Annotated in this window: 107 protein-coding genes, 4 tRNA genes and 4 pseudogenes (2 of these 115 only partly in view); 79 read left to right on the top strand and 36 right to left on the bottom strand. The window is 64.6% G+C overall.

Features of this window, described 5'->3' with window-relative positions:
- Positions 1–3120 carry the 3' portion of an AAA family ATPase gene (locus UAA55_RS11405; protein ID WP_322952850.1) on the top strand. 621 nt of this gene lie to the left of the window's left edge, so 3120 of the gene's 3741 nt are visible here — the last part of the coding sequence; the start codon falls outside the window, past its left edge; the stop codon is at positions 3118–3120.
- A 233-nt stretch (positions 3121–3353) separates the two neighbouring features.
- Here the strand turns inward: UAA55_RS11405 and UAA55_RS11400 are convergent, their stop codons facing one another.
- Positions 3354–5996, bottom strand: a complete 2643-nt coding sequence (locus tag UAA55_RS11400) for an AAA family ATPase (protein ID WP_322952848.1) — start codon at positions 5994–5996, stop codon at positions 3354–3356.
- Positions 5997–6459: 463 nt separating this feature from the next.
- Between UAA55_RS11400 and UAA55_RS11395 the strand changes: the two genes are divergently transcribed.
- The gene (locus tag UAA55_RS11395) at positions 6460–6642 is read left to right on the top strand and encodes a hypothetical protein (RefSeq protein ID WP_322952846.1); all 183 of its coding nucleotides are present in this window, start codon (positions 6460–6462) and stop codon (positions 6640–6642) included.
- Positions 6643–6711: 69 nt separating this feature from the next.
- A complete protein-coding gene (locus UAA55_RS11390) occupies positions 6712–7236 on the top strand; it encodes a toll/interleukin-1 receptor domain-containing protein (RefSeq protein ID WP_322952845.1) in 525 nt (174 codons plus the stop codon).
- Positions 7237–7308: 72 nt separating this feature from the next.
- On the opposite strand, the gene UAA55_RS11385 is transcribed toward UAA55_RS11390, so the two are convergent.
- From UAA55_RS11385 to UAA55_RS31315, 3 genes are all read right to left on the bottom strand, one after another.
- Positions 7309–8907: a hypothetical protein gene (locus UAA55_RS11385; protein ID WP_322952844.1), complete on the bottom strand. Its 1599-nt coding sequence runs from the start codon at positions 8905–8907 to the stop codon at positions 7309–7311.
- Positions 8908–9193: 286 nt separating this feature from the next.
- On the bottom strand, positions 9194–11527 hold the full coding sequence (locus UAA55_RS11380) for a hypothetical protein (protein WP_322952842.1): 2334 nt from the start codon (positions 11525–11527) through the stop codon (positions 9194–9196).
- A gap of 56 nt (positions 11528–11583) precedes the next feature.
- On the bottom strand, positions 11584–11862 hold the full coding sequence (locus tag UAA55_RS31315) for a helix-turn-helix domain-containing protein (protein WP_416235183.1): 279 nt from the start codon (positions 11860–11862) through the stop codon (positions 11584–11586).
- A 109-nt stretch (positions 11863–11971) separates the two neighbouring features.
- Here UAA55_RS31315 and UAA55_RS11375 point away from each other — a divergent pair, with 109 nt between their 5' ends.
- On the top strand, positions 11972–12184 hold the full coding sequence (locus tag UAA55_RS11375; RefSeq protein ID WP_322952841.1) for a hypothetical protein: 213 nt from the start codon (positions 11972–11974) through the stop codon (positions 12182–12184).
- 67 nt (positions 12185–12251) lie between these two features.
- Here the strand turns inward: UAA55_RS11375 and UAA55_RS11370 are convergent, their stop codons facing one another.
- From UAA55_RS11370 to UAA55_RS31305, 5 genes are all read right to left on the bottom strand, one after another.
- Entirely contained in the window at positions 12252–12959 is a 708-nt protein-coding gene (locus tag UAA55_RS11370) for a metallophosphoesterase family protein (RefSeq protein WP_322952840.1), read from the bottom strand.
- A 17-nt stretch (positions 12960–12976) separates the two neighbouring features.
- A complete protein-coding gene (locus UAA55_RS11365; RefSeq protein ID WP_322952838.1) occupies positions 12977–13882 on the bottom strand; it encodes a metallophosphoesterase in 906 nt (301 codons plus the stop codon).
- Positions 13883–13985: 103 nt separating this feature from the next.
- Positions 13986–14315, bottom strand: coding sequence for a DUF6634 family protein (locus UAA55_RS11360; RefSeq protein ID WP_322952836.1), 330 nt, complete (start codon positions 14313–14315; stop codon positions 13986–13988).
- A 172-nt stretch (positions 14316–14487) separates the two neighbouring features.
- Entirely contained in the window at positions 14488–14682 is a 195-nt protein-coding gene (locus UAA55_RS31310) for a helix-turn-helix domain-containing protein (protein ID WP_416235207.1), read from the bottom strand.
- 96 nt (positions 14683–14778) lie between these two features.
- Positions 14779–15000, bottom strand: coding sequence for a response regulator transcription factor (locus UAA55_RS31305; RefSeq protein WP_416235182.1), 222 nt, complete (start codon positions 14998–15000; stop codon positions 14779–14781).
- Positions 15001–15127: 127 nt separating this feature from the next.
- Between UAA55_RS31305 and UAA55_RS11355 the strand changes: the two genes are divergently transcribed.
- The 3 genes from UAA55_RS11355 to UAA55_RS11345 all read left to right on the top strand — a co-directional run bounded on the left by UAA55_RS11355 (position 15128) and on the right by UAA55_RS11345 (position 17507).
- The gene (locus tag UAA55_RS11355; protein ID WP_322952834.1) at positions 15128–15448 is read left to right on the top strand and encodes a helix-turn-helix domain-containing protein; all 321 of its coding nucleotides are present in this window, start codon (positions 15128–15130) and stop codon (positions 15446–15448) included.
- Between the two features lie 308 nt (positions 15449–15756).
- A complete protein-coding gene (locus UAA55_RS11350) occupies positions 15757–16905 on the top strand; it encodes a hypothetical protein (protein WP_322952832.1) in 1149 nt (382 codons plus the stop codon).
- 77 nt (positions 16906–16982) lie between these two features.
- Positions 16983–17507 (top strand): MbcA/ParS/Xre antitoxin family protein, encoded by a 525-nt coding sequence (locus UAA55_RS11345; protein WP_322952830.1) that lies wholly within the window; start codon positions 16983–16985, stop codon positions 17505–17507.
- Positions 17508–17536: 29 nt separating this feature from the next.
- On the opposite strand, the gene UAA55_RS11340 is transcribed toward UAA55_RS11345, so the two are convergent.
- Positions 17537–18376, bottom strand: a complete 840-nt coding sequence (locus UAA55_RS11340) for a S1/P1 nuclease (RefSeq protein ID WP_322952829.1) — start codon at positions 18374–18376, stop codon at positions 17537–17539.
- Between the two features lie 942 nt (positions 18377–19318).
- Between UAA55_RS11340 and UAA55_RS11335 the strand changes: the two genes are divergently transcribed.
- The 3 genes from UAA55_RS11335 to UAA55_RS11325 all read left to right on the top strand — a co-directional run bounded on the left by UAA55_RS11335 (position 19319) and on the right by UAA55_RS11325 (position 20750).
- Positions 19319–19744, top strand: coding sequence for a Ros/MucR family transcriptional regulator (locus tag UAA55_RS11335; protein WP_322952828.1), 426 nt, complete (start codon positions 19319–19321; stop codon positions 19742–19744).
- Between the two features lie 212 nt (positions 19745–19956).
- Complete coding sequence (locus UAA55_RS11330; protein WP_322952827.1) at positions 19957–20373, top strand: DUF6088 family protein; 417 nt, start codon at positions 19957–19959, stop codon at positions 20371–20373.
- Positions 20374–20495: 122 nt separating this feature from the next.
- Positions 20496–20750 (top strand): hypothetical protein, encoded by a 255-nt coding sequence (locus tag UAA55_RS11325; RefSeq protein ID WP_145727690.1) that lies wholly within the window; start codon positions 20496–20498, stop codon positions 20748–20750.
- A gap of 56 nt (positions 20751–20806) precedes the next feature.
- Here the strand turns inward: UAA55_RS11325 and UAA55_RS11320 are convergent, their stop codons facing one another.
- Positions 20807–20926, bottom strand: a complete 120-nt coding sequence (locus UAA55_RS11320) for an SEC-C metal-binding domain-containing protein (RefSeq protein WP_322954442.1) — start codon at positions 20924–20926, stop codon at positions 20807–20809.
- Positions 20927–21138: 212 nt separating this feature from the next.
- Here UAA55_RS11320 and UAA55_RS11315 point away from each other — a divergent pair, with 212 nt between their 5' ends.
- The 4 genes from UAA55_RS11315 (at position 21139) to UAA55_RS11305 (ending at position 24500) form a co-directional block, all read left to right on the top strand.
- On the top strand, positions 21139–21966 hold the full coding sequence (locus tag UAA55_RS11315; RefSeq protein WP_322952826.1) for a DNA/RNA non-specific endonuclease: 828 nt from the start codon (positions 21139–21141) through the stop codon (positions 21964–21966).
- Between the two features lie 206 nt (positions 21967–22172).
- Positions 22173–23108, top strand: a complete 936-nt coding sequence (locus tag UAA55_RS11310; protein ID WP_322952824.1) for a hypothetical protein — start codon at positions 22173–22175, stop codon at positions 23106–23108.
- Between the two features lie 334 nt (positions 23109–23442).
- Positions 23443–23640, top strand: a complete 198-nt coding sequence (locus tag UAA55_RS31300; protein WP_088873732.1) for a MucR family transcriptional regulator — start codon at positions 23443–23445, stop codon at positions 23638–23640.
- Between the two features lie 272 nt (positions 23641–23912).
- A complete protein-coding gene (locus UAA55_RS11305; protein WP_145727688.1) occupies positions 23913–24500 on the top strand; it encodes a hypothetical protein in 588 nt (195 codons plus the stop codon).
- Positions 24501–24611: 111 nt separating this feature from the next.
- On the opposite strand, the gene UAA55_RS11300 is transcribed toward UAA55_RS11305, so the two are convergent.
- The 3 genes from UAA55_RS11300 to UAA55_RS31295 all read right to left on the bottom strand — a co-directional run bounded on the left by UAA55_RS11300 (position 24612) and on the right by UAA55_RS31295 (position 25527).
- Positions 24612–25016 (bottom strand): OB-fold nucleic acid binding domain-containing protein, encoded by a 405-nt coding sequence (locus UAA55_RS11300; RefSeq protein ID WP_145727687.1) that lies wholly within the window; start codon positions 25014–25016, stop codon positions 24612–24614.
- Between the two features lie 75 nt (positions 25017–25091).
- A complete protein-coding gene (locus UAA55_RS11295; RefSeq protein ID WP_276328588.1) occupies positions 25092–25214 on the bottom strand; it encodes a hypothetical protein in 123 nt (40 codons plus the stop codon).
- Positions 25192–25527 carry an SOS response-associated peptidase family protein gene (locus UAA55_RS31295; RefSeq protein ID WP_416235181.1) on the bottom strand — a complete coding sequence of 112 codons (336 nt, stop codon included), beginning with the start codon at positions 25525–25527 and terminating at the stop codon, positions 25192–25194. Before UAA55_RS31295 ends, UAA55_RS11295 begins: the two co-directional genes overlap by 23 nt.
- Positions 25528–25859: 332 nt before the next feature.
- Here UAA55_RS31295 and UAA55_RS11290 point away from each other — a divergent pair, with 332 nt between their 5' ends.
- Together UAA55_RS11290 and UAA55_RS11285 are read left to right on the top strand one after the other, a co-directional pair.
- Positions 25860–26138 (top strand): hypothetical protein, encoded by a 279-nt coding sequence (locus UAA55_RS11290; RefSeq protein WP_322952823.1) that lies wholly within the window; start codon positions 25860–25862, stop codon positions 26136–26138.
- Positions 26139–26141: 3 nt separating this feature from the next.
- On the top strand, positions 26142–26603 hold the full coding sequence (locus UAA55_RS11285; protein ID WP_088873729.1) for a PIN domain-containing protein: 462 nt from the start codon (positions 26142–26144) through the stop codon (positions 26601–26603).
- On the opposite strand, the gene UAA55_RS11280 is transcribed toward UAA55_RS11285, so the two are convergent.
- Entirely contained in the window at positions 26578–26811 is a 234-nt protein-coding gene (locus UAA55_RS11280) for a hypothetical protein (RefSeq protein WP_145727686.1), read from the bottom strand. The two genes, UAA55_RS11285 and UAA55_RS11280, sit on opposite strands and share 26 nt — an antisense overlap.
- Before the next feature lie 1193 nt (positions 26812–28004).
- On the opposite strand from UAA55_RS11280, the gene UAA55_RS11275 reads away from it, so the two are divergent.
- The 4 genes and pseudogenes from UAA55_RS11275 to UAA55_RS31290 form a co-directional block, all read left to right on the top strand.
- Positions 28005–28526: a hypothetical protein gene (locus UAA55_RS11275; RefSeq protein ID WP_145616780.1), complete on the top strand. Its 522-nt coding sequence runs from the start codon at positions 28005–28007 to the stop codon at positions 28524–28526.
- Positions 28523–30673 (top strand): Mu transposase C-terminal domain-containing protein, encoded by a 2151-nt coding sequence (locus UAA55_RS11270; protein ID WP_322952822.1) that lies wholly within the window; start codon positions 28523–28525, stop codon positions 30671–30673. The genes UAA55_RS11275 and UAA55_RS11270 overlap by 4 nt, the downstream gene beginning before the upstream one ends.
- Position 30674: 1 nt before the next feature.
- Positions 30675–31658, top strand: a complete 984-nt coding sequence (locus UAA55_RS11265; protein ID WP_322952820.1) for a TniB family NTP-binding protein — start codon at positions 30675–30677, stop codon at positions 31656–31658.
- 2 nt (positions 31659–31660) lie between these two features.
- Positions 31661–32044 (top strand): annotated as a pseudogene (locus UAA55_RS31290) (TniQ family protein); the annotation flags it as partial.
- A gap of 153 nt (positions 32045–32197) precedes the next feature.
- Here UAA55_RS31290 and UAA55_RS11260 read toward each other — a convergent pair.
- A complete protein-coding gene (locus UAA55_RS11260) occupies positions 32198–32338 on the bottom strand; it encodes a hypothetical protein (RefSeq protein ID WP_322952818.1) in 141 nt (46 codons plus the stop codon).
- A gap of 347 nt (positions 32339–32685) precedes the next feature.
- Here UAA55_RS11260 and UAA55_RS11255 point away from each other — a divergent pair, with 347 nt between their 5' ends.
- Positions 32686–33519: a P-loop NTPase family protein gene (locus tag UAA55_RS11255; protein WP_322952817.1), complete on the top strand. Its 834-nt coding sequence runs from the start codon at positions 32686–32688 to the stop codon at positions 33517–33519.
- Positions 33520–33850: 331 nt separating this feature from the next.
- Here the strand turns inward: UAA55_RS11255 and UAA55_RS11250 are convergent, their stop codons facing one another.
- The 4 genes from UAA55_RS11250 to UAA55_RS11235 all read right to left on the bottom strand — a co-directional run bounded on the left by UAA55_RS11250 (position 33851) and on the right by UAA55_RS11235 (position 36828).
- On the bottom strand, positions 33851–35044 hold the full coding sequence (locus tag UAA55_RS11250; RefSeq protein WP_322952815.1) for a beta/alpha barrel domain-containing protein: 1194 nt from the start codon (positions 35042–35044) through the stop codon (positions 33851–33853).
- Between the two features lie 107 nt (positions 35045–35151).
- Entirely contained in the window at positions 35152–35610 is a 459-nt protein-coding gene (locus UAA55_RS11245) for a periplasmic heavy metal sensor (RefSeq protein ID WP_322952813.1), read from the bottom strand.
- A gap of 160 nt (positions 35611–35770) precedes the next feature.
- Entirely contained in the window at positions 35771–36166 is a 396-nt protein-coding gene (locus tag UAA55_RS11240; protein WP_322952811.1) for a hypothetical protein, read from the bottom strand.
- Positions 36167–36177: 11 nt separating this feature from the next.
- Positions 36178–36828 (bottom strand): RNA polymerase sigma factor, encoded by a 651-nt coding sequence (locus UAA55_RS11235; protein WP_322952810.1) that lies wholly within the window; start codon positions 36826–36828, stop codon positions 36178–36180.
- Between the two features lie 483 nt (positions 36829–37311).
- Between UAA55_RS11235 and UAA55_RS11230 the strand changes: the two genes are divergently transcribed.
- Entirely contained in the window at positions 37312–38160 is an 849-nt protein-coding gene (locus tag UAA55_RS11230; RefSeq protein ID WP_322952808.1) for a hypothetical protein, read from the top strand.
- A gap of 68 nt (positions 38161–38228) precedes the next feature.
- Positions 38229–39035, top strand: coding sequence for an enoyl-CoA hydratase-related protein (locus tag UAA55_RS11225; RefSeq protein ID WP_322952806.1), 807 nt, complete (start codon positions 38229–38231; stop codon positions 39033–39035).
- A 209-nt stretch (positions 39036–39244) separates the two neighbouring features.
- Here the strand turns inward: UAA55_RS11225 and UAA55_RS11220 are convergent, their stop codons facing one another.
- Complete coding sequence (locus tag UAA55_RS11220; RefSeq protein WP_322952804.1) at positions 39245–39529, bottom strand: hypothetical protein; 285 nt, start codon at positions 39527–39529, stop codon at positions 39245–39247.
- A gap of 341 nt (positions 39530–39870) precedes the next feature.
- Between UAA55_RS11220 and UAA55_RS11215 the strand changes: the two genes are divergently transcribed.
- Positions 39871–40785: a hypothetical protein gene (locus tag UAA55_RS11215; RefSeq protein ID WP_322952803.1), complete on the top strand. Its 915-nt coding sequence runs from the start codon at positions 39871–39873 to the stop codon at positions 40783–40785.
- A 137-nt stretch (positions 40786–40922) separates the two neighbouring features.
- On the opposite strand, the gene UAA55_RS11210 is transcribed toward UAA55_RS11215, so the two are convergent.
- Entirely contained in the window at positions 40923–41558 is a 636-nt protein-coding gene (locus tag UAA55_RS11210; protein ID WP_322952802.1) for an FMN-binding negative transcriptional regulator, read from the bottom strand.
- Between the two features lie 111 nt (positions 41559–41669).
- Here UAA55_RS11210 and pdxR point away from each other — a divergent pair, with 111 nt between their 5' ends.
- Entirely contained in the window at positions 41670–43115 is a 1446-nt protein-coding gene (gene pdxR, locus UAA55_RS11205) for a MocR-like pyridoxine biosynthesis transcription factor PdxR (RefSeq protein ID WP_322952800.1), read from the top strand.
- Here the strand turns inward: pdxR and UAA55_RS11200 are convergent.
- On the bottom strand, positions 43112–43654 hold the full coding sequence (locus UAA55_RS11200; RefSeq protein WP_322952799.1) for a GNAT family N-acetyltransferase: 543 nt from the start codon (positions 43652–43654) through the stop codon (positions 43112–43114). The genes pdxR and UAA55_RS11200 overlap by 4 nt on opposite strands.
- Positions 43655–43746: 92 nt before the next feature.
- Between UAA55_RS11200 and UAA55_RS11195 the strand changes: the two genes are divergently transcribed.
- The gene (locus UAA55_RS11195) at positions 43747–44103 is read left to right on the top strand and encodes an MmcQ/YjbR family DNA-binding protein (RefSeq protein WP_322952797.1); all 357 of its coding nucleotides are present in this window, start codon (positions 43747–43749) and stop codon (positions 44101–44103) included.
- On the opposite strand, the gene UAA55_RS11190 is transcribed toward UAA55_RS11195, so the two are convergent.
- The 4 genes from UAA55_RS11190 to UAA55_RS11175 form a co-directional block, all read right to left on the bottom strand.
- Positions 44100–46343 carry an EAL domain-containing response regulator gene (locus UAA55_RS11190; protein WP_322952795.1) on the bottom strand — a complete coding sequence of 748 codons (2244 nt, stop codon included), beginning with the start codon at positions 46341–46343 and terminating at the stop codon, positions 44100–44102. The two genes, UAA55_RS11195 and UAA55_RS11190, sit on opposite strands and share 4 nt — an antisense overlap.
- Positions 46327–48156 (bottom strand): sensor histidine kinase, encoded by a 1830-nt coding sequence (locus UAA55_RS11185; protein WP_322952794.1) that lies wholly within the window; start codon positions 48154–48156, stop codon positions 46327–46329. Before UAA55_RS11185 ends, UAA55_RS11190 begins: the two co-directional genes overlap by 17 nt.
- 353 nt (positions 48157–48509) lie before the next feature.
- Positions 48510–49919 carry a type I glutamate--ammonia ligase gene (gene glnA, locus UAA55_RS11180; protein ID WP_322952793.1) on the bottom strand — a complete coding sequence of 470 codons (1410 nt, stop codon included), beginning with the start codon at positions 49917–49919 and terminating at the stop codon, positions 48510–48512.
- A gap of 253 nt (positions 49920–50172) precedes the next feature.
- Positions 50173–50511 carry a P-II family nitrogen regulator gene (locus tag UAA55_RS11175; RefSeq protein ID WP_004274165.1) on the bottom strand — a complete coding sequence of 113 codons (339 nt, stop codon included), beginning with the start codon at positions 50509–50511 and terminating at the stop codon, positions 50173–50175.
- Positions 50512–50995: 484 nt separating this feature from the next.
- Between UAA55_RS11175 and UAA55_RS11170 the strand changes: the two genes are divergently transcribed.
- The 3 genes from UAA55_RS11170 (at position 50996) to UAA55_RS11160 (ending at position 51549) form a co-directional block, all read left to right on the top strand.
- Positions 50996–51071: transfer RNA gene (locus UAA55_RS11170), tRNA-His, on the top strand.
- Positions 51072–51184: 113 nt separating this feature from the next.
- Positions 51185–51361 (top strand): hypothetical protein, encoded by a 177-nt coding sequence (locus tag UAA55_RS11165; RefSeq protein ID WP_322952792.1) that lies wholly within the window; start codon positions 51185–51187, stop codon positions 51359–51361.
- Positions 51361–51549 carry a hypothetical protein gene (locus UAA55_RS11160; RefSeq protein WP_322952791.1) on the top strand — a complete coding sequence of 63 codons (189 nt, stop codon included), beginning with the start codon at positions 51361–51363 and terminating at the stop codon, positions 51547–51549. The genes UAA55_RS11165 and UAA55_RS11160 overlap by 1 nt, the downstream gene beginning before the upstream one ends.
- A gap of 12 nt (positions 51550–51561) precedes the next feature.
- Here UAA55_RS11160 and UAA55_RS11155 read toward each other — a convergent pair whose 3' ends face one another.
- Both UAA55_RS11155 and UAA55_RS11150 read right to left on the bottom strand, forming a co-directional pair.
- A complete protein-coding gene (locus tag UAA55_RS11155) occupies positions 51562–51963 on the bottom strand; it encodes a glycine-rich domain-containing protein (protein WP_322952789.1) in 402 nt (133 codons plus the stop codon).
- Positions 51964–51966: 3 nt separating this feature from the next.
- Positions 51967–52110 carry a hypothetical protein gene (locus UAA55_RS11150; RefSeq protein ID WP_322952788.1) on the bottom strand — a complete coding sequence of 48 codons (144 nt, stop codon included), beginning with the start codon at positions 52108–52110 and terminating at the stop codon, positions 51967–51969.
- A 230-nt stretch (positions 52111–52340) separates the two neighbouring features.
- On the opposite strand from UAA55_RS11150, the pseudogene UAA55_RS11145 reads away from it, so the two are divergent.
- The 6 genes and pseudogenes from UAA55_RS11145 to UAA55_RS11120 form a co-directional block, all read left to right on the top strand.
- A pseudogene (locus UAA55_RS11145) lies at positions 52341–53603 on the top strand (NAD(P)H-hydrate epimerase); the annotation flags it as partial.
- 104 nt (positions 53604–53707) lie between these two features.
- Entirely contained in the window at positions 53708–53884 is a 177-nt protein-coding gene (locus UAA55_RS11140) for a hypothetical protein (protein WP_322952786.1), read from the top strand.
- 486 nt (positions 53885–54370) lie between these two features.
- Positions 54371–54622 carry a hypothetical protein gene (locus UAA55_RS11135; RefSeq protein WP_322952785.1) on the top strand — a complete coding sequence of 84 codons (252 nt, stop codon included), beginning with the start codon at positions 54371–54373 and terminating at the stop codon, positions 54620–54622.
- Between the two features lie 485 nt (positions 54623–55107).
- Complete coding sequence (locus tag UAA55_RS11130) at positions 55108–57450, top strand: TonB-dependent receptor (RefSeq protein WP_322952784.1); 2343 nt, start codon at positions 55108–55110, stop codon at positions 57448–57450.
- Positions 57451–57681: 231 nt separating this feature from the next.
- Positions 57682–59574: a hybrid sensor histidine kinase/response regulator gene (locus UAA55_RS11125; RefSeq protein ID WP_322952783.1), complete on the top strand. Its 1893-nt coding sequence runs from the start codon at positions 57682–57684 to the stop codon at positions 59572–59574.
- 171 nt (positions 59575–59745) lie between these two features.
- Positions 59746–62121, top strand: coding sequence for a transketolase (locus UAA55_RS11120; protein ID WP_322952782.1), 2376 nt, complete (start codon positions 59746–59748; stop codon positions 62119–62121).
- A gap of 53 nt (positions 62122–62174) precedes the next feature.
- On the opposite strand, the gene UAA55_RS11115 is transcribed toward UAA55_RS11120, so the two are convergent.
- Positions 62175–62771, bottom strand: coding sequence for a GNAT family N-acetyltransferase (locus UAA55_RS11115; RefSeq protein ID WP_322952781.1), 597 nt, complete (start codon positions 62769–62771; stop codon positions 62175–62177).
- Between the two features lie 442 nt (positions 62772–63213).
- On the opposite strand from UAA55_RS11115, the gene UAA55_RS11110 reads away from it, so the two are divergent.
- From UAA55_RS11110 to UAA55_RS10955, 32 genes and pseudogenes are all read left to right on the top strand, one after another.
- Positions 63214–63298, top strand: a tRNA-Leu gene (locus tag UAA55_RS11110).
- A 108-nt stretch (positions 63299–63406) separates the two neighbouring features.
- Positions 63407–64744 carry a trigger factor gene (gene tig / locus UAA55_RS11105; RefSeq protein ID WP_322952780.1) on the top strand — a complete coding sequence of 446 codons (1338 nt, stop codon included), beginning with the start codon at positions 63407–63409 and terminating at the stop codon, positions 64742–64744.
- Between the two features lie 131 nt (positions 64745–64875).
- The gene (gene clpP, locus UAA55_RS11100) at positions 64876–65511 is read left to right on the top strand and encodes an ATP-dependent Clp endopeptidase proteolytic subunit ClpP (protein ID WP_322952779.1); all 636 of its coding nucleotides are present in this window, start codon (positions 64876–64878) and stop codon (positions 65509–65511) included.
- Positions 65512–65777: 266 nt separating this feature from the next.
- On the top strand, positions 65778–67043 hold the full coding sequence (clpX, locus tag UAA55_RS11095; RefSeq protein ID WP_322952778.1) for an ATP-dependent Clp protease ATP-binding subunit ClpX: 1266 nt from the start codon (positions 65778–65780) through the stop codon (positions 67041–67043).
- 358 nt (positions 67044–67401) lie between these two features.
- Entirely contained in the window at positions 67402–69810 is a 2409-nt protein-coding gene (gene lon, locus UAA55_RS11090; RefSeq protein WP_322952777.1) for an endopeptidase La, read from the top strand.
- A gap of 159 nt (positions 69811–69969) precedes the next feature.
- Positions 69970–70242 (top strand): HU family DNA-binding protein, encoded by a 273-nt coding sequence (locus UAA55_RS11085; RefSeq protein WP_004274300.1) that lies wholly within the window; start codon positions 69970–69972, stop codon positions 70240–70242.
- Positions 70243–70565: 323 nt separating this feature from the next.
- Positions 70566–70640: transfer RNA gene (locus UAA55_RS11080), tRNA-Val, on the top strand.
- Positions 70641–70949: 309 nt separating this feature from the next.
- Complete coding sequence (locus UAA55_RS11075; RefSeq protein WP_322952776.1) at positions 70950–71813, top strand: hypothetical protein; 864 nt, start codon at positions 70950–70952, stop codon at positions 71811–71813.
- Entirely contained in the window at positions 71813–72025 is a 213-nt protein-coding gene (locus UAA55_RS11070) for a hypothetical protein (RefSeq protein WP_322952775.1), read from the top strand. Before UAA55_RS11075 ends, UAA55_RS11070 begins: the two co-directional genes overlap by 1 nt.
- A 47-nt stretch (positions 72026–72072) precedes the next feature.
- Positions 72073–73758, top strand: a complete 1686-nt coding sequence (locus tag UAA55_RS11065; RefSeq protein ID WP_322952774.1) for a Na+/H+ antiporter — start codon at positions 72073–72075, stop codon at positions 73756–73758.
- Positions 73759–73972: 214 nt separating this feature from the next.
- The gene (locus UAA55_RS11060; protein WP_322952773.1) at positions 73973–74197 is read left to right on the top strand and encodes a hypothetical protein; all 225 of its coding nucleotides are present in this window, start codon (positions 73973–73975) and stop codon (positions 74195–74197) included.
- Positions 74198–74373: 176 nt separating this feature from the next.
- Positions 74374–74450, top strand: a tRNA-Asp gene (locus UAA55_RS11055).
- Between the two features lie 447 nt (positions 74451–74897).
- Positions 74898–75266 (top strand): NADH-quinone oxidoreductase subunit A, encoded by a 369-nt coding sequence (locus UAA55_RS11050; RefSeq protein WP_040849814.1) that lies wholly within the window; start codon positions 74898–74900, stop codon positions 75264–75266.
- A gap of 81 nt (positions 75267–75347) precedes the next feature.
- Positions 75348–75919: pseudogene (locus UAA55_RS11045) on the top strand (NuoB/complex I 20 kDa subunit family protein).
- A 21-nt stretch (positions 75920–75940) separates the two neighbouring features.
- A complete protein-coding gene (locus tag UAA55_RS11040) occupies positions 75941–76588 on the top strand; it encodes an NADH-quinone oxidoreductase subunit C (RefSeq protein WP_322952772.1) in 648 nt (215 codons plus the stop codon).
- Positions 76589–76596: 8 nt separating this feature from the next.
- Positions 76597–77790 (top strand): NADH-quinone oxidoreductase subunit D, encoded by a 1194-nt coding sequence (locus UAA55_RS11035; protein ID WP_322952771.1) that lies wholly within the window; start codon positions 76597–76599, stop codon positions 77788–77790.
- Positions 77787–78419: an NADH-quinone oxidoreductase subunit NuoE gene (nuoE, locus tag UAA55_RS11030; RefSeq protein ID WP_040849819.1), complete on the top strand. Its 633-nt coding sequence runs from the start codon at positions 77787–77789 to the stop codon at positions 78417–78419. The genes UAA55_RS11035 and nuoE overlap by 4 nt, the downstream gene beginning before the upstream one ends.
- A 5-nt stretch (positions 78420–78424) precedes the next feature.
- On the top strand, positions 78425–79705 hold the full coding sequence (gene nuoF, locus UAA55_RS11025; protein WP_322917608.1) for an NADH-quinone oxidoreductase subunit NuoF: 1281 nt from the start codon (positions 78425–78427) through the stop codon (positions 79703–79705).
- A 20-nt stretch (positions 79706–79725) separates the two neighbouring features.
- Complete coding sequence (gene nuoG, locus UAA55_RS11020; RefSeq protein ID WP_322952770.1) at positions 79726–81792, top strand: NADH-quinone oxidoreductase subunit NuoG; 2067 nt, start codon at positions 79726–79728, stop codon at positions 81790–81792.
- The gene (gene nuoH, locus UAA55_RS11015) at positions 81785–82804 is read left to right on the top strand and encodes an NADH-quinone oxidoreductase subunit NuoH (protein ID WP_322952769.1); all 1020 of its coding nucleotides are present in this window, start codon (positions 81785–81787) and stop codon (positions 82802–82804) included. The genes nuoG and nuoH overlap by 8 nt, the downstream gene beginning before the upstream one ends.
- 90 nt (positions 82805–82894) lie before the next feature.
- Positions 82895–83383, top strand: coding sequence for an NADH-quinone oxidoreductase subunit NuoI (gene nuoI, locus UAA55_RS11010; RefSeq protein WP_088873695.1), 489 nt, complete (start codon positions 82895–82897; stop codon positions 83381–83383).
- Between the two features lie 164 nt (positions 83384–83547).
- The gene (locus UAA55_RS11005) at positions 83548–84156 is read left to right on the top strand and encodes an NADH-quinone oxidoreductase subunit J (protein WP_322952768.1); all 609 of its coding nucleotides are present in this window, start codon (positions 83548–83550) and stop codon (positions 84154–84156) included.
- A gap of 15 nt (positions 84157–84171) precedes the next feature.
- Positions 84172–84480: an NADH-quinone oxidoreductase subunit NuoK gene (gene nuoK, locus UAA55_RS11000; protein WP_040846291.1), complete on the top strand. Its 309-nt coding sequence runs from the start codon at positions 84172–84174 to the stop codon at positions 84478–84480.
- A 5-nt stretch (positions 84481–84485) separates the two neighbouring features.
- Entirely contained in the window at positions 84486–86432 is a 1947-nt protein-coding gene (gene nuoL, locus UAA55_RS10995) for an NADH-quinone oxidoreductase subunit L (RefSeq protein WP_322952767.1), read from the top strand.
- A 19-nt stretch (positions 86433–86451) separates the two neighbouring features.
- On the top strand, positions 86452–88140 hold the full coding sequence (locus UAA55_RS10990; protein ID WP_322952766.1) for an NADH-quinone oxidoreductase subunit M: 1689 nt from the start codon (positions 86452–86454) through the stop codon (positions 88138–88140).
- An 18-nt stretch (positions 88141–88158) separates the two neighbouring features.
- Entirely contained in the window at positions 88159–89598 is a 1440-nt protein-coding gene (gene nuoN, locus UAA55_RS10985) for an NADH-quinone oxidoreductase subunit NuoN (RefSeq protein WP_322952764.1), read from the top strand.
- Between the two features lie 62 nt (positions 89599–89660).
- Positions 89661–90344, top strand: a pseudogene (locus tag UAA55_RS10980) (biotin--[acetyl-CoA-carboxylase] ligase); the annotation flags it as partial.
- 54 nt (positions 90345–90398) lie between these two features.
- The gene (locus UAA55_RS10975) at positions 90399–91190 is read left to right on the top strand and encodes a type III pantothenate kinase (RefSeq protein ID WP_322954441.1); all 792 of its coding nucleotides are present in this window, start codon (positions 90399–90401) and stop codon (positions 91188–91190) included.
- A gap of 44 nt (positions 91191–91234) precedes the next feature.
- Positions 91235–92899 carry a ribonuclease J gene (locus tag UAA55_RS10970; RefSeq protein ID WP_322952763.1) on the top strand — a complete coding sequence of 555 codons (1665 nt, stop codon included), beginning with the start codon at positions 91235–91237 and terminating at the stop codon, positions 92897–92899.
- Between the two features lie 94 nt (positions 92900–92993).
- Positions 92994–93257, top strand: coding sequence for a DUF1467 family protein (locus tag UAA55_RS10965; RefSeq protein ID WP_145750247.1), 264 nt, complete (start codon positions 92994–92996; stop codon positions 93255–93257).
- A gap of 62 nt (positions 93258–93319) precedes the next feature.
- On the top strand, positions 93320–93826 hold the full coding sequence (locus UAA55_RS10960) for a hypothetical protein (RefSeq protein WP_322952760.1): 507 nt from the start codon (positions 93320–93322) through the stop codon (positions 93824–93826).
- A complete protein-coding gene (locus UAA55_RS10955) occupies positions 93826–94359 on the top strand; it encodes a hypothetical protein (protein WP_322952758.1) in 534 nt (177 codons plus the stop codon). The genes UAA55_RS10960 and UAA55_RS10955 overlap by 1 nt, the downstream gene beginning before the upstream one ends.
- 79 nt (positions 94360–94438) lie before the next feature.
- Here the strand turns inward: UAA55_RS10955 and UAA55_RS10950 are convergent, their stop codons facing one another.
- The 3 genes from UAA55_RS10950 to UAA55_RS10940 form a co-directional block, all read right to left on the bottom strand.
- Positions 94439–94783, bottom strand: a complete 345-nt coding sequence (locus tag UAA55_RS10950) for a hypothetical protein (RefSeq protein ID WP_322952757.1) — start codon at positions 94781–94783, stop codon at positions 94439–94441.
- A gap of 266 nt (positions 94784–95049) precedes the next feature.
- A complete protein-coding gene (locus UAA55_RS10945; RefSeq protein WP_322952755.1) occupies positions 95050–95388 on the bottom strand; it encodes a hypothetical protein in 339 nt (112 codons plus the stop codon).
- A gap of 27 nt (positions 95389–95415) precedes the next feature.
- Positions 95416–96597, bottom strand: coding sequence for an iron-containing alcohol dehydrogenase (locus UAA55_RS10940; protein WP_322952754.1), 1182 nt, complete (start codon positions 96595–96597; stop codon positions 95416–95418).
- 88 nt (positions 96598–96685) lie between these two features.
- On the opposite strand from UAA55_RS10940, the gene UAA55_RS10935 reads away from it, so the two are divergent.
- Entirely contained in the window at positions 96686–97243 is a 558-nt protein-coding gene (locus UAA55_RS10935; RefSeq protein ID WP_322952753.1) for a DNA-3-methyladenine glycosylase I, read from the top strand.
- Here UAA55_RS10935 and UAA55_RS10930 read toward each other — a convergent pair.
- Both UAA55_RS10930 and UAA55_RS10925 read right to left on the bottom strand, forming a co-directional pair.
- Positions 97240–98139: a LysR family transcriptional regulator gene (locus UAA55_RS10930; RefSeq protein WP_322952752.1), complete on the bottom strand. Its 900-nt coding sequence runs from the start codon at positions 98137–98139 to the stop codon at positions 97240–97242. The two genes, UAA55_RS10935 and UAA55_RS10930, sit on opposite strands and share 4 nt — an antisense overlap.
- Before the next feature lie 779 nt (positions 98140–98918).
- A complete protein-coding gene (locus UAA55_RS10925) occupies positions 98919–100211 on the bottom strand; it encodes an NCS2 family permease (protein ID WP_322952751.1) in 1293 nt (430 codons plus the stop codon).
- A gap of 82 nt (positions 100212–100293) precedes the next feature.
- Between UAA55_RS10925 and UAA55_RS10920 the strand changes: the two genes are divergently transcribed.
- From UAA55_RS10920 to UAA55_RS10910, 3 genes are all read left to right on the top strand, one after another.
- Positions 100294–100740 carry a hypothetical protein gene (locus UAA55_RS10920; RefSeq protein ID WP_322952750.1) on the top strand — a complete coding sequence of 149 codons (447 nt, stop codon included), beginning with the start codon at positions 100294–100296 and terminating at the stop codon, positions 100738–100740.
- A gap of 102 nt (positions 100741–100842) precedes the next feature.
- Positions 100843–101391, top strand: coding sequence for a hemerythrin domain-containing protein (locus UAA55_RS10915; RefSeq protein ID WP_322952749.1), 549 nt, complete (start codon positions 100843–100845; stop codon positions 101389–101391).
- Positions 101392–101523: 132 nt separating this feature from the next.
- On the top strand, positions 101524–103365 hold the full coding sequence (locus tag UAA55_RS10910) for a DUF885 domain-containing protein (protein WP_322952748.1): 1842 nt from the start codon (positions 101524–101526) through the stop codon (positions 103363–103365).
- Between the two features lie 61 nt (positions 103366–103426).
- Here the strand turns inward: UAA55_RS10910 and UAA55_RS10905 are convergent, their stop codons facing one another.
- Positions 103427–105118 carry a methyl-accepting chemotaxis protein gene (locus UAA55_RS10905; protein WP_322952747.1) on the bottom strand — a complete coding sequence of 564 codons (1692 nt, stop codon included), beginning with the start codon at positions 105116–105118 and terminating at the stop codon, positions 103427–103429.
- A gap of 452 nt (positions 105119–105570) precedes the next feature.
- On the opposite strand from UAA55_RS10905, the gene proS reads away from it, so the two are divergent.
- The 8 genes from proS to tcuC form a co-directional block, all read left to right on the top strand.
- Positions 105571–106887: a proline--tRNA ligase gene (proS, locus tag UAA55_RS10900; RefSeq protein ID WP_322952746.1), complete on the top strand. Its 1317-nt coding sequence runs from the start codon at positions 105571–105573 to the stop codon at positions 106885–106887.
- A 116-nt stretch (positions 106888–107003) separates the two neighbouring features.
- The gene (locus UAA55_RS10895; RefSeq protein ID WP_322952744.1) at positions 107004–108284 is read left to right on the top strand and encodes a lipoprotein-releasing ABC transporter permease subunit; all 1281 of its coding nucleotides are present in this window, start codon (positions 107004–107006) and stop codon (positions 108282–108284) included.
- The gene (locus UAA55_RS10890; protein WP_322952743.1) at positions 108277–109029 is read left to right on the top strand and encodes an ABC transporter ATP-binding protein; all 753 of its coding nucleotides are present in this window, start codon (positions 108277–108279) and stop codon (positions 109027–109029) included. The genes UAA55_RS10895 and UAA55_RS10890 overlap by 8 nt, the downstream gene beginning before the upstream one ends.
- Positions 109026–109940, top strand: a complete 915-nt coding sequence (locus tag UAA55_RS10885) for a DNA-3-methyladenine glycosylase family protein (RefSeq protein ID WP_322952741.1) — start codon at positions 109026–109028, stop codon at positions 109938–109940. Before UAA55_RS10890 ends, UAA55_RS10885 begins: the two co-directional genes overlap by 4 nt.
- A 128-nt stretch (positions 109941–110068) precedes the next feature.
- Positions 110069–111040 carry a retroviral-like aspartic protease family protein gene (locus tag UAA55_RS10880; protein ID WP_322952739.1) on the top strand — a complete coding sequence of 324 codons (972 nt, stop codon included), beginning with the start codon at positions 110069–110071 and terminating at the stop codon, positions 111038–111040.
- The gene (locus UAA55_RS10875; RefSeq protein WP_322952738.1) at positions 111037–111849 is read left to right on the top strand and encodes a pepsin/retropepsin-like aspartic protease family protein; all 813 of its coding nucleotides are present in this window, start codon (positions 111037–111039) and stop codon (positions 111847–111849) included. Before UAA55_RS10880 ends, UAA55_RS10875 begins: the two co-directional genes overlap by 4 nt.
- A gap of 43 nt (positions 111850–111892) precedes the next feature.
- Positions 111893–112081 (top strand): hypothetical protein, encoded by a 189-nt coding sequence (locus UAA55_RS10870; protein ID WP_322952736.1) that lies wholly within the window; start codon positions 111893–111895, stop codon positions 112079–112081.
- Positions 112082–112168: 87 nt separating this feature from the next.
- On the top strand, positions 112169–112901 hold the 5' portion of the coding sequence (gene tcuC / locus UAA55_RS10865) for an MFS transporter (protein WP_322952734.1). 569 nt of this gene lie beyond the right edge of the window; the window shows 733 of its 1302 coding nt (coding positions 1–733); its start codon is at positions 112169–112171; its stop codon lies beyond the right edge, outside the window.

The raw sequence follows: 112901 nt of genomic DNA, 5'->3' as shown, positions 1-112901 counted from the left end.
CGATACAGCAAGGCGAAGGCTGATCACGACCTGCTGGTGGCCCGCCGAGCTGAGCACCAGCTTCTCTCTGAGGAGGAACGCGCTGCCCTCGACGACGAAGGGAAGACCCTCCTGGCGGCCATCGAGGCGGCGCGAAGCGGGCGTCAGATCCTTGAAGCAGACGTTGCTCGTCATCGTGCCCTGGCTGAGGCTCAGCGCCGCCACGGGGAGGCTGTTCGGGTCGCGGCCGATGCGGACGCCGCGCTTGTGGAGGCGGCGGAAGATCGTGCCGACCTGGAACGGATTGACCAGGTTGAACCACTTCGTCTCCCGTGGGCCCGCGCCAGGACGGCATCAGCCAGTGTGACCAAGGCAGAGGGAGAGGTTTCGCGAGCGCAGGTCACCCTGGAACATGTGACCCAGGAGGCTGTTGCCCGCCGACAAGAACAGGACCTAGCGCAGGCTGCCGTGAACGAGGCCGAGCGGGTCTTCAAGGAATTCGGTCCCACCTGGTCCAGGGCTGCGGACCTCGACAGCCGTATCGTTCGCGCTGACCAAGAGGCCTCGCAGGCCGCCATGGCAGCGGCGGTAGCGGTGGGCGAGCATTCACAGGCTCTGGTGCAGTTACGCGAGCTGGATGCCGAAAGGGCCCAAGCCCAGGCCCGGCGACAAGATGCCCAGGCTGTCCTGGAGGCGCGGCCCCAGGCGGCTGTGCTGGTTCGGAATTGGAACCAGATCACCCAGGCCTTCGATGACCGGCACACGGCCCGCCGGAGCGCCCTTAAAGCTCGCCAGCAGGCTGGTGTGGTTGATGCCGAGGTGCAGGAGCTGCGGGCGGCGCTTGGCGAGTTGGAGAAGCAGGATGTTGCTGACCAGGCGGCGCGGTCCGAGTTGAATCGCGGCATCCTGGACCATCAGGATCGGCTCGTCCGGCTGGCGCCCGAGGTCACTGCGCGCCGGGTGGAAGCCTTGGGCGACCAACTGACTGTTTTGGGCGACCTGAAGCGCACGTCAGAAGACTACGACAGGGCTCAAACGCAGGCCCAAACGGCTCAGACATCCCTCGCGGCAGCCGAGGCGGACAGAGATGCCGCAGCGAAGCAGGTCCAGGACGCAGAGCGGGGCATTGGAGAGGCCGAAGCTGAGGTCAAAGCGCTGATGGCGCCGACTGATCGTGCATTGGCTGCTGTCTCGGATAGCGCGCAGCATCTTAGGAAGGGATTGGTGCCAGGACAGCCTTGTCCGGTTTGTGGCGCCAAGGAGCATCCCATTCATGCCGACGCGGTATTGGCCGAGTTGGCTCGTGGCCTTCAGGCTGACCTGGATGCGGCTCGGGAACGTGCTGAGAAAGGTCGGCATCTCCTTACGAGGGCCCAGGGGAACGTCGCGCAGGCGGAAGCCGCGGCCAAGCAGTTGCGGACCAACATTCAGGAGGCCGGTGAGAGGGCTGAAGCGGCCGAACGCCTTTACGTCGAGACCCTTCCCAAGGCGGAGCGGTCTGACCTTCCCGCCGGACCAAGCGGTGCTGTGACCGCCATACTTGAGGTGGGCCGCCAGCTTGCCCAGGAGCGGCGAACCCTACAGGCCCAGCTTGGGCAGGCGGAAGAATTGCGTCAGGCGATCACTCGCCTGACCACCGAGCGAGACCGGCTGACCGACGCGCTGGAACAGCGGCAGGGAACGCGGCAACGCCTTTCCGATGAGGCGAACGCCAAAGGGCAGGCCCATGCGCTTCATATGCAGGCTGCCGCCACGGCCGAGGAGCGTATCAAAGCCATCGATGCGGGCCTCGCCTCGGCGCTGGAGGCTGGGGATTTGACCCAGGCCGACCTGGAGATTGACGCGGACGAGGTACGTCGGGTTCTCGCCGACCTGGTGACCGAACGAGAAAATGCTGAGGCCGAGGTTCTTGCGGTGGACGCTGCCTTGGCTGAGCTCGCTCCCCGTATCAGCGGGATACAGGCGCGTGCTGACGAGCTGCTCATCGGCACCGAGAAGTTGAAGGCTGCGGCCGACGCGCGGGCGGAGGAGCTGAAGCAGTTGCGGGGTGAGCGGGCGGGGCTTCTCGGCGGCGAGGCCACTGATGTTCACCGGACTCGGATCAATGACGCCCGGACGGCGGCCATTGCCGCCAGGGATGAGGGGCAGCAGAAGGTCCAGGCTGCGGAGTTGGCGGTCGCCACGGCCAAGCAGGTGCTGTCGGGGGCGGCAACGGCTTTGGCCGAGTCTCAGGCTGAGCAGGCGGAGGCCGACGGCATTCTGGACGAGGCTCTGGTGAGCGTCGGGCTGGCCGCTGCCGAGCTTTCCGAGATCCTATCTCGGCCGCGAGCTGAGGTGGATGCGCTGCGGAGCCGTTTGACGGCGCTGGCGAACCGGCGGACAAGTGCACACGCGGCGCTGCGCGAGCGTCAGGGTGACCTGGCTGCTGCGGAGGCCGCTGGTGTCCCGGAGGTGCCGCTGGAGGATCTTCAGCAGCAAATTTCCAGCGTCGACAGCGAACAGTCTTCTCGGCTGGAGCGAGTTGGGGCCATTCGCGGGCAGATGCAGACGGATGCCCAGGCCAGGAAGAACCTGGCTGGGCTTGAGGCCGAGATCGCCGAGGCGCGGGCTACGTTCGATGTCTGGCAAGCGGTTAACAGTGCTGTGGGTTCCAAGAACGGTGACCGGTTCGTCCAGCATGCGCAGTCGATCACGTTGGACCTCCTGGTCGACCGGGCGAACCACCATCTTGCGGACTTGAAGCCCCGGTACCGACTGGTCCGTGCTGCGGGCCAAGACCTGGCCATGCATGTCGTGGATCGGGACATGGGGGACGAGGTTCGGTCGGTTCGCAGCTTGTCCGGCGGCGAACGCTTCCTGGTTTCCCTGGCCTTGGCTTTGGCGCTGTCCCGGATGGGTGGACAAGGTGGGCTGGCGGCCACGCTGTTCATCGACGAGGGTTTCGGGTCGCTGGACGCCGAGAGTTTGGACTTGGCTATCGATGCGCTGGAGGCGTTGCAGAGCCAGGGGCGCACCGTGGGCGTCATCAGCCACGTCGAGATGATGAAGGACCGGATCCCCGTGCAGGTGAACGTCACGCGGTCAGGTGGCGGCAAGAGCCGCGTGTCCATCAAAGGGACGAACTGGGCTGAAAGCGCATGACCGAAGCCGCCATGGTTGAACCGATACGGCTTGGATTTGATCTTGTCCGAAGCCCTGAAGCGCTTGCAGGCCATCCCAGGAACATTAAGGCGGGATGAGGCCCACGCCGCCGTGGGTCGAATTTGAGCGGCGGACATAGGGCGGAAGAGGACGGGTGGGTTTCGGGGGACGAAAGGGACTTTTGAAATAGGAGCAACCACCGCCGGAACTCCCAAGCAGCCGATGAGTGCCTCCTATAGAACTTCAGCCTTGGGGGGCTCACGTCTTTGTTTACGCCGAGCAGAAGCCGCTTTTCGACTTGCTTTAATCTTAGTCTCGCATTCGCGGATGTTCGCGATATGTGTTTTCAGTTCATCTGGAGTAGGCATGACGAGGCCCTTGGCGTTGGCTGGATCATGGGCTGTCCAATTAGATATTTTGGTCATCCCCCAATAGACATGGTCAGCGACTTCGTCACTCACCTCAACTTCATCCAAGCGCAGGGTCTTCACCGCGGGATTGAAGCGAACCACCGTCTCGTTGAAAACGCCTTCCTCGACCAGCCGCTCCCAACTCTCTCGCAGACGATCACAAAAAGAACGGACGTAAGCCTCGTATTCCGCTCCTCCTTGATCATGAAGCTCCTCTAGTTTTTTAATTTCCACCCTTTCAAGAGTATCGAGGCGTTGGCCCAAGGATTTTGCCTTCCACGGTTCCAAGAGATCCACGGTTCCAAAGCCCTCGGCACCACGATAGAGGCTGCGCCCTTCGAATGGCGTCTGGAAGCGGGCGGCAGCCTCCCGCAGCATAAAAAAGAAAACAAGATCATGGGTAAATACGATGACCTGCCGGTTTTTCGCTTCCCTCACCAGTCGTTCAGCTACCAATTCCCGGCGGTCATGATCCAGGGATGACACAGGATCATCGACGATGATGCCAGCTGTATCCGATTGCTGCCGAACTTGGGCAAGAAAACAGGCCAGAGCCAGGGCACGGTACTCGCCTTCGCTGACCACTTCTTTGACCCTCGCCGCCGCTACCAATCCGTCCAGTTGCACCTGATGGCGGGATTTAGCTTTGGCGACTTTGAACCCAAGGTTGATTGGGATGGATGACAAACGTAGGGCCCGCAATTCCTCAGTCAGCTTGGCCTGCAACGCCCCCTGGACGTGAGCCTCGTCCATTTCCCGCCGCTTTGATGTGATGGCATTGGGGGCGACCGCACGCAGACATTTATCGTAGGTGCTCTCCTCGATCAGCAAGTCACGCAGGGCGATTAGAGCCGTCCTTTTTTCCGAGAACGTACTACGTACTTTCAGGTTTGCCTGCTCTTTGGCCAGTTCCGACCTCTTGGCCGGAGCCAGAGCGCCGTCATGAACCAGCGCCTGCGCCTCCAATTTAGCAGGCCACTCAGCTGCAACATCGGGGTTAAAGGCGGTGGTCGCAGGCAGATTTGACCAGTCGCCATCTTCCACCGCAACCTTCAAGGCCTTGGCCCGGGCTATTAGACACTGAGTAACCTTCAGCAGTTCTGTCCACCAAGCATTATCAGCCGGATCGGCGCTGGCTACTTCCTCGGCCAACGGAACAAGGCTTGCCAACGCAACATCAACCGATGTCAATGCCTGAGTGAGAGCGGCCTTTGCGGCCTTTGCCCGCGCTTCCACATCAGCTTTAACGAATGCCTCGAAGCGATCGAGGCGCTCGCGTGCCTCGTCATCGAGCGGTTGGTGACACAACACGCAATGGTCGCCCGGTTGCGTGGCCGGGAATTCCCGATCTGGATATGCCTGTTCCAGCGAGAATGCCCTTGCGGCTTCATACATCACGGCCCAAGGCTCAGAACCTACTCCCCGAAGCGGTTCTTTCGCGAAAGAGGCGGTTGATGACAGCCGGACGGCCTCCTTGGTAGCGGCAAGGTCAGCGGCCTTGGTCTTCAACTGCACTTCCGCTACCTCGCCTAGGGCCAGTGTCGCGGCCTTCACCTTGCTGAGTGCTGCGTCACACCGGGCCTTTCGTGCCCGCAACAGCTTGGCCTGATTAATTGGGTCATTCAGTAGTAAATCGACTTCTATCAGTCGCCTAGCATCGGCGTCGCACCAGCTGAATGCCTCTGTCAGAGAATTGTCAGTGGTCTTAGCTTTTATCTTGTCGAGTGCTTCCGTGATGTTTGGGTCATTCCCAAATCCAAGACGATTGCCTTCAATGCGCGTTGTGATAACGTTGCGCTCACGCGTCAATGTCTCCTTGATCCGCCCACACAGCTCACCCAATTTATCCAAGACATCCAGGCCGAACGGTACGAAAGCCAGCTCGTTTTCTTTATCCAAGGAGATGGACGCGATGCGGCTATCGAAGACGGATAATTGCGACAGCGTCGCCGCAAATTCTTGGCCACTGGTCCATGTCTCTGCCGTAACTTCTGCTTCGGTCGGTGACAAACGATAGCGGATTTCCGCAGTCGGGATGGCAGCGCCATCTGGCTTGAAAACATCTGGCAACACGGAATCGGCTTCACGGGTTCGGCAAACGTGTTTGAGGATGCGGACATAGCCTGATTTGCCGCTGCCATTATCTCCATAGACCGTCGTCAACCCATTGAGGGCAAAGCGTAGAACCTGCCCTTTGGCTAAACGATTGGCGTTTACGACATTTCCTACTGAGGCCAACTGGACCGGCCCTTCGCTGCCTCTACCTTCTGGCAGATGCTTCGTCTCCAGTGGTTGCGCATCCGCCGCTTTTGGCTGGCTCACGCCATGCTCTGCCTTAAGGATTGAAATGACCTCACTCTCGTCCTCGGCTGAAAATCCCTGACGGATTGCGAAACGCCGTAAGGCGTCCTGCTGCCACATCGGGCGCTCCTGCGACCATTCAAGGAGTTCCTTCGAGATGGACATTGCTTTTCCATAGGCTGCTAAATTTGGCGCCATATTGGTGGACGCATAAGATCAATGCAACCCAAAGTAATGGCTAGATGTCGCTTAACTTGGGGAACATCTGCTATTCGTGCGGAACCGAAAGGCGGCCGTACTCTCTGGGTGGAGGAACCGACGCGCCGGTTTTTGCCGCCATATGAGCTGATGAATGGCTGGCGGCGGGCGACCTGGACCACTACCGTCCAAGCGCATCCTGTATGCCTTCGATCGGCTGATGTTCGCCAAGGCACCGGAAAGCGGCCAAGTCATGTGAAGGGAATACCTCAGGGACAGGGTTTTAGGCGCCAAACAAAGTGGCGTCCATCCATTCCCTAGCCTTGTCAGGTATGCGTATCAGCGATCCGTTGACATAAGAACAAAAAGAGAACATTGTCTCTCATGGCGTTCCTGACATACGGACCGGAGGAAGAGAATGACGTCGTCGATGTCCCTGCTGATCACCGCGTCTGAGCCGGATGAGGTGTCCCTGCTGGTAGCGGACCTAATCTACCTGTACGGCATCCGGCTTCAGGTCACAGATCGCTTCACCGACCCAGCGGATGGCGGCATGGCCACCCATTGCGCTTCCCTGGAAATTCGCCCCGCTGAAGTGCCGCCTGCTCCCTGAGGAATTCCGGCCGCCCGCGTTCGGAGGGGGCGCGGGCGGCTAAGTCAACTATTGCAGGGCGCCGTGCTGATGAGCGGCGCCGGAAATCACCGCCGCCACGGAACGCGGCTGGTGTCCCCTCTATGCGCCTTGGAGGTCGCCTTGGTTCGGGTTTTCATGTCGTACTGCCATGCCGACGAAGCGTTGCGGGATCGCCTGGAGGTGCATCTGACGCCCCTGAAGCGGCGTGGGTTGGCGGTGTGGCACGACCGGCGGATGCTGCCGGGCGATGAAATCGATGAGGGGATCCAGGAAGCGTTGGCCGCCGCCGACGTTGCCTTGATGTTGGTGAGCCCGGACTTCCTGGCGTCGGCCTATTGCCATGACGTGGAGATGCAGCTGGCGGTGGACCGGCACCGGGCGGGCCTGTGCCGCGTCATCCCGGTGATCCTGCGGCCATGTGATTGGTCATCGACGCCGCTCAGGCAACTGTTAGCTCTTCCTCGCGACGGAAAGCCGGTGACCCGGTGGGCCGACCAGGACCAGGCGCTGTATGAGGTGGCGGTGGCGATCCGTAAGTCCGTGACCGAATGGAGCAGGCCTTCTGAAATATAGACGCACATCACGACCATGAGAGCCCCTGTTCGAAAAAGGGAGGGCGCCAGTAGATGAACCGGCGCCCGGATTTCACGGCTCTGGAATGAATACGGGCTCTAACGAAGGAACGTCCTTGCGCTCCAAAACGACGGCCTCGTTACGGGCTTCCGCCGGGCCAGTCCATACGATGACCTTTGTTGCCCCGAGCCAAGCAAGGTTCACACGTTCAGTCTTTACTAAGCCATTCAAGTTGCACTCTACCTTTGCATTAAATAAAGAAGGGTGCGCGCAAGCCGCTTCTGGAGTTACGTATAAATAAATCGGACGACCGCCGCCATAACCTAATGGTCTTGCTAGGTTGTCAAGTATGGATGGGGTGCCTGGAAAAACAGAGAATATGAAAATAGCGGTCATCACCACTGCAACGAAGGCTGCCTGTGGCGATCTTCTCTTTGCCCACTCCATTGACATATTGAGTACAATAATAGGTATCATCGGAGCGAGAAAGAGGAATGCATATGACCTTATGTCGTCCACTGCACCTCTGGAATTCTTTGCCATTCTCTCGGTGGCGCACAGGGCGGCGTAGTAGTATAAAGATAGGCATTGTATATCCATGATGACAATCATGGTTCCGGATATTATCGTCCCAAATCGAGATTGTGGCACAGGTTTTTCGGGCGACCTAGAGCGGATAAGTTTGGGCTTTTGAAATAGTCTGTTCTTCCTTTTTCGCTTTAAAATCTTATCGATCTTGCGCCATGTATCTGGCATCTTCTTTAAATTTAGCGCGAAATCTTTAATGTTGTGCGAAATCCTTCCCGGGTATTTACCAATTTTCATTGCAAAACTACGTAGCGCACCTCGCAAGCTTAACGCAGCAGACTTTGTCATATCTTTGATTTTGCTTGGTCTCTTAGCCCGTTTTGCCGTAAAGATTACAATCTTGCAGAGGATATAGATGGGAATCCACAACGGTATAGTGACCCATATAAACAACTTGACATATATACCTGTCCAGACCATGAACTTTAATCTTGCCGGTGACTTTTGGTACTTAATTGCCCCAAGCATCCTATGCCTTTTATATTTCCATAGGCGGAATTTTCTTGAATTAAAAAATATTCCTGATAAATACAATGCCGCCCAAAAGAATGTAGATGAAAATATTATAATGAACGGCCAGTTTAGCCTAGAATTGTGAGAACTGTCGCCAACAAGTGCTCCGTTTTCATATAGAAAATCTCCGGACGCCAGAATTATAATCATTAAAAATATAACAATAGAATAATAACTTAGGCGACGCCATCGCGCAGTGGCAGCGGCCATTGTGAAACGCGTCTTCTTAATTTTTCCAAAGTTGTGGATCTCGTATTCATCCCAGATCCTCATTATACCTGGAGACTGTATAAAAAAAGAAGCAACAAATGTAGATCCCAATATTATGCAGAGGAATGCGATGGAGCTTTGCCCAAGATCGTTAATAACATCCCAATATGGAATCTGGCGTGCTGCGCACCATATCGCAATTAACAAAGGTGTTACAGGTACAGATATTATAGGTGGGACGCTAAGAGAGGGTATAAGCCGGATAAATTCGAGCCAACCACCTCCCAGGCTGCCAGGGGATTCGAGTTCCTTTGGTATAAAATCGATCGAAGATCTTTCTTTTGGCAATTCTTGAGGCATTTATTAACCTATGTGAGTGATAAAATAGGCAAAATTGCTAAAAAGATATTTGCCGACGATTCCGGACTTTCCGACTTGAGCTGGATAAGAGGTCTACATCAAGGCAGCCTCCCTTAAGCTCTTGCCTGTCTGCCTGATTCGGGCTGATCCACCATAACGCATTCGGTCGGAGGCTCGTCGGCGGTGTTTTGTGTCATCAACGAGTAGGATAGTTCGTCGCATGAGTGCCAGCATAGCACGAGCCCACGTCGGTGAAGCAATCTCGACTATGCTGGCAGAAAATGGATTAGGCCGCCTCCCACACCTGGTTCAGCACTTGCGCGGCCAATGCCGCCTTATCCTGGGGGAGGAACCGGGCGTAGTGGTTGGCGACTGTATCGGGCGTGTCCTGGATCGCGTAGCTGGCCTGCTCGAAGGAGCCAGTCTTCTTCAGGATGTGCGTCGCCAGCACATCGCGGACGCTGTGGGGGCCATGGGGCAGCAGTCCCTTGATGGCCCCGCGCTCGGTGTAGGGGTTGTAGATGCCGTATCGCTGGATGGTCAGCCGCCAGGCCTCATAGAAAGTCGTCTGGTTATAGGCCGCGTCCATGGAGGTGGTCTTCACCGTCTTCACGAAAAAGGTTCCCGGGTCGGCGGCGCCCCGCAGCAGTGCCTGCCGGTGGCGTTCCAAGTAGGCATCGATGAAGCCGTACAGCCCGCCCAGGTCCGGCAGGATCAGCCTGAACGGTTTGCCGCCGAAATAGGTCGAGGTGGCATTCTTGAACGCCGCCGCCGGGATCAGCACTTCCCACCTCTGATCGCGCGTGCTCCACCTCAGCTCTCCACACTGCCGGTCGGCCAACTGCCGTTCCGTCGATGGAGCTTGGCCACGGGCCTTTACCAGGAGCTGACGCAAGTTCTTCTGCCGGACACCCAGGTGCAAGCCGAGCCGGATCAACAGCAGGGATCGGACAGCTTCAGCCGCCGTGACGGGGTAGCGGTTCTCATCGGGCATGCGGGCCAAGATCTCGTCGGCAATCTTCCGGTACTCGCCCACGGGGCTGTCCGACTCCAGAATTGGCAAGATGGGTTCGAATGGATCCCGGTGGACCTTGACCACCCGCTGGAGCTCACGGGCCCGCGCCGTGGCATGCCGATGAAGCACTTCACAGGTGTCCGCCCAGTCGGCCTTGGCTGCGTTGATATCGGCTGCCGACACCAAGCCTGGAATCGGCGTCAGGCTTTCGACCAGCTGGGGGGACTGCCGCAACCAACCGGTTTCGGCCCGCACCAGGGAGGCGGCCAGGGCGAGCATATCGACCTCCCAGGCTGTGTAGAAGCCCCGGCGACGTTCCCGCCATTGGATGTACCAGTCCCACGTTGCGGGGAAGGCAAGCAGGGCCAAGCTGAGGTGCCGGAGAGGCACCCCCAGCCCCTGAACAGCACCGCTGGGGGATGCGGCCATGGCACCGAACAGAAGCCCGAGGTGCTCAAGCTTCTGGGCCGCCGTTTCGCCACCCCACACTCCATTCCGCTTGAAGCCGATGCTGGTCAGGGTGGCTGTCTTGAAGCGGATTAAGCTGGACATCTCACCGGCTAGGCGGGCGGGCGCCAGCTTCGTCCCCAGCCCCAGATCTGGATCAGCACGCTCGTGGTGATCATCATCTTCCGGCGCCAGGCGCATCTGGTGGCCAACGGGCACGTCCGGGAAGCGCAAGGCGTAACGCTGCTTCATTGCCGCCGCGTGGAACAGCCGATAATCCGTTGCGCCAGTAATGATATTGGTACGGACCCATTCCAGGATCTGTTCTCGCTCGACCGGCGAACGGCTGGCAAAATCATCGGGCAGATGCCAAGCAAGCCGCCGCAGTTCAGCGGCACCGACACCGGCGACATCATGACCTCTCGGCGCCGAATTACAATTCGGCAGCTTGGCCGCCAAATGGCCTTCGGGCAGGCGATACCGGCGTTCAATCAGCTTCAGGACGCGGCGCGTTTTCAGAGTCCGCGGCACCGTCCGGCCTCGCAGCCAGTAGTAGATGGTGGAGTAGTTCAGCGATGGTTCGCTCAGGATGACGGCACGAAACAACGACCAGCCGGTGTCCCCATGCCGCTCCATGTGATACCGGAGGGCCTCCTTGAATCCCTCTGGCTCGTTGGTGGGCATTTCCTGACGAGCAGCTGGAAACTCGACGACAGGGCGCGGCGGTACGCCTGTCTTTTTCTTCGGTTTGGCTGGAGCGATCTCAGCTGGTTCCTTGCGCCTGATCACGGACGCCACCTGCTGCCTGGGCGACGCAGCCGCGACAGGGGATATCAAGCCTTTACGGGAAGCGTTAGTTGAAGGCGCCGACGGCTTGGGTTCCTTCAGCGGAGGTAGCTTACGCAAGCCCCTGACTATGGCATCCAGCGCCGGACGAATCGTGGTGGCAGCGGCTTCCAACATGTCGGCAGGCAAATCCGCTGCGACTGCCAGCTGGGTTATGTTGAAGGCGGCCCCCGAACGCGGCGGTGGGGTTCTGGTCCGGATTAAATCGACCAGGTGCATGCGAAGTTGCTCAGCTTCGCGGGGCGGCAATACGCGGGTCACGCGGGCTCGGCAGAAATCCGAAATCATTCGGGCCAGGACGACGGTGCTCATTAGATGTCCGCTGAAAGTCAAATGGCCGGGTGCTGTGCCCGATGTGCCGGGCGTTGTTAAGCAACATCGTCGGACCCTGTGAAGTCCGCCTCCGCGTCGAGAATGAACGCCAGCGATCTGCCCAATCCCACTGCGTGGACCGCCTTGACATAGTCCTCCAGGGAGACTGTGCCGTCGCCTTGTTCAATCCGTGTCAACGTGTCTTGGCAAATCCCTGCCTGATCGGAGACGGCAGTTTTCGAACGCCGCCGTCGCAGTCGTGCTGCCCTTAGTAATCTGCCGATATTCAGGGTTACCGCCCGCGCACCGACGGTCGGAGCATGCTGTGTCGGCATCAGTTGACGGGCCCGGATTGGACGAAACGATAATGCACGATGCCCTTGAAGACGGCGTCCAAACGTGAAGGCATAGTCCGGTTCCGGCTGCTTGAGAGGAGCGGGTGATTTGGTCGATCACGTCAGCGAACGAGATGTCTGGCTGGCAGCCAACACCCTGGTGAAACACCACGGGTCTGAAGCCGCGGCATTCGCGGCCATGCGCGCCGACGAATGGCTGAGCAAGGGGGACATGGACCAGTACAGCCTGTCACGGCGTATCCTGGCGGCGGTGGACCAGCTCTTGGCGACCGCCCCGTCACCAGGAAGCAGGCTGTCGTGAGGCCAATCCGATGTCGACCAGCACTCACCTTGAATGCCAGTAAGCCGTCACCAAAGCACTGCGCACATCAGAGCTGCACGACCCAAGGTTCACCTCTTGCCAAGCCGCGGACCTTGCAGCCGTTGGGTAGGACGCCCTCATAGCTTTGGTGATGATGTCCATGGATGACCAGCTTGGCACGGCAGGCTTCCGCGGCCTGCTGGATCCCCTGAAAGCCATACCGATGCGTTGGCGGCGCCTCGTGGGTAAGCAAGATATCGGCCCCTTCCGCCTGCCCGATTTCCGCCAGTAGGTCGTGATCTTCCGGAAAAATCAGGCCGTGATATTTGATGGGTAACCCACGGCCATCCCGAGCGCCAACGTCGCGCTGCCGCTGTAGATGCGGATGCTTCCGCAGCCATTCCTCGCGTGACCAGAAGAACGGACCCAGGTGCTCATCGGTGGATTTCGGGAACCAGACCATCGGGCTGTAGATTCCCGACAACCCGGCAACCGACACGCCTTCAATCTCCTCGGCGCGGCCATGAAGGTTCCCGGTCGGATGGTCCTCGACCAGGTTGGCAAACCAGGCTGGGCTGTCGACGTCATGATTCCCAATGACATAACGAACCCGGATGCCAGCCTCCCACAAAGGCGCCAGCGTTTCCCGAAGTGGGCGGCTCAGGTCACAGTCCCCGACTATCAGAACGGCGGCGGGGCGCACACGCTGGCACACTTCGAGCAGCGGCTGCCAATCCCCGTGGGGGTCACCCACCGCCACGATGGGGCGTCGCATCAGTTTCTCCTCAGTCGCTAGACCTCAATGACTTTGGGCCGGAATTCCTCAGATCCAGGCTCGTAGCCCAGGTAGCCGCGCTGAGCCGCCACGACGCGAGTGCCGCCGATCTGGGTGTCCAAGTTGAAATGCGTGTGCCCGAAGATCCAGGCCACCGGCCGCCAGGAAATGATCTCCTCCGTCAGGTCGCTGGCGAATGCCGGTGACAACGGATCACCCACGTACTGCGGTCCGCTTGCGCCCCTGACTGGGGCGTGATGCGTGACGATCAGGATTTTGGCGTCTTCGCCGTCTTCGGCCCGGATGCGTTTCACTTCCTCCGCCAACCAGGCCCGGCTTGCCAAGTGCCTCTGCCTGGCCAGGTACGGCGTGAACGGCTGCCCATTCACCGAAATCTGCACATGGTCGTTTAAGCTGTCCCCGGCACGTTCCATCGAGTGCGCGATCTCGTCCGAATCGGAGCCGTTCATCGCGTAGTCAGTCCACAGCGTGCAGCCAAGGACATGGAGGCGTTGACCGTCGAAATCGAACACCGCGACCTCGTTCTCCAAAAATGTCACCGACCCTGTCGTCGCATCCGCGGCGTTCCGGAATTCCTCGGCCAGCAGGTCCAGGTCGCGGCCGTTGTAAGCTTCATGATTGCCCATCACGTAGACGGTCTTCGCACCGATAAGCTGTGCCACCTCTCGGGCATATTCGATGCCCCGCACCCCGACATTGATGTCCCCGGCGAGAATGACGAGGTCGATCTGGTCGCCGATTAGGCCATCCAGTAGCGGCCCTATCGTTGGATGACCCGGGATGCGCCTGCGGCCCTCATCCAGTGCCAACCAGGCCGCGGTCGGTCTTCTGGAGCCTTGCGCCGCCTCGAATTCATTGTGGAGGTCCGACATCACTGCCAGACGGATCTTCCGGTCGGTCATGATTGGGTTTCCAGGTAGATGGCTGGCCGAGCCGGATTTCCGCGCGCGTACATAGCTGCCGCGAAAATCCGGGCTGGCTTACCTTGCGTCCGATGGCGTCAGTTTAAGGGCGGCTGGTCGCCTGATTGGGCTCGGCAGGCTCCCCAAGGCGATAGTACCGCGACAAAGTCCTTGCCCAGCCATCCTCGCGGTTAAAGATAATTAGCTGGCTGGTAAATATAGGGCCGTCCTCAATTAAGGGGTGGCCATAGGATTTTCCGGCCAATATGTCGTATTCACGCCTGGTGATTCGGTAGGAATTGAGTAGAGGTGCTTTAGAAATTTCCGCTGATGACGGCGAAATTCCTTGCGAGAACAACTCAAGATCCCGGGCAATCCGACTGTATTTTCCGGCCATCTCGATTGCACTGCGCTTAATGTTGGGGGGAACCATGGTCTTCCTTCCAGAGTGAATGATGTCCGTTTAAGGCGGGTCTTAGTACGAGTTGGCTGTCGCCTGGGCCATTCGGCGTACCGGCGCGTGCCGATAGCAGATGGTGGACCGCGAATTCTTTGGCTTGGGCGCTTAAGAGAATGCGCCCAGCAGCGGCCGGGCAAAGTCCAGGTCACCGCAAAAGACCCTGCCGAAAGGCGAGAAATACGGCATGCGGCAGCGACTTAGCATTAAGCTTCGCGCGGGCTCTGGACAGGTACAGATTGACGGAAACGACCTTCAGATCCAGGTCGTATGCGATCTCCTTTGGCGAACTGCCATGAGCCAGGAGGTGCAGGCATTTCAACTCTCGTGGAGAGGGCGGCATAGGCATGGCAATCTCCGGCGCACGGCGGCCTGAGGTCGTCGTCTCGACTTCGCTATTTTGGAATGGGGATCATAGGCCTGGCGGCGTTACCGCCTTTCAGGGATCGATCAACAGGCCCGCTTTCGAGGCGATGACGGCGGCATGCGTGGAATTGCGGGCGCCAAGCTTTTTGCGAGCCCTACCCAGGTAGGCATCTACAGACCTGGAACTCAACCCCAGCGTATGGGCGATCTGCTTGGAACTTTCGCCTCGGGCGAGCAAGCGCAGGCATTCAGCTTCCCGGGGTGTCAGCGGATGTGTCAGCGCAGGGGCGGTCATGGGCTCAAACGCGCAAGGAGACGATGGGGAAAATACCGATCTGGCATCTTCAGGAACACCAATTCGGTAATAGCGCGCCGACGGCCCGGGCGCCACTAATCTCAGCATGAAGGGATTTGGGGAAAGATTGCGCGCGCGGTCGAAAGCGCTGGGTCTAACCGACGCCGAGGTCGCCGAACGCCTGGGCTTGAGCCAGCCCCGATACGCCCGGTACGTGTCCGATTCCCGGGAACCCGACTTCGTCACGCTGCTTCGGATCTGTGGCGCGCTCGACATCAGCCCTAACGAGTTGCTCATGGGTGGCGAGCCGACGCGGGTTACGGACCCGGATATTGATCGTGCTGTGGTGGCCCTTATGGGCATGGACAGTCAACTCCGCCAAGTAGTTGTTAGCATGGTCCTCACTGCTCAGAAGCAGGCAACCAAGCAAAAGAAGGCTTTGAGCTAAAGGTTTTGAACAGCGGCGGCAATATGGTGAATTTCCCATATGGACCGAGCCCTGGGATTTGTTGTATGGCGCGCCCGCGCTCTGCGCTATGAGCCGTCTGTCCTGGCTGTAAGATTGTAGATTTAGATCCAATTGACGGTCATTGGGCGGGTGCTGCAAGGATTTATTTAGTGTTGACATGAATTATGCCAAGGATTCACGGCGATAGGCACATTTTAAGCGCGAGCGCAATATAGAAGATTCCGTACCTTTCCCACTGGGCCGCGGCGATGCACGTTGGGCGCGCATAGCCCACCGTGGGGGAAGTCATGATTTCGAAGATTGCCGTCGCCGCTGTCGTGGCGACTGGGATATTATTCGCGGCGGTCGGCGCCAAAGCGGCTGAGGAGCTGACCGGCGAGCTGGCCGCCCTCTACTATCACAAGAAAAGCGGCGACCCGCTCGACGTCGCGGGCGCGGCGGCTGGCGCAAAGCCAGTAACAACCGCCAGCCATTTTGACCGCCCAGAAGCCCAAAAAGCTGAAGAAGCCAGGCTCCGGGCCGCCCAAGCCAAGGTTGACAACTCGACGCCACTGGTGGTCCTGACGAACGTGACACTGGGCGAGTACGACCGGAGCGCGGGCCAGTACACCATCAACGACCTGCTCCCTGGCCACTATCTGAGCCAAATCGTTTTCGGCCGTACCTATAAAATCGGCTTCTCGAATGGCGCGCCGGTTCCGCTCCCACTGCCAATGGAGGAGGCGCGTAAGGTCGATCGTCTGCGCGTCATCGCCCAGGTCGAAGGTCACTTCGCCGGTGTGGGCGATCCAAACGGCAAGCTGGATAGCCGCTATACGGTGCTGGTTGCGATCAGCAAGGTTACGCTGAAGCTTGCGGACAATGGCAAGGTGTTGGCGGAATTTACACCGTCGGCAGCGGCGCCGGTCCCGTCTGCCAAGGCCGCCGCCGATTTCGACGTCAGCGGCTTGAAAGTTGGAATGACAGAAGGCCAGCTGACGGCCGCTGCAAAGGCTTCCTTCACTGACAAGAACTTGGTCATGGGATCCGACCAGGCGTGCGGGGGTGGCTCCACGATGACCGTATTGACGAAGCCAGCGGTGGGCACGGTGTGCGTCACCTTCAAGGTTGCCAACGGCAAGGCTACCAGCATCACCGTGCGGCAGGTGCTGACGTACACCAAGACCGTTGTCGACGATGTTCGGAAGGGCCTGATCGCGAAATATGGTCCGCCCGGCGCCGCGGCCAGCCAGCGGTTCTTTGGCTGGGGTCAGAGCGTCGGTAAGCGGCCGCAGGATTTCCAGCTGTATGCGGCGCTCGACGCCGTTCAGACCAGCATGGAATACGACGCGGGTGAATCGGGCACCCCGGTTCTTTCGGTAACACTGACGGATGCAGCGACGCTCCAGACTAAGGCTGCGCCGACGCAGCCGCAGAACGGCGCACCGCATCTGTGACGGTGATGGCGCCCCAATCTTGTTGGGGCGCCATTCACTGGGTGCCCCGTCCTGGATGGCCCACCGGAAGGTCTGTGATGATCGACGACACCAGAAAGGAAGGCTCGCCCGGCGGTCCTGGGATGGTCGTCATCATGGACCTCGCCATCGCCGACGTCCGCCGGGTCAGCGGTCCCGGCATGAGGGCATTCCTGGCAATCGCTGACCGCTGGGGGCTTACCGCCCGAGAGCAGCTTAACGTCCTTGGTAAGCCTGGGCACTCCGCCTATCGCAGATGGGCGACCAGGGCCCTGTCCGGTGCCGAGCTGGCGCTGCCCATTGATACGTTACTCAGGATCTCCGCGGTGCTCGGAATCCACCAGGCGCTGCGAACGATTTTTGCGCGGGACGATGACGGCATCCGGTGGCTCAAGAGTCCCAACAGCGGTCCGCTTTTCGGCGGACAGGCGCCCCTGGCCTTGGTCACCAATGCCACCCAGGACGGCATTCTCGTTGTTCGGCGGCACCTCGATGCTTGGCGCGGCGGCCTATTCGCCACCCCTGACCCAGCGTTCGACGACCTGGTCAGCCCCATCACCAGCGACGACTTGCTGTTCCTGTGATGCTGCTCTCCCGGCTCATTGGGAAATGTCTATTTGAAATCGCCATTTAGAAGGGAAGCCAGCCGAACGCCCGCCTTGACGATCTGCTCATCGACAACCGGCGTCTCTTTGGCGGCGTAATCGGCGGGCAACACGACCGGCGGGGTAACGGGACCAGGTGCCGGAACGTTGCCCAAGCTCGGGTAGACGACCTGCCGGGCGATGGTATGGCTCTCAGTCGCCCAGTCGGCGGGCGTGCCATTTTCCCATTTGGCGTGTTCGGCTTCCGCCCGTTGCGTCAGCAGCGCCTGGTGGGCGGCGATGTTTCCCCAACTCCCCCGGATGATGCCCGAGTCCCACACGCTATGGAGGTTGGTATTTCGGCCATTCAGCGTGACCTGCACCTCGTTGGCGCCGCGATCTCCGTTCTCACACGCGTGGAGGGGCTGGTGGATGTCGCCGACGAAGTGGATGACGAACTTCAGCGCATCGCGCCGGACGCCCTCAAGAAGCTGGCTATCGGACAGCTGCGCATTGAAGGCGGTTATCTTCTCGACCACGCAGTTGTCCGCCTTGCAATCCCGGCCTTTGACGTACACCGCGTCATTAAACGGGATCGAGACGTAGTGCCAAGGGCCGCTGCCAGGATACGGCTGGTCCGGCTGGGGCTTGCGAATGTCGTCCGCCCAGGTGGCGGCATTAATGAAGGCTTGGCCACTGTCGTCGCCCAGTAGACCGTTCACCTGGGCCTTTGCAGTCGGTGTTAGCAGCTGGTAGGCGATGGCGGCCACAGTCCGATGCCCGTCGCCACCCCAGGCGAAGGCCTGAGTTGGAGTCATCGTGGGCAGAACCGAAAGCGCAATGAGGGCGGCGGAAAGGTGGTGGCGCATCGCAGAAGCCTCATGCTGATGGGATTGTTTGCCTATAGCATTTGCTGGAAATGCACGCAATGGGTGTAATATTTCCATAATGAGCACTCCAAAGTAGAAAATTAGCCCGTGTTGGGTCAAACGACACGGTCGCAGCTTATTTTGGAAACGGACCGCTGTTCGGCATCTCTACGGCCAAGCCAACTTCGTCAGCGGCATTGGGATCGGGCCCGAAGGGCGCGTGTAGCGGCCGCGGCGGCCCCCAATCCATTTTCCACCTTACGTGCTGGAGCCTCGGCGCCGAGGCTGTCGAGCAGATATCCGATGCGCTGTGTCGGGATCGACGATAGCCAGTCTCAGCCATCAATCCGTCTCGGGCCTTACATTTTTCCTGCGGCAAACTTTCCATAAACCGCGTTCAGGACGCTTTACTGACAGTTTGCCGCTAGGCTTCTCGCTCGCGCGTTCGACTGCCAAGACAGAGGACGGGTATTTTGGCCGTCGAGGTCTGGAGTACGGGATGAACTCAACCGACGGAGCTTGGCGATCCCCGGACTGACCTTCCTGACGCAGAGGTTCACGAACGGCATCGTCGGATGACGGCTTTCTTCCGTGGCGCTGACGCTGTGGACGGGCGCCTAGCAGGCCGGACATCTTCGAGAGCTAGCGGGTTCGGTCTGCGGCCGCCATGGCAGCGTTGGCGCTGACGAAGTACCGTGTCTTAGGGTTGCTACCGCTGGTCACCGGCGAGGTCGATAACCAAGAGCCGTCAGGCCGCTGCACTGCCCAGGAAAACCTGGTGGCCGGGGCTACGCACTGGGCCTGCATTCCGTCCATACGAACCCAGGTCCCGTTGATTTCTTCGACCCAATCCTGAGTTGGCAATAACTTTCCCAATATTCCTCCTGGACGATACTTATAGGAACTGTATCATGTCGCCAGCTGTGAATAATGGATTTCCTCATGGACGACTTACTGAAGCTGGCGACGGATATCGTATCCGCATATGTGACAAGAAACCAGATACCTCCTGCCGAGTTGCCTGGGTTAATTCAGTCGGTTTACGGCGGGCTAGTTCGCGTTGATAGCCCAGCAGCGGAACCTGTTCCTGAAGCTAAGCTGGTTCCTGCTGTACCTGTTCGGAAATCAGTTACCCCGGACTACATCATCTGTCTGGAAGACGGAAAAAAGCTGAAGATGCTGAAGCGCCACCTGCGCACGGCCTACAATCTGACGCCAGATGAGTACCGTGCTAAGTGGGGCTTGCCGTCGGACTACCCCATGGTCGCGCCGAGCTACGCCGAACAACGTTCGGGTTTGGCCAAGGAGATCGGGCTCGGCAGCCGCACCCGTGTTGCGAAGCCCAAAAAAGGCAAGAATGCCGCCTGACGCGGATAATTCCGCCGCGCGCCTTCGGCTGCAATATCGTGGGAGCACCAGTTCGCACAAAACGCGGCTCCCCAACCGCTGCCGCCGCTGGCAGGCATTCGGGTGTGCGTAGGCGGTTAGCTGTTGGAAGGAAGACAGTCAGCAGATCAATTTGCCCGGCCCGGCTATGGCGGCAACGATAGATAACATTCCCCGGAGAGCATTCTCGTCGGATGAGCGGTCTTGAATCGCAAGCTTTTGAATTGGTTCGGGCGAGCCCGGAAATCGTTCTGCTGCGGGCCGACTTTGTCGATGGGCTTAACGCAAGCCAATCTCAGATCAGCCGTGTCCTTCGGAAGCTGACTGGGCGAGCAGTGCTGATACGTATTGGCGTCGGCATCTACGCAAAGACGTGCCGGTCGAGTCTCTCTGGTAGGGTGATTCCGGCGGCGAGTTTGCCGGATCTCGCCCGGGCGGCACTCCATCGCCTCAATGTGCAAACAGCCCCATCAAAAGCTGAGCGTGCGTACAACGAAGGGCGCTCGCAGCAGGTGCCTACAGGGCGTACCGTTGGCGTCACCAAAACTGTCCGTCGCCGCATTGGATACGGTGGCGCCTATGTCCGCTTTGAGCGGGTCCGCCAGCGCTGAAAGCCGAGTTTGGCGGCGGCCCGCACCTGCCAGCTAACGACCCTGTAAAACGGCACTGACATTGCAGCCATGGCGCGCGTAGTGTACTGGTCATGCACGTTCAATATGCAAAGGTGAAACCGATGCGCCGCTTAGCAACCGCTCTCGTTGCCGCCGTCCTCTTGGCTTCTCCCGCCGCCCTGGCTGGCGAGGGGAAGCACTATTCCGACCCGGCCGCAGCCGCAAAGGTCTGCAAAAGCCCGGTGGTCTGGGTGAACCCCAATTCCCAGATTTATCACCTGCCCAGCAGCCGCTACTACGGCACGACCAAGGACGGTTACTACATGTGCCAGAAGGCCGCTGAAGCCGCCGGTAACCGTCAAGCTGAAGGCCACTGAGGCATCCAGTTAGGCGTAAGCGGTGCGCGGTCCCACCGGGGTTGGCGGTTGACGCCTCAGTTGGCACCGCAGCAGCGTTTGTATTTCTTGCCTGACCCGCAGGGGCACGGGTTGTTGCGTCCGACCTTGGTCTGACGGACGGGGGCTGGCTTTGCGGGTGGATGCGCCGCCCCGATCTAGGCGACCTTGTGCAAGACCAGGATGGCGCGGGAGATTTGTCTGGCGGCTTCATCGAGGCGGTTATATCCAAAAAGGGATTTTGGATATAACTTCACATTTCCAATAGCTTAAATGATGGGCTGCTACGGCGGGCACTGGTTTCGACGGAGTGGTCGCAATTCGTATTGGCTGCTTCGGCCTGATAGCGTCGCCACTGTTGGGGAATGTAATGCGGGTGCATTTGGGGGCTTTTGTCGTCCTGGCATGCTTGGGCGTCGGCAGCGCGCAATCGGCAGAGATTCCGGTGGCTTGCCAGGCGCAGGCCCCTTGGGGTGCTCCGCAGTGGTCGGGGACTGAGCCCCATCTAACGCCGCTGTGTCGCCGGGCCTACGTCGTTCTGCACGACGACGTGAAACTGGTCCCCGACTTCGTGTCCTGGAGCCTGACTGCTGAGCATGCGCTGGGGTGTCTGCCCCGCAAGGATTCATTCGCGCCCGATCCTGATCTGCCACCTGATCATCGTGCTGAACTCGCGGACTATAAGGGGCACGCCGGTGTGTATGACCGCGGCCACTTTGCACCCAACTCCGATTTTGAATGGGACGCACAGGTTCAGGGGGAGAGCTTCTATCTATCAAACATGAGTCCGCAGGCGTCCCACCTGAACCAGTGGGAGTGGGAAGCACTGGAGGAAGCGACGCGTGCCTGGGCTCTTGAGCGGGGGCCGCTGATCGTGATGGACGGCCCAATCTGGAAGGAACCGGTGGAAACCATCGGCGTTGATGGGGTCGGCATCCCGGCCGCGTACTGGAAGGTGATCGTGGACGGGTCCGGCCAAGTCGCGGCGTTCATCATGCAGAACCAGCCGACCCCCAAGGGTGATCTGACACCCTATGCCGTGTCTGTCGCCAAGGTGGAACAGGCTGCCGGGTTCGCGCTGCCGCTGCCGTTTAACGTGGACAAGACTTCCATCGGCGCCATATGGCCATCTGATACCGAGGTTTTCCAAAGACGCAAGCATGCAATCTGCCATGTATCGGGGCAAGATGGGGGCTAAACTCAAAGGGCACCCAGCGACGGAATCAGGTTTTTCAACATCCTGTTAGGTTGGAAAGTGAATTATATCGTCTCTTGAGGGTGGACAAGATCATGACCTCACACCATTAGGAACCTCAGAAATGATAGGCTGGAGACACTCTTACTGTAAACGCGACCTACTTTCGTTTACCGTACATCGTCTTGTCAAAATAAACCGGTGTTCCGATGTCATCAAATGACCAGGCTATTGAAAAAATTTGGTGGCAGCTCTGCCTTAACTCAACAAGCCTATACAGGAGTGCGCTGGGCCCTATAACGAAAAGCGAAATGATTTCTCTTGGGAGAAGAAGCATTGCTAGCAGTGAAGTTACTAGTTCAGTTATATCTTCTCAGAAGTCCGCGGAAGATATACTTGATGATACGCATACTTTAATTGACGCTATCAACAAAAATGGGAATTTTTTTAAGATTATAGAAATATCAAAAAATGACAAACTGGGAGGTCTAATTTTTGTTCACCCGCATCATCAACAACTGGCTGAATCCGGTCATATAGCTGAGGTCGAAAATACGCCACTTAGCAATTACCGCATCAAATATCCAGCAAGGTCGACAATAATTCTAACATTGGATATGTTAAAAACCATAGAAGACCCAGAAAATCTGGGAACTCCCGCTTTTCCAGCCCTCGAGACCTATTTTTCTGAATACGATGAAGAATTATTGTCTGACGTTTATTATGATTTTCCGGATTTGTTGCCAAGAGGTGAATCGAAAATCGCAGAAATATATAGGCGGTCAGCGAAACACATGTTCACGCATGGCCGCAGAGCCGAGATACTTTGGGGTTTTTTGGCGGATCGCATCGGTCCTTCTGATAAGTATTTTCGCTCTATATCGCCGTCTATCACTATGGCAAATGGTACGGATGGTGGAATCGACGATCTAAGAACAACGGCGACTGGCGCCTTACTCGCGACACAAGTTAAAGGCGGAAAGACATGGGGGAAACCTCTGATCCGAGGAAGGATGCTCGGAAATTTTTTGTGCTTGACGGCGAAAGCCAGCACCAGTGGAAGCATCGTCGAACGCGGATTAAATTGTATCCGATGCTGGATGAACCAGTCGGCAATGAAGGTGCGATACGTGATGATCATCTGATCGTCCATTTCCTTGCGTTTGGGAAACGTAGCCCGGGATCGGTTAAAGTACTTCGTGGCAAGACGTGGCCATCACACCGCAATCGAAGCGGGCAACCCCCTAGAGGAAAAGGCGAAGTGGCGCCGCTTCCTATTGATCGGCGTATGTACATATCAGGAATGGATGTCATAGTCCTCTCTGATGCGGAATTCTTTGGAAAGACGAGAGTGGATATGTCGCATTCATCGACGTCTCTATTGTCGAAAATAACAAATAAGCCTCTCACACACCCACTTGCTCTTGATTATGATGTTCCATTTAAACCAGTATCGCCCATCTGATCATAGAGCTATTGATGCTGAAGCGGTATCTGCGCACGGCCTTGACCCTGGTGCATAGAGAATATTGCACCGGGGGACTGCCCGTGGAATACGCGATGGTCCCGCCGAACTACGCCGATCAGCGCACCGGCTTGGCCAAGCAGATTGGCTTGGCCAACCGGCCCCCGCCAAGGCAACTCGAAGAAAAGCATAACTGTCGCAGCTTGAGATAAACGAGGAAGCGGTGACTGAGATCGTAGAGCGTTGCATTTTTTGCGGTAATCCGGCCTCGCGGCTCACCTGGGAGCATCTTTGGCCCAGATGGTCCCACCGGGAAATTACCCGCTCAATGCGAAAGTGGGATGGGTTCAAAGCGGTGGAACGGATCGAACGAGGTTCCGTAGAGACTAAGGGCATCCGCAAGATAAAGCGCGGTGGGGACATTCACGACCTCCAAGTTCACTGCGTGTGTGGTGGTGATCGGAAGAGCTGCAACAATGGCTGGATGAAGAACATCGAAGATCGCGCAAAGCCGATTATGATCCCCTTAATGCAGGGTCAATCGCTACGAATTGCGCCGGACGCACAGAGTGTTATCGCTGGATGGGCTGCGGTAAAGGCGACAGTAGCGGAGCACATTTCGATTGGCGATGTTACAACCTCTCAAGCAGAACGAGATTTGCTCCGGCAAACGGGATTACCACCTCACCACGGCTGGGCCGTTTGGATTGGCCATTATGAGCGGAGTGCCTGGCAAGCGTATCTTGGATCAAATGCATTTCTTTACCTTCCTGGCCCGGAAAATGCCCATCTTCTTGGTACATCTCCGACTGAATACAATGGCCAGGCCTCGTTCCAAATTTTAAAAAACCTTTTTATTTATGTTATGCGATGCCGCGACCTTGAGTTTGTTGAAAGGTGGCGTTTCGATGTTACAGCATCGAGATTTCTCCGCAAAATCTGGCCGCCAAGCAACCTCAGTATTAAGTGGCCGCCGCCTATTATGTCAGACGTAGACGCCGATTATGTTGCATCCGCTCTGAAAAAGAGGGGTGCATTAGCGGTTCAGCGGCGCCTTATGCGAAACTCTTGAGTATATAAAGTATGCCATCCATTGCAGGCCAACGCCTCAGAGCCGGACTTGGGGTGGCTGCTACACACGGAAAATGTTCCAACCGGACTTAAGGCGCCACCAGGTGTAGGTTTACTTGAAATTCCGTCCCTCCCCATACACCAGCCGCAACGAGCCTGGCTCTGGCCGCCGAACCTCATCAGCCCGCGGCAGCGGCGTTTCGAACGGTCCATCCAGTTCGGTCAGCCCCCTGAGGATGTGACCAAGATCCACCAGCCGGTCAGCGATGACGTGGATGACGTCGCCTTCACGCTGAAGGCGCCCATGGACACCCAGCATGGTGGCCGTCAACACTTCCCGGCGCTGCTTCGCGAACAACGACGGCCAAATGATGGCGTTCACGATGCCAGTTTCGTCCTCCAAGGTCTCAAAGATCACCCCTGACGCCGTGCCCGGCTGCTGACGGATCAGGACCAAGCTCGCGACCGCCACCCGGGCGCCGTCCTTGAGACTGGGCAACATGACGGCGGGCGTCATCCCCAATGCCGCAAGCTGGGGGCGCAGCAGGGCGCAAGGATGGCCTTTCAAGGACAGGTACAGGGTTCGGTAGTCCTAGCGGACGGCCTCGCCCAGCGGCATCGCAGGCAGCGTCAGGAAGGGCTCCTCGCCGAACTCGACCGGTGGCCGGTTGTCGCCCAGCAAGCCCCAGCCATCAGCGGCTTCGAACAGCGGCAACGGCGCGTCCCCGAGTCGTTTGACCTCCCATAGCGCCCGGCGCCGGTCCACGCCCAGGCTGCCAAACGCATCCGCTCCAGCCAGCCGCTCTCCACTGCACTGACAGAAACCTTCGCTGTAAATCGGTACGGAATAATGCCGCCGATGACAGACCAAGGTGCCGCTCGCCGGTTTCCGAATGCAGCCGGGTGACTGGCGCCGAGGCGGTCGGAGGAAGATTGTATCGGGGTGCGAAATTCGGGAGCGGACCCAGCGTGGCGAAGAGCTGACGAAGAGCTTCTGGAGGAGTCGTGATGGAATAGCGACCACACATTCCTATCCCGATCCCAAAGCTGCCTGAGATCTATTCTCTTCGTTTCTTGGAAAACATTACAAATCCGGCGTGAGCTGGGAAATGATTTTTCCTTAAAAAGACGGGCTCAAAAAGGACAAGTGATTCGAAATTTTTCGACCTCTTGAATTCGAAATCACAAAGCTCCGTTTATCCGAAGAGACCTTGCCCGGCTGAAATGTGCGGCATAGGCTTTCTCAGGAATTCCTGAGGGCGCGATTTCTGGGGCGCATGGGGTCCGGTAGCTACCGGCGGACCCTGCATGTCCCGATACGCTTGTGTACGCCCTGGTGAAGTGCCGAGGCTAAGTCAGTATGGCGAACAAGGACTCCTGGGAACTGGGGCCTCTCGGCGATGGTGTTGCCGAGGTCGTCACGGCATGCCAATACGACGGCCCCCAAGCCCTCGCCAGCAGCGGCGCCAACATTGCCGTCGTGATCTCCCAAGCCGACTGGCTGGCCATTCGATCTCTACTGAAAGATCACTTGGCCGCCGGATCGGCAGCCGCCTACCTTGGTGGCCGGGCCGGTGACACCCCGTTCACCTGGATCCCCAGAATAGTCGGCAGGCAGGCCGGGGAGGATGGGAAATGACCGGTGACATACGTTGTCGACACCTGTGTCCTGTCGGATCTCCGGCGCGGCACTAAGCATCCGGAACTGCTGAGATGGTGGACTGACACGTCCCCCGACCAGCTCTTGGTCCCTGCCGTGGTGATCTCGGAGATAGAACGCGGGATAACCCGCCTGCGTATCCAGGGCCGAATAGCCGAGGCCAACGACAACGACCTCTGGTTCCGCGCCCTGACATTGGCGCTGCCGATCATTCCCTACGACGGCCAGATCGCCAGGCTCCATGGGGCACTCTCCATCTCCGTTCCCCATGACGGGACCCCAAGCTTCGAGCGGGACCTCATGATCGCGGCAACAGCCCTGGACACGGGCGCGATAATAGCGACCCGCAACATACGCCACTTTTCCCTCATCGCCGCCAGCACGGGCCTTGAACTGCTGAACCCCTACGATAGCCCGATTAATGTCGAGGCGCAGTCGGGTTAGCCGCCGTCTTCAGGCCCACCAGCGCCGACAAGTCGACATGAACATTGGGGCGCCGCTTCAGGCTGATCGGAACCATCCCCTCCGCGACGTCAGCCAACTGCTCTACTGGCGGGATCAGCACCGGCAGCGGGGATCGGGCCCATTCCAAGCCCTCGACGATTTCCTCGATCAGCAAGTCGTGCCAAAAGCCGGGCGCCTTCTCGGACATCGCGTCCTCCATATCTGGTTGGGCCCGCCATCCCTTAAGGGTGGCCATGTCGGTCAGCCTACGCCTCTTTGTCCGACGAGGGGACTCGATTCGAAAACTATCGGTGGCGGACGAATACTCCCCAGAAGTGGCGCCTGAATTTTCCCCAGTTTCGCTGATCGGTCAGGTTTCGGGGAGCATGCCTCCCGAGACCTCGTGGCCGGTAACCCGAACTGCCGTCGCAAGCGCGATGGGGGGCGGGAACTCACCTGCGGACGCTTGAGCGCTGGAATTGAAGGGTTTATCCCGCAAATGGGTAATTTCGGGAAAACGCGGGATAAAGCGAAACCCCACCAGCTGCTCAACTCGCGTCCGAATTCGACAGGATATAGAATGTCCCGACAACCAGTGACCTGGCTGTTCTTAAGATAAAGACTTTACGCCGAGACTATATCGGAAAAGTTCATTTTGATTCTTGATGGGAATATCCAGAGTAGGCCTAATGATCGGCAGGCTCCTCACATCCGGTGACGCGCTATGATCGACCACTTAACGTTCCGCCAAGTACACGGCCCATATCTGCGGTCCCAATTTGGACTCGCAATGCGCCAGGGGGACTTCATAAGCGGTGATATAGCCTCCGCCAGCATACGGCTGATAGGCACTTATTTCGGGATCTGACGGTCAAAGCGGCCCAACCAAGGCCCCTGAAAATACACAGCCTTGGTTTGAATCAACCTAGCCGGACCACGGATCGTAGATCGCTAATCGCCCATTTCTGATCAGATTAATACATCAGCTTGAGGTCGTGCGCAATTGTTGCTGACGCACATCTGCGTGTATGCAAGTTGCGTCGCTGCCCCGGGCCGGAGTACAAAATCATGGCCAGCACGAATGACACCGCGTATTCGACGGAATATTGGCTAATTGTTGCGGCGATTTCAGCAGACATACTCCAAATAATATGACCTGAAACCGACGTCGTCACGTCAGTTGGTCCTGTTATTGGAATCCACCGAATAAGCGGGGGTATTATGCCTTCGAGCATTTCATTTTCCGGACCTGATCGAGGTCTCGGGCCTGGAGCTATTCAACTTTCACAAGCTGATGGTACCCCGCCTAAAGGCTATCGGGCTCGGCAGAGTGGCATTTTCGCGACCAGGAAAGTTGTCGAAGGACAAGCTCGCTGGTACCGCGACATTGACCGCGACTTCATGTACCTGCTCCAGGCGGACCCCTCCGTCATCGGGTTCCAGTCAAGGCCACACGTCGCTCACTATATCCTCAACGGCAAGCCGACCTCCCACGTCGTCGCATTCATCGTGCAGGCGGAGGCCGCCACCTACGCTGTCGACATCATCGACACGAGGCAGAAGCCGAAGGCTCGATATTGCGACGCCGACCTCCTGACCACGGCATATGGCCGGTGGGGGATTGACTATCGCTGCCTCGATGACCGGTTCGTCCACCTCGAACCCAGGTTCAAAAACGCAGTCGAACTGAACCGATGGAAGAGCGCCCCCCTAAACCGGGCCAGCGAGCTTTCCGTCATCGAGGCGATCTCCAACGGTGCTGACACCGTGGGCAAGGTCATCCAGGCCATAGGCGGCACCGAGGTCACAGGCCTGGCCCACGTCTACGGACTGGCTCTCAAAGGCAAGCTGCGGCTCAGCATGAGTCAGCCCTTATCCGCCAATACATCAGTTTGCCTCGTCACGGGGAGGAAGACGCTATGACCAGCATTGCCCTCTTCCGCGACCAGTACCTGCGCATCGAAGGGCGAATGGTTGCTTTCGAGCGCCGTGACGCATGCCGCAACCTGGTGTTCCTTGATGTCGCCAACAGCTCCCCTTTCGTGGTTCGCGAAGACGAGCTGCTGGACCTGATGGCGAGGGGACAAGCGTATCGCGTCGGCGGTGCTGAAGAACGCGCCTTCAAGGAAGGCCGCAAGAGCGACCTGACATCGCTGGCCCAGCTCCAAGTCGATGAAGACCTGAAGGCCCGGACTCTGCGCCGAGTGACCTACGTCCAGGCTTGGGAAAGGAGTGGGCTGAAAACCCGGAAGCGGCAGGAACTCGTCCCTGTCATCGAAGCCACGGCCGCCGTGCTGAACGACCGTCACCCTCCTCAACCGGGCACGCTCCAGAGTTGGATCACCGAATGGGAGAAAAGCGGGCGCGATTTCCAGGCCTTGATGGACCGCATTGCCCAGCGCGGGCGCCGCGGCTCACAGCAGAAGCTCGATGCGCAGAACCTGTTTGACGAAACGGTCGAGGGCCTCTTCCTGAATTCAATGCAGTACGACGTGAGCAACGTCTACAGACAGGTCCGCGACGTGTTCACGCGCCGCAATCGGCTGACCGGCGACACGTGGGTGCCGAGCTACTCCACCGTCTACCGGAAAATCAAAACCTACGACCGATACGTGGCCACCGCGAACCGGAAAGGTGTCGCCGTGGCAGACCGGATTTATCGGCCGAAGACCGGACATGTCTCGACTGAGCGCCACCACGAGCGCACTGAACTGGATCTGCTCAAGACCGACTTAATCGTGGTCGACAAGGATGGAAATCCCATCGACCGTCCCGTCGTCATTATCGCTTACGACCACTTCAGCAGGATGCCGGTTGGCCGCTACATCGGCTTCGAGCAATCTGTCGCCGCTGCCATCGAATGCATCCATCACGCGACCTACCCAAAAACGTATGTGAAGGAAAAGTACCCTGACATCAAAGGGGCGTGGCCGTGCTGGGGGCTGTCCGAAAATTACTTCGCGGACCTGGGGAGCCAGTTCGTCGCCAATGACTTCTCGGCGATGCTCAAGCTGCTTGGTTGCAACATCACCTTCGCGGCCCGCGAGACGCCCAACGACAAGGCGGCAATCGAACAATTCTTCGGCACCTTCACCCGCAGCCTGGTCCGCTACATCCCGGGTCGAACCTTCGAAGACTTTTATCGGCGGCGGAACGAAGAAACCGTCGAAATGCAGCCTGTCGTTACCCTGGAGGAGCTGGACTACCTGGTCCATCGTTGGATTATCGAGGTCTATTCCCAACAGTTCCACACCGGAATCAACGACGCGCCTCATCGCCGGTGGCTGGAAAGCGTGGCGCGGCACCACATTATTCCGCTGCCCGAACCGGAGGTGTTGAAAGCGGCGTTCTGTCTGACAACGCATCGGCGGCTGTTCGATTACGGGGTCAGGGTCAATAACCTGATCTACAACGGGCCTGAAATCGCGGCCATTCGCACCAGCCCCGCCTACAACCCCGGCGGCACGGTGATGTGCAAGATCGACCCTAAAGACCTGGGAGCCATCCAGGTCTACGACCCCGGGCGAGAGCGCTTCGTTACCGTCCAACAATCACCCGGTTCGCGGCGGATGTTCGACGCGCGCGGTGTGACGCTCGTGCAGCAGACCCTGGCCCTGAAACTCATCAAGGCCCGACCGGAAAAATATAGCGAGGACAACGTCGCGGCAGCCCACGCCGACCTACAGCGGTACATCCAAGACAAGCATGTCCCCAAAGACCGAAAGGTTCGACGGCTGAAAGCTGCTTATGGCGTCCCTAAGCACCAGATCCCCAGTCCCATCAATCCGGCGCTAAGCGACCTTTCCATTTCGGACGCATTGGAGCAGCTGCCGGACTCGGTTCTTGCTGGGGAATTCACCATTCCGGACGAGGACGACAACATCGGCCAGGACTTCACTGCTTCCGCGCCAACACCGGAGGTCTTGGAACTACTCCCGTCCCCGACCGAACCTGTCGCATCGGATTTATCGGCCTCGGGGACCAACTCGTCAGCTTCCAGCGCAGCAAGGTTTGCAGAGATGGCTCGCCGTATGGGGGTCACCGGTCGGGGTGGAAACAAGGATGTCTAACATGGATCGTGAAGAGCGACTTGAACGCTTCAGAAACATTGTAAAAATCGCTATCGACCTGCCTAAACAGGCTCAAATCAAGCAGTGGATTCGCAACGCAATAGACATTGGTTGTTGCGGTAAGGAAGCCCGGTCGATGACGTTGCTGGGGCCTACGGGTACCGGCAAGTCTACCCTCCTCAAGGAGATTGTCGACGAGTACCCGGCTGAACAGCGGGATCGCTATCTCTATCACCCGGTCCTATATGTTGAGATTCCTCCTCAATCGACGCTGAAGGCCTTGGCCATCGCGATCTTAAAAGCGCTGGGCGATGTTCCCTCGAATCGCAGCGTGTCCGAGTACACCCATATTGTTACCCGGACGCTGGCCAGAGCGGCGCCTAAACTCCTCATCCTCGACGAGATCCAGCACATCGTCAGCGCGGGTAACAAGCGAGCCAACGCGTATGCTTCAGGCGACCTCATCAAATCCATCCTGAACGCCGCTGTCTGTCCGGTGATTCTCGCGGGTCAGCCCGAGGGAGCCGAGGTCATCGATACAAATTCCCAGTCGGAGCGTCGGAATGGATGGTCTGAACGTCTGGAGCCCTTCGATTGGTTCAAACAGGCGGACCGGGATATCTACCAATCTTTCCTCTACATGTATGAAGAACGCATGGGCCTCCCAGCGCCGTCGAACCTGTTCGACGATGACATGGCATTTCGCCTTTGGATCGCTTCTGACGGCTTAATTGGAAGAACCACCAAATGGCTCCAAATGGCGGCGGAAATGGCGCTGGTTGAACGCAGCTCTCCATTGCCCTGCCTAAGCCAGGAACTCCTCGCTGAAGCCTTCGAAAGGGGACAGGTCAGGGCAGAGCGCCGACAGCCCAATCCGTTCCGGTCCGATAAGCATTCCCTGAAGGTGCTGCCCGCGCCCACCACGGAGAAACTCAGCCTCCCCCGGCCGCGTAAAACCGATCAGGCGCTGAAGGAACTGCTGTAGCCATGTTCAAATTGATTTTCCCGCTGGTGCCCTACGTTGATGAAGGGTTCCTTGGTTTCGTCGCCAGGTCTGCTGAAGAGAACTTCAGGCCCACCCCCTGGGCCGTGCTGACATATGTAGCTCCGCGCCTCATGGCGGCCCGCGCCTTCATGCTGTCGAATACCGACATGGAGCCCCTTCGCCACCTCCTGTCGATGACGCCTGACGAGTTGGAGCGCATGTCCTACCGCGCAGCCGATACCCGACACGTGCGCCTCCTCGGGCACACGCTGTCGAAGGAACTCGTCTCCCTCATCTGGCGGAAATGCTGCCCGTTGTGCCTGGCTGAAGCCCCTTATCATCGCGCTGTCTGGGACTTCGTGTTCATGGTGGCCTGCCCCCATCACAACGTCATGCTGGTCGACCGGTGTGCCGAGTGCAGGGGGCCACTCAACTGGCTGACCAGCAAGTTGACCCACTGCGTGCATTGCGGTGCCGACTACCGCGTCATCGACCCCGAGCCTGCCCCTGACGACATTGAAGGCCTGAAAGCGGTTGTTTCACTCCTCGAAGGTAAGCCCCCGCCGGAAGGGCTGGCAGGCATGGATGTCGGCTGCCTGCTGAAGACCATCTACATGCTGGGCCAATGCGTCCACGACACCTTGTTGAATGTCGCGGCGGTCAAAATCGGTCGGCATCATCCCGAACGAGTCCTTGCCTACCTGAACATCGGCTGGCAGGCCTGCGCGGACTGGCCTCATTCCTTCTACCGCCATATCGATTGGCTGCGGCAGTCAGCGGCTGATCGTCAGGACCAGCACGAGCGGATGCACCGCGACATCGGTGTTACCGCCAAATGGATCCTAAAGCAGGATAAGGACCCGGCGTTTGGGCCCATTACCGGCACCTTCAGCCAGTATGTCGCCGGTGATGTCACGCTGGTAACCAAAGCCAGGGCCGTCGTCCGCGCGCGCCGTGCCAATCCATCGCGGTCCTTCTTCTTCCCCAGGAGGCTATTCGCCTCCTGGGGACCTCAATGCCTCAACTCATGCGTCTGGCCGAGGAACGCGACATGTTTTTGGTCAAGGGAACGGGCAAAGGCTTCGGTTCTCGGCTCGACCCCCAGAAGGTTTTGGACCTCCAAGCCGAGGTCGAGCGGTACATTGATGGCAAGGCCGCCAGGGCCATGCTGGGGGTCAATGATCGGACCCTTGGGCAGATGGAGGACGCCGGTCTTCTCACCGTGGCATCCGAGCCCATCGCCACCACATTCTTTAAGCACCCGCTTCTCAGGGCAGAAGTCCAGGATCTCCTGGACGCCGTCAACCGCCTGGAACTGACGGAGCTGCCGTTGCCGCTGGGCAAAGACATGATCACGACGGCCAACCTCATCAGACGCATGCCGATGAGTTATGACGACCGGAACGCCGCGACGGTATATCGCGCTGTCATCGAGGGAACCTTGCTTCCAGCCGGGAGGCTGGCGGGATCCCGGGGATTTACCAATCTGGTTTTCACCATCGACGCGGTGAAGAAGTTGGCGGTGAAGCTTCGCCAGGACGTTCTGGCCGTTTCCGACATTGCGGCCAAGCTGAACGTTCAGACCAAGTCGGTTCGACTTTGGGTGCAAAACGACATCCTGAAATCCAGGGACAAGGTCGGACGCGTCACCCGCCGTGCCAAGGTCTTGAACAAGGATTTCCGCGACTTTTCTGGAAGGTACATGCTCGCCAGAGACGTTGCGGCCCAGCGCGGTTTAGATGTCAAATCAGTCAACTCGACGCTTCTGTATAGCGGAGCACGACCGGTTTCCGGTCCCTCCGTCGATGGCGGCGAGATGTATCTTTATGAGCGCAGTGATATCGACCGGATCATCGGATAGATAAATCGGCGCGAGGGGCGCGACATATCTCTCCGAATCAAGTCCCTCGGCCACTCCAATAAGGGGCCGGGCCAACGACACAGCCGACACGAATCCGGCGTTCTATGACAAAGACCGGCCTGAATCCGGCATTCCATGAAAAGGAATCCGGAATTCTATGAAAAGCCCCCCAGATTTCCTGGGGCTCTCAGACGCCCAAGATCCGGATTTCCATGAAAAGGGATGAGATGAAGGGCATCAAGTAACGCCCCTCCCTCACATCTTAGAAGCGCCCCCGGGCGGCCTCCCCGAGCGATCGGGAAGGCCGCCCGGGGCTTTTTCTGTTATTCGGTCAGCGTTTCAGCAGGAATTCGCGTCCCATTTTAACGCGGGCCACGCCATCGTAGGCGACGATGTCGGCGGTTGCGTAGGTCTCGCCCCAATGTTCCGGCAGGAAGCTGCCCGTGCCCACCACGTCGATGGGCGCCTGGGCATCGGCCATAACCCGGCATTTGGCCGGGCTGAAACCGCTGGATGCGACGATCCGCACCTTGTCGAAACCAGCTTGGTCGAGGTTCTCGCGCATCCAGTGCAGGCCCGCGGCTGAGACGCCGGCGCCAATCAGGTAGCGCAACTCGGTTTCGTCCCGATATCCCCGGATGCTGTCGGGCGCGCGCCGCTCCAGCACGGCATAGCTCTGTGGCGGGTCCAGGCCCTCGATGAACCGGCCCCCCGGGGTGTCCAGACGCACTGATAATCTGCCGGCCGCCGCCAGTTCGGAGAAGCGGCGGCACACCTCCAGCGTGTCGCTGACCTCACGGCCGAAATAATCCACCAGCACGGTCATGGATTCGCCGGGGAAGGTGTCGTGGTAAAGCTCCGCCGCCTTCACGGTGGACCCGGCATAGCCTATCAAGGCATGCGGCATGGTGCCGAAGCCATGGGACTGGCCGAAGTAATGGGCGGTGGCGTCGGTGGCGTTGCCCATGAAGCCAACGGCGCCGACCTTGCGCTTGGCCCGTTCGGAACCGACGCTCGCCGCGTAGGCCATCAGGTCGGCCATTTCGGTACCGGCGCAATGCCGGGCATCCATGGCCAGGAAGGCGGATTTAGGCAGGCCCGCACTCATTACGAAGGCGTTATAAGCGGCCACACAAGCCGGGCCTAGTTTCATCAGAAACAGGGTTTCCAACTCCGTGAGTTGGGAGAAGGGTCCCGTGATCCACATCATGGGTTCGCCAGCCCCGACCCACTGGCCTTCATGATAGCGGACTTCGATTTCCGGCGTGAAGCCCCGGGCCGCCGCCACCGACTTCAGCCAGTCCAGCGCCAGCCGGGGGGCGAACACCACGGGGCGGCGCATAAAAATGGCGTAGGTGATGGGAACGTCGCCGTGCCGCTCCACAATGGTACGGGTACGCTTGAAATAGACGTCCGTCCATTGACCGACAGCGTCGGCCGGGGGCCACGGCCGGGCAGCCCCCTCGGGTATCGGGGCCGTGGCGCCGCCGCCGGGCGCCGCTAGTTTCATCTTGTCCTCGGCCATGTGGCCATCCTTCCGTCGTCCTCAGGACATGCGCCGAGGATCATAGACGATGGGCGGTGGGCCAGGGCAAGCGGCGTCATATGGGCTGTGGCGAAGCCGTGGCGCCCTCACTGGGGCTTGTCGTGGCTGTCGGAGGGCGGTGTCTGGCCGTAGGCGCGGGCGTAAGCGCCCAACGCGGTTTCATGCACATTCTGCTGAATTTCAGCAATCAGGGCGCGCACACGGGTGAAGGCGGCGTTGGCGGCCACGGCATCGAACGGTTGCGCCTTCAACTGCTGCACCGCTTCGCGCCGGGCATCGCGTAGTTGCTGCAACTGGATCTGCGACAGATCCTGATGGGCGGCGATGGCGTCCTTCAGGAAGGGCAGCACTTGCTCTGGCGCGTTCTTCACGAAGAGATCGTAAGGGCCCGGGCGGGTATTGTTGTTGGCGTTGTTGTCGCCACGCATGACATTCACCCGGCTGAAGGGGCGGGAGCCGTCCAGGCGCTGGCCCACGACCATGCCCGCAACCAACAGATTGATCGAGACGGAGATGGCCAGCAGGACGATCACCAGTCTGGACAAGGTGGGGCTTCCAGGGGAAGTGCCCGGGTCGGAATGCGCACGCCCCTCGGTCACTGTCCAATCTCCGTGTCGATTTCAGTCATGGCCTTAATATATTCCGTCGTGGCGGAGGCCCGCGAGTCGCCGGACGGCAGCGCGAGGGGTGAGACGCCATGCACCCCTAGCACGATACCCACCACAGCCGCCGCCAGCCCGGAAGCCAGGGCAGCGGGAATGCCGCCAACCCAAACCGCGCGGCTGCCGCCGGCGAAGGCTGGGGTCCGGCCGGGCAGTCCCCGCCCTGTGGGGGGAAGCGGTGTTCCGTTCCGAGGGGCGCGGGCCGCCCGCCGGCGGAAGCAGTGGGAATGGCCAGGATGGCCCGGCGCAGCTCAGCGCTGGCACGGTCCAAGGGCATGGCCGTCAGCGCCTGTTCGGCCAGGCGGGCCTGGGTTAGCACGATCCGCGCCGCGTCCGATTGGGCCAGCAGGCCGGCCGCCCGGGGGCGATCCGCCGCCGGCCACAACTCAGGGTCCGGGCCATGCAGATCGACCAGATCCTCGAACTCCGCGATCGTCATCGTTCCATCCATCATCGCGGCCCTCCCGTCCGTGAGCGTCGACCGTCCTGGGCATCGGATGGTGCCAGGGGTGCCAAGGTGGCCCGCAAGGCGCGCCGCGCCCGCACCAACAGGGTTTCCAGCGCGCCGACGCTCACCTCCATGGCGGCGGCGGCTTCGGCATTGCTTAAACCCGCATCATAGCACAAGGAAATGGCCGCCCGCTGCCGTTCGGGCAGATCGTCGACCGCCCGAGCAACAAGCCGGCCCAGTTCCGACTGCTCCACCAGGGAGACAGCGTCCAGCGATGGGTCTACCGGCTCGGGTACGTTCTCCAGCGCGTCGTGCACCGGCCGGCGCTTGCGGTCCAGGCACAGGTTCACGGTGATTCGATAAAACCAAGTGGAGAAGCGGGCCTCGGCTGGACGGAAACGCTCGGCGTGCTGCCACAGGCGCATGAAGGCTTCCTGGGCCACATCCTCGGCGTCGACCGCCCCGCCCAGGACGCGGCGCGCCAGCGTAACCGTCCGGTCCAGGTGCCGGTCCGTCAGCACGCGGAAAGCCTGCGCATCGCCTTGGGCGACCCGGCCGACCAGGTATTCATCACTGCTGGTGGCCAGACTCTGGCCATCGCTCCGCTGCACTGGGTCGCCTTTGCCGTCCCGGGTGAAGGGCAGCCCCACCAGGCTTCCCACCCGCGTAGTTAGACCAATCGCGGTCCGGACGCCAGAGAGGCCATAGGCGTAGCCGTCACCGTCCGGCGAGGACATGGCCGTAGCGGTTGAGCTGCGGGAAGGGGAGGACGGGGGCATGGGCCAATGCATCCCTTGGGTCTTTGCCTGGTTAGGTTGTGCGCCTGGGGCGGGCGGTCGGAGAATCAAGTGAGGCGCCACCTGAAAAGTCGCCTACGCCTGCGCCATGAACTTGGCTATGGTACGGCAGGCCATCCGCCAACCCTGCGCCATCTAGGGGTGCGGCGGATTGGACGGGTAGGGTCAAGGTCATTTTCTTGGGACCGCTCGCGGAAGTAGCGCACGCTATTAGTTAATCAATGTGACCAGATATGATACCGTTCCCGCGTGGGGAGATTACCGCGCAAAGCGTCGCGGGCGGGTGAGGTGAAGGCCGGACGGGAACGGGGCGGTGCAGGCAGACGGACTGCTGTCATGAGCTTGGCGGAGCGGGAACGGAAGACCAAAGGCGTCGTCTTCGGACGCAGCCTCAACCACCGGCCGGAACCGGTGGCGGGGGAAAGCGTGGCATCGCCCTTGCGCCTGACGGATGTGGAATATTTCACCTTGCCGCAGAAATCCTGGCGCGATCAGTTCCGCCTGTTCCTGCAGGCCAGCGGCCTCTCCACCATCCCCATGATGACCCGCTTGCGCTGGCAGGCGCATGACACGATCGAGTGGCTGCAGGCGTCCCTGTTGGGCAAGGGCCGGGCCAAGCGCGTCGCCATCACTCATCCTGTGCAGTTGTTGACCGCCATGGAATTCCTGATGGGCCTGCCGCCGGACCTGGACGTCGAACGGCGCATGATCCAGACCCTGGTGGGCCGCGCGCTGATCGATTATCGCAAGCGCATCAGCCAGGAACGGGAAAAGCCGCTGCTGTTCGCCCGTGAGGCTTCCAACTACTTTTACGCGGGCTTCAAGGACCAGCAGCTGATCTCCAAGGTTTCCGCTCCCAGTGAGCAGTTCTTTATCGTGCAACGTATTTATAATAATTATTACTACTTTAGATTGTTTTACATCTGCTCCATCATTTCGCGGGAGCCGGCGGAAGGGGCGAACAAGCTGTTCTCCAAGTTCATGCGCTCATCCTTCTTCCTGTCGACAGTACAGGATGACGGCACGCTGGCGGCGAAGCCCTCATACCGCTCCCTGCCGCCCAAGGACCACGTGGTCTACCTGGCCAAACGCGACAACGCCTTGCAGGCGCGGCTGCGTGAGGATTTGGGCCTGCGCACGGAACTGCAATCCGTTCTGCGCTATTTCCGTCCATTGCGGGGTTAAGGCGTTGCCCTGACCGGCCGGTCCCGGCCACTATGCCCCGCTGTCGGGTTCAGCACCGGGTGGACGGTATGGAAGAGCGGATTCCGGGCTTCAGCCTGGCGGTGAAGGAGGGTGTGGCCACCCTGACTGTGGACCGGCAGGACAAGCACAACGCGCTGTCGCTGGAGATGTGGCTGGCCTTGCCCGGCCTCATGCGCGCGGTGGCAATGGATCCCGAGGTCCGGGTGGTGGTGCTGACCGGTGCCGGTGGCAGCGCGTTTTCCGCCGGGGCCGACATCGCCGAGTTCGCGGCGCTGTTCGCGACGCCGGAGGGTACCGCCCGCTTCAACGCCGCGGTGCGATCCGGCAACCTGGCGCTGGAGCGCTGTCCCAAGCCCACCATCGCCATGGTGCGGGGCTTGTGCGTGGGGGGTGGCTGCGGTCTGGCACTGCACTGCGATTTGCGTTTCGCCGGGGCCGGTGCCCGGTTCGGCATCACTCCGGCCAAGCTGGGATTCGTCTATCCGTTCGAAGATACGCGACGGCTGGTCGACCATGTTGGGCCCGCCCGGGCCAGGGATTTGCTATTCAGTGGCCGGTTGATCCGGGCGGAGGAGGCGCTAGCCATCGGTCTGGTGGACCGGGTGGTGGAAGATGCCGCGCTGGCGGACGCGGTGGGCGAGTACGCGGCCACCCTGTGCGGTCTGTCGCAGTTCTCCATCCAGGCGGCCAAACGCGTGATCCAGGCTATCCAGGATGGCGCCACGGCCATCACCGATGCCGGCGTCGCCACTTTCCTGGAAGAGGCCACGCGCAATATCGATTTCGAAGAGGGGCGCGAGGCCTTCCTGGCCAAGCGCCGGCCCATCTTCACCTGGCGGGGCTGGGGCCGCTGACGGTGGCGGTCAAGGGCGGCAGGTCGCGATCGGGGTGGGACCGGCGGCTTCTTGCCGGCGCCCCATCAGGTTGACCGCGATCATGCGCGCGAGGTGGTCGCGCGGCAGTGGTGCCCCCCCTAGTCCACGTCGGCGCCCACCGCCAAGTTCCTGGCTACGGCGTGGCCACCGCAGGCGATGATGGAAAAGGCGGCCATACCGCACGGGTGTCAGCGCACCAGGACGCAGGTTCGTCCCTGGCAACGGACATAGACCGCCAGGTCCTTCCCGTTCTGGCAGGTGATCTTGTAGACGATGTCGGGATTGTTGCCGACAAAACGCTGCACCGCCTCCACCTTGTTGGGTTTGCAGTTGGCCTCCAAGGCCACGGACTTGGCCTCGGCCTCCGACTCCGCCGCCAGCGCCGCGCCGGCCGCGCCCAGCAGGACACCGGCAAGCAGCAGGCCGGTCAGTCGTGTCACGTGCCGTGGAAAGGCGTGGGGCAGGGGCCGCATGGTTGTCCATCCTGGAATGAGTTCCGATCCTACCACCGCTGGTCGGTCAGGGTCACTGGGTGAGGGTCCTGCCGCCAAGCCAGTGGCGGCAGCGTCTATACACTAAAGACCGGTCCGCTTTATTGCTTCGGGGTACCCGAACGCCGCAGACGTGGATGCTTTTATCACAAATGTGACCGTATCTACCCACATTGCGTAAGATGAAACTCATCTGAAATACATACGTCTACGGAAGAAGCCTATATTGACGGAAAAGTCATGATCATGAGGAACATAGGCTCCAATACCGTACGCCGGGGCAGGCCGGCCGCGGGACATATTTCCGAGAGGGCGTTATGGGCATGCAGACGACCCGGAGTTCCGGCCTGACGCTGGACGAATACCGGCAAATGGAAAAGTCCCTGCTGGCCACGGCCAAGGGCCGGGACTTTTTCTATGAGGTTCAGCGCCGCGCCCGCTCGGTGGAGGCCGATGAGCTTCGCCGCACCGTTGCCAGTGTCCAACGATTGGTCGCGGCCTCCCGCACCGACGCGGCGCCGGCCTCGAACAGCGGCCAGTTGGGCAATCCGGAAATCGCCTTCCTGAAGGCGGAGGTGGAGGCCATGGCCAATACCATCCGCCTGGTGAAGCGTGAGATCGCGGCCATCAAGCCCAGCGATCCCAAGGCCGACCGCATCAGCGCCGCCACCTCGGAACTGGACGCCATCGTCACCGCGACGGAAGAGGCGACCAACCGCATCCTCACCACCGTGGAGCGCATGACCGGTGCCCTGCGTCGCTTGCGCCCCGGCCGCCTGGTCGACGGCCAGTTGCTGACGGCGCTGGAGAACGCCTGCATGGACGTGATGATGGCCTGTTCATTCCAGGACATTTGCGGCCAGCGCACCGCCAAGGTCGTGAACACCCTGAGTTATATCGAGGAGCGGGTGGGGGTGATCACCGGCCTGTGGCGCACCCTGCCGCAAGCCTCCACCACGCCCGCCATGCCGCCGGCGGACGCCCCGCGCGAGGTGCTGCTGCCCTACAAGCATGACGACGCCCGGCCCGATGCCCATCTGCTGCACGGCCCTGCCCTGCAGGCGCCGTCACAGACCGCCATCGATGCCCTGTTCAGCGCCGCTTCACCGGCGCAACCAGTGGCCGCGCGGCCGGCCGCGCCGGTGAAGGACGTGGTCATCCCCAGCACCACCGGCCTGTCGGCGGACGCGTTGCGCACCCAACAGGAAATCGACGCCCTGTTCGAAGGAGCGCACTGATTCGAGGGGGCGGCTGGCCCATTCTCGAGCGGGACCAATTGACGCGGCTGCTCCACCCGTTCGTCTTCTTCTCCGGTCGCTGAGTGCTCTATTTCGGCCACGCGGCCGAAAAACCTGTCGAGCACGTCCGGCAACAGTCAGATGGATGCGCCGCCCTCCCGCACCCGGGCGGCGACGTCGGCGGCCCCATCCCGGGCCAGTCCTTCGGCCGTGCCGTGACGGTCGGCGGCGGGGCGGTTCTGGCTCATCTTCCATTTGCCTTCCAGGCTGGTGAGGGCCAGGCGAAAGCCCACGATGCCGCGCAGCTGCGCCTGGATGAAATCGGCGGGCGCGTCGCTGACGGTCCAGGGCGCCGCACGGTTCTCCTCATGCCGGTGGGTCAGGCCGCCCACCAGGTCCAACAAGGCGTCAGCGTCCTCGAAGAAGGTGATGGGCCCCCTGGCGTGGATGGTGGCGTAGTTCCAAGTGGGCACCACCTTCCCCGTCTCCGCTTTGGTGGCGTACCAGGACGGGGTGATGTAGGCGTCCGGCCCCATGAAGATGGCCAGCGCCGGGCTGCCCGCCGGCGTCTCCCGCCATTGCGGGTTGCCCTTGGCGAAATGGCCATACAGCGTGCCGTACGGCCCCTCGTCCGCGCGCAGCAGCAGGGGCAGGGGGCTGGCTTGCGGCATCCCGTCCGCCGCCACCGTCACCAGGTTGGCCAAGCCGATGGCCGCCATGGCCTGGTGCAACACGGGCAGGCGGTCTTCCTTGAAATGGGGCGGACGGTACATGGGAGCGGGCTTTCCGGTGGAACAAGAGGAAAATAGTCTCCCGCCAAACTGGATCGCTCCATAGCGCCAGTTTCCACATTCTGATAAGTCCAGTATGGACGCGCTCCGGTATTGGAGATCCCCCTGCCCACGCCCGCCATCGCCCCTTTGTGGAACAGCCTGATGCTGGACCGGCAGGCGCCCACCTCGCTGCAGGACCAAATCGTCGCCTATTTTCGCGCCGCCGCCTTGTCGGGCCGCCTGCCCGCCGGCACGCGGCTGCCCTCCAGCCGTGAACTGGCGCGCGATCAGGGCCTGGCCCGCATCACGGTCGTCCAGGCCTATGACAGGCTGGTGGCGGAAGGCTATGTGGCCGCCCGTGCCGGCGCCGGCATGTATGTGGCGGACGATGTGGCCGCCGCCGCCACGCCGCGACCGGTCGCCAGCGGCACGATCGACGCCCCCGCCATGCCGCAGCCCGAGGTTCCTTTGCCTTTGACGGCTGGCATCCCCGCCTTGGACCGGTTCCCCTGGGCGGATTGGGCCAAGGCGGGGGCGGCGGCGCAGCGGGGCGGGCCGGCGGGCCTGTTGGCCTATGGCGACCCTGGTGGCGCGATGGAATTGCGGGCCGCCATCGCCAACTATGTGGCGGTCGCGCGCGGCATCACCTGCACCCCCGACCAAGTCATCGTCATCAGCGGCGCCCAGCAGGGCATCGATCTGGTGGCCCGCACCCTGCTGTGTCCCGGCGATGCCGTCTGGTTTGAGGAACCGGGCTATGTCGCTGGCCGGTCGGCGCTGGCGGCGGCGGGGCTGCAGGTCGTGCCCGTGCCAGTGGATGGCGACGGCATGGATGTGGCCATCGGCCTCGCCACCCGGCCCGACGCCCGGCTGGCCCTGGTCGCCCCGACCCACCAATATCCCCTGGGCGCCACGCTCAGTCTGGGACGCCGCCTGGCGCTGCTGGATTGGGCGGAGGGTGCTGGCGCCTGGGTGGTGGAGGATGACTACGATGGCGAGTACCGCTATGGCGGCCGGCCGCTGACGCCACTGCACACCTTGGATGGCGGGCGGCGGGTCCTGTACCTGGGCACCTTCAGCAAGGTTTTGGCCCCGGGCCTGCGCCTGGGCTATCTGATCGTGCCGCCGGCGCTGGTCGGGCGCTTCACCGACGCCAAGTGGATGCAGGACCGGGGGGCGCCGGCACTGACGCAGCAGACCCTGGCCCGCTTCATCACCCAGGGCCGCCTGGCCGCCCACGTGCGGCGCATGCGCCCGCTCTATCGCGCCCGGCGCCAGGCCTTGCTGGCCGCCCTGGCCGATCATGCGGCCGATGTACTGGACGCGGCCGGCAATCCGGATGCCGGCTTGCACCTGGTGGCACGGCTGCGGGCTCCGGGGGACGACGGAGCCATCGCCCAAATTGTCCTGGCGCGGGGGGTGAAAGCGGCGCCCCTGTCCGCCTACTATCACGGCGGTGCGCCCGCCGGCGGTTTCGTCCTGGGTTTCGCCGGCACGGTGGAGGCCGCCATGGACCCGGCCGTCCGCATTCTGGCGACGGCGATCCGCCGGGGCTAAGCCGCCAGTTCCTTGCGCATGGGCACGAAGGCGATGGTCTGGCCGTTGGGCAGGGGGTGGAACACCTCGCCCGTGGGCTGGAAGCCCAGGGCGCGGTAGAGCGGCACGCCCGGCAGGGTGCCCATCAATTCAAGCGCCTGAAAGCCCGCCGCCCGAGCCTCCGTCTCGCAGGCCTGCAGCAGGGCACGGCCAATGCCCTGGCGGGCGCGCTCGGGATGGACGAAGAAGGCGCGGATGCGCGCGGGGTCGCGGGCCGGGTCCAGCATCTGCGGGCTGCGGTCGGGGCGAGCGTCGCCGCCGAACAGGGTCATGCGCCGGCTCCATCCGCCGCAGCCGACGAACAGGCCGTTCGCCTCCTCCGCCACGAAATAGGTCTGGTCACGGATCAGGTCGCTGTCCACGCCGAAAGCGCCGGCCAGCGCGCCCTCCACCACCTCGGGCGTGTAGTGGTCCCCGCTGAGACCCCGGGCGGAGGCCTGGATCAGGGCCTGCAATGCCGGCTTGTCCGCCAGCGTCGCCTTGCGCAAAGTGTAGGCCACGGGTGTCCCCCTTTCATCATCCATCACCGCCTTAAGCCGTTGATGATACACTGGCTTCACCGCCTGTCCCGTCGCTTTGGGGAATTGCCGCCATGACGCCGGATGATTTTCGACGCATCGCTCTGTCACTGGCCGGGGTGGAGGAAGGCGCGCACATGGGCCACGCCGACTTTCGCGTGGGCAACCGCATCTTCGCCACGCTTGATCAAAACATGGGGGATCCCGGCCTCGGGCGCGGCATGGTCAAGCTGGCGGTGGAGGAGCAGGAGATGCGGGTGGCCGCGGCCCCGGCCATCTTCCAACCGGTTCCCGGCGGCTGGGGACGCGGTGGCGCCACCCATGTCCATCTAGATGTGAGCGATGAGGCCACGCTGACCGGTGCCTTGACGGCGGCCTGGCGGCTGGCGGTGGCCCTGGGGCCGACGCGGGCCAGGAAGAAGAAACCTTAATCCTTCGCCGGCGGCGCGTCCTGTTTCAGCCACCAGGTGGCCAACCCCTCGGCCGGCAGGCCGGGGCTGTAGAGGAAGCCCTGGGCCACGGGCACGCCCAGGGCGCGCAGGCGCTCGGCCTGGTCCTCCGTCTCCACGCCTTCGGCCACCACCTTGGCATCGATGACGGCCGCCACCTGGATGATGGCACGCACCAGCATGTCGGACTTGGCATCCTGGTTCATGCCCTGGACGAAACGGCGATCCACCTTCACCGTGGTGGCCGGCAGGCGGTTCAGGTAGCTCAAGGAGGAATAGCCGGTGCCGAAATCGTCCAACGCCACGCCGAAGCCCCGGTCACGCAGGCCCTGGATGTGGTCGAAGGTGCGTTCGTCATCGCCGACGAAGACCGATTCGGTGATCTCCATCTCGATGCCCTCGGCCGTGGCCTCCTGCGCCATCAGCACGCCGTCGATGCCCTGTAGGAAATCCGCCTGCTGCACCTGCAGGGCGCAGACGTTGACCGCCACCGGGATGTCCAACCCCTCGGCTCGCCAGGCGCGGCGCTGGCGGATGGCCATCTCCAGCACCTGCAGGCCCATGGGCAGCACCAGGCCGCTGGCCTCCGCCAAATCCAGGAACTGGGCCGGCATCAGCAGGCCGTGGCGGGGCGATTGCCAGCGCACCAGCGCCTCCACCCCCACCGGCCGGCCGGTCATGAGGTCCAGCTTGGGTTGGTAGTGCAGCACCAGTTCGCGGTTGCGCAGGGCGGCACGGAATTCGGCGAGCAGCGCCAGGCCGGCAAGGTTGCGCCGCTCCAGTTCCGGATTGAAGGGGATCAGCCGGCCGCGGGACCGCAGCTTGGCGTCCTTCAGGGCCAGGGAAGCCTGTTGCACCAGCAGGTCGCCGGTCGTGCGGCCGTCATCGCCGCTGTCGACGGTGGCCGTGAACGTGCAGCCGCTGGTGGCCGACAGGCTGGCGTGGCGGCCGGCGATGTCGAAGCCGGTCTCGAACGCCACCTCCAGCCGGCTTTCCAGCAGGGCCAGCGACAGATCCCCCTGCGCCGGCGCCGGCAGGGCCAGGGCGAAGCGGTCGCCACCGAAGCGGCTGACCGTCACGGCTTCGGGGAAGTTGGCCACCAGGCGGTGGCCCACGGCGCGCAGCAGGGCGTCCGCCACCTGGAAGCCCAGGCGGGCGTTGATGAAATGGAATTGGTCGATATCCAGCAGGATCACCACCAGGTTCTGTCCTGCCGCCGCCCGGTCAAGGGCGGCGATGAAGCCGGCGCGGTTGGGCAGGGCGGTCAGCGGGTCGGTGAAGGCGACGGACCGCAGATGCTCGAACAGGGTGGCGGTCTCGAAGCCCAGGGCCACGTTGATGGTGAACAGGCGCAGCAGGTCGCGCTTCTGCTCATCCACCGGCGTGGGGGTGGACATGTAGATCGCCGCCGGATGGGCGCTGCCGGACTGCAGGTACAGGATGTCGCCGCCCCGGCTCTTGAACCCCTCGCGTCGCGAAAACGCCTCCAGCAGGGCGGCCTCGATCTCCATATTGCCGAGGCTGGCCAAGGGCTTGCGGATATGGGCGGCGAAGCGGCCGGCGGCCGCGACGATGACGGGGCCGTCCACCGTGCCCTGGGCGCATAGCAACCCCTCCGGCTCTATGCCCATTTGGGCCGCCAGCTGGATCAGCACGCCGGCGCTGAACTCGTTCAGGCTGCGCTCGCTGAACAGGTCGGCCGACGCCTTGATCACCTGCTCCAGGCCCCGGCGGTGGCGGTCCAGCGCCACGATCTGCTCATATGACCGCAGCGCGGTGATGATGCTGGAGGCCAGGCGAGTGACCGTCAGCTCGGTCTTGGCCTTGTAGTCGTTGATGTCGTACTGGCGGATGACCTCAAGTTCCGGGGCATAGCCCGGCTGGCCGGTGCGCAGCACGATGCGCACCTGGTCGTTGCGCAGCTCCTCCCGGATACGGCGCACCAGGTCCAGGCCGGCGCGCTCATCCTCCATGACCACGTCCAGCAGTACGACGGCGATGTCCGGCGTGCCGGCCAGATATTCGAACGCTTCCCAGGCGGTGTAGCAGCTGTCCAACGTCAGCGGGCGCCCCCGGAAATCCATGCCCTCCAGCGCCAGGCGGGTGGCCAGGTGCACCTGCTCGTCATCGTCGACGACCAGGATGCGCCAGCCGGGCCCGCTCTGTCGGGCGGTCCCGCGATCGTCCTCGATATGGATCAGGGCTTCAGCCGGGTTCGCCATCAACCGGCCCTCCTGTGGTGGAGGATTGGGCGTCGGGGAAGGGCCGTCCCAACGCGCCGGTCCGGGTGGCGGGCGTGGTATTCAGGTCCTCAGCGGCGTGCGGCGCTATCAGGGGCACGGTCAGCGTCACGGTCGTCCCCTCGCCAGGCGTGGAGAGCACGGTGATGGCCCCGCCCAGGATGCCGGTGACGATGTTGTAGACGATATGCATGCCCAGGCCTGATCCCCCCTGGCCCATCTTGGTGGTGAAAAACGGCTCAAACAAGCGTCGCCGCACATCTTCGCCCATCCCGGCACCATTGTCCTGCACGCGCAGGGTTACGTCGCGGGCGTTGCGGCTGGCCTCGATGCGTAGCAGCTGGCCGGTGGCGTGGCGTTCCCGCGCCGGCAAGGCGGCGTCGAAGGCGTGCAACTCGGCGTTCTGGATCAGGTTGGTCAGCACTTGGCCCAGGGGGCCGGGATAGCTGTCCAGATCTATGCCGTCAGGGATGGCAGTCTCCACCCTGAAGGAAGCGCGGCGTAGCATGGGCCCCAGTGTGGTCAAGGTGTCGGACACCATTTCGCCGAGGTTGAACTGGCGGCGCTGGGAACTGGCGCGGTCGACCGCCACCTGCTTGAAATGCTGCACCAGGGTGGTGGCACGGTCCAGGTTGCGCTCCAGCAGGTCGGTGCTATCGCGCGCCACCCGGGCGAACCGGTCCACCGTGCTCTGCCGCAGCTGCCCCGCCTCGATGGCGGCCAGGAAGCGCTTAGTCTCCAGCGCCAGGGTGCTGCTGGCGCTGACGGCCACCCCCAGGGGGGAATTCACCTCATGCGCCACGCCCGCGACCAGGGCCCCCAGGGCGGCCAGCTTCTCCGACTCCACCAGCTGGTCCTGCAGCTGGCGCAGCGTGGCGAGGTTGGTCTCTGCTTCCGTCTTGGCCGCGGACAGGGATTGCGCCTCATCGGTTCGGGCGGCGATCAGCCGGTCGCGCTCCGCGCTTTTGTCACGCAGCACGGCCAGGGCCGCCGCCAGGCCGGCGATCTCATCCCGCCGGTCGGTGCAGGGCAGGGGGTGGTCGTAGCGGCCCTGGGCGAAGGCGCCGGTGGCCTGGGTCATGGCCCGGATCGGGGCGGCGATGGTGCGGATGGCCAGCAGCGCCAGCGCGGCGCCTGCCGCCACGGCCAGCCCGATGGCTGACCACAGCAGCACCCGCGTGGCCTGGTAGATGCCATTGCCCTCGCGGGCCGTGGCCCGGCCCTGGTTCACGTTGAAGGCAAGGTCGCGCAGGATGGCGTCGGTCGCCTGGGCGTCGGCGTCGCGCAGCGGTCCGTTATAGAGGGCGATGGCCCCATCCCGGTTCTTCTCCCGCAGCAGATCCCGCAGCCGCATCTGATATTGCTGCGCGGCGGCCCAGGCCTGGTCGAAGGCGTGCAGGTATTGCTCGTCCTCGGTGCTCATCACGATGTATTGCTGATAATCGCGGCGCGCGATCTCCACATCCTGGTTGCGTTGGTCCAGCGCCTCCAGGTTTCGGTCCAGGTCGGCGTCGGGGGCGAACAGCAGCCGCGCCTCCGCCAGGCGGTGGCTTTTGATGGCCGAGATCATCTGGCCGTTCACGGCCGTGCTGGGCAGCCAGTTGTCGCGGATGGCGGCGGCCTTGTCGTTCAGCGCGCCCAGGCGCTCCATGGCAATTCCGCCCACCAGCGCCACGCCCAGGGTCAGCAGGCCGAAGGCCAGCAGCAGGCGCAACCGCACGGTCAGGCCGCCGGCGGTGCGCGCGATCCGGTTGGTCAAGTCGGCGGGGGGTAGGAGCGGGGCGGTGCCGGTCATGCCCGCCGTTCCCATTTCAAGCGACCGGGGGCTGGAGGACTGTGCCATGAGCCATGCTTCCGCTTGCAACCCGCCATCGCTCCCGGCCCGCTGGCCCCGGAGAAGTCCGTCGTTCAGATGGGCCCCGAGCCGGGAAAAGACACGCCATCCCCTGAGCTTAACGTTTGTCGGCGGTGGTGGACAGGGGCCAGGCTCTATCCTCCGGTACAGGGCGGCTGCGGGCAAGGGTGCGAAAGAGGGGGCGGCGGCTGGTCGCGAGCGGACATCCGTGCGACGTCCACGCAAAAGCAAAGGGCCGCCCGGTGGGGCGGCCCTTTCCCGTATAGCAGGTTCCCCGAGGGGAAACCGACCAATCAGACCGAGTAGTACATCTTGTATTCGATGGGGTGCGGCGACGTCTCGAATGCCAGCACTTCTTCCATCTTCAGGTCGATGTAGCTGTTGATGAAGTCCTCGGTGAAGACATCGCCCTTCTTGAGGAAGGCGCTGTCGGCGGCCAGGGACTCCAGGGCCTCACGCAGCGAACGGCAGACGGTCGGCACTTCCTTCAGCTCTTCCGGCGGCAGGTCGTACAGGTTCTTGTCCATCGCGTCGCCGGGGTGGATCTTGTTCTGGATGCCATCCAGACCAGCCATCAGCATGGCGGCGAAAGCCAGGTAGGGGTTCGCACCCGGATCCGGGAAGCGGACCTCGACGCGCTTGCCCTTCGGGCTGTTCACGAACGGGATGCGGCAGGAAGCCGACCGGTTGCGCGAGGAGTAGGCCAGCAGCACCGGCGCCTCGTAGCCCGGGACCAGACGCTTGTAGCTGTTGGTCAGCGGGTTGGTGAAGGCGTTCAGGGCGCGGGCGTGCTTAATGATGCCGCCGATGTAGTACAGGGCGGTTTCGGACAGGTCGGCATAGCCGGAGCCCGCGAACAGGGGCTTGCCTTCCTTCCAGATGGACTGGTGGCAGTGCATGCCCGAACCGTTGTCACCGAACACCGGCTTCGGCATGAACGTGGCGGTCTTGCCGTAGGCGTGGGCGACGTTGTGCACCACGTACTTGTACAGCTGCATGGTGTCGGCCATGCGGACCAGGGTGCCGAACTTGATGCCCAGTTCGTGCTGGGAGGCGGCGACCTCGTGGTGATGCTTCTCGACCTCGACGCCCATGTCGGCCAGCACGGTCACCATTTCCGCGCGCAGGTCCTGGCCGGCGTCGACCGGGGCCACCGGGAAATAACCGCCCTTGACGGCCGGACGGTGGGCCAGGTTGCCCTCCGGATAGGCCTTGGCGGAGGTGTAGGGGCCTTCCTCGCTGTCGAACTCGTACATGACGCGGTTCATCGAGACATCGAACTTCACGTCGTCGAACACGAAGAACTCGGCCTCGGGGCCGAAGTAGGCGGTGTCGCCGATGCCGGCGCTGGCCATGTAGTTCTCAGCGGCCTTGGCGATGGAGCGCGGGTCGCGCTTGTAGGGCTGGCCGGTGGAGGGTTCCAGCACGTCGCAGAACACGGTCAGCAGCGGCTGGGCGGCGAACGGGTCCAGGATGGCGGTGGCGGGGTCGGGCATCAGGATCATGTCCGACTCGTTGATGGCCTTCCAACCGGCGATCGACGACCCGTCGAACATCACGCCGTCGGTGAACATCTCTTCGTTCACGGTGCTGATGTGCTGGGCGGTGTGCTGCAGCTTGCCGCGCGGATCGGTGAAACGGAAATCGACGTACTTGACGTCGTGCTCCTTAACCAGGTCGAAGAACTTCGCGATATCGGACATCTTGATGGGTTCCCTAAAGTTCTGGGAGATGTTGGGTGACTACTGACTTTGCGTGCATGGGCGGGAACATCGCTGCGCCCCCCATCCCATAATGTTCCGGCGCCCTGGGTTACTCCCGTCCCGGGCCGCCAGCCCCAAACCTATGATCAATGGCTGGCGACCATTGATATCCCGGGCGACGGAGTACCCGGCCGTCCCGGCCCGCGGCGCCGAACCGCCGCCCTGGGGTGAGGGCGGCATCCGGCGTCCGGCGTCAGACGGCGTCCGGCCCCCGTTCGCCGGTGCGGATGCGGATGACATCCTCCACCGGGGTCACGAAGATCTTGCCGTCGCCGATGCGGCCGGTGTGGGCCGCCTGCTGGATGGCCTCAATGGCGCGATCGACCAGCTGATCGTCCATCACGATCTCGATTTTCACCTTGGGCAGGAAGTCCACCACGTACTCGGCGCCCCGGTACAGCTCGGTATGGCCCTTCTGCCGGCCGAAGCCCTTGGCCTCGGTCACGGTGATGCCCTTGATGCCGACCTCGTGCAGCGCTTCCTTCACCTCGTCCAGCTTGAACGGTTTGATGATGGCTTCGATCTTTTTCATCGCTTACGGCCAAGCCTTCGCTTCAAGGGCGGGGGATGGTCGGCGCCGGTGCCGGGACTGCGGGGCCCGCCTGGGCCGCATGCCTGGAAACTGATGCCGGAAACCCCCCACGATTTTCAATTCGGTGTCCGGCCCATAGACAACACGGGTGGGGCGTGTTCTGCAACAGGCGGCGCCGCCCCCATGTGGCCCGGCCGAACCGGGGCAACAGGATAGCACGCCCCATGCCAACCCGCCGGACGGGGCGGGCCCGGCCCTCCAGCCCCGGCGGTTCCAGCATATGCGCGCTTCTTGTGCAAACGACAGCACAAAAATTAGCCATTGGCCTGAAATTTGTCCTTTGGGGCATCGGAACGCCGGGTTTGCGGGGACACCGCTGCCTCGATTGCAGCCTATCGCGCAACGCGACCCGGGCATGTGAAGATTATTTTATCAGAATGCTTGACGGGGCGGGGCAGGTGGTGCAGAAACCCGCCTCACGGCGGCGGTGGTAGCTCAGCTGGTAGAGCTCTCGGTTGTGGTCCGAGCGGTCGTGGGTTCGAGTCCCATCCATCGCCCCATCCTTATAGTATATATAAGGACAGCAAAGGCGCCCTGACGGGCGCCTTTTTGCTTTGTGGGCGCGACCATCGCGCTACACTGCCCGCCCGACAGGCAATGCGGGCGCGTCACCATGACCTTCACCTTCGACGACGTCCGCGCCCGGGCCCTGGCCTGGCCGGGGGGCGAGAACGGCACCTCCTACGGCACGCCGGCGCTGAAGGTGCGGGGCAAGTTCCCGACCCGCCTGCGTGAGGATGGCGTACCCTGGTCGTCACCGGCGTCGACAGTGACGAGCGCGCCTTGCTGATGGCCACGGAACCCGCCGTCTATCACCTGACCGACCATTATGTCGGCTGGCCCACCGTGTTGGTGCGGCTGTCCGGAATCCGCGATGTGGCCTCCCTGGACAAGGTGGTGGGATTGCTGCACCGGCGCTGGCGCGTGGCGGCGCCCAAGACCCTGGTGCGGCAGTTCGACGCTGGCGCCCCGACGTAAAGAGCCAACGGGTCAGTGGCTGCCGCAGCTGGCGCCTCCGCATCCGCCATGGCCGCCACATCCCCCGTGCCCGCCGCCGCAATGGCCATGCCCGTGCCCGCCGTCGCTTTGATGGTAGCTCGGGCTGGTCCCGCCGTCCCCGCCGGAGGAGTCCGCTCCACCCCGGCCATCGCTCCGCGTCTTTTGCACCCACGCCACGGCCATGGGGCTGGGGCTTGGCCAAGCCTGCTGATCGGGTGGGCCGTAGCACTCCTTATAGGCGACCCAGGTCCGGGCGTAGGCTTCCGCGGAGCCGGCGCCGACATGGTGATGGATGAAGCGGCCGGCGGCCGCCTGACAGTAGGCGGCGTACAGGGCGGTGCACAGCACCAGCTCATGCCAATAGTCGTCCACCAAGGTGTCGGGCGCGCCCAAGGCCTAATTCGCCGCCCAGCCGGGTGGGGCGGCCATCAGGCCGAAATAGCGCCGGAACTCCCGCTCCCAGAAGGCGGCGGCGCTGGCGTCCAGATCCTGGCGCTGGCGGAAGCGCTCCGTCGCCAGGGAGAGGTCGTGGGCGAACACGGCCCTTAGGCGTTTTCGTCGTCTGGTGAGAAGGTGGCCGCCCCAAGCGGCTATGGTGGCCCAACTGGCCAGGATCAACGTACCCGGTCCCCAAATGGCGGACATAAGCCCTCGACGGGTGGTTACGGACGGCGCCATTGTACCTGGGTGATCCCCGCGCCGCCAGCACGGCGTTGTTCCGCCGCCGTCCAGATCAACCCCTGGTCGCCCTGCCTTTGGGTGTTCGTCTCATGACCTTGCCCCATGCTTCCGCGCTCGCCCTGCTGACGGTCGCCCGCATGCGCGCCGCCGATGCCGCCGCCATCGCCGGCGGCGTGCCGGGCATCACCCTGATGGAGCATGCGGGCCGCGCCGTGGCCGGCGTGGTCATGGCGCGCCACGGCGTGGGGCCGGTGACCGTGCTGTGCGGGCCGGGCAACAACGGCGGCGACGGCTTCGTGGCCGCGCGGCACCTGGCCGCCGCCGGCTGGCCCGTGCGCCTGGCCTTGCTGGGTGATCTGGACCGCCTGACGGGCGATGCCGCCCTGGCGGCGGCCGGGTGGGTGGAGGTGTGGGGCCGCGACGCCGTGCTGGCGGCCACGCCGGCCGTGCTGGCGGACGCCACGGTGGTGATCGACGCGCTGTTCGGCGCCGGCCTGTCGCGGCCCCTGTCCGGCCCGGCGGCCGATCTGGTGGCGGCCATCGCCACGGCGCGCCGGGGTGGGGCCCTGGTGCTGGCGGTGGACGTGCCCAGCGGCCTGGATGCCGATACCGGCGGGCCAGTGGGGGACGCGATGGTCCAGGCCGACGCGACCGTCACCTTTTTCCGTAGGAAGCCCGGGCATTTGCTGCTGCCCGGCCGGGTGGCCTGCGGCGCCACCATCGTGGTCGATATCGGCATTCCCGACGCCGTGTTGACGACGCCGGAGGTGGCGCCCGACGTGTGGGAGAATGGGCCGGCCCTGTTCGTCCGCAGCCTGCCGCGCCCGCGTGTCGATGATCACAAGTACCGCCGGGGCCACGCCCTGGTGCTGGCTGGGGCGGTCATGACGGGAGCGGCCCGGCTGGCGGCCCGGGCGGCTCAGCGGGCCGGCGCCGGCCTGGTGACGGTGGCCAGCCCGCCCGCGGCCGAACTGGTCTATCGCCTCGCCAGCCCCAGCCAGATCGTGCGCCCCATGGCCGACCTGGAGGTCGGGCGGACGATCCTGGCCGACCCGCGCATCGGCGCCGCCGTGCTGGGCCCCGGCGCCGGCACGGATGAGGATGGCCAAGCCCTGCTGCGCGCCCTGGCCGCCGCCGCCGGCCAGCGGGGCGCCGACTTCGGCCTGGTCCTGGACGCCGACCTCTTCACCGCCTTCGCCGGCCAGGCGGACGCGCTGAAGGCCCATCTGGGCGGTCGCGCCGTGCTGACCCCGCATGAGGGGGAGTTCGCGCGCCTGTTCGGGCCCGGCCATCCCGTGCTGGCGGGGGACAAGCTGACCCGCGCCCGCGCCGCCGCCCGCCACCTGGGCGCGGTCGTGCTGTTGAAGGGGCCGGACACCGTCATCGCCCATCCCGATGGCCGCGCCGTGATCGAGGCGGGCGACCGCCCACCTTGGCGACCGCCGGCTCCGGCGACGTGCTGGCGGGCCTGTGCCTGGGGCTGCTGGCCGGCGGCATGGACGCCTGGCACGCCGCCCTGGCCGCCGCCTGGCTGCACGCCCAGGCCGCCGTGCGCTTCGGCCCCGGCCTGGTGGCCGAGGACTTGCCCGAGCAGGTGCCGGCGCTGATGGCGGATCTGTTGTCGGGCGCTTGAGCGCGCGGGTGGCGGCTGGATGCCAAATAAAAAGCCCCTAAAATTGTAGATATGGGCGGTGGCATCGAATTGGGGACTGGGCCTTTCCCTTCCGCCAGATCAACGGCGCGGCCCCGCCTCGCCGGGAATATTTAGGATGCCCTATTCGCGATACGCCAAAAGCATTGCCCATACTAAAACAATGGGATACTCTGGCTATAAATTCAAACTGCTTCGCGGCATTTACCCCTGACCAAGGGCGTGACTGACCGGCGCAATATCCGTCCCCCGCCCCATTCGGCTTTCGGTGTTCGTATCTGGGCCGGTGTGGGGTGGGCCAGTCTTCTCAAGTATTGGGGGGCTATGGGATAAGGCCGGGGCGGTGAAAATATCGCGGGGTGGGGCAAGGCGACGGGGCCTTTATCCCGAACGTCTGGCACCCGTGCCAATAAACGCCCTGGTCATTGGGTGGCGGCATGGGCGCCTGCTTTAATTAGGGGGGCGAGTGTGGGCTTCTCTCTTTTCCGCCGGTCGCGCCTGGACGATCCGTTGCAGGTCGGGGCGCAGTATCGTCGCATCGTTTCCGGCAGCGTGACGGAAACGGCGGAGGTGCTGACCATCACCACGGACAGTTTCCACATTCCCCACGTGCGCTTCATGGTCCGCAACAACCTGCCCGAAGGCAGCTGCGCCCCGGACCAGCGCACCCTGTCGGCCGAAAGCTTCAGTCGCCTGTTCAACGAACGGGTCGCCAGCTGACGGTGGCGGTCCGGCGGAACTGCCCGCCGGCGTCCCCCGGTTCGCTTCCCTTGAAACCCTGGTTCCCGACCCGGCGCCCAATCCCAGGGTGCTGGGCGTTCTTCCATGGGCGCGATTGACGCGGCATTTCTATCCAGCGCGCCGATAGTCAATATCGCCAATACCAGATTGACGGTCGCATCGCCCTCCCGGATAGTGAAACTATCAAAACAGTGGCTGGCCGACCAGTGTACGAGCACAAATAAAGCCGCAGACGCAAAGTAATCAGGGCATCCGCGATGGCGGTATCAGGGTGACGTCTGAAAATGGGCGGCCCGTGCCGGCGCCGGTTCCTTGGCCGTGCGTGGCGGCCTGCTTCCGCATCGGCATCAATCACCCAACACCAAGGCAACGGCCGCATTGGCCGGCCTCAAGCAAATAAAGGCCCGGAACCGGTCTGCGACCGTCCGCGGCACCAAAAACACGCCCAGGGAGGGAGACAGTTCATGAAGCGGAATTCCGTGACCAGTCCATCCACGCGCCGGCACTTGGCGGGTGGCGCCGCCGCCTTGGCCTTGGCGGCGTTGGCGGCCGTGGCGCCCGGCGCCCGGCCGGCCCAGGCCCAGCAGGCGGCCCCCCAGTCGTCTCCCGGCGGGGACAAGGAAAGCGCGGCGCTTGACGAGATCGTGGTCACCGCGTTGCGCCGGCGCGAGAGCCTGCAGTCGGCGCCGGTGGCCGTGACGGCCGTGACGGGGGAGGCGCTGGAGCGCCAGGGCATGAACAACGTCGCCGACCTGCAGAAGCAGGTGGCGGGCCTGCAAATCTCCTACGGCGGCGCGGTCGCCGACGTCTACCTGCGCGGCGTGGGCAACTTCGCCACCGACCAGTACGCGGAATCCGCCATCGCCATGAACGTGGACGGCGTCTATATCGCCAAGCCCGCGGGCTTCAACGGCTTCTTCTTCGACATCGATCGGGTGGAGGTGCTGAAGGGCCCCCAGGGCACGCTCTACGGTCGCAACGCCAGCGGCGGCGCCATCAACGTCATCACCAGGAAGCCCGATACGGACGGCGTCGGCGGCGAGGCGGGAATCGAGTTCGGCAGCTATGACCTGGTCAAGGCCAACGCCGCCCTGAACGTGCCGCTGAACGACAAGGTCGCCGTGCGCGGCTCCGTCATGGTGTCCTCGCACTCCGGTTACCTGTCCGATGGCTACGACGACGACAAGACCCAGGCGGCCCGCGTCCAGGTCCTGGCCAAGCCGGACGACGTCACCTCCATCCTCGCCAGCGTCGATTACTCCCACCTGGGGGGCAAGGGGGCGGGCACCATCCTGCTGAACCAGAACGGCAAGGTGCTGAATTCCAGCGACCCGTGGATGGGGGCGTCGACCGCCCAGGCCAACGCCTTCAAGCTGGCGCAGAACGGCGCGCCGCAGCTGCCGGTGCAGGACACCGGCTGGCAGAACATCCGCAACATGGGCGCCTCGGTGGATTTCGAGCGCGACCTGGGCTTCGCCAACCTGACCTTCATTCCCGCCGTCCGTTACCTTATGGACGACTACTACACCTGGGTCCCCGGCTTTTCCGACGCCGTGACCGACCACACCCTGACCTCTAGCGTCGAGGCGCGGCTGTCATCGGAGGATGACAGCTGGCTGAAATGGGTGGCCGGCCTCTACTTCTTTGACGAGGACGACAAGAGCCACTTCCGGGTCAATCAGCTGGTGAACCTGACTTACGCCAATTTCCCCGAACTGAAGACCCGCAGCTACGCCGCTTTCGGCGACGTCACCGCGCCGGTGACGGAGAGCTTCCGCCTGATCGGCGGCCTGCGCTACACCATCGAGGACAAGTCCCAGCACGCGGTGGATTACACGGGCTTCCCCGGCAACGTGAGCCTCCCCTCCTTCACGCTGAACGGCAACGATCCGTTGGCGGGCCTGACGCCGGCCGAGCACATCGGCGCCACGACCTACTACGCGTTCAACTGGAAGGCCGGTTTCCAGTATGACCTGAACCCGAAGTCCATGGTCTATTTCACGGCCTCCACCGGCTTCAAGTCGGGCGGCTACATCCTGTCCGACGCGCCCTACGATCGCTACGCGCCGGAAAAGCTGACGGCCTTCGAACTGGGGTCGAAGAACCGCTTCTTCGATGACCGGCTGCAGCTGAACCTGGAGGCCTTCTATTGGAAGTACAAGAACCACCAGGAAACCCTGTTCGGGCCCGTCGTTGACAACGGCGTGGGCAACACCGGCCGCATCACCGTCAACGCCGGCGACGCCACCATCAAGGGCTTCGATGTCAGCACCAAATACAAGCTGACGCCGCGCGACATGATCTCGGCGGATGTGGAATACCTGGACAGCATCTACGACAGCTTCAGTTTCTTCTCTTGGCTGAATGGCGGCAGCCTGCCCTTCAACACCACCTGTAAGATCGGGGCCAGCGCCGTGCGCTCCGGCGTGGCGGGCCGCATGGTCGACTGCTCCGGCCGGGGCCTGATCCGGGCCCCGAAGTGGACGGGAACGCTGGGCTATGAGCATGACTTCGACTTGGCCGACGGCGCGGTGCTGGCCGCCAACATCGATAGCCAATTCTCCTCCGGCTACTACTGGGGCATGGACTTCATCGCGGCCGAGTACCAGGGCGGCTACACCACCACCAACATCAGCCTGACCTACACAGCGGCCTCGGGCGGCTGGTCGGCCACGGGTTATGTCAACAACGTCGAGGACGCGGTGATCTTCACCGGCGGCAACCAGGACATGTTCAAGCCTGGCATCGCCTACACCAACATCCGTCCGCCGCGCACCTTCGGCGTCCGGGGCAAGGTCAGCTTTTGAGTCCTGGCCATGGGGGCGCGGTTCCCAAGGGCCTGGGGCGGTTCCGCCGCCCCGGCCTTCCCCTTAACCTGAGGTGGTAGCCCCTGGGGAATGGCCTGGAATAGTTGGCGAAATCCCCCATATCGTCCACTCTGGCCGCTCTCACCGGTGGCCCGGCCCGGTGGCGTTTCGCCATACCGGTATGCCCCCAAAGGCGTGTCAGGGACGGTCGGCATGGGATGGAAAGACGCGATGCCCTTGGAGGCGGTTCCGGCGCGGCGGGCGCCCGGCCCGGCCGCGCCCTCTCTTCCCGTCACCTTCCCTCCCGTCACCTTCAACGGCCCCGTCGGCGATCTGGTGGACTTGGTCCAGGCCCTGTCCTTCTGCCGTGACGTGCCCAGCGTCATGGTGGTGGTGCGCATGGCGGCCCGCGCGCTCAGCGGTGCCGACGGCGTCACCTTCGTCCTGCGCGACGGCGACCTGTGCCACTACGCGGATGAGGATGCCATCGGCCCGCTGTGGAAGGGCAGGCGCTTCCCCCTGTCCACCTGTATCTCCGGCTGGGTCATGCTGAACCGCAGGCCGGCGGTCATCCCTGACATCTATCGGGACGACCGCATCCCCCACGACGCTTACCGCCCCACCTTCGTGAAAAGCCTGGTGATGGTGCCGGTGCGCACAGACGAGCCGGTGGCCGCCATTGGCGCCTATTGGGCGACGGCGCGGGAGCCCAAGGCGGAGGAGGTGGCGCTGCTGCAGGCGGTGGCCCATTCCACCGCCGTGGCCCTGACCAACGTCCAGCTCTATGAGTCCCTGCGCGCCGCCTTGGCTGAAAGCCAGGCGCGGGCGGAAGAGGCGGAGAAGGCCAACCGCGCCAAGTCCGTCTTCCTGGCGGCCATCAGCCACGACCTGCGCCAGCCGCTGCAGACCATGCGGCTCTACCACAACATGCTGAGCGAGCGGGCGGCCAACGGCCGCGCCACCGTGGCCACCACGGCCGCAGGCGGTGGCGCTGTTTCCAGCGCCGCGCCCGGTAATGGCCTGGCCAACGCCCTGGACCGCAAGCTCATCGGCGGCATGGGCGAGGCGCTGTCGGCGGGGGAGGAGCTGCTGCGCGCCCTGCTGGACGTGTCGGTGCTGGACGCCGGCATGGTCACGGTCAACCCCCAGCGCTTCGGGCTTGAGGCGGCGATGGCCGGCTTGGTCAGCGCCATCCGGGGCGATGCCGAGAAGGCCGGGGTGGACATCCGGCTGCGCCCTGGCGCCAAGACCGGCCCGCAGGCGGCGCTGGAGGAGGCGGACACCGACCCCGTCCTGTTGAAGTGCATCCTGCGCAACCTTCTGAGCAATGCCGTCCGCTACACCGGCCGGGGCGGGCGCGTCCTGGTCTCCACCCGCCGCCGGGGCCGGTCCATGCTGGTCCAGGTATGGGACACCGGCATGGGCATCGCGTCCGACCAGCTGGACACGGTGTTCGAGGATTTCGTCCAGCTGAACAATCCCGAGCGGGACCGGACCAAAGGTCTGGGTCTGGGGCTGGGTATCGTCCGCCGCATGGCCCGCCTGCTGGGCACCAGCGTCACCGTGCGCTCGACCCTCGGCCGCGGTTCCGTCTTCTCCATCCTGGTTCCCTGCGTGCCGGCGGCCCCGGCCGTGGCGGTGGCGCCCGTCGCCAAGGACGGCCCGCTGCCCTTTCCCCGCGACGGCCAGCGCCCGGCCCAGCGCGAGAGCGACCCCCGTACCATCCTGGCGGTGGAGGATGACGCCCTGCAACGCATGGCCCTGGGCGCCATCATCGAAAGCTGGGGCTATCGCGTCATCACCGCCGCCGGGTCGGACGACGCCCTGGCCACCATCCGCGACGCCGTGCGCCTGCCCGGCCTGGTGATCAGCGACTTCCGCCTGCCCGGCCCCTTGAACGGCGTGCAGTTGGTGGCCCGCCTGGGTAACGAGGTGCGGCGCCATCTGCCCGGCATCATCGTCACCGGCGACACCGATCCCGCCCGCATCCAGGAGGCGTCGGCCACCGGCTGCGCCCTGATTCACAAGCCCTATCTACCCGAGGTGCTGCGCGCCGCCATCGAGGAGGTGCTGCGCGGGCTGGAGGATGGCGGGAATGGGGAAGCGGGGGCACTGGACGCCTGAGCGCCGCCCGGTGGCGCAAGGTCGCCCGGCGCGGCGTAAAAACTTTCAAGGGGCAAATTTTTAAATACCGGACTTCAGGCCCGGCGCGGCCGGGGCTATAACCCTGGGCAACGATTGGGCGCCCGCGTCCCCCGCGGCCGCGGGCGCCCGCCATAGGGAAGAAACCACGGTATGCCCGACGCCGCCCCCACCGCCGCCCTCACCGCACGGGCCACCCACCCCGACAAGATCCGCCTGCTGGAGGCGCTGGAGCGCAAGGTGCTCTGGCTGTCGGCCTGGACCATCCACAACGCCAACCACATCCGACCCTCGCGCGACGGGCTGAAGGTGGGGGGCCACCAGGCCTCCAGCGCCTCGCTGGCCAGCATCATGACGGCGCTGTATTTCGACGTGCTGCGGCCGCAGGACCGGGTGGCGGTGAAGCCGCACGCCAGCCCCGTCTTCCACGCCATCCAGTACATGCTGGGCCGCCAGACGCGGGAGAAGCTGGAGCGTTTCCGCGCCCTGGGCGGGGCGCAGAGCTATCCCTCGCGCACCAAGGACACCGACGACGTGGATTTCTCCACCGGCTCGGTCGGCCTGGGCGTGGCGGTGACCGCCTTCGCCTCCCTGGTGCAGGACTATGTGCGCCTGAAGGGCCTGTCGGACCAGCCGGAGGGCCGCATGGTCGCCCTGGTGGGCGATGCCGAGATGGACGAGGGCAACGTCTTCGAAGCCATGCTGGAGGGCTGGAAGCACGACCTGCGCAACACCTGGTGGATCATCGACTATAACCGCCAGAGCCTGGACAGCGTGGTGTCGGATCGGCTGTGGGTGCCCATCGAGGGCATGTTCCGCTCCCTGGACTGGAACGTGCAGATCCTGAAGTACGGCAAGAAGCTGGAGGCCGCGTTCGCGCAGGAGGGCGGCGACGCCCTGCGCCAGTGGATCGACACCTGCCCCAACCAGCTCTACTCCGCCCTGACTTTCAAGGGCGGGGCCGCCTGGCGCGAGGCGCTGACCCATGATTTGGGCGACACCCGCGGCATCCGTCACATCCTGGACGCCCATGACGACGCGGCCCTGGGCATCCTCATGACCAATCTGGCGGGCCATGACCTGCCCACCCTGCTGGAAACCTTCCACGGCACCACCGACGACCGCCCGGCCTGTTTCATCGCCTACACGGTCAAGGGCCGGGGCTTGCCCTTCCAGGGGCACAAGGACAACCATTCCGGCCTGATGAACCCGGACCAGATGGCCGCCTTCAAGGCCGCCTGCGGGCTGAAGGACGGCCAGGAATGGGATCGACACGCCGGGCTGGACGTCGACCCGGCGGCGCTGGACGCCTTCCTGGACAGCGTGCCGTTCGCGCAAGGAACCGGTCCGGGCCCAGATGGTGGAAAGAAGGGAAGCCGCCGCTTGAAGGGCGCCGCCATCCCGGTGCCCCCCACCCTGGCGGTGGACCTGGGCGCCCGCATGTCAACGCAGGAGGGCTTCGGCAAGATTTTGGGTGAGATCGCCAAGGGTGACGATGACCTGGCCGCCCGCATCATCACCACCTCCCCCGACGTGACCGTCTCCACCAACCTCGGGCCCTGGGTGAACCGGCGCGGCCTGTTCGCGAGGCATGAGACGCAGGACATCTTCCGGGAACAGAAGGTGGTGTCCGCCCAGCGCTGGCACGGCGCCCCCGCCGGCCAGCACATCGAGTTGGGCATCGCCGAGCACAACCTGTTCCTCATGCTGGCGGCCCTGGGCCTCAGCCACGACCTGTTCGGCGCCCGGCTGCTGCCCATCGGCACCCTGTACGATCCCTTCATCAAGCGCGGCCTGGACGCCATGAACTACGCGGCCTACCAGGACGCCCGCTTCATGGTGGTGGCCACCCCCTCGGGTGTCACCCTGGCGCCGGAGGGCGGAGCCCACCAGTCCATCGCCACGCCGCTGATCGGCATGGGCCTGCCCAACGTCTCCAGCTATGAGCCCGCTTATGTGGACGAGCTGGCGGCCATCATGGCCTGGGGCTTCGATCACATGCAGCGGCCGGACGGCGGCTCGCTCTATCTGCGCCTGACCACCCGCCAGGTGGACCAGCCGAAACGGGACCAGGGTTTGGACCGGGATGCGGTCATCGCCGGCGGCTACTGGCTGCGCCCCCCGGCGCCGGACGCGGAATTCGCCATCGTCTACTGCGGCGCCCTGGCGCCCGAGGCGCTGGAGGCCCACGCCCAGGTGCTGGAGGACTGTCCCGGCGCCGGCCTGCTGGCGGTGACCTCGCCCGACCGGCTGCATGCCGGCTGGACGGCGGCGCAACGCTCGGGACGTGGCCAGGACGCCCATGTCCATCGCCTGCTGTCGGCCCTGCCGGCCGGCGCGAAGCTGGTGACGGTCATCGACGGCCACCCGGCTACCCTGTCCTGGCTGGGTTCGGTGCGGGGGCAGGCGGTGGCGGCCCTGGGTGTGGAAAAGTTCGGCCAGTCCGCCGACATCCCCGACCTGTACCAGGCCCAAGGCTTGGACGCCGACGCCATCGTGGACGCCTGCGCCAAGGCGCTGTTGGGGTAGGTGGGATACAGGAGCCACCGGTCTGAAGCCTGCCGCCGGTGGCTCCCGCTCCCTCAAAACTCCCCGAGCGCCTTGATTTGGGTCCCGTCGCTCGTGAAATTCCCGGGCACCAACCAGGCCGCCAGACGCTGGCGGCGCGCGGGCCATTCCGCATCCAGAATGGAAAAGACGTTGCTGTCCCAGTTGCGGCCCTTCAGCCACAGGGTCTGGCGCAGCAGGCCCTCATGGGTGAAGCCGTAGCGCAGGGCGGCCTTGATGGAGGCGACGTTGGGCGGGCCGCAGCGCCATTCCAGCCGGCGGTAGCCCGACTGCCCCAGCGCGTAGTCGATCAGCAGGAACACGCCTTCCGTCCCCGTCACCTTGCGGCTGAGGGCGGCGCCGTACACCAGGCCCATCTCCACCGTGCCCATGTCCGGGTTGGCGTTGAGCAGGATCAGCACGCCCGCTGGCGTCGGTTTCGCGCCGGTCTTGTCCATCACGACGTAGATGGTCTGGCCAGGCCTGGGAATGCGGTCCCGCAGCCACTGCGTGAAGATGTCGGGCTCGGCGAAGGGACCGCCGGGGATATGGTCCCACAGGGCCGCATGCTGGCCAATGGCCCGCCACAGGCCGGAGGCGTGCCGGTCCAGGTCCAGCCGTTCCAGATCCACCGGTCCGGCCGGGCAGCCGGTCGGCGGTCAGGGCGGGGCGGGGCAGATCGGGGGTGAGGGGCGTCGGCGACGCGGCGGTCGTGGCGGCGGCGGTCATGCGGCGGGAAACCTCGGCTGCTGCGGATGGGGCGGATGAAGCAGCATAACAAGCACTGCGTTGCCCCCGGAAGCCGGCTTCGCGGGGTGATTCGTCCGGGACGCCTGAAAGGGCCGCCGCCGTCGGCCTGGTTCGGGGGGCGGGGTGCGCGGCGCTCAGCCCTTTGATAGGCCCCACCCCTGGCCTAGATTCCTATTTACGCGGGTGCGCGGGTGCTATAGATCGGACGGCGCCTGGAAGGGTCCGGGCGCTATTCCCATGCCTGTTCCCTATTGGCGCCGTCGGCGCCGGCGGGGCGGGTCGTTGGGACCGGGCGCCCAAGTGATCCTGGAGCCGGGTTTGGCCGCGGGCGTGGCGGAACTGGTAGACGCGCCGGATTTAGGTTCCGGTGACGAAAGTCGTGGGGGTTCGAGTCCCTTCGCCCGCACCAAGCACGAGATATCAACCCAACCGCCCGTGGTCCGTCCGGCCCCGGGCACCCAGGGGCCGGGAACGCCGGCATCCGGGGCCGATCAAAGAGACAGGTTCGAATAGTCCCATGAACATCACCGAGACCAGCACCGAAGGCCTGCGCCGCGAATACACGGTCGTCATCCCCGCCGCCGACGTGGCCGGCCGCGTGGACGCCCAGTTGAAGGAAATTGGCAAGACCGTGCGCATGCCGGGCTTCCGCCCGGGCAAGGTGCCGATGTCTGTGCTGAAGCAGCGCTATGGGCAGTCGGTGATGGGTGAGGTGCTGGACAAGGCCATGTCCGACAGCGCCGCCAAGGTGGTCGAGCAGCACAGCCTGCGTCCCGCCCTGCAGCCCAAGGTCGAGATCGTGAAGTTCGAGGTCGAAGGCGCCAGCGACCTGGAGTTCAAGCTGGCCTACGAGGTGCTGCCGGAATTCGAGCCCGCCGATCTCGGCGGTGTGGCCATCGAGAAGCCGGTGGTCGAGATCACCGACGAGCAGGTCGACGAGGCCGTGGGCCGCATTGCCGCCGGCCGCAAGACCTCCGCGCCCCTGACCGAAGACCGTCCGGCCGCCAAGGGCGACATCGTCGTCATCGACTTCGATGGTTCCGTCGACGGTGAGAAGCGCCCGGGCATGAAGGGCGAGGGCCATGAGCTGGAGCTGGGCTCCGGCAGCTTCATCGACACCTTCGAAGAACAGCTGGAGGGTACGCGCGCCGGTGACCACCGCACCGTCAATGTCACCTTCCCCGAGGGCTACCACGCCGCCGAGCTGGCCGGTAAGGCCGCCGTGTTCGAGGTGGACGTGAAGGAAGTGAAGCAGGCGGTCGAGGCGACCATCGACGACGAGTTCGCCAAGGGCTTGGGCTTCGATGACCTGGCCGCGCTGAAGACCGTCATCCGTGAGCGCCTGGGCGGTGACTACACCGTCATGAGCCGCCTGCGCGCCAAGCGCGCCCTGTTGGACCAACTGGCCGAGCTGCATAGCTTCGAGGTGCCGCAGGGCATGGTCGACATCGAGTTCGACCAGATCTGGAAGCGCCTGCAGGACGAGCTGAAGGCCGGCGACGCGGGCGAGGACGCCGGCAAGGACGAGGAGGAACTCCGGAAGGAGTACCGCGACATCGCCGTCCGTCGTGTTCGTTTGGGCCTGGTCCTTTCCGAGATCGGTCAGAAGAACAATATAACGGTGGCGAGGGAAGAGCTGAACCAGGCCGTGCTGGCCGAGGTGCGGCGTTACCCGGGCCAGGAGCGTGAGGTTTTCGACTTCTTCAAGAACAACCCCCAGGCGGTGGAAAGCCTGCGGGCCCCGGTTTTTGAAGACAAGGTTGTCGACTTCATCCTGGGACAGGTTAAGGTGACGGAGAAGTCCGTGTCGGCTGAAGAGCTGATGCAGGATCCCGATGAGGAAGAGGCGGCCTAAGGTCGCGTCTCCCGTCTTCGGTTTCTGACGGGCCTCGGTATTCAAACGGAATGGGGGAGGGATCGTCCCTCCCCCGGACCGGCAACGGGCCCGGGGATGGCCCCCGGGTCGGACGCAGCGCTGGAGCAGGCATGATCGACTTTGAGCCGCAGATGAACACGCTGGTCCCCATGGTGGTCGAGCAGACCAATCGGGGTGAGCGCGCTTACGACATCTATTCGCGCCTGTTGAAGGAACGGATCATCTTCCTCGTCGGTGGTGTGAACGACGCGGTGTCCAGCCTGATCTGCGCCCAGCTTCTGTTCCTGGAAGCGGAAAACCCCACGAAGGAAATCTCCTTCTACATCAATTCGCCGGGCGGCATCGTCACCTCGGGCTTGGCGATCTACGACACCATGCAGTACATCCGCTGCCCGGTGGCGACCCTGTGTATCGGCCAGGCGGCCTCCATGGGCTCGCTGCTGCTGGCCGGCGGCGCCGAGGGCCGGCGCTTCTCGCTGCCCAACAGCCGCATCATGATCCACCAGCCCTCGGGCGGCGCCCAGGGCCAGGCGGCGGACATCGAAATCCAGGCGCGCGAGATCCTGAAGATCCGGCACCGTCTCAATGAAATCTACGTGCGCCACACCGGCCAGCCGATCGACAAGATCGAGCGGGCGATGGAGCGTGACAACTTCATGACCGCGGACGAGGCCAAGGCGTTCGGTCTGATCGACGACGTCATCGCCAGCCGTCCCGGCGCCGGCGGTACCGCCCAGGCGGCTTGACGGCCGTAATGGTTTAGCGTCCGGGCTCCGGCGGGATTAACCTTCCGCCGGAACGCCCCCACCGGGATACCCCGGTATGGGTGTTCGGACACGAAGAGACACACGGGGGGTTGAAAGCCCAGCGTTCCGTGGTGTTGAATGGGTGGGCAGTGGCGGGTGAGCGGTGTTTCATCCCCTTGTCCGCCGGCCGATCCCGGGAGGATCGGGCCCCGGTTCCGTCATCGTGATGGCTCCGGGTGACTGTCCCGGTGATGTACGGAGCTTTTATGACCAAGTCGACCGGCAGCGATTCGAAGAATACCCTCTACTGCTCCTTCTGCGGGAAGAGCCAGCACGAGGTGCGGAAGCTCATTGCCGGCCCCACGGTGTTCATCTGCGATGAATGCGTGGAATTGTGCATGGACATCATCCGCGAAGAGAACAAGACGACGCTGGTGAAGTCCCGCGACGGCGTTCCCACCCCGCGCGACATCTGCGCGGTGCTGGATGATTACGTCATCGGGCAGAGCCACGCCAAGCGCGTGCTCTCCGTCGCCGTGCACAACCACTACAAGCGGCTGGCACACGGCACCAAGCACAGCGACGTCGAACTGGCGAAGTCCAACATCCTGCTGATCGGCCCCACGGGCTGCGGCAAGACCCTGTTGGCCCAGACGCTGGCCCGCATCATCGACGTCCCCTTCACCATGGCCGATGCCACCACGCTGACCGAAGCGGGTTACGTGGGCGAGGACGTGGAGAACATCATCCTGAAGCTGCTGCAGGCCGCCGACTACAATGTCGAGCGGGCGCAGCGCGGCATCGTCTATATCGACGAGGTCGACAAGATCAGCCGCAAGTCCGACAACCCCTCCATCACCCGCGACGTGTCGGGCGAGGGCGTGCAGCAGGCCTTGCTGAAGATCATGGAAGGCACCGTCGCCTCCGTGCCGCCGCAGGGCGGGCGCAAGCATCCGCAGCAGGAATTCCTGCAGGTGGACACGACCAACATCCTGTTCATCTGCGGCGGCGCCTTCGCCGGCCTGGAAAAGATCATCGCCGCCCGCGGCAAGGGCACGTCCATCGGCTTCGGCGCCGATGTGAAGGGTCCGGACGACCGCCGCACCGGCGACGTGCTGCGCGAGGTGGAGCCCGAGGATCTGCTGAAGTTCGGCCTCATCCCGGAATTCGTCGGCCGTCTGCCGGTGGTGGCGACGCTGAACGACCTGGACGAGGAGGCGCTGATCGAGATCCTGACCAAGCCCAAGAACGCGCTGGTGAAGCAGTATCAGCGCCTGTTCGAGATGGAGGACGTGAAGCTGTCCTTCGCCGAGGAGGCCCTGAAGTCCATCGCCAACAAGGCCATCCAGCGCAAGACCGGCGCCCGTGGCCTGCGCTCCATCATGGAATCCATCCTGCTGGAGTTGATGTTCGATCTGCCGGGCCTGCAGGGCGTGGATGAGATCGTCATCAATGGCGAAGTGGTCGAGGGCCGCGCCCAGCCGCTGTACATCTACGCCGACCGCAAGGCGGAGGCAGCACCCGTCGCCTGACGGCCCCGTACATCCGCGATAGCCAGTTCGGATAGTTCTGAGACCCGGGAAGTCCCTGATCAAGGGGGTTCCCGGGTTTTATTTTGCCTTCACGGCATAATTGTCCCGGAATCCAGGCACTTGGAGGTGCTCGGGGGCCAAATGCCGGCGCACATGCTTGCAAAAGCGCGATTTTCCCGTCGCCCACCCCTTCCGTAGCGCGGATTTCGTCGGGTTCAAGCCCTTGAAGGGGGTGGATCGGTGTGCCACGTTACCAGGGCGACCTCCCGACGCCGTGCCCATGACGGGGCGGCTGGTGGATGGCGGGCCAGGCCCATTACGGGCTGGCCGCTGAGATTCTGAGTGGAAGGTCAGATCTATGTTGGAAGCCACCCGAGGAACCCTTTACCCGGTCCTCCCCCTGCGCGACATCGTGGTGTTCCCGCACATGATCGTGCCCCTGTTCGTGGGGCGCGAAAAGTCGGTGCGCGCGCTGGAAGACGTGATGAAGGATGACAAGCAGATCCTGCTGGTCACCCAGAAGAACGCCGCCCAGGACGATCCCACGCCCGACGACATCTATTCCGTCGGCACCATCGGCACCGTGCTGCAGTTGCTGAAGCTGCCCGACGGGACGGTGAAGGTGCTGGTCGAAGGCGGGCAGCGCGCGCGCATCGTCAGTTTCGAGCGCAATGAGGACTTCTTCCAGGCCTACGCCGAGCCCATCGAGGAAAAGACGGGCGAAGCGCAGGAGGCGGAGGCCCTGGCCCGCGCCGCGGTGGCCCAGTTCGAACAGTACATCAAGCTGAACAAGAAGATCCCGCCGGAGGTGCTGGTCTCGGTCAACCAGATCGAGGAGCCGGGCAAGCTGGCCGACACCATCGCCTCCCACCTGGCGCTGAAGATTCCGGAGAAGCAGCAGCTTCTGGAAGCGGCGACGGTCGGTGAGCGGCTGGAAAAGGTCTACGCCTTCATGGAAGGCGAGATCGGCGTGCTGCAGGTGGAAAAGCGCATCCGCAACCGCGTCAAGCGGCAGATGGAGAAGACCCAGCGCGAGTACTATCTGAACGAGCAGATGAAGGCCATCCAGAAGGAACTCGGCGAGTCCGAGGATGGCAAGGACGAGGTCGCCGAACTCGAGGAGCGCATCGCCAAGACCCGCTTCAGCAAGGAAGCCCGGGAAAAGGCGCTGGCCGAGGTCAAGAAGCTGCGGACCATGAGCCCCATGTCCGCCGAGGCGACGGTGGTGCGCAACTACCTGGACTGGATGCTGTCCATTCCGTGGAAGAAGCGCACCAAGGTGAAGAAGGACATCAAGGGGGCCGAGGCCATCCTGGATGCCGATCACTATGGTCTGGAGAAGGTCAAGGAGCGTATCCTGGAGTACCTGGCCGTGCAGCAGCGCATGGACAAGGTGAAGGGGCCCATCCTATGCCTCGTCGGCCCGCCCGGCGTGGGCAAGACCTCTCTCGGCAAGTCCATCGCCAAGGCCACCGGCCGCAACTTCGTCCGCGTGTCGCTGGGCGGCGTGCGGGATGAGGCCGAGGTGCGCGGCCACCGCCGCACCTACATCGGCTCCATGCCCGGCAAGGTCATCCAGGGCATGAAGAAGGCGAAGTCGTCGAATCCGCTGTTCCTGCTGGACGAAATCGACAAGCTGGGCGCCGATTGGCGGGGCGATCCGTCCTCCGCCCTGCTGGAGGTCCTGGATCCCGAGCAGAACGGCACCTTCAACGATCACTACCTCGAGGTGGACTACGACCTCTCCGACGTGATGTTCGTCTGCACGGCCAACACCCTGCGCATGCCCCAGCCCCTGCTGGACCGCATGGAGGTGATCCGGCTGTCAGGCTACACCGAGGACGAGAAGATCGAGATCACCCGCGGCCACCTGATCGACAAGGAGCTGAAGTCGCACGGCCTGAAGGCGGGCGAATTCACCATCTCCGACGACGCGTTGCGCGACCTCATCCGCTACTACACCCGGGAAGCCGGCGTGCGCAGCCTGGAGCGTGAGATCGCCAACCTGGCCCGCAAGGCCATCAAGGAGATCCTGATGAAGGGGGTCGACAAGGTGTCGATCACCCGTCGCAACCTCGACAAGTATGCCGGCGTGCGCCGGTTCCACTATGGCGAGGCGGAAAAGGAGGATCTGGTGGGCTGCACCACCGGCTTGGCCTGGACCGAGGTGGGCGGTGAGCTGCTGACCATCGAGGCGGTGATGCTGCGCGGCAAGGGCCGTGTCACCACCACGGGCAAGCTGGGCGATGTCATGAAGGAATTGGTGCAGGCCGCCGAGAGCTTCGTGAAGTCCCGCTCCGCCCAGTTCGGCATCAAACCGACGCTTTTCGAGCGCAAGGACATCCACGTCCACGTGCCCGAAGGAGCTACGCCTAAGGACGGTCCGTCCGCCGGCGTCGCGATGACGACCTCCATCGTGTCGGTGCTGACGGGCATTCCCGTGCGCAAGGACGTCGCCATGACCGGCGAAATCACCCTGCGCGGCCGGGTCCTGCCCATCGGCGGCCTGAAGGAGAAATTGCTGGCGGCTTTGCGCGGCGGCATCAAGACCGTGTTGATTCCAAAGGATAATGAGAAGGACCTCGCCGACATTCCGGACAACGTCAAGCGTGGCCTGACCATCATCCCGGTGTCGACGGCGGATGAGGTGCTGGCCAACGCGCTGGTGCAGCCGCTGGTGCCGATCGAGTGGTCGGAGCCGGAAGTCGTTGAGCCCGTTGCCGCGAAAGCCGCAGAAGACGGTAAGGACGACGTGATTCGGCATTGAAGTACGAACAGAAATCGTGTGAATTGAAGGCCTGACGCGACGGCCCCGGGGCGGATAACCCCGGGGCCGTACGTCCGAACCGAATCCCAATCCCGGCGCGTGCCCCGCGACCGGGACGAAATCCAAGATCAGATCCTGCTTCAAGAAGGGGGGCCTTAAGTGAATAAGAACGATCTCGTTGCCGCCGTCGCCGCGAGTGCGGAGCTGTCCAAGGCTGATGCGAACAAGGCGGTCGATGCGGTGTTCGAGGGCATCACCGAAGCCCTCAAGAAGGGCGACGAGGTTCGCCTGGTTGGTTTCGGCACTTTCGCCGTGGCCGAGCGCGCCGCTTCGGAAGGCCGCAACCCGCGCACCGGTGAGGCGATCTCCATCGCCGCCAGCAAGCAGCCGAAGTTCAAGCCCGGCAAGGGCCTGAAGGACGCGCTGAACTAAGAACGGCCCAACGCCGTTTTTACGCCGGTCTTGGGGGGCCGGTCGCCGCAGCCCGCGGCCCTGCCCCCGATGCCGGATGTTCAGGCACGCCACCCCACGGGGTGGCGGTGGCGTTCGGGGGACACCGGCTGCAGCCGGCCGCAGTCCCGAGCCCAGTGCTTATAAAAGACGGGACGCCGATGGGTGTTCCCGTCTTTTTTGTTGCCAGGGCATTATTTATTTTCCGGGCCCGCTGTCGCAAAAGGGGTTCCCAAACGGATCGCGGGCGGCTAAAGCCTCATGTCCCGGCGACCCGCTTGACGGTGGGGCCGGTCGGGCGCGATGGGCGGTTAGCTCAGGGGTAGAGCAGGTGCTTTACACGCATCGGGCCGGGGGTTCAAATCCCTCACCGCCCACCATCCGCCCCGTATCCGGACCCGGACACATGAAGAACAGACCTGTTCCTAAGACAGGGGCAACAACCTCGGGCCGAACGGGTCGAAGGCAGGTGCCGCTACGTCGTTTGGCCCCGGATTGTCACTTTGACCGGGGGGTCAAACCTGTAATCATCGCCCGGGGACCCCTATATAGGGGCGACCCAGCGGCACGGGGCATTTCTGTGACTGGCCAGCGCACGGGGCCTTTCCATCCTCACCCTCACGCGGTGGGGATCGGAGGACGTCGCGCATTTGGGGACGGCGGTGACGGCGTCCGGTTTTGGAGGGGGCATGGCGTCGAACGGCCAGTCGGTCTGGGGGGAAGTGGTCGACCTTTATCGCGAGGTGTTCGCCGCACCCGCGCGCATCGCCCGTTTCCTGGGCATGCCGGCGGCCTTCAGCCTGGCCGCCGCCCTGTTCTTCCAGTTCCGCAGCATCCAATACCTGGGCCATGAGCCTGACCAGGAACAATGGGGCGAGTTCGGTTTCATCTTCCTGGTCCTGGTCATCTTCCAGACTTGGGCGCACATGCGGTCCCTTTCGGCCTGGGGGCGCTGGGTCCGCACGGGCCAGGAACCGGTGACCTTCCTGCAGCCGGGGTTCGGCCGCAACGAATGGGCCGCCACAGGCTGGCAGATCCTTTACTTCTTCATGCTGCTCATCGCCCTGATGGTGCTGATGTTCGCCCGCGCCCTGGTCACGGATGCTTCGTCGGAGGATCAGGCGGGCCCGGGCGTTTGGCTGGCCGTCCTGGCCGGGGCCATCGCCGTGGGTGTCCTGGCACTGCACGTCACCGTACGCCTCGGCATCGGCCTGATGGCCATCCTGGCGGGGGAGGCGCCGGCTTTCGGCCGCTATTGGAACGCCTCGTCCGTCCTGGCCTGGCGCCTGACCGGCGTGGTGCTGGTCAGCCAGGCGGCGCTGCAGGTGCCCTGCTTCTTCATAAACCGTCTGCTGATGGGGGACTGGCTGACCGCCAGCGCCACCTCGCCCCCCGACGTGGTCGTCAGCCTGGTGTGGACGCTGGCCATGGCGGTGGTGAACTTCATCTGCGTCGCCCTGCTGGGCGTGGCCCTGGCCCGGGCGCACCGGGCCTTGAACCAGGACGGCACGGCCGCCCTGGTCCTGCCGGCCGCGGGCGGCCAGGGGCGGTGATGGGTCTCCTGCCGCCTGACGGGGCCGGCGGGCTAACCCGCCAGCATCGAATCTTGCTGATCATCCTGGGCTTGGCCATGATCGGCGGGCGCGTCTGGGATATGAACCACGATCGCGGCGGTGGTCCGTGGATGAACGCCCTGGTCATCGTCCTGGGCGTCGTTATCATGGCGGCGGCCTTGCTGGCGGGCCGGGACCGTTCCGGACGCTAATTCGCCCGCCTGTAAACGCCCGCCCCCGCCTGGACTAGACCCGCCGCATGGAAACGATGACCGCCGTCCTGATCCTGCTGGTGACCGTGGCGGTTTCCGGCGGAATCAGCCGTTTCGTGACGCGCATGCCCCTGCCCCTGATCCAGGTGGCGCTGGGGGCGGTCCTGGGCTGGGCCTCGGGCGTGCCCATCGTCCTCAACCCCGATCTTTTCCTGCTGGTGTTCATCCCGCCATTGCTGTTCCTGGACGCCTGGCGATTCCCGGGCGCGGAACTGCGCCGCCTGGGCGGCATCATCCTGACCCTGGCGGTGGGGCTGGTGGTGTTCACCGTGGTGGGGGCGGGGCACGTCATCCACTGGCTGCTGCCGGCGGTTCCCCTGTCCACCGCCTTCGCCTTGGCCGCCGTGCTGTCGCCCACCGACGCCGTGGCCGTGTCGGGCATGACGGGGGGCGGGGGCATGCCCCGCCGCCTGAAACACATATTGGAGGGGGAGGCGCTGCTGAACGACGCCTCCGGCCTGGTGTGTCTGCAGTTCGCGGTGACCGCGGCGCTCACCGGCACCTTTTCCATCGGCGGCGCCGCCGTGGCCTTCCTCTGGGCGGCGGGCGGCGGCCTGCTGGTGGGTGTGGTCGTGGTGGCCGCCGTGCACCTGGTCCAGAGCTGGATCATCCGCCTTCGGGGCGATTCTCCCGGCGCCACCATCCTCAGCATGATGCTGGTGCCCTTCGCCGCCTATCTGGCGGCGGAGCATCTGGACATGTCCGGCATCCTGGCGGCGGTGGCGGCGGGCATGACCCTGAGCCTGCTGCCCCTGGAGGAATCGGGGCAGGTGACCACCCGCCTGCAGGGCATGGCTGTGAGCGACATGATCCAGTTCACCCTGAACGGGGTCATCTTCGTGCTGCTGGGCTGGCAGCTGCCCGGCATCCTGGTTCAGGCGCCCATGATCGCCATGCAGGCGGGGGCACCCCACGCCGGGCCCATGGACACGCCGGTCAGCCTCGCCTGGCTGGGCCTGCATGTCGTCGCCGTCGTCGGCGCCCTGCTGGCCCTGCGGCTGGTGTGGGTCTGGCTGTCGCTGCTGACCGGCCGGGCCATCGCCCGGCGGCGGGGACGCGCGCGGCCCGACGGTCCCGCCGGCTCCACCCTGCGCCTGGTCTGCGTCACCACCATCGCCGGCGTGCGGGGCGCCGTCACCTTGGCGGGCGTGCTGTCCCTGCCGGTCTGGCTGCGCGAGGGCGTGCCCTTCCCCGGCCGTGACGTCGCCATCTTCCTGGCCTCGGGCGTCATCCTGGTGTCGCTGCCCATGGCCAGCCTGATGCTGCCCTGGCTGCTGCGGGGCTTCAGCATGCCGGGCGAGGACGCGTCGGTGGAGGAGGAGAGGGTGGCCGAGGCCGCCCTGGCCCACGCCGCCCTGCGCCGCCTGGAACAGGCCCACCAAGCCGTGCCTTCCACCGCGCCCGAGGCCGACCTCTATGCGGAGGCCGCCTTGCGCCTGATGGAGTTCTACCGCCGCCAGGTGGAAGATCCGGACATGCCGGTGGATGCCCGGGCGCAGAGCCGCCGGCGCCTGGCCATCGAGGCGGAGTTGCGCCTGACGGCGGTCCGGGCCAAGCGCGATGAACTGGCGCGCCTGCACCGTAGCCACGCCATCAGCGATGAGACGTGGCGCCGCATGATGCACAGTCTGGATATGATGGAAGCCTCGCTGGGCCGCTCCCGGGTCCTCTAGGCCCCGGCCTGGGCCGACCACCTGCCACTTGCGGTGGCGCCTACGCCGGCCGTCGGGCACATGGCTGCCCCTATCCAACAGCAGTGGTCGTTTTCCCATCGGGCCGTTCCGGGGAAAGTGGTACCCTGACACGAGCCCCGGGCGGGCGCCCGGGGAGCGACCTGGGGGAGCGGCCTTGGGAGACCGGCCTGGCAACCAACCGGAGCATAGGGTCATGGAGAGTGATGAGCGCCGTCTGGGCGATCGGATTCTGAGCGCGCTGGAACTGGCGGTGGAGCAGGGCAACTTGACGGTGGCGGAGCCGCTGGCCCAGGCCCTGGAATTGAGCATGACGGCTTTCGGCGGGCCCGACGCCGTGGACCATCGCGGCGTGCCCATCCGCCTGCTGGAGGCGCTCGATCGATTGGACAGCCTGCGTCGCGCCCAGAAAGTCGCGTAATATCAATGGCTTAGAAAAAAATCAAAAAAATCGCCGCCACCGCGTTTTTCTTGTTTGACAAGGGGTGGGCGTTTTTACTACAAACCGCGCACCGCAGCGACGCTGGCGGCGCGAAACGCACCGGACGATGAAACGAACGGCGCGAAATAAGGCCAGAAAGCAAAGTTGCGAACGACGCGGGTGTAGCTCAGTTGGTTAGAGCGCCGGCCTGTCACGCCGGAGGCCGCGGGTTCAAGTCCCGTCACTCGCGCCACTTCATCGAACTCTGACAGGATGTTCGATGCCTTAGCAAGGCCGCGCTGGCAACAGCGCGGCCTGCTTGCTTTCCGGGGTTCTCGCACCTGCGGTAGAGCGGCGGTTGAGAGTGGCTCTCAACAACTCTGATTTAAGCCATTTCCCCTATATTTTCAGCGCCTTGGCCCCTGCGGGGCGCATGGCGTAATTTGCTTTCCTTGGGCACGGCACCCGCCTATATTCCAACACGCCCGGCCCCAAGCCGGGCTTTTGTTGCAGGCGTCCGGACCCCCGCATGGGTTCGGAGGTTATGTCCAGAACCGGCGGGCAGGCCGGGTGGGGCCAAAAACCGACAATCAGATGTGTGGGCCTGGGCTTCATGCACTTGGTTGCGGCTGGCACCTTCCGCAAGCCCCGTCGGGCCAACCGGGACGAAATTTGGGGCACACTCATGTCCAGTCAGGTTATGTCCACCGAGCTGCTGAGCCAGTATCTGCCGATCATCATCTTCCTGGCCATCGCCGGGGTGATCGCGGCGGCCATGGTCTTCGGCTCCATGCTGGTCGCCAAGCAGAAGCCGGATAGCGAGAAGCTGTCGGCGTACGAATGCGGCTTCGAACCGTTCAACGACGCCCGCAGCAAGTTCGACGTGCGCTTCTATCTGGTCGCCATCCTGTTCATCATCTTCGACCTGGAAGTGGCTTTCCTGTTCCCTTGGGCCGTGTCGCTGGGTCGCATCGGCCTGTTCGGCTTCTGGTCGATGATGGCCTTCCTGGGCATCCTGACCATCGGCTTCATCTACGAATGGAAGAAGGGCGCGCTGGACTGGGAGTGATCCCGGACAGCGCTTGAGCCTTTTCCCTCTCGTTTCTTCGCATCGCTGCCCGTTCACACCGGAGCCAGACCCGTGACGTCTTTGCCAACCCACTCTTCCGTTTCCCCCGCCGGTGTTCCCGCCGGTGCGGGCGCGCCCCTGCCGCCGGGCCCCGCCCAGGACGCCTACATCAAGGCCGTGACGACGGAGTTGCAGGATAAGGGCTTCGTCGTCGCCAAGCTGGACGCCCTGCAGGAGTGGGCGCGCACCGGGTCGCTGTGGCCCATGACCTTCGGCCTGGCCTGCTGTGCTGTGGAAATGATCCACGCCTACATGAGCCGCTTCGACCTGGACCGGTTCGGCGTGATCCCGCGTCCCAGCCCGCGTCAGTCGGACGTGATGATCGTGGCCGGCACCCTGTGCAACAAGATGGCCCCGGCCCTGCGCAAGGTCTACGACCAGATGGCGGAGCCGCGCTGGGTCATCTCCATGGGCTCTTGCGCCAACGGCGGCGGCTATTACCACTACAGCTATTCCGTGGTGCGCGGCTGCGACCGCATCGTGCCCGTGGACATCTACGTTCCGGGCTGCCCCCCACGGCTGAGGCGCTGGTCTACGGCGTGCTGCAGCTGCAGAAGAAGATCAAGGGCGGTAACCGCCTGGTTCGGCGCTAAGCGGCCCTCGAGGGATCGGGAATGAACGAAGAAACCCTACAGGCGCTGGGCGCCAAGATCGCGGCGGCCCTGCCGGGCGCCGTGACCGGCACCGAGATCCAGAACGGCGAGCTGGTGGTCCGCGCCACCCGCGAGGGCCTGCTGCAGACCCTGACCGTGCTGCGCGACGACGCCGGCTGCCGTTTCACCCAGCTGGTCGACGTGACCGCGGTGGACTGGCCGTCCAAGCCGGAGCGGTTCGAGGTCAACTACATGCTGCTGTCGGTGTCCAAGAACCTGCGCGCGCGGGTGAAGGTCACCACGGATGAGGATACGCCCGTCCCGTCCTGCGTCCCGCTGTTCCCGGCCGCCGGCTGGTACGAGCGCGAGACCTGGGACATGTTCGGCGTGTTCTTCGCGGGCCATCCCGACCTGCGCCGCATCCTGACCGACTACGGTTTCGAGGGTCATCCCCTGCGCAAGGACTTCCCCCTGACGGGCTACGTCGAGGTCCGCTACGACGACGAGCAGAAGCGCGTCGTCTATGAGCCGGTGAAGCTGACGCAGGACTTCCGGGCCTTTGATTTCATGTCGCCCTGGGAGGCGATGACCGATGTGCAACTGCCGGGCGACGAGAAGGCGGTCATCCCGCTGGGCGCGTCGCTGCGCGACGGCGGCGTGAAGAAGTGAGATCGGCCATGGCCAATCCTGTCGAAAGCCAAATCAAACCCTACACGATGAACTTCGGGCCGCAGCATCCCGCCGCCCACGGCGTGTTGCGCCTGGTTCTGGAGATGGACGGCGAGATCGTGGAGCGGGCGGACCCGCACATCGGTCTGCTGCATCGCGGCACCGAGAAGCTCATCGAGTACAAGACCTACATCCAGGCGATGCCCTATTTCGACCGGCTGGACTATGTCTCGCCGATGTCGGAAGAGCACAGCTTCGTCCTGGCCGCGGAGAAGCTGCTGGGTATCACCCCGCCCAAGCGCGCGCAGCACATCCGCGTGCTGTTCGCCGAGCTGACCCGCATCCTGAACCACCTGCTGAACGTCACCACGTTCGCCATGGACGTGGGCGCGCTGACCCCGGCCCTGTGGGGCTTCGAGGAGCGCGAGCTGCTCATGGAGTTCTACGAGCGGGTGTCGGGCGCCCGGATGCACGCCAACTACTTCCGCGTGGGCGGTGTCCACCAGGACCTGCCGGTTGGCATGCTGGACGACATCGAGGCCTACGCGGCCAAGTTCGAGAAGTTCGTCGACGACGTGGAAGGCCTGCTGACGGCCAACCGCATCTTCAAGCAGCGCTTGGTCGACATCGGCATCGTCTCGGGTGACGAGGCGCTGGCCTGGGGCTTCACCGGCCCGGTGCTGCGCGCCTCCGGCATCCCATGGGACCTGCGCAAGGCCCAGCCCTACGATACCTACGCCGAGTACGACTTCGACGTCGCCGTGGGCAAGACCGGCGACTGCTACGCCCGCTACCTGGTGCGCGTGGAGGAGATGCGGCAGTCCAACCGGATCGTGCAGCAGGCCGTGGCCAAGCTGCGCCAAACTCCTGGCGCCGTGAAGGTGGACGACCGCAAGATCGCCCCGCCGCCGCGTGGCGACATGAAGCGCTCGATGGAATCGCTGATCCATCACTTCAAGCTGTACACCGAGGGCTACCACGTCCCCGCCGGCGAGACTTACACCGCCACCGAATTGCCCAAGGGCGAGTTTGGCGTGTACCTGGTCTCCGACGGGTCCAACCGTCCCTATCGCTGCAAGATCCGGCCGACGGGCATCGCCCATCTGCAGGGTGTTGATTTCATGTCCCGGGGCCACATGCTCGCCGACGCCGTCGCGATCATCGGCTCCATCGATGTCGTGTTCGGAGAGATCGACCGATGAGCGCTTCCGAGACCCCAGCCGGTCCGGCGACCTTCGAATTCACCGCCGACAACCTGGCCCTGGCCCAGCGGATCATCGCCAAGTATCCGGAAGGCCGCCAGGCGAGCGCCGTGATGCCCCTGTTGGACCTGGCCCAGCGCCAGCACGACAACTGGCTGCCCCGCGCCGCCATGGACTACGTCGCCGGCATGCTGGGCATGGCCCCCATCCGCGTGTACGAGGTCGCCAGCTTCTACACCATGTACAACCTGAAGCCGGTGGGTAAGCACTTCGTGCAGGTCTGCACGACCACCCCGTGCTGGCTGCGCGGGTCGGACGAGGTGCTGGCGGCGTGCAAGCGCAAGCTGGGCATCGGCCCGGGCGAGACCACGGCCGACGGTCAGTTCACAGTGGTTGAGGTGGAATGCGCCGGCGCCTGCGTCAACGCGCCGGTCATCTCGCTCAACGACATCTATTACGAGGACCTGGACGGCCCCTCCACCGAGGCGCTGCTGGACACCCTGATCCGGGGCGAGACGCCCAAGCCCGGCCCGCAGAACGGCCGCATCAATTCCGCGCCCATCGGCGGTCCGACGACCCTGACCGAGATGGCGCAGCGTAACGGCGTCAAGCCGGCGTCGCAGGAGTAAGGCCGATGTTGCGCGACGAAGACCGCATCTACACCAACCTCTACGGCTATGAGGACTTCCGCCTGGAAGCCGCCCGCAAGCGCGGCGACTGGGATGGCACCAAGGACATCCTGGCCCGTGGCCGCGACACCATCATCGAGCAGGTGAAGGAATCGGGCATGCGCGGCCGCGGCGGCGCCGGTTTCTCCACCGGCCTGAAGTGGTCCTTCATGCCCAAGAAGGTGGATGGCCCCGTCTACCTGGTGATCAACGCCGACGAGGGCGAGCCCGGCACCTGCAAGGACCGTGAGATCCTGCGCCACGATCCGCACAAGCTGATCGAAGGCTGCCTGATCGCCGGTTTCGCCATCGGCGCCACCGCCTGCTACATCTACATCCGCGGCGAGTTCTACAACGAGGCGTCCAACGTCCAGGTCGCCATCGACGAGGCGTACGCCGCCGGCCTGATCGGCAAGAACGCCTGCGGCAGCGGCTACGACTACGACATCTACCTGCACAAGGGCGCGGGCGCCTACATCTGCGGCGAGGAGACGGCGCTCATCGAGTCCATCGAGGGCAAGAAGGGCCAGCCGCGCAACAAGCCGCCGTTCCCCGCCAACGCCGGCCTGTATTCCCGCCCGACCACGGTCAACAACGTGGAAAGCATCGCGGGCGTCCCCACCATCCTGCGCCGCGGCCCCGCCTGGTTCGCCGGCATCGGCCGCCCCAAGAACGTGGGCACCAAGCTGTTCTGCATCTCCGGCCACGTGAACAAGCCGTGCAACGTGGAAGAGGAGATGGGCATCCCGCTGAAGGAGCTCATCGAGCGCCATGCGGGCGGCGTGCGCGGCGGCTGGGACAACCTGCTGGCCGTCATCCCCGGCGGCTCCTCCGTGCCGGTGATGCCCAAGAGCGTCTGCGACACCGTGCTGATGGATTTCGACAGCCTGCGCGAGGTCGGGTCCGGCCTGGGCACGGCGGCCGTGATCGTCATGGACAAGTCCACCGACATCGTCCGCGCCATCGCCCGCTTGTCGAAGTTCTACATGCATGAGAGCTGCGGCCAGTGCACGCCCTGCCGCGAAGGCACCGGCTGGCTGGCCCGCGTCATGGACCGCATGGTCCGTGGCCAGGCCCGCCTGGAAGAGATCGACATGCTGCAGGACGTCACCAAGCAGATCGAAGGCCGCACCATCTGCGCCCTGGGCGATGCCGCCGCCTGGCCCGTGCAGGGCCTGATCCGGCATTTCCGTCCGGAGATGGAACGCCGCATCGCCGATTATCGCCAGAGCATCGCTGCCGAGTGATCGGTGGAAGGATTTGAGACATGCCGAAACTGACCATCGACGGTATCGAGCTTGAAGTGGCGCCTGGCACCTCCGTGCTGCAGGCCTGCGAGCAGCTGGGCATCGAGGTTCCGCGCTTCTGCTATCACGAGAAGCTGTCGGTCCCGGCCAACTGCCGCATGTGCCTGGTGGAGATGGAGAAGGCCCCCAAGCCCATCGCCAGCTGCGCCATGCCCTGCGGCGAAGGCATGGTGATCAAGACCGACACCGACACCGTGCACAAGGCGCGCAAGGGGGTGATGGAGTTCCTGCTCATCAACCACCCGCTGGACTGCCCCATCTGCGACCAGGGCGGCGAGTGCGACCTGCAGGACCAGGCCGTGGGCTACGGTTTCGACCGCGGCCGCTACGGCGAGGAAAAGCGCGCGGTCAAGGACAAGAACCTGGGCCCGCTGATCAAGACGATCATGACGCGCTGCATCCACTGCACGCGCTGCATCCGCTTCAGCGACGAGATCGCGGGCGTGTCCGTGATGGGCGCCACCGGCCGTGGCGAGCATATGGAGATCGGCACCTACGTCGAGGCCGCCGTCTCGTCCGAGCTGTCGGGCAACCTGGTGGACGTGTGCCCGGTGGGCGCGCTGACCTCCAAGCCCTACGCCTTCACCGCCCGCCCCTGGGAACTGCGCAAGACGGAATCGGTGGACGTCCTGGACGCCGTCGGGTCCAACATCCGCATCGACACCCGCGGCGGCGAAGTGCTGCGCATCCTCCCCCGCCTGAACGAGGCGGTGAACGAGGAATGGATCAGCGACAAGACCCGCTACGCCCATGACGGCCTGAAGCGCCAGCGCCTGGACCGCCCCTACATCCGCGAGAACGGCAAGTTGCGTGCCGCCTCGTGGGAAGAGGCCTTGGCCCTGACCGCCTCCAAGCTGAAGGGTGCGGCGCCGGAGAAGATCGCCGCCATCGCCGGCGACCTGGCCGACGCCGAAAGCCTGCTGGCCCTGAAGGACCTGCTGGGCGGCATGGGTGTCGCCAGCCTGGAAAGCCGCCAGGACGGCAGCGCGATCGACGCGGCGTCCCGCGCTGGCTACATCTTCAACAGCACCATCGCGGGCATCGAGCAAGCGGACCAGATCCTCCTGATCGGCACCAACCCGCGCTGGGAAGGCAGCCTGGTCAACGCCCGCATCCGCAAGCGCTATCTGCAGGGCGGCCTGACCGTCACCGTGCTGGGCCCGCGCGTCGACCTGACCTTCCCCATCGAGCACCTGGGCAACGACGCCACGCTGCTGACCGCCATCGCCGACGGCAGCCACCCCTACGCTGAGACGCTGAAGGCCGCCAAGAAGCCCCTGCTGATCCTGGGCTCCGGCGCCCTGGCCCGTCCGGACGGCGCCGCCGTCTGGGCCGCCGCCCGCGCGGTGGCCGAGGCCTGCGGCTTGGTGCGTGAGGACTGGAACGGCTTCAACGTTCTGCACCGCGCGGCCTCGCGCGTCGGCGCCCTGGACCTGGGCTTCTTGCCCGCCAAGGGCGGTCGTGACCTGGCCGGCATCCTGGACGGCGCCCGCAAGGGCGAGGTCGAGGTGGTCTACCTGCTGGGTGCCGATGAGATCGACGCTCAGAACTTCGGCCGCGCCTTCGTGATCTACCAGGGCCACCACGGCGACCGGGGCGCCCATCGCGCCGACGTCATCCTGCCGGGTGCCGCCTACACCGAGAAGAACGCGACCTACGTCAACACCGAGGGCCGCGCCCAGCACACCCGCCAGGCCACCTTCCCGGTGGGCGAGGCGCGCGAGGATTGGAAGATCATCCGCGCGCTGTCCGGCGCCCTGGGCAAGCCGCTGCCGTATGACACCCTGCAGCAGCTGCGCAAGCGGCTGGCCGACGCCAACCCGGTGTTCGCCCAGATCGACCGCGTCACGCCGGCCGCCTGGGGTGCCTTCGGCACAGCCGGTGCCGTGGCCGCCGCCCCCTTCACCCTGCCGGTGGAGAACTTCTACATGACCGACGCGATCAGCCGCGCCTCGGCCACCATGGCCGAATGCACGGAGGCCTTCGTGTCGCCCGCCGTTGCCGAGAGGACCGGTACCCATGGCTGATTTCCTCGCCCTGCACCTGGGCTTGCCCCTCACCTGGGCGACCCTGGTGGCGATCATCCTGAAGATCCTGGTGATCACGGTGCCGTTGCTGATCGCGATGGCCATGATGACGTACATGGAACGCAAGGTGCTGGCCGCCATCCAGTTGCGCCAGGGTCCCATCCTTGTCGGCCCCTTCGGTCTGCTGCAGCCGTTCGCCGACGGCCTGAAGCTGCTGACCAAGGAGACGATCATCCCGGCCGGCGCCAACCGCGCCGTCTTCCTGGTCGCCCCCATGCTGACCTTCATCCTGGCGCTGGTGGCCTGGGCGGTCATTCCCTTCGGTGAGGGCTTGGTGCTGTCCGACATCAATGTCGGCGTGCTCTACCTCTTCGCCATCAGCTCGCTGGGCGTCTACGGCATCATCATGTCGGGCTGGGCGTCCAACTCGAAATACGCCTTCCTGGGCGGCCTGCGCTCCGCGGCGCAGATGGTGTCCTACGAAGTCTCCATCGGCTTCGTCATCATCACCGTGCTGCTGTGCGTCGGCTCGCTGAACCTGTCGGACATCGTCCGGGCGCAGTCCCACCTGTGGTTCTGCATTCCGCTGTTCCCCATGTTCGTGGTGTTCTTCATCTCGGCGCTCGCGGAAACCAACCGCGCCCCCTTCGACTTGCCGGAAGGCGAGTCCGAGCTGGTGGGCGGTTTCCACACCGAATACTCGGCCATGGCCTTCGCCCTGTTCTTCCTGGGCGAATACATCAGCATGATCCTGATGAGCGGCATGACCTCCATCCTGTTCCTGGGTGGCTGGCAGCCGTTCCCCTTCCTCGGCTTCATCCCCGGTTCGCTGAACCTGATCATCAAGATCTGCCTGCTGATGTTCGTGTTCATCTGGGTGCGCGGCACGCTGCCCCGCTACCGTTATGACCAGCTGATGCGCCTGGGTTGGAAGGTCTTCCTGCCCTTCTCCCTGGTGTGGGTGGTCCTGACCGCCGGCTTCCTTGTCTACTTCGACAAGCTGCCGCACTGACCGGATGCGTCCCCGCCCCGGGCGGGACTTCGAGTACTGACTTGTGACCGCGGGGGAGCCGCCCCCCGCATCAAGGAATGAGGTGACGACATGGCCTGGCTCGACCGCACGGCGCGCGGCCTGTTCATGACCGAGCTGGTGAAGGGCTTCGCCCTGACGTTCAGCTACATGTTCAAGCCCCGGGTGACGCTCAACTATCCGTATGAGCGCAGCCCGCTCAGCCCCCGCTTCCGCGGCGAACACGCGCTGCGCCGCTATCCTAACGGGGAAGAGCGCTGCATCGCCTGCAAGCTGTGCGAAGCGGTGTGCCCGGCCCTGGCCATCACCATCGAAGCGGAACCCCGTGAGGACGGCTCGCGCCGGACCACCCGCTACGACATCGACATGACCAAGTGCATCTACTGCGGTCTCTGCCAGGAGGCCTGCCCGGTGGACGCCATCGTCGAGGGCCCGAACATCGAGTTCGCGACCGAGACGCGTGAGGAGCTTTTCTACAACAAGGAAAAGCTGCTGGCGAACGGCGACCGGTGGGAGCCCCTGCTGGCGGCCAACATCGCCGCGGATGCGCCCTACCGCTGAGCCTTAGCGCCTTTGACGCCTTGTGACGCCTAACCCCGTGACACCCGCGCGCGGGACCGCCAGCGCCCCCGACGTAGGGTCGGGGACCCAGCTGATGGGCCCGGTTACCGGAGAGAAATCTTGATCGCCAACGTCCGCAACCCGCACCGGAAGGAGAGCCGCCGATGATACTGCCCGCTCTCGCCTTCTATCTGTTCGCCGCCGTGCTGGTGCTGGCCGGCATGCTGGTGATCACGGCGCGCAACCCGGTGCACTCCGTCCTGTTCCTGATCCTGGCCTTCTTCAACGCGGCCGGCCTGTTCGTGCTGATCGGGGCGGAGTTCGTGGCGATGATCCTGGTCATCGTCTACGTGGGCGCCGTGGCGGTGCTGTTCCTCTTCGTCGTCATGATGCTGGACATCAACTTCCAGGAACTGCGTAAGGGCTTCCTGCGCTACCTGCCGGCGGGTCTCGCCGTGGGGGCGGCCCTGCTGGCGGAACTGGGCCTGGTGATCTCCGGCTGGGTCTACGCCGGTTCGGCCGACAGCGTCCGCGCGGCGCCGACGCCGGAAAGCGTGGGCAACGCCCAGGCGCTGGGCGACCTGCTCTACACCCAATACGCCTTCATCTTCGAGGCCTCGGGCCTGGTGCTGCTGGTCGCCATGATCGGCGCCATCGTGCTGACCCTGCGCTCGCGCAAGGGCGTGCGCCGCCAGGTCATCGCCGACCAGCTGGCCCGCCGCCGCGAGGACGTGGTGGCCGTGGTCAAGGTCCAGACCGGGGAGGGCGTGTAAGCCATGGAAAACATGATGGATATCGGTCTGGGCCACTACCTGTCGGTGGCGGCCATCCTGTTCATCCTGGGCGTGTTCGGCATCTTCCTGAACCGCCGCAACGTCATCATCATCCTGATGTCGATCGAGCTGATCCTGCTCGCTGTCAACATCAACCTCGTCGCCTTCTCGGTCTTCCTGCACGATCTCGTGGGACAGGTCTTCGCCCTGTTCATCCTGACCGTGGCGGCTGCCGAGGCCGCCATCGGCCTCGCCATCCTCGTCATCTACTTCCGCAACCGTGGCTCGATCGCGGTTGAGGACATCAACCTGATGAAGGGTTGAGGGCCATGGCCGTTATCGCTGCAATCTTCCTGCCGCTCCTCGCGGCGTTCATCGCCGGCTTCTTCGGCCGCCGCATCGGTGACCTGGGTTCCCAGCTCGTCACCTGTGGCGCCATGGTGGTCGCGCTGGTCCTGTCCGTCATCCTGTTCATCGACGTGGCCGTGAATGGTCATGCCACCGTGGTTCCGCTGGCCAACTGGGTTGCCAGCGGCGACTTCCACGTCGATTGGGCCCTGCGCGTCGACACCCTGACGGCGGTCATGCTGATCGTGGTCAACGGCGTGTCGACCATGGTCCACATCTACTCCGTCGGCTACATGAGCCATGACCCGGACAAGCCCCGGTTCATGTCCTACCTCAGCCTGTTCACCTTCATGATGCTCATGCTGGTGACGTCGGACAACCTGGTGCAGATGTTCTTCGGTTGGGAGGGCGTCGGTGTCGCCTCCTACCTGCTGATCAACTTCTGGTTCGAGAAGAAGAGCGCCAACGACGCCTCCATGAAGGCGTTCTTGGTGAACCGCGTGGGCGACTTCGGTTTCGCGCTGGGCATCTTCTCGATTTTCATCATCTTCGGCAGCGTCGAGTTCGGCACGATCTTCCCGGCCGCCGCCGGCAAGGCCCACGCCACCTTCAACTTCCTTGGTTGGCACGTGTCGGCGCTGGACTGCGCCTGCCTGCTGCTGTTCGTCGGCGCCATGGGCAAGTCGGCCCAGCTGGGCCTGCACACCTGGCTGCCGGACGCGATGGAAGGCCCGACCCCGGTGTCGGCCCTCATCCACGCCGCCACCATGGTGACCGCCGGCGTGTTCATGCTGGCCCGCATGAGCCCGGTGTTCGAATACGCCCCCGCCGCCCTGGCCGTGGTGACGGTGCTGGGCGCCCTGACCGCCTTCGTCGCCGCGACGATCGGCATGACCCAGTTCGACATCAAGCGCGTCATCGCCTATTCGACGATGAGCCAGCTGGGCTACATGTTCTTCGCCATCGGCGTGTCGGCCTACCAGGCCGCCATCTTCCACCTGATGACCCACGCCTTCTTCAAGGCCCTGCTGTTCCTGGGCGCCGGTTCCGTCATCCACGCCATGTCGGGTGAGCAGGACATGCGCAAGATGGGCGGCATCGCCAGGCTGATCCCCTTCACTTACGCGGTGATGTGGATCGGCAACCTGGCCCTGGCCGGTGTCGGTATTCCGGGCGTGTATGGTTTCGCCGGCTTCTACTCCAAGGACATCGTGCTGGAGGCCGCCTACGGCTCCGGCACCGCCGTCGGCCACTTCGCCTACTGGCTGGGCATCGCCGCCGCCTTCATGACCGCCTTCTACTCCTGGCGCCTGCTGATCATGACCTTCCATGGCAAGCCGCGCGCCTCGAAGGAGGTCATGGACCACGTGCATGAAAGCCCGCTGGTCATGACCGGTCCGCTGACCGTGCTGGCCATCGGCGCCCTGGTCGCCGGTATCGGCGGCTACGAGTGGTTCGTCGGCCATGCCGCCCGCGCCGAGTTCTGGCGCGGCGCCATCCAGGTCCTGCACGCCCATGACAGCATCCACGCCGCCCACGAGGGGCCGGAGTGGGTTGGCCTTCTGCCGCTGTTGGTGGGTCTGGCCGGCATCGCCCTGGCCTATGTCTGCTATATGGTCGCGCCCGGCATCCCGGCGACCTTCACCAAGATCGTGAAGCCGCTGCACGTGCTGGTCTTCAACAAGTACTTCTTCGACCAGATTTACGACGTGGTGTTCGTGAAGCCGGCCCAGGTTCTCGGCTTCGGCCTGTGGAAGGCTGGCGACGGCGCCATCATCGACGGCCTCGGCCCCGATGGCGTCGCCAAGACCACCCGCGGTGTGGCCGCCGGCGTCAGCCGTCTGCAGTCCGGGTACGTCTACCATTACGCATTCGCCATGGTGATCGGCGTGGTCGCGCTGGTCGGCTGGTTCTACTTCAAGCCCTGAGCAGGACGAGGCATCTAAGATGGCTGATTGGCCGATCCTGTCGCTGACGACGTTCCTTCCGTCGATTGGCGCCCTACTCATCCTGCTGGTGCGCGGCGAAGAACAGGCCGTGGCGCGGAACGCGAAGGCGATCGCCCTCGCGACCTCGCTTCTCACCTTCATCGTTTCGCTGTTCATCCTGGTGAAGTTCGACCCCTCCAGCGCCGGTTTCCAGTTGGTGGAGGAACACAGCTGGATCCCGGCATTGGGCATCCAGTACCTGCGCGGCATCGACGGCGTGTCCGTCTGGTTCGTGCTGGCCTCGACCTTCCTCACCCCCGTCTGCGTGCTGGCCTCCTGGGACAGCATCGAGAAGCGGGTGAAGGAGTTCATGATGTCGCTCCTGCTGCTGGAGACCATGCTGGTCGGCATGTTCACCGCGCTGGACTTCATCCTGTTCTACATCTTCTTCGAAGGTGTCCTGCTGCCGATGTTCCTGATGATCGGCGTGTGGGGTGGTCCGGGGCGCATCTACGCCGCCTACAAGTTCTTCATCTACACCTTCATCGGCTCCGTCCTGATGCTGCTGGCCATCGTCGCCATGTACCTGCAGGTCGGCACGATGGACATGCGGGTGATGCTGGACCACACCTTCGATCCGTCGATGCAGAAGATCCTGTGGCTGGCCTTCTTCGCCGCCTTCGCGGTGAAGACCCCGATGTGGCCGTTCCACACCTGGCTGCCCTTCGCCCACGTGGAGGCGCCGACCGCCGGCTCCGTCATGCTGGCCGGCGTCATGCTGAAGATGGGCGGTTACGGTCTGATCCGCGCCAACCTGCAGATGCTGCCCATCGGCTCGGCCACCTACACCAACCTGGTGTTCGTGATGTCGGTCGTCGCCATCATCTACACCTCGCTGGTGGCGCTGGCGCAGACCGACATGAAGAAGATGATCGCCTATTCCTCCGTGGCCCACATGGGTTACGTCAGCATGGGCATCTTCTCCGCCAACGCCCAGGGCCTGGACGGCGCCATGTTCCAGATGCTGTCGCACACCGTGGTGTCGGCGGCCCTCTTCCTCTGCATCGGCGTGGTCTACAACCGCCTGCACACCCGTGAGATCGCGCGCTACGGCGGCATGGCGCACAACATGCCCAAGTACGCCGTGGTGTTCATGCTGTTCATGCTGGCCTCGGTCGGGCTGCCCGGCACCTCGGGTTTCGTGGGTGAGTTCCTGTCCATGCTGGGCGCGTACGAGGCCAACACCTGGGTGGGCCTGTTCGCCTCCACCGGCCTGGTGTTCGGCGCCGCCTACATGCTGCTGCTCTATCGCAAGCTGTTCTACGGCAAGCTGGAGAAGCCGGACGTGATCGCCATGCCCGACCTGAACGCGAAGGAGATCATCTACTTCGCCCCGCTGGTCGCCATCGTCATCATGATGGGCGTTTATCCGAAGAGCTTCAGCAGCGTGTACGCCGCGTCGCTGGACCACATCCTGTCCCACCACCGCGAGGCCCTGGCCGCCGAGGGTCTGACCCCGCCGGTCGCCAACCCGGCCTCCGCCTTCGTCCCGGCCGCCAACGCCGGGACCATCTCCGCCCACCCGGCGACCACCGAGACGCCGGGCACCGAGCCGTCCACCACCGAAACGCCCCCCACTGAAACGCCCGCCGAGGCGCCCGCCCAGAGCGAGCCCAAGGCGGACGCCAACCCCGACGCCGGCCACTGATCCAGCGGGAAACGATCCATGCAACCTGTCCTTACCGATCTGATCCCGGCCCTGCCTGAGATCTTCCTGGCCGTGGCGGCGATGCTGCTGCTGATGCTGGGTGTGTTCAGCGGCAAGAGCGGCACCCGTCTGGTCAGCGGCCTGGCCGTGGTGGCGCTGGTGGTGACGGCCGTGCTGCTGTTCCGCCAGGACGGCTACGACGTGGCCTTCTCCGGCTTGTTCATCACCGATGGTTTCGCTGTCTTCTCCAAGCTGTTGATCCTGCTGGGCACCGGCCTGTCCATCATCATCGCCCAGAACTTCATCGCCCGTGAGGACATGGACCGGTTCGAGTACCCGGTGCTCATGGTGCTGGCGACCGTCGGCATGATGATGATGGTCTCGGCCAACGACCTGCTGACCCTCTATGTCGGCCTGGAGCTGCAGAGCCTGTCGCTCTATGTCATCGCGTCCTTCCGCCGCGATTTCGCCAAGAGCACCGAGGCCGGCCTGAAGTACTTCGTGCTGGGCGCCCTGTCCTCCGGCATGCTGCTGTACGGCATCAGCCTGATCTACGGCTTCGCCGGCACCACCAACTTCATCACCATCGCCCAGGTCTTGCAAGCCGGCCCGGCGCCCTTGGGCGTCATCGTCGGCCTGGTGTTCGTGGCCGCGGGCCTGGCCTTCAAGATCTCCGCCGTGCCCTTCCACATGTGGACGCCGGACGTGTATGAGGGCGCCCCCACCCCGGTCACGGCCTTTTTCGCCGTGGCGCCCAAGGTGGCCGCCATCTGCCTGTTCATCCGCGTCCTGGAAGGCCCGTTCGGCTCCCTGCTGCCGCAGTGGCGCCAGGTGATCGAGTTCTGCTCCGTCGCCTCCATGGTGGTGGGTTCGCTGGCCGCCATCCGTCAGAGCAACATCAAGCGCCTGATGGCCTACAGCTCCATCGCCAACATCGGCTACGCCCTGGTCGGCGTGGCGGCCGGTACCGCCGACGGCGTGCAGGCCGTGCTGATCTACATGGCGATCTACCTGGTGATGACCGTCGGCACCTTCGCCATCATCATCGGCATGCGCCAGAAGGGTAAGGCCGTGGAAGAGATCGCCGATCTGGCGGGCCTCTCCAAGACCAACCCCATGCTGGCCCTGGCCTTGGCCGTCTTCATGTTCTCCATGGCGGGCGTGCCGCCGGCGGCCGGCTTCTTCGGCAAGCTGCTCGTGTTCATGGCCGCGTGGAAGGCGGGCCTGTATCCGCTGTCCATCATCATGGCGCTGACCAGCGGCATCAGCCTCTACTACTACCTTAAGATCTGTAAGGTTTCCTGGTTCGACGACGTGAAGGAACCGCTGGACCGTCCCACGGCCGGCCTGTCCTGGGTCGTCACCGCCACCGCCCTGGTGGTGTTCCCGGTGGCCCTGGTGATTGGCACCCCGGTGCTGAACAGCGCCGCCGCCGCCGCCGCCAGCCTGTTCCATTGAGCGGGCAGGGGCTGACCACACCCACCTCTTCCCACCGTCTGCCGGAGTGGATCCGGCCGACGGTGCTGGAGCGGTGCGGCAGCACCAACGACATCGTCAAGGACATGGCCCGTGCTGGCGCGCCGGAAGGCGCGCTGGTGCGGGCTGTTCGTCAAGAGGCGGGCAAGGGCCGGCGTGGCCGGTCCTGGACCTCCGAGCCCGGCAATCTCTATTGCACCCTGCTGCTGCGCCCCGGCGGCACGCCCCAGCGGGCGGCCGAGCTGTCCTTCGTCACCGCGTTGGCGGCGGGGGAGGCGGTGGACGGCCTCATTGCCGCGGCGCCCAAGCTGAAATGGCCCAACGACGTCCTGGTCGATGGCGCCAAGATCGCCGGCATTCTGCTGGAATCCGAGGCCGAGACGGACGGCGGTGTCGCCTGGGTGGCCGTCGGCATGGGCATGAATGTGCGACACCATCCGGATGCCGCCGACTACGCCACCACCTCGCTGCTGGCCCAGGGGGCGGATGTTGAGCCCGACCTGGTCATGGCCGGCTACGCCCGCGCCTTTGACCGCTGGTATCGCCGCTGGCAGGATTATGGCTTCGCGCCCGTGCGTGCCGCCTGGCTGAACGCCGCCCAAGGCGTCGGCGGCCCCGTCACCGTCCGCCTGCATGACCGCAGCTTCGAGGGCCGCCTGGTCGATCTGGATGCCGACGGCGCGCTGCTGGTGGAAACGCCGCAGGGGCTGGTGAAGGTCACAGCCGGGGACGTCTTTTTCCCCATGCTGCCCAGCAGACCGCCTGAGACAGGAGGCCAACCCATGCTGCTCGCCATCGACGCCGGCAATACCAACGTGGTCTTCGCCATCTATGACGGCGACACCCCCCGGGGCCGCTGGCGCATCTCCACCGACAGCCGCCGCACCTCGGACGAGTACGCGGTGTGGCTGACCTCCGCCATGGCGCTGAAGGGCCTGAGCGCGCCGGACGTCGACGCCGCCATCCTGTCCTCCGTCGTGCCGGCGGCGACACCGGATTTAATCCGGCTATGCAAAGATCATTTCGGTTGCGTGCCGATGCGCATTGGTGACCCGGCGGTGGATGTGGGCATCGAGATCCGCATCGACAATCCGCGCGAGGCGGGCGCCGACCGCCTGGTCAATGCCGTTGCGGCCACGGAACGATACAAGGCGCCGCTGGTGGTGCTGGATATCGGCACCGGTACCACCTTCGATGTGGTCGACGCCGATGGCGCCTTCGCCGGCGGCATCATCGCCCCCGGCCCCACCCTGTCGCTGGACGCCCTGCACCGTGTGGCCGCCCAGTTGCCCAAGGTGGACATCGCCAAGCCCGAGCGCGTCATCGGCCGCGGCACGGTGGGCGCCATGCAGTCCGGTATGTATTGGGGCTATACCGCGATGATCGAGGGCCTGCTGCGCCGTATCAAGGCGGAGCTGTCGCCCACCGGCACGCCCCCCGTCACCGTGATCGGCACCGGCGGCATGGTGCGGGTGTTCGCGGAGGAGACGGGCATGGTCGACCACATCGATGCCGACCTGACCTTACGCGGGCTCTTGCTCATCCATCGCCGCAACGCCAAATCAGGGGGCTGACGCCCCGTTCGCCCGTCCCGCCGTTTCCCGTTTTTCAGGTTTCCATGATCGACGATTTGCTGTCCCCCGACGCCCTGTATTTCCTGCCGTTGGGTGGGTCCGGCGAAATTGGTATGAACCTCAACCTCTACCACCATGCCGGCAAGTGGCTGATGGTCGACTTGGGGGTCAGCTTCGGCGATGACGCCGCGCCCGGCGTGGACGTGGTCATGCCCGACCCGGAGTTCATCGCCGAGCGGCGGGAGGATCTGGCCGGCCTGGTCCTGACCCACGCGCACGAGGACCACCTGGGCGCCGTGCAGTATCTGTGGACGGAGCTGCGCTGCCCCGTCTACGCCACGCCCTTTACCGCCGCCGTGCTGCGCGCCAAGCTGCGCGAGACGGAGTTCAGCGGCCTGGTGCAGATCATCGAGGTGCCGTTGTCCGGCCGTTTCCAGGTCGGTCCCTTCGACATCGAGCTGATCAGCCTCACCCATTCCATTCCCGAGCCCAACGCTCTGGTCATCCGCACCCCCGGCGGCAGCGTGTTGCACACCGGCGACTGGAAACTGGACCCCGACCCCCGGGTGGGCGCGCCGGTGGACGAGGCGGCGCTGATCGCGCTGGGCCACCAGGGGGTCACCGCCCTGGTGTGTGACAGCACCAACGCGACGGTGCCCGGCACCTCGGGGTCCGAGGGCACCGTCGCGGTCGGGTTGGAGGAGCTGATCGGCCGTTATCCCGGCCGCCGCGTGGCCGTGGCCTGCTTCGCCACCAACGTCGCTCGCCTGCATTCCATCGCCAAGGCCGCCGCCGCGCACGACCGCCAGGTGGCCCTGGTGGGCCGCAGCCTGCGCCGCATCAACGAGGCGGCGCGTGCCACGGGCTATCTCAAGGATCTGCCGCCCTTCGTCACCGAGCATGACGTGGGCTATCTCCCCCGCGAGGCCCAGGTGCTGATCTGCACCGGCAGCCAGGGGGAGCCGCGCGCGGCCCTGGCCCGTATCGCCGATGGCGACCATCCGGAGATCGACCTGGAACCGGGTGATGTCGTCGTCTTCTCCTCCCGCGAGATACCGGGCAACGAGAAGGCCATCGCCAAGGTGCAGAATGGCCTGATCCGCCGTGGCATCGAGGTGGTGACCGCCAGTGATGCCGATGTCCACGTCTCCGGCCATCCGGCCCGCGACGAACTGGCGCAGATGTACCAATGGGTGCGCCCCTTCCTGGCCGTGCCGGTACACGGCGAGCAGCGCCATCTGAAGGCCCACGCCGACCTGGCCCTGGAATGCCAGGTGCCGCGCGCCCTGGTGCCGGAGAATGGTGTGGTCATCCGCATCGGCCCGGGCGAGCCGGAAATCATCGGCACCGTGCCCTCGGGCAAGCTGTGCCTGGATGGTCGCCGGCTGGTGCCGCTGGGCGGCACCCTGCTGCGCACGCGCAACCGCATGGTCTTCAACGGAGCCGCCGTCGTCACCCTGGTGATGGACGATACCGAGCTGCTGGCCGACCCGAAGCTGTCGGTCCTCGGCCTGCTGGACGGGGAAGAGGATGCGCTGTTCATCGAGGGGCTAATCAAGGGCATCGGCCAGGCGGTCGACAAGCTGGCCGAGGCGGAGCGGCGTGATGACGCGGCCGTGACCGAGGCCGCCCGGCTGGCGGTGCGCCGCACCTTCCATGCGGCGCAAGGCCGCAAGCCGGTGACCGAGGTGCACCTGGTGCGGGTGTAAGCCGGACAGGGGAAGCGGCGCCCCTGGGACGCCGCCAAGACGGCCCGGCGGCGCGCTTCCCGCGCCCATTCCGGGTCTTGGGATGGGAAGCGTCATGAGCCTGGTCACGCTGGTCGCCATTTATTTCACGCTGTGGTGGGTGGTGCTGTTCGCGGTGTTGCCCATCGGGGTGCGGCGCGATGACAGTCCGCAAAAGGGCAATGATCCCGGCGCGCCGGTATTTCCGGATCTGAAGCGCAAATTCATATGGACGAGCCTGATTTCAGCGGTAATTCTCGGGCTCGTTTGGGCTGTTTTTCATTTTGGCCTCATTAACTACGATCAGCTGTTCGACCCCCCGGGGAACGCGCCTTCCTGAGATAGGCGGGGTCGTCACGGCCAGGTCGGCGGTTGGTTCGGGCCGGTACGGTCGTCTGGGGAATGCTGATCCAAATCCTGATGGGTTTTTCCGCCCTGTTGTTGCTGGCGGCCATTCTGCTGTGGCTGTGGCGGCAGACCGTGGAATTGCGCTTGCGCAAGTCGTTGGGCTCCTCCACCGACAAGATGCGCGCCGTCTCCAACGAGAAGACGCAGGTGCTGTCCTTCCTGGAGCAGCAGCGCATGGCGCTGGGGTCCAAGCGGGCGGACGCGGCCAAGATGCGCATGGCCATTTCCCAGTTGCGTGTCGACAACAACGAGATGCGCGCCCGCGACTTCTATGTCCTGCATCAGATCGGCGAACCCTCCAAGGATAAGGAGGAATACGCCTGCAACCTCCTGCCCTCGCCGTCGGTGGAACCGGGGCGTGAGCTGCCGCCTGCGCTGCGGGGCGTGGACCATCGCGGCAGCATCTGGGCCGAATCGGAAGCCGCCGCCCGGCGGCAGCTGGAAATGCACTTCCCGGAGAAGGGCCCGCTGCGGCCCGCCGGGTTCCGCCGGGGGGCGTGATGGAACTGGGCTGGTTGATGCTGTTGATGATCGGCCTGCTGGCGGCGCTGCTGTTCCGCCAGTGGCGCGAGCTGACGGTGCGCCGGCTGGAACTGAACCGCCAACTGGAGAAGCGCGAGGCCCTGGTGGCCCAGTTCCGGCAGGAGATCGACGGCACCTCGGGTGAGCTGGAGCAGATCACCAACACCATGGACACGGTGGACGCGACGCTGGAGGAACTGCGCGAGGAGCTGGACAGCCTGGACAAGGAGCGCAAGGCCCTGCGCGAGCGGCGGCTGCAGCCCCTGGTCCTGCTGGACCGCCAGACCCTGAACGCCCATCACTTCTGGGAACTGACCATCTCCAACCCCGATTTCGGCGAGACGGCCACGGCCCGCATGGCGCCGTCCGATTATGTCGACGACTGGGTGTCGGGCCGCGTCTACCTGGTGGGGGCGGACACGGCGGAGGAGGCGACCAAGCGTGCCGCCCAGCGCTTCAGCGCCTCCATGGGGTATCGGGTCCTGGGCGCGGTGGCTTTCCGCCGGCGTTGAGGACCCCCTGGATACGCATAATGAAAGGGCGGCACCGATGGATCCGATGCCGTCCTTTTTCATTCAGCCGTGGCTGTCGTTAGCGCCAGTGGCCCTCGACCCACATGTGGCGGCCGTCGGGGCGGGTCCGCCAGTGGCCGGGCACCCAATGGGCGTGGGGATGGGGCGGGGCGGCGTAATGGCCTTCCTCCCAGTCCCAGCGATCATGCCAGGCCCAGTGGCCGCCCACCCAGACATGGCCGGGTTCCGGTGGCGGGGGAATCACCTCGTGGCGCGGCGGCGGCGGGGCCTCGCGCACCCACAGGTCCACGCCCACCTGGGCGTTGGCCGTGCTGGCGCCGGCGATGAACAGGCCGCCGGTCAGGGCCACGGCCAGGGCGGCGGCGCTGACGGTGGCACGGGCGGACTTCATGACGGACTTCATGGGGTCACCTCTTGGTTTGATTGGGCCGATATCATTGGCGCCACCGTTGTTACGAAGAAGACGGAAAGTTCCCGTCGCGCGTAACACAGATAATCGCCAATCGCTCGGTCCTCACTGCCAATGAGGCCAAGGATTGATGGCAAAATGGTGTCGCCGTGGGTTCCACATTTTGTCTGCTCTACTAGAAAATATTCATATGACCGGCGCCGGTTAGGTCGTCCGGACTATCCTGTCCGGCTGAGGCGTTTTGCCGCCATGTGGATGGATCAGGATGCGGCCCAGGAAAACTGCTGCGCCACCTGAAGCAGCATCAGGGCGCCTAGCACCGCCACACCGCCCAGGCAGCCCAGGATGATGGCGTAGCCACCGTAGAAAAAGGGGTGGGGCGGGCGGCCGTTGCGGATCATTTGGCGCGCCAGCAGGAAGAACATCCACACCCCGGAACACAGTGCGCCGATGCCGAACACCAGGCGCAGCACCAGCACGACGGCCATGGTGCCGCCGATAAGCCCCGCCGCCACGCAGACGGCGACCAGGGTGATGAAAAAGGCCAGGACGTTGCGCAGCAGGCGGCGACGGGCGGCGGGCGACAGGGTCGGTGTCATGGGCGGAGGGGACGCTCTCTCAAGGGATCAGAGGACGGCGCTGTAGAGGGCCACGGCGTCGTCCAGGGTGACGGGACGGGGGTTGTTGACCAGCAGGCGCTGCACCTTCATCGCGTCCGCCGCCAGCAGGGGGATGTGACCGGCGGTGACGCCTACGTCGGCCAGGCGCTGGCCGAAGGGCATGGTCGCCACCAGGCGGGTCATGGCGTCCACGAAACCGTGGGAGGCGGCGGTGTCGTCGGCGCCGGTCAACGCCGGGTCGATCAGGCGGCCCAGCTCGGCGTAGGCCCGCTCGGCATGGCCGCGGTTGAAGGCCAGGACGGGGGCCAGCACCAGGGCGTTGCCGTGGCCGTGCGGCACATGGAAATGACCGCCCAGGGGATAGGCCAGGGCGTGCACCGCCGCCACCGGCGCGTTGGCGAAGGCCATGCCGGCCAGAAGGGAGCCCTGCAGCATGGCGGCCCGGGCCGCCACGTCGCGGCCGTCGGCCAGCACGCGGGGCAGGTTGGCGTACAGCAGCGTGAGCGCCCGGGTGGCCAGGCTGTCGGACAGCGGGTTCTTCTTCAGCCGGCTGGTGTAGGCCTCGATGGCGTGCACCATGGCGTCGATGCCGGTCATGGCCGTCACCGCCGGGGGCAGGCCCAGGGTCAGCGTCGCGTCCAGCACGGCGGCGTCGGGGTAGAGCAGAGGGCTGACCACGCCCTTCTTCTCATGGCCGGGCGTGGTGACGATGGCGATGGCCGTCACTTCCGAGCCCGTGCCCGCCGTAGTCGGCACCTGGATCAGCTTCAGCCGGGGGCCGCGTGCCAGGTTGATGCCGTAGATATCGGCCAGGTTCTGCGGGTGGCCGGCCAGCAGGGCCACCAGCTTGGCCGTATCCAGGGAACTGCCCCCACCCAGGCCGATGACGGCATCCGCCTGGGCCGCGCGGGCGGCGGCCACGGCATGCAGCACCACCGCCTCCGGCGGGTCGGCCTGCACCTCGGTGTACAGCACGGTCTCGATGCCGGCGGCACGCAGGCCGGCCAGGGCCGGTTCCACCACCCCGGCCTTCACCAGGCCGGGATCGGTCACCACGAAGACGCGGCCCACCCCCAGGTCACGCGCCAACTCGCCCAGCCGCGCGGCCCCGCCCACTTGGGCCAGGACGCGCGGCGTGGTCTCGAACGTGAAATCGCTGTGATGGGCATCGATGTTCGCCGGGGTCATTTGGGGTTTCCTCCTGCCGCGTCCCCTTCTAGCATCCACGCGCGCCTTTCTCCTACCCCTCCCCATGCCTTAACCAGGACCACGCCGAATGTCGGGATACTGCGCCATCGCCCCGGGCCATCCCTTCCACGGGCCTTATCACGAGCGGGAGCACGGCTTCCCCACGACGGATGAGGCGGTGCTGTTCGAGCGCCTGATGCTGGAGGTGAACCAGGCAGGCCTGTCCTGGCTGGTGGTCCTGCGCAAGCGTGAAGCCTTCAACGCCGCCTTCCAGAACTTCAATGTGGACGCGGTGGCGGCGCTGGGTCCGGAGGATGTCGAGCGCCTGATGCGGGATGCCGGCATCGTGCGCAACCGTCTGAAGATCGAGGCCGCCATCCACAACGCCCGGGTCATCCAGGGCCTGCGCGCCAGCCACGGCGGCTTCGCCGCCTGGATCGCCGCCCACCACCCGCTGACCAAGGCGGAATGGGTGAAGCTGTTCCGCCGCACCTTCCGCTTCACCGGCGGCGAGATCGTGGGCGAGTTCCTGATGAGCATCGGCTATCTGCCGCTGGCCCATGCCGGAGACTGCCCCGTGGACCATGCCCTGGCCCGGCTGGGCCAGCCGTGGCGCGAGGCGGTGGCCGAGGGGTTCGTCTATTAACCTGCCGCCCGGAACGCCGCGACCAACGTCGCCAAGGCCGCCCGCGACCGCCGGTCGCTGACGGCGGAGCGCAACACCACGGGTGCGCTTGGTAAAGGCGGCAGGCCGAAACGCGCGCCCACCTCCACGGAACCCAAAGGCGCCGCGCGGGGCGCCAGGGCGGCCACGCCCAGTCCCGCCAGGACGGCGGCGCCCACCGCGGCCACGCCACCGCCCACGAACACTTCCATCCAGGGCACGCCGGCGACGTCCAGTGCGCGTGTGGCATGGCCGCGCACGCCGCAGGGGGCGGACAGGGTGGCGATGGGCAGCGGGGCGCCCGGCGGCGGCTCCCAGCCCGGGGCGGCGAACCAGCACAGCGGGTCGATGAACAGCGGCTCCCCCGTCTCGGGCGGCGGTTCCGCCAGGCGGCCGTCCAGCGGTGGCTCCAGGCGCAGGATGGCGGCGTCCAGCTCCCCCCGTTCCAACAGGCCGCCCAGGTCGCGGGAGGCGGCGATGCGCACCTCCATCACCAGGGTGGGGTCGCGGCCCTGCAGGCGGGCCAGCAAACCCGGCAGGTCGCGGCCGGCGACATGATCGCTGATGCCGATGACTAGGCGGTGCGGCGCCTCTTCCAGCCCGGCCAGCGCCTGGTCATGCGCCGCCAGCAGCCGGCGGGCCGGCTCCAGGAAGGCGGCGCCCTGCGATGACAGCCGCACCTGGCGCGGCGTGCGTTCCAGCAGCCGCTGGCCCAGCCTGTCCTCCAGCCGTTTCAGTTTCAGGCTGATGGCCGACTGGGTGGTGCCCGACGCCTCCGCCGCACGGGTGAAGCTGCGCAGTGTGGCCACCAGCACGAAGGCGTGCACGGCGTCCAGGTCCAGGGGCCGGAAGGGCGCGGCGGTGACGGTGGCCGTCATGATCACAAGTGACAATGATTGAAGGGCGTTGGGATTTTAAACGGAAATCCCGGAGGCCGTCCATGTCGGGCGATCTGGGTCGAGCGATCTGGGTCGGGCGGTCCGGCGCCCCACGGGTGGCCGATTGCCTATTATTCAGGCTGATACCGCAACCATGGGGGCTTTGCCCTTGTCCTGGGTATTTCTCGTCGGCCGACGGTGCTAGCCGCGACCGACTGGCGCGGTCGTCCGGCAGGGGTGATCTCCGCCATTACGGATAGACGGCGGCGCGGACTTCGGCAGCGCAACACGAAAAGGGGATGATTCGGGGATGATTCTGTTGCGCTGCGGGGCGTTTCCGAAGCGTCGCCGGGTAGCGATGGCTTATATATTGAGCAATTGCCAGCCCATAAACCGGGCAATTGACCAATCATTATGCAAAAGCACAGAAAAAGCACAAAAAGAAAGGCCAGCCCTCCGTTAGGGCTTGCCTTTCGAAAACTCGGCGTAGCATTATCCAAGCGTTGGAGGGTACATCCCCCTCTGACATTAAGTCGCTTGGTGGCAATTCCTCCCTAAACTCAAGGCCGCGCCGCGCTATCGCGAGCGCGGTCTTTTTTATGCCCTTGTGTTTACGAGGGCGGAGTATAGGGAGACGAAATCATTCCGTCATCTGTTTTTTGATCATTTTCAAGGCACGATGCCCGAAAGGCGGCCTTTTCGGTCAAAAACAGCGGCCAATCATAAATTTTACTCAACGAAAGCCGGGAAAATTCCGTGGTAGATCAAGGCCCTGGCATTTAAGCCAGGGCGAAGCGCAGCATGAAGAGTGCTGCCAGAATGGGCAGGGCCAAACCCAGCTCCCGGCCCTTGCCGGTCAGCAGCTTGATGGCGCAATGGGCGATCAGGCCGAAGGCGATGCCGTCGGCGATGGAGAAGGTGAAGGGCATGGGCAGGGCCGTGATCACCGCCGGGACCGAGTTGGTCACGTCGTCCCAATCGATTTCCGCCAGGCCGCGCACCATCAGGCAGGCGACGTAGAACAGCGCCGGAGCGGTGGCGTAGCCGGGGATGGCGGCCGCCAGGGGTGACAGGAACAGGGCCGCTAGGAACAGGCAGCCCACCACCACGGCGGTCAGGCCGGTGCGCCCGCCGGCGAAGGTGCCGGCGGCACTCTCGATATAGGCGGTGACGGTGGAGGTGCCCAGGGCCGCGCCGGCGGTGGTGGCCAGGCTGTCGGCCAGCAGGGCCCGCTTCAGCCGGGGCAGGCGGCCGTGGGCATCCAGCAGCCCCGCGCGGTGGGACACGCCCACCAGCGTGCCGGCGGTGTCGAACAGGTCGACGAACAGGAAGGCGAAGATGATGGCGGTCAGGCCCATGTTGAAGGCGCCGGCCACATCCATCCGCAATAGCGTGGGCGCCGGGTTGGGCGGTAGGGAGACCGGGCTGGCGATCATGGGCGTGACACCCAGCGCCATGCCGGCCAGCGCCGTGCCGATGATGGCGATGACCACGGCGCCCGTGACACCGCGCGCCACCAGCACCACCAGCGCCAGGAAGCCGGCGCAGGCCAGCAGGGCCTGCGGCTTGCCCAGCGCCCCCAGCGTCACCATGGTGGCGGGATGGGCCGCCACGATTCCGGCGTTCTGCAGCGCGATCAGGCCCAGGAACAGGCCGATGCCGGCCGAGATGGCGTGCTTCAGCCCCGTCGGGATGGCGTTCACGATGGCCTCGCGCACCGGCAGCAGGCTCAACAGGGTGAAGCCCACGCCCGACAGGAAGACCGCGCCCAGCGCCACCGGCCAGGGATAACCCATGCCACCCACCACCGAATAGGCGAAGTAGGCGTTCAGGCCCATGCCCGGCGCCAGCGCGATGGGGTAGTTGGCATACAACCCCATGATGAAACAGCCTAGGGCGGAGGCCAGGCAGGTGGCGACGAACACCGCCCCCGGGTCCATGCCGGCCTTGCCCAACACCTGGGGATTCACGAAGATGATGTAGGCCATGGTCAGGAAGGTGGTGACGCCGGCCAGGATCTCGGTGCGCACGGTGGTGCCGTGGGGCGTCAGCCCGAAAAAGCGATCAAGCAAGGGAAGCCCCCGGGTTATTCTTGGGAAGTCGCGCCGATCCCATGGTCGGCGCGGAAGCCCCTGCCAAGCAAGGATAAAGCCAATGCGGCGGATCGCTGTTGGGATGGCCGGCCCGCTGGTGCTGGCGGCCGGCATCGCGTGGGGGCAGGGGGTGCCGCAGAAGGGCGCTTCGAAAGGCCCGACCATCGCCGTCGACCCCGCCGCCTGCCAATGGGCGGTGCGGCATGAGCCGGCGCCCGATGTCGCCTATCAGCCGGGCGTGGATGTGGAGGGCAACCCGGTGGCGCCGGCCGACCTGGACGGCGGCGTCCATCTGCAGTCGCCCCAACGCATCGAAATCCCGCTGACCGCCCGCCTGGCCCGCGCGCTGCCGCGCGTCGCCGGCGCGGCCCGTCCCCGGGCGGACGCCTATCTGGGGCTGCTGACCGTGGAAGGTGATCAGGTGCTGTTCAACGGCCAGCCCCTGACCGATCCGGCCGAGGATGAACTGGCGGCGCTGTGCCGCCAGCAGGGGGTGTCGGGCCGCTGAAGCGGCACCGAAGCGGAACCTTGGGCGCGCGCGGACGGTTTCAGGGGCCCGAACAACGGCGCCAACCATCCGCAGCCAACCATCCGACGAAGGAGCGCACCCATGGCCACGGCCCACAAGACCGCCGCCCACGGCACCCACACGAAGGCCAAGACCCGGACCAAGCCGCGCCGCACCCGGCGCACCGCCACGCGTGATCCGCTGGCGGTCAGCCTGCTGAAGAAGGACCACCGCGAGGTGGAAGGCTGGTTCGACGAGTACGAGCAGTTGGACGGCGATGACGAAAAGCTGGCGTTGTTCAACAAGATCGCCCTGGCGCTCAAGGTCCACACCGCCATCGAGGAGGAGATCTTCTATCCCGAGGAACGGGGCGAGGTGGAGGACGACATGCTGGACGAGGCCTATGTCGAGCATGACGGCGCCAAGAAGCTGATCGCCGAGATCGAGACCATGAAACCCGGCGACGACTTCTACGACGCCAAGGTCAAGGTGCTGGGCGAGTACATCAAGCACCATGTCAAGGAAGAGGAACAGCCCGGTGGCCTGTTCGCCCAGGCCAAGCGCGGCGATGAGGACCTGAACGAGATGGGCGAGCGGCTGAAGGCCCGCAAGCAGGAACTGATGGCGGAGTGGGGCAAGGCCTACTCCTGACGACGGCGGGGCGCCCGTGGCCCCTTCCGTGTTGGGCGCGGGCGCCGCCTGTAACCGTTCCGTTACAGGCCCGGCCTTTTTCCCGGTCTCCAGGGGCGGTAGTCTCGCCCGTCAAATTATAATGGGGACTTCATGTTTAATCGTCGCGCCTTCCTGGCTGCCAGCGCCGCCTCGGTCGCCCTTGCCACAGTCCGCCCCGGCTTCGCCGCCGATGCGTCCAAGCCCGCCAAGGGGCCCGCCACGGGCCCCGCCGCCGACCTGAACCACCTGCTGGACACCTTCTTCCAGGAAGATCTGCGGCGCAGCCCCGAGGGCGCCACCATGGCCGGCATGGACACCGGCAAGCTGGCCGGCCTGCGCGCCAAGCTGGACGACCGCAGCCCCGCCGGGCGCAAGGCCGACACCGCCGCGACGGAAAGCCAGCTGCGCCGCCTCAAGGCCATCGACCGCAAGGCGCTGACCGGCATCGACGCCGTGAACTACGACAGCGTGGAATACGTCCTGGCCGAGGCGGCGGAGAGCGACCACAAATTCCCCTTCGGCTCCGGCGGGTCGCCCTATGAGCTGTGCCAGCTCCAGGGCTCCTACCAGTCCATCCCCAACTTCCTGGACGTGCACCATCCCATCGAGGCCAAGGCCGACGCCGACGCCTACCTGGCGCGGCTGGAGGCCTTCGCCGGCGCGCTGGACACCGAGACGGCGCAGTTCAAGCATGACGCCGCCCAGGGCGTTCTGGCCGCCGACTTCATGCTGGACACCACCCTGACCCAGTTGCGCGCCCTGCGGGTCGACGCCGGCGCTTCCGGCTTGGTGTCCTCCGTCGCCAAACGGGCCAAGGACAAGGGGCTGGGTGACGCCTACGGCGCCCAGGCGGCCAAGATCTACACCGACAAGGTGGGCCCTGCGCTGGACCGGCAGATCGCGGCGGTGGACGCCGCCCGCAGGACGGCGACGCACGACGCCGGCGTCTGGCACATCAAGGACGGCGAGGCCTGGTACGCCCAGGGCCTGAAGTCCAGCACCACCACCACCCTGTCCCCGGACGAGGTGCACCAGATCGGCCTGGACCAGGCCAAGGAGATCGGCGCCCGGCTGGACGGCCTGCTGGCGGCACAGGGCCTGACCCAGGGCACGGTGGCGGAGCGCATCAAAGCCCTGCGCGCCCGGCCCGAGAGCACTTACCCCAACACCGACGAGGGCAAGGCCCAGCTGGTGGCCGATTTGCAGGTGAAGCTGGACGACATGGCGTCGCGCCTGCCGCGCATGTTCCGCGACATCCCCAAGGCCAAGGCGCGGGTGCAGCGTGTGCCGGCTGCCATCGAGGCCGGCGCGCCGCTGGCTTACTACGAATCCCCGCCGCTGGAAGGCGACCGGGTGGGCACCATCTACTTCAACCTGCACGACACGGCCGAATGGCCCAAATGGTCGCTGCCCACCACCGTCTATCATGAGGGCATCCCCGGCCATCACCTGCAGGGCTGCATCGCGCAGGAGACCAAGGGCATCCCGCTCTACCGCGCCAACATGTTCTTCTCCGGCTATGGCGAGGGCTGGGCCCTCTATGCCGAGCAGCTGGCCGATGAGCTGGGCATGTACGACGCCGACCCGCTGGGCCGCATCGGCTACCTGAAGTTCCTGCTGTTCCGCGCCGGCCGCTGCGTCATCGACACCGGCATGCACTACAAGCGGTGGAGCCGGGAACAGGCGGTAAAGTACATGGTGGAGCTGACCGGCGACACGGAAAGCGCCATGACGCGCGAAACCGACCGCTACTGCGCCTGGCCCGGCCAGGCCTGCAGCTACAAGATCGGCCACACGCTGTGGAACCGTTTGCGCGACCAGGCCAAGACCGCGCTCGGCGACAAGTTCGACATCAAGGACTTCCACCAGGTGGGCCTGAACTCGGGCGCCGTGCCGCTGGACGTGCTGCAGACCATGGTGGGCGATTACATCACCCGGGTGCGGCGGGGCTGACCCGCCGCGTCCCGAACGCTCAAGGAAACGGCCTGGGGCGCGACTTCCCAGGCCGTTCGCGTTACGCCACCTTGGCGTCCACCAGGAATTTCTCCACCAGTCCGCGCATCTTTTCCGCCTCCCGCGCCATTGAGGTCGCGGCGGTCAGCACGTCATGGGCGGAGTGGCCCGTCTCATCCGCGGCTTGCGACACGCCCTGGATGTTCTGGGTGACGCTGTCGGCGCCGGCGGCGGCCTGCTGCACGTTGCGAGCGATTTCCTGCGTCGCCGCCCCTTGTTCCTCCACCGCCGAGGCGATGGTGGTGGCGATGCTGTTGATGTTCTCGATGGTGCCGGAGATGGCGCCGATGGCGGTCACCGCCTCGCGGGTCGCGTCCTGGACCTGGGCGATCTGGGTGCTGATCTCCTCGGTCGCCTTGGATGTCTGGTTGGCCAGGCTCTTCACTTCGCTGGCCACGACCGCGAAGCCCTTGCCGGCCTCACCGGCGCGGGCCGCCTCGATGGTGGCGTTCAGGGCCAGCAGGTTGGTCTGGCTGGCGATGTCGGTGATCAGCTTGACCACGTCGCCAATGCGCTGGGCGGTCTGCTCCAGACCGGCGACGATGGTGCCGGTGTGGGTGGCCTGGCGCACGGCGTCGCCGGCGACCGTGGCGGACTGCGCCACCTGGCGGCTGATCTCCTGAATGGAGGAGCTGAGTTCCTCGGCGGCGGCGGCCACGGTCTGGACGTTGGCCGAAGCCTCGACGGCGGCGGCGGCCACGGTGGCGGACTGGCGGGTGGTCTGCTCGGCCGAGGCGGACAGCGAGCTGGCGGTGGCCTGCATCTGCGTGGCGGCCGAGGCCACGGCGCCGATGACGTCGCCGGCCTGCACGTCGAAGGTGCGGGTCAGGCTTTCCAGGGCGGCGGCACGGGTGGTGCGGGCGGCCTGTTCCTTTTCCTGCTCGGCCCGCAAACGCTCGGTCTCGCGGGCGTTGTCACGGAAGACCAAGGCGGTCTTGGCGATGTCGCCCACCTCGTCGCCACGCTCGGTGCCGAAGATCTCGATGGTCAGGCGGCCGTGGGCCAAGTCCTGCAGGTTGCGCACGATGTGGGTGATGGGCGTGACCAGGCCGCGGCGGGCGATCAGCATGCCGACGACGATGCCGACGGCGATGCCGATGACGGCGACCGCGACGATCATGATGGTCAGATCGCGGGCGACGGCCTGGGCGTCCTGCGCCACGGTGGTGCCATCCTCGTCCAGAGCCTCCTGCAGCACCTTGATCTTGTTGCTGAGCGCGGTGGAGGCGGTGCGGGACTGCGCGACCTCGTCCAGGATTTCCTGGCGGGCGGCCTCGTTCTTCAGGTCCGCATGCTTGCGGCTGGCCGCCATCGTGCCGTCGAATTCCTTCTTATAAGCGGCGAAGGCGGTCTTGATCTCCGCCAGCATGGGGCGGTACTTGGCCTCCACCTGCTGGTCCAGCAGGGTCATGTTCTTGGCGAACTCATCGACCCGGCCGGCGACGTTCTTGGCGACGTCCTCGGTGTCCTTTGGATCGGCGGCCATGCGGTATTCACCGCGGTTCATGTAGATCACGTTGGCGTTCAGTTGCGCCGCCTGGTGCAGGTTGGTCCCCATAACGTCCAGGCGGTGCGCCGCGACCGACAGCGTCGACATGCCGATGTAGCCGGCGATGCCGATGGCGACAGCGGAAAGCGCCATGACGAGGATGACAAGATTAATCTTTGTCAGGATTTTGGCGTTGGCCAACATGGTTGCGGGTCCTTTGGCGGCGGGCTTGTCCCGGCGAGATAACAGCGATTAGTTAATGGCCCGTAAAAACCACGAGGCGGATTTCAAGGTCAACGCATGGCTTCCATCTGATATTGCGATGGCAGTTACATCTTGGAAATTTTCTTAAATTGTCGTTAATCTATTATTTCCCACAAAGTGGAGTGTTTCGTTCCAATCAGCACAAGATCCAGTATTTCGATCATTGTTACTGCCATAATAAGTGCAGGCTTTGAGGTTCGACTCCGAAACGCATGGCCATCTTGCATAAACCGGATGGTTATACCCGTCATGCGTAGACATGCGGCATCTTTAGGGTGGGACGGCGCGGCCAAAGGCGCCTGTCCCGCCACCATGGACAGGGGGGACGTCATTGCCTAAAGTCGCGGCTCCATTTCCGTAATCCAAGTTCACGAAGGCGACGGGTTCCCGCGATGCGCTCCTCCCAGTTTTTCCTGCCCACCTTGAAGGAAACCCCGGCGGAGGCGCAGATCGCCTCGCACCGGCTGATGCTGCGCGCCGGCATGATCCGGCAGACCAGTGCCGGCATCTACGCCTGGTTGCCGCTGGGCTGGAAGGTCCTGCGCAAGATTTCGCAGATCGTGCGGGAGGAGCAGGACGCCGCCGGCGCCCAGGAACTGCTGATGCCCACCATCCAATCGGCGGAGCTGTGGCGCCAGTCGGGCCGCTATGACGACTACGGCAAGGAGATGCTGCGCATCACCGACCGCCACGATCGCGAGCTGCTGTACGGTCCCACGAACGAGGAGATGATCACCGACATCTTCAAGACGTTCGTGCGCAGCTATAAGGATCTGCCGAAGAACCTGTACCATATCCAGTGGAAGTTCCGGGACGAGATCCGCCCCCGCTTCGGCGTCATGCGCGGGCGTGAGTTCCTGATGAAGGACAACTACTCCTTCGACCTGGACGCGGAAGGGGCCAAGCTGTCCTACCGCAAGATGTTCCTGGCCTATCTGCGCACCTTCGCCCGCATGGGGTTGAAGGCCATCCCCATGCGCGCCGACACCGGCCCGATCGGCGGCGACCTCAGCCATGAGTTCATCATCCTGGCCGAGACGGGCGAGAGCGGCGTGTTCTGCCACAAGGATTGGCTGAACCTGGACGTGCTGCAGAACCCGCCGGAGGCCGGCAGCGACCTGAAGGACTTCTTCGCCAAGTACACCAGCATCTATGCCGCCACGGACGAGAAGCACGACCCCGCCACCTGCGAGGTGCCGGAGGACCAGCTGGTCTCCGCCCGCGGCATCGAGGTCGGCCACATCTTCTATTTCGGCACCAAGTATTCCAAGCCCATGGGCGCCGTCGTGGCCGGCTCGGATGGGGAGCCGGTGGCGGTGGAGATGGGCAGCTACGGCATCGGCGTGTCGCGCCTGATGGGCGCCATCATCGAGTCCAGCCATGACGAGAACGGCATCATCTGGCCGGACGCGGTCGCCCCCTTCCACGTGGGCCTGATCAACCTGAAGGCCGACGACGCGGCGTGCGCCAGCCTGTGCGAGGATCTGTACGCCAAGCTGAACGCCGCCGGTGTCGAGACGCTGTACGATGACCGCAACGAGCGCCCGGGCGCCAAGTTCGCCGACATGGACCTGATCGGCCTGCCTTGGCAGCTGACCGTCGGCCCGCGCGGCCTGAAGGCCGGGGTGGTGGAGCTGAAGCGCCGCGCCACCGGCGAGAAGCGCGAGCTACCGGTGGAGGCGGCTCTGGCCGAACTGATCAAGGCCTGACCAGGGCAAGAAACGGGACGCCCGCCCTTCCGGCGCGTGCTAGAGGGCGGGCGCCTTTTTCCGCCCAGAATCGCGCGCATTGCCTCATCACTTCCCACCTCGACGGCCAGGCCTTCATGATCTTTTCCGCCTTCGAACGCATGGTCGCGATGCGCTACCTCCGGGCGCGCCGGCAGGAGGGGTTCATCTCCGTCATCGCCGGCTTTTCCCTGCTGGGCATCGGCCTGGGCGTGGCCACCCTCATCATCGTCATGTCGGTGATGAACGGTTTCCGCACCGAGTTGCTGGGCCGCGTGCTGGGCCTGTACAGCCATCTGGAGGTGCAGTCCCTGCTGGGCCCCATGCCCGAGAACGACGCGGTCACCCAGCGCCTGTTGACCGTGCCCGGCGTCACCGCCGTCATGCCGACAGTGGAGGGCCAGGCCCTGATCACCCAGGATGGGACGGCCAGCGCCGCCTATGTCCACGGCATCTCGCCGGAGGATTTCCGCCGCCGGCCCATCGTCTCCACCCATCTGGTCGAGGGGGCGGGCGAGGCCTTCGGCGCCGCCACCGGTGCCACGGGCGACGAGGCCAACCTGGGCGACGGTATCGCCATCGGCAGCCGCATGGCCAAGCGTTTGAACCTGCACGTCGGCGACCAGCTGCGTCTGGTCAGCCCGCGCTTCAACCAGACGGCCTTCGGCTCCATCCCCCGCGCCCGCACCTATCCCATCGCCGCCATCTTCGACGTCGGCATGTACGACGTGGACAACAGCCTGATCTTCATGCCGCTGGCGGCGGCACAGACCTTCTTCGGCGTGGCCAACGGCTACACCTCGATCGAGGTGTTCGTGCAGGACCCCACCCACATCGACCCCTACCTGGCCGCCGCCACCCGCGCGGCGGGGCAGGAGTATCGCGTCTATGACTGGCGCCAGCGCAGCGCCGCCTTTGTCAGCGCCATCGACGTGGAACGCAACGTCATGTTCCTGATCCTGTCGCTGATCATCCTGGTGGCGGCGTTCAACGTCATCAGCAGCATGATCATGCTGGTCAAGGACAAGGGGCGGGACATCGCCATCCTGCGCACCATGGGCGCCAGCCGGGGCATGGTCCTGCGCATCTTCTTCCTGACCGGCGCCAGCATCGGCGTGGTCGGCACCGTCTTCGGCATGATCCTGGGCGTGCTGTTCACCAAGAACATCGAGGCCATCCGCCAGTTCCTGCAGGCCATCATCGGCCGCGACCTGTTCAACGCCGAGATCTACTTCTTCACCCAGATCCCGGCCAAGCTGGACTGGATGGAGGTGACGCAGGTGGGCGTCATGGCCCTGTTCCTGTCCTTCGCCGCCACCGTCTACCCCTCCTGGCGGGCCGCCCGCCTCGATCCGGTGGAGGCCCTGCGCTATGAGTGACGTGTCCGTCATGGAAAAGCCCATCATCCCGGCCACGGGCGATACCGTGCTGGAACTGTCCGGCGTCGTGCGCCGCTTCCAGCAGGCGGGTGCGGTGCTGGAGGTGCTGCGCGGTGCCGCCTGTTCGGTGCGCCGGGGGGAGATCGTGGCCCTGGTGGGGCCCAGCGGCGCCGGCAAGTCCACCCTGCTGCACATCGCGGGATTGCTGGAGCATGCCGACGGCGGTGTCATCCGCATCGACGGCCGCGACGCCGCCACGCTGGACGACGCCGGCCGCACCGCCCTGCGGCGGCAGACCATCGGCTTCGTCTACCAGTTCCATCACCTGCTGCCGGAGTTCAGCGCGGAGGAGAACATCGTCCTGCCGCAGATGATCGCCGGCGTGTCGAAGGCCGTGGCGCGGGAACGGGCCAAGGAGCTGCTGGCCCAGGTGGGCCTGGCCGCCCGGGGCAGCCACCGTCCGGCCCGCTTGTCGGGCGGCGAGCAGCAACGCGTGGCCATCGCCCGCGCGCTGGCCAACCGGCCCAGTCTGCTGATCGCGGATGAGCCCACGGGCAACCTGGACCACCATACCTCCGACGACGTGTTCGCCCTGCTGACCCGTCTGGTGCGGGGCAGCGGCACCAGTCGCGGTATTGGGGGCAAAGATGGCTTCGGCGCCCTGGTCGCCACCCACAACCTGGACCTGGCGGCGCGCATGGACCGGGTGGTGGAACTGCGGGACGGCGTGCTGGTGGAGTCTTGAGCCAGCTGACCCTGGACCTGCCGCCGGGCTTCGATCCCGATGCCGCCTGGCGCTATCACGGCCGCGACTGGTACCGCGACCGCGACGCCCCGGCGGAACGGGTGGCGGGCCCCGCGCTGACCAAGGCGCTGGAGTTCGAGGGCCGGGCCTACCTGCTGACCCTCACCGCGTCCGCCGCCGGCGGCACCCTGGTGATGGGCATGGACAGCGACGATCCCCTGATCCTGGCCCGCGCCCAGCGGGTGGCCCTGCGCATGCTGGGCCTGACGCCCGCGCTGGCCGATGCCGCCGCCGGGCTGGAGGCGCGGGCGGACCACGACGCGGCGACGGCGCGCCTGGTGGGCAACCGCCGGGGATACCGCCCGCCCCTGGCGGCCACGGTGTTCGAGGCGCTGGCTTGGGCCATCATCGGCCAGCAGATCAACCTGACCTTCGCCGCCGACCTGCGCCGCCAGCTGATCCTGCTGGCCGGCCGCCGGCACCCCTCGGGCATGATCGCGCATCCGGACGCGGCGGCGGTGGCGGCTCTGGATCCGGAGCCGCTGACCGCCCGGCGCTTCTCCCGCTCCAAGGCGCGTTACCTGATCGACGCCGCCCAGGCGGCGGTGGACGGCCGGCTGGACCTTGCCGCGCTGGAACGCCTGGACACCGACCCGGCGGCCGAGGCGGCGGCCGAGGCGGCGCTGCTGGCCCTGCGCGGCATCGGGCCCTGGACCGCCAACTATGTGCTGATGCGCGGCTGCGGCCTGCCCGACCGGGTGCCGGTGGGTGATGCCGGCCTGGCGGCGGCCCTGCAGCGCTTCCACGGCATGGACCGCCGCCCCACGGCGGAGGAGCAGGCCACCCTGATGCGCCCCCACGCCCCCTGGCGCAGCCTGGCCACCGCCCACCTGTGGGCCAGCCTGGGCTAAAGGCTGCGGCGGAATGGCGCAGGCCTTCCCAGTCCTTCGATTCGGTCCCCTTTGCCGGCGGTGACTGCCTTGCCGGCCCGCGGGCGCTTCTGCGATAAGGGCTTCACAACCTTATAGGATCCGTCCGCATGCGCTCTACCCTTGTAGGTATGCTGCTGATGTCGGCTTTGGCGCTGGCCGCGCCAGCGGCATCGGCTGATCCGGCCGACTGCAAACTGGCGAAGGTGGCGGAACTGCCCCTGCGCTTGGAAGACAACCAGGCGCTGGTGGATGTCACCCTTAACGGCCAGCCGGTAAGGGCGCTGCTGGATACCGGTGCCGACCTTACCACCCTGTCGAAGTCCGGGGCGGAACGGCTGGGGCTGGAGCTTACCGGCCATGACCGCATCCACGGCATCGGCGGCGAGGCGCGGGTGGGCACGCTGACGGTTTCAAGACTGGCGGCGGGCGACTGGTGGGCGGCCGATACCATCATCCATGTCGCCGAGCATGACAATCCGGCGCCGGGTGTGGAAATGGTCCTCGGGCAGGATATTTTCGCCCAATACGACATCGAGCTGGACGTGACCAACGGCGCCGTGCGCTTCTTCCGGCCCCGGGATTGCGCTGGCGTGCCGCTGGCCTATTGGGCCGACACCTATGCCCAGGCGCCCCTGCGCGTCCTTAACGGGGGAGTACGTCGTCACAATCAGGTGCGGGTGGCCATCAATGGCTACGAGACCTGGGCCTTGCTGGATACCGGTGCCATGGCCACCCAGCTGTTCACCCGCACCGCCCGTCGGGCCAATGTCAACGAGGATGGGGCCGGCATCACGCGGGGTCCCACCTTTCACGGCGTGGGTGGGAAATCGGTGTCCACCAGGGTCGGCATCTTCGACACGTTCACCATCGGTGAGGAGACGATCCGTGGCGTTCGCCTGGCTTTCGGTGATTTTTCCGCCGGTTTCGACCCCGATGCCACGGAGATGTTCGGCATGATGCTGGGCATGGATTTCATCAAGGCGCACCGCATCTACATCGCCAACAGCCAGGGCAGAATCTATTTCACCAACGTATCCCGCCCTGTCTTCGCGCCGCCGCAGCAGGCGGCCGGGAATTGAGGAAGACTGGGATCCGGTTGGCGGCCCTTCTGGCGGGCATTCTCGCCGCCCCGTTGCCGGCCCTGGCCGTGGATGCGGGCCGCTGCAGCCTTGCCAAGGTAATGGAACTGCCGGTGCGCCTGGAAGGCGGGCGGGTGGTGGCCGATGGCACAATCAACGGCAAGCCTATCCGCATCATCCTCGACACCGGGTCCTACAAGACCCTGATCCCCCTGGCGGCCGCCCGCCGCCTGGACCTGGATCCCGAGCTGCTTGCCTCGATAGGCCGCGGCAAGGGCATCGGCGGGACGGCGGCCATGGGGTCTGTGCCGGTACGCTCGCTGACCATTGGCGACTGGCGGGCCGACGCCATGAATATGCAGATCCTGGACAAGGATCTGGGCCCGAACACGGACCTCCTGCTGGGCCAGGACTTCTTCAGCCAGGCGGATCTGGAACTGGACGTGGCCCATGGCATGGTCCGCATGCTGCGCCCTGAGAATTGCGAAGATGTGCCGCTGGCCTATTGGTCGGACCATTATGCCGAGGTGCCGATGCGCCTGCCCCAGGGGCGGCGCACCGGCAACGAATTGCGGGTCGCCCTGAACGGCTATGAGTTCTGGGCCAAGCTGGACACGGGCGCGCCCAGCAGCAGCGTGCAGGTCTGTGTCGCCCATCTGGCCGGGGTGCGCGAGACGGACCCCGGCGTTGTGGCGGGGGCCGACAGCCACGGCATCGGCAAAAAGGCCGTGCCCACCTGGATCGGCACCTTCGACCGCTTCACCGTGGGCGACGAGGAACTGCGCCCGGTTCGGTCTGCGCGTGGGTGATTTCGGCGGCTGTGAGGATGTGCAGCGCGCGGAATTCCACGGCATGCTGCTGGGCCTGGATTTCATTCGCGCCCATCACATCTACTTGGCCAACAGCCGCGGCCGCGCCTATCTCACGCTGCTGGATGAACCGGGGGCGGCGAACCGGGCTCCCATTTTCACGCCATTCACAAAACAGGCCCCCAGCGGCCCGCCACCCGAACCGGAACGCGATCCCGCCGCCGGTGATTGATCCCATCCGGACAGCCCCTGGCGACGTCGTGCCTGCCGTGGCAGGGTGTTGTCGCGAAGGGATGTGGAATAACAGTTGGGTGGAAATATGACTCAGGATGTGGTGCCGGCCGTCGCGGTGTCCCGGGAGCGGTGGCACCAGGTGATGACGGTGGTGCGGGTCGCCAGCGGCAACTTCCTGGAAATGTACGACTTCATGGTGTTCGGCTATTTCGCCGGCGCCATCAGCCGCGCCTATTTCCCCAAGGGCAGCGACACCGCCAGCCTGCTGCTGACCTTCGCCACCTTCGGCGCCGGCTTCCTCATGCGGCCCATCGGCGCCCTGGCCCTGGGTGCCTATATTGATCGCAAGGGGCGGCGCGACGGCCTGCTGCTGACCCTGGGCCTGATGTCCGTGGGGACCATCACCATCGCGCTGATGCCGGGCTACGCCACCATCGGCCTGTTGTCGCCCCTGCTGGTGCTGCTGGGCCGGCTGGTGCAGGGCCTGTCGGCGGGGGTGGAGCTGGGCGGCGTCTCCGTCTACCTGTCGGAGATCGCGACGCCGGGCCACAAGGGCTTCTACGTCAGTTGGCAGTCGGCCAGCCAGCAGGTGGCGGTCATGGTGGCGGCGCTGATCGGCGTGGCCCTGACCTTCTACCTCCCATCCGACACCATGCAGGCCTGGGGCTGGCGCATCCCCCTGGTGGTGGGCTGCCTGATCGTCCCCTTCCTGTTCCAGATCCGCCGTTCGCTGACTGAGACGGAGGTCTTCCTGGCGCGCAAGCACCGGCCGACGGCGGGGGAAATCCTGGCCTCGCTGGCGGCCAACTGGGGCGTGG

The organism is Nitrospirillum guanabarense, assembly GCF_034653355.1.
Classification (GTDB): Bacteria; Pseudomonadota; Alphaproteobacteria; order Azospirillales; family Azospirillaceae; genus Nitrospirillum.
Note: the sequence above shows the minus strand (reverse complement) of the source record. Positions and strands in the feature narration are given on the sequence as shown.

What these genes read in the sequence shown, in the direction of transcription:
- UAA55_RS10950 (WP_322952757.1), bottom strand. Translation starts at nt 94,783, where the DNA reads ATGAAGTCCGTCATGAAGTCCGCCCGTGCCACCGTCAGCGCCGCCGCC.
- UAA55_RS11175 (WP_004274165.1), bottom strand. Translation starts at nt 50,511, where the DNA reads ATGAAAAAGATCGAAGCCATCATCAAACCGTTCAAGCTGGACGAGGTG.
- UAA55_RS10930 (WP_322952752.1), bottom strand. Translation starts at nt 98,139, where the DNA reads ATGACGGCCACCGTCACCGCCGCGCCCTTCCGGCCCCTGGACCTGGAC.
- UAA55_RS31300 (WP_088873732.1), top strand. Translation starts at nt 23,443, where the DNA reads ATGCTGAAGCGGTATCTGCGCACGGCCTTGACCCTGGTGCATAGAGAA.
- UAA55_RS11195 (WP_322952797.1), top strand. Translation starts at nt 43,747, where the DNA reads ATGACGCCGGATGATTTTCGACGCATCGCTCTGTCACTGGCCGGGGTG.
- nuoI (WP_088873695.1), top strand. Translation starts at nt 82,895, where the DNA reads ATGGCCTGGCTCGACCGCACGGCGCGCGGCCTGTTCATGACCGAGCTG.
- nuoF (WP_322917608.1), top strand. Translation starts at nt 78,425, where the DNA reads ATGTTGCGCGACGAAGACCGCATCTACACCAACCTCTACGGCTATGAG.
- UAA55_RS11040 (WP_322952772.1), top strand. Translation starts at nt 75,941, where the DNA reads ATGAACGAAGAAACCCTACAGGCGCTGGGCGCCAAGATCGCGGCGGCC.
- UAA55_RS11185 (WP_322952794.1), bottom strand. Translation starts at nt 48,156, where the DNA reads ATGACCGGCACCGCCCCGCTCCTACCCCCCGCCGACTTGACCAACCGG.
- UAA55_RS11050 (WP_040849814.1), top strand. Translation starts at nt 74,898, where the DNA reads ATGTCCACCGAGCTGCTGAGCCAGTATCTGCCGATCATCATCTTCCTG.
- UAA55_RS31315 (WP_416235183.1), bottom strand. Translation starts at nt 11,862, where the DNA reads ATGCCGACACAGCATGCTCCGACCGTCGGTGCGCGGGCGGTAACCCTG.
- UAA55_RS10975 (WP_322954441.1), top strand. Translation starts at nt 90,399, where the DNA reads ATGCTGCTCGCCATCGACGCCGGCAATACCAACGTGGTCTTCGCCATC.
- lon (WP_322952777.1), top strand. Translation starts at nt 67,402, where the DNA reads ATGTTGGAAGCCACCCGAGGAACCCTTTACCCGGTCCTCCCCCTGCGC.
- UAA55_RS11210 (WP_322952802.1), bottom strand. Translation starts at nt 41,558, where the DNA reads ATGTACCGTCCGCCCCATTTCAAGGAAGACCGCCTGCCCGTGTTGCAC.
- UAA55_RS11390 (WP_322952845.1), top strand. Translation starts at nt 6,712, where the DNA reads ATGAGCGGCGCCGGAAATCACCGCCGCCACGGAACGCGGCTGGTGTCC.
- UAA55_RS11120 (WP_322952782.1), top strand. Translation starts at nt 59,746, where the DNA reads ATGCCCGACGCCGCCCCCACCGCCGCCCTCACCGCACGGGCCACCCAC.
- UAA55_RS11275 (WP_145616780.1), top strand. Translation starts at nt 28,005, where the DNA reads ATGTACCTGCTCCAGGCGGACCCCTCCGTCATCGGGTTCCAGTCAAGG.
- UAA55_RS11255 (WP_322952817.1), top strand. Translation starts at nt 32,686, where the DNA reads ATGCGTCTGGCCGAGGAACGCGACATGTTTTTGGTCAAGGGAACGGGC.
- UAA55_RS10880 (WP_322952739.1), top strand. Translation starts at nt 110,069, where the DNA reads ATGCGCTCTACCCTTGTAGGTATGCTGCTGATGTCGGCTTTGGCGCTG.
- UAA55_RS10990 (WP_322952766.1), top strand. Translation starts at nt 86,452, where the DNA reads ATGGCTGATTGGCCGATCCTGTCGCTGACGACGTTCCTTCCGTCGATT.
- UAA55_RS10915 (WP_322952749.1), top strand. Translation starts at nt 100,843, where the DNA reads ATGGCCACGGCCCACAAGACCGCCGCCCACGGCACCCACACGAAGGCC.
- UAA55_RS11035 (WP_322952771.1), top strand. Translation starts at nt 76,597, where the DNA reads ATGGCCAATCCTGTCGAAAGCCAAATCAAACCCTACACGATGAACTTC.
- UAA55_RS10895 (WP_322952744.1), top strand. Translation starts at nt 107,004, where the DNA reads ATGATCTTTTCCGCCTTCGAACGCATGGTCGCGATGCGCTACCTCCGG.
- UAA55_RS11225 (WP_322952806.1), top strand. Translation starts at nt 38,229, where the DNA reads ATGGAAGAGCGGATTCCGGGCTTCAGCCTGGCGGTGAAGGAGGGTGTG.
- UAA55_RS11160 (WP_322952791.1), top strand. Translation starts at nt 51,361, where the DNA reads ATGGCCACGGAACCCGCCGTCTATCACCTGACCGACCATTATGTCGGC.
- UAA55_RS10910 (WP_322952748.1), top strand. Translation starts at nt 101,524, where the DNA reads ATGTTTAATCGTCGCGCCTTCCTGGCTGCCAGCGCCGCCTCGGTCGCC.
- nuoK (WP_040846291.1), top strand. Translation starts at nt 84,172, where the DNA reads ATGGATATCGGTCTGGGCCACTACCTGTCGGTGGCGGCCATCCTGTTC.
- UAA55_RS11125 (WP_322952783.1), top strand. Translation starts at nt 57,682, where the DNA reads ATGCCCTTGGAGGCGGTTCCGGCGCGGCGGGCGCCCGGCCCGGCCGCG.
- clpX (WP_322952778.1), top strand. Translation starts at nt 65,778, where the DNA reads ATGACCAAGTCGACCGGCAGCGATTCGAAGAATACCCTCTACTGCTCC.
- UAA55_RS11350 (WP_322952832.1), top strand. Translation starts at nt 15,757, where the DNA reads ATGATTTCGAAGATTGCCGTCGCCGCTGTCGTGGCGACTGGGATATTA.
- UAA55_RS11280 (WP_145727686.1), bottom strand. Translation starts at nt 26,811, where the DNA reads ATGTCCGAGAAGGCGCCCGGCTTTTGGCACGACTTGCTGATCGAGGAA.
- UAA55_RS11165 (WP_322952792.1), top strand. Translation starts at nt 51,185, where the DNA reads ATGACCTTCACCTTCGACGACGTCCGCGCCCGGGCCCTGGCCTGGCCG.
- UAA55_RS10940 (WP_322952754.1), bottom strand. Translation starts at nt 96,597, where the DNA reads ATGACCCCGGCGAACATCGATGCCCATCACAGCGATTTCACGTTCGAG.
- UAA55_RS10920 (WP_322952750.1), top strand. Translation starts at nt 100,294, where the DNA reads ATGCGGCGGATCGCTGTTGGGATGGCCGGCCCGCTGGTGCTGGCGGCC.
- UAA55_RS11360 (WP_322952836.1), bottom strand. Translation starts at nt 14,315, where the DNA reads ATGGTTCCCCCCAACATTAAGCGCAGTGCAATCGAGATGGCCGGAAAA.
- UAA55_RS31310 (WP_416235207.1), bottom strand. Translation starts at nt 14,682, where the DNA reads ATGCCGCCCTCTCCACGAGAGTTGAAATGCCTGCACCTCCTGGCTCAT.
- UAA55_RS31295 (WP_416235181.1), bottom strand. Translation starts at nt 25,527, where the DNA reads ATGTGTGGTCGCTATTCCATCACGACTCCTCCAGAAGCTCTTCGTCAG.
- UAA55_RS10965 (WP_145750247.1), top strand. Translation starts at nt 92,994, where the DNA reads ATGAGCCTGGTCACGCTGGTCGCCATTTATTTCACGCTGTGGTGGGTG.
- UAA55_RS10945 (WP_322952755.1), bottom strand. Translation starts at nt 95,388, where the DNA reads ATGACACCGACCCTGTCGCCCGCCGCCCGTCGCCGCCTGCTGCGCAAC.
- UAA55_RS11310 (WP_322952824.1), top strand. Translation starts at nt 22,173, where the DNA reads ATGTCATCAAATGACCAGGCTATTGAAAAAATTTGGTGGCAGCTCTGC.
- UAA55_RS11190 (WP_322952795.1), bottom strand. Translation starts at nt 46,343, where the DNA reads ATGGCGAACCCGGCTGAAGCCCTGATCCATATCGAGGACGATCGCGGG.
- UAA55_RS11395 (WP_322952846.1), top strand. Translation starts at nt 6,460, where the DNA reads ATGTCCCTGCTGATCACCGCGTCTGAGCCGGATGAGGTGTCCCTGCTG.
- UAA55_RS11220 (WP_322952804.1), bottom strand. Translation starts at nt 39,529, where the DNA reads ATGCGGCCCCTGCCCCACGCCTTTCCACGGCACGTGACACGACTGACC.
- nuoN (WP_322952764.1), top strand. Translation starts at nt 88,159, where the DNA reads ATGCAACCTGTCCTTACCGATCTGATCCCGGCCCTGCCTGAGATCTTC.
- UAA55_RS11290 (WP_322952823.1), top strand. Translation starts at nt 25,860, where the DNA reads ATGGCGAACAAGGACTCCTGGGAACTGGGGCCTCTCGGCGATGGTGTT.
- UAA55_RS11400 (WP_322952848.1), bottom strand. Translation starts at nt 5,996, where the DNA reads ATGTCCATCTCGAAGGAACTCCTTGAATGGTCGCAGGAGCGCCCGATG.
- nuoG (WP_322952770.1), top strand. Translation starts at nt 79,726, where the DNA reads ATGCCGAAACTGACCATCGACGGTATCGAGCTTGAAGTGGCGCCTGGC.
- UAA55_RS11340 (WP_322952829.1), bottom strand. Translation starts at nt 18,376, where the DNA reads ATGCGCCACCACCTTTCCGCCGCCCTCATTGCGCTTTCGGTTCTGCCC.
- UAA55_RS11315 (WP_322952826.1), top strand. Translation starts at nt 21,139, where the DNA reads ATGCGGGTGCATTTGGGGGCTTTTGTCGTCCTGGCATGCTTGGGCGTC.
- UAA55_RS11130 (WP_322952784.1), top strand. Translation starts at nt 55,108, where the DNA reads ATGAAGCGGAATTCCGTGACCAGTCCATCCACGCGCCGGCACTTGGCG.
- UAA55_RS10905 (WP_322952747.1), bottom strand. Translation starts at nt 105,118, where the DNA reads ATGTTGGCCAACGCCAAAATCCTGACAAAGATTAATCTTGTCATCCTC.
- UAA55_RS11260 (WP_322952818.1), bottom strand. Translation starts at nt 32,338, where the DNA reads ATGATGCCGACCGATTTTGACCGCCGCGACATTCAACAAGGTGTCGTG.
- UAA55_RS11265 (WP_322952820.1), top strand. Translation starts at nt 30,675, where the DNA reads ATGGATCGTGAAGAGCGACTTGAACGCTTCAGAAACATTGTAAAAATC.
- UAA55_RS10890 (WP_322952743.1), top strand. Translation starts at nt 108,277, where the DNA reads ATGAGTGACGTGTCCGTCATGGAAAAGCCCATCATCCCGGCCACGGGC.
- UAA55_RS11270 (WP_322952822.1), top strand. Translation starts at nt 28,523, where the DNA reads ATGACCAGCATTGCCCTCTTCCGCGACCAGTACCTGCGCATCGAAGGG.
- tig (WP_322952780.1), top strand. Translation starts at nt 63,407, where the DNA reads ATGAACATCACCGAGACCAGCACCGAAGGCCTGCGCCGCGAATACACG.
- UAA55_RS10970 (WP_322952763.1), top strand. Translation starts at nt 91,235, where the DNA reads ATGATCGACGATTTGCTGTCCCCCGACGCCCTGTATTTCCTGCCGTTG.
- glnA (WP_322952793.1), bottom strand. Translation starts at nt 49,919, where the DNA reads ATGTCCGATATCGCGAAGTTCTTCGACCTGGTTAAGGAGCACGACGTC.
- UAA55_RS11305 (WP_145727688.1), top strand. Translation starts at nt 23,913, where the DNA reads ATGAAGAACATCGAAGATCGCGCAAAGCCGATTATGATCCCCTTAATG.
- UAA55_RS11060 (WP_322952773.1), top strand. Translation starts at nt 73,973, where the DNA reads ATGGAGAGTGATGAGCGCCGTCTGGGCGATCGGATTCTGAGCGCGCTG.
- UAA55_RS11380 (WP_322952842.1), bottom strand. Translation starts at nt 11,527, where the DNA reads ATGAGCACCGTCGTCCTGGCCCGAATGATTTCGGATTTCTGCCGAGCC.
- proS (WP_322952746.1), top strand. Translation starts at nt 105,571, where the DNA reads ATGCGCTCCTCCCAGTTTTTCCTGCCCACCTTGAAGGAAACCCCGGCG.
- UAA55_RS11345 (WP_322952830.1), top strand. Translation starts at nt 16,983, where the DNA reads ATGATCGACGACACCAGAAAGGAAGGCTCGCCCGGCGGTCCTGGGATG.
- UAA55_RS11370 (WP_322952840.1), bottom strand. Translation starts at nt 12,959, where the DNA reads ATGCGACGCCCCATCGTGGCGGTGGGTGACCCCCACGGGGATTGGCAG.
- UAA55_RS10935 (WP_322952753.1), top strand. Translation starts at nt 96,686, where the DNA reads ATGTCGGGATACTGCGCCATCGCCCCGGGCCATCCCTTCCACGGGCCT.
- UAA55_RS11230 (WP_322952808.1), top strand. Translation starts at nt 37,312, where the DNA reads ATGAGCTTGGCGGAGCGGGAACGGAAGACCAAAGGCGTCGTCTTCGGA.
- UAA55_RS11070 (WP_322952775.1), top strand. Translation starts at nt 71,813, where the DNA reads ATGGGTCTCCTGCCGCCTGACGGGGCCGGCGGGCTAACCCGCCAGCAT.
- UAA55_RS10955 (WP_322952758.1), top strand. Translation starts at nt 93,826, where the DNA reads ATGGAACTGGGCTGGTTGATGCTGTTGATGATCGGCCTGCTGGCGGCG.
- UAA55_RS11065 (WP_322952774.1), top strand. Translation starts at nt 72,073, where the DNA reads ATGGAAACGATGACCGCCGTCCTGATCCTGCTGGTGACCGTGGCGGTT.
- UAA55_RS11215 (WP_322952803.1), top strand. Translation starts at nt 39,871, where the DNA reads ATGCAGACGACCCGGAGTTCCGGCCTGACGCTGGACGAATACCGGCAA.
- clpP (WP_322952779.1), top strand. Translation starts at nt 64,876, where the DNA reads ATGATCGACTTTGAGCCGCAGATGAACACGCTGGTCCCCATGGTGGTC.
- UAA55_RS11250 (WP_322952815.1), bottom strand. Translation starts at nt 35,044, where the DNA reads ATGGCCGAGGACAAGATGAAACTAGCGGCGCCCGGCGGCGGCGCCACG.
- nuoE (WP_040849819.1), top strand. Translation starts at nt 77,787, where the DNA reads ATGAGCGCTTCCGAGACCCCAGCCGGTCCGGCGACCTTCGAATTCACC.
- UAA55_RS10960 (WP_322952760.1), top strand. Translation starts at nt 93,320, where the DNA reads ATGCTGATCCAAATCCTGATGGGTTTTTCCGCCCTGTTGTTGCTGGCG.
- UAA55_RS11365 (WP_322952838.1), bottom strand. Translation starts at nt 13,882, where the DNA reads ATGACCGACCGGAAGATCCGTCTGGCAGTGATGTCGGACCTCCACAAT.
- UAA55_RS11005 (WP_322952768.1), top strand. Translation starts at nt 83,548, where the DNA reads ATGATACTGCCCGCTCTCGCCTTCTATCTGTTCGCCGCCGTGCTGGTG.
- UAA55_RS11325 (WP_145727690.1), top strand. Translation starts at nt 20,496, where the DNA reads ATGCGCCGCTTAGCAACCGCTCTCGTTGCCGCCGTCCTCTTGGCTTCT.
- UAA55_RS11240 (WP_322952811.1), bottom strand. Translation starts at nt 36,166, where the DNA reads ATGACGATCGCGGAGTTCGAGGATCTGGTCGATCTGCATGGCCCGGAC.
- UAA55_RS31305 (WP_416235182.1), bottom strand. Translation starts at nt 15,000, where the DNA reads ATGACCGCCCCTGCGCTGACACATCCGCTGACACCCCGGGAAGCTGAA.
- UAA55_RS11300 (WP_145727687.1), bottom strand. Translation starts at nt 25,016, where the DNA reads ATGACGCCCGCCGTCATGTTGCCCAGTCTCAAGGACGGCGCCCGGGTG.
- UAA55_RS11330 (WP_322952827.1), top strand. Translation starts at nt 19,957, where the DNA reads ATGAGCGGTCTTGAATCGCAAGCTTTTGAATTGGTTCGGGCGAGCCCG.
- UAA55_RS11335 (WP_322952828.1), top strand. Translation starts at nt 19,319, where the DNA reads ATGGACGACTTACTGAAGCTGGCGACGGATATCGTATCCGCATATGTG.
- nuoH (WP_322952769.1), top strand. Translation starts at nt 81,785, where the DNA reads ATGGCTGATTTCCTCGCCCTGCACCTGGGCTTGCCCCTCACCTGGGCG.
- UAA55_RS11075 (WP_322952776.1), top strand. Translation starts at nt 70,950, where the DNA reads ATGGCGTCGAACGGCCAGTCGGTCTGGGGGGAAGTGGTCGACCTTTAT.
- UAA55_RS11385 (WP_322952844.1), bottom strand. Translation starts at nt 8,907, where the DNA reads ATGCCTCAAGAATTGCCAAAAGAAAGATCTTCGATCGATTTTATACCA.
- nuoL (WP_322952767.1), top strand. Translation starts at nt 84,486, where the DNA reads ATGGCCGTTATCGCTGCAATCTTCCTGCCGCTCCTCGCGGCGTTCATC.
- UAA55_RS10870 (WP_322952736.1), top strand. Translation starts at nt 111,893, where the DNA reads ATGCTGCTGGGCCTGGATTTCATTCGCGCCCATCACATCTACTTGGCC.